The organism is Brenneria sp. L4-2C (genome assembly GCF_040240335.1).
Lineage (GTDB): Bacteria > Pseudomonadota > Gammaproteobacteria > Enterobacterales > Enterobacteriaceae > Brenneria.
Genome location: NZ_JBEIAC010000001.1, coordinates 461,374 through 575,567 on the forward strand (window position 1 = coordinate 461,374; position 114,194 = coordinate 575,567).

Annotated in this window: 118 protein-coding genes, 2 pseudogenes, 1 riboswitch and 1 other annotated feature (1 of these 122 running past the window's edge); of the genes and pseudogenes, 53 read left to right on the plus strand and 67 right to left on the minus strand. The window is 53.8% G+C overall.

Going from position 1 to position 114,194, the window contains the following annotated elements; genetic code table 11:
* From pheT to ABRZ26_RS02185, 8 genes are all read right to left on the minus strand, one after another.
* On the minus strand, positions 1-2,069 hold the 5' portion of the coding sequence (pheT, locus tag ABRZ26_RS02150; RefSeq protein ID WP_319602598.1) for a phenylalanine--tRNA ligase subunit beta. It extends 319 nt beyond the left edge of the window; only the first 2,069 of its 2,388 coding nucleotides appear in the window; the start codon lies at positions 2,067-2,069; its stop codon lies off the left edge, out of view.
* Between the two features lie 15 nt (positions 2,070-2,084).
* Complete coding sequence (pheS, locus tag ABRZ26_RS02155; protein WP_319602599.1) at positions 2,085-3,068, minus strand: phenylalanine--tRNA ligase subunit alpha; 984 nt, start codon at positions 3,066-3,068, stop codon at positions 2,085-2,087.
* Positions 3,069-3,169: 101 nt separating this feature from the next.
* Positions 3,170-3,295, minus strand: a sequence feature (Phe leader region).
* Entirely contained in the window at positions 3,245-3,289 is a 45-nt protein-coding gene (gene pheM / locus ABRZ26_RS02160) for a pheST operon leader peptide PheM (RefSeq protein WP_121514181.1), read from the minus strand. It overlaps the preceding feature by 45 nt.
* 147 nt (positions 3,296-3,442) lie before the next feature.
* The gene (gene rplT / locus ABRZ26_RS02165) at positions 3,443-3,799 is read right to left on the minus strand and encodes a 50S ribosomal protein L20 (protein WP_048639027.1); all 357 of its coding nucleotides are present in this window, start codon (positions 3,797-3,799) and stop codon (positions 3,443-3,445) included.
* 43 nt (positions 3,800-3,842) lie between these two features.
* A complete protein-coding gene (rpmI, locus tag ABRZ26_RS02170) occupies positions 3,843-4,040 on the minus strand; it encodes a 50S ribosomal protein L35 (RefSeq protein ID WP_048639028.1) in 198 nt (65 codons plus the stop codon).
* Between the two features lie 98 nt (positions 4,041-4,138).
* Entirely contained in the window at positions 4,139-4,681 is a 543-nt protein-coding gene (infC, locus tag ABRZ26_RS02175; RefSeq protein ID WP_072065893.1) for a translation initiation factor IF-3, read from the minus strand.
* A gap of 3 nt (positions 4,682-4,684) precedes the next feature.
* Positions 4,685-6,613, minus strand: coding sequence for a threonine--tRNA ligase (thrS, locus tag ABRZ26_RS02180; protein WP_319602600.1), 1,929 nt, complete (start codon positions 6,611-6,613; stop codon positions 4,685-4,687).
* A 420-nt stretch (positions 6,614-7,033) separates the two neighbouring features.
* The gene (locus ABRZ26_RS02185) at positions 7,034-7,456 is read right to left on the minus strand and encodes a hypothetical protein (RefSeq protein ID WP_319602601.1); all 423 of its coding nucleotides are present in this window, start codon (positions 7,454-7,456) and stop codon (positions 7,034-7,036) included.
* Between the two features lie 347 nt (positions 7,457-7,803).
* Here ABRZ26_RS02185 and ABRZ26_RS02190 point away from each other — a divergent pair, with 347 nt between their 5' ends.
* Positions 7,804-8,238 (plus strand): FMN-binding protein, encoded by a 435-nt coding sequence (locus ABRZ26_RS02190; protein WP_319602602.1) that lies wholly within the window; start codon positions 7,804-7,806, stop codon positions 8,236-8,238.
* Positions 8,239-8,430: 192 nt separating this feature from the next.
* On the opposite strand, the gene ABRZ26_RS02195 is transcribed toward ABRZ26_RS02190, so the two are convergent.
* From ABRZ26_RS02195 to ABRZ26_RS02230, 8 genes are all read right to left on the minus strand, one after another.
* On the minus strand, positions 8,431-8,700 hold the full coding sequence (locus tag ABRZ26_RS02195; RefSeq protein WP_319602603.1) for a YebO family protein: 270 nt from the start codon (positions 8,698-8,700) through the stop codon (positions 8,431-8,433).
* 239 nt (positions 8,701-8,939) lie between these two features.
* The gene (gene kdgR, locus ABRZ26_RS02200) at positions 8,940-9,731 is read right to left on the minus strand and encodes a DNA-binding transcriptional regulator KdgR (RefSeq protein WP_319602604.1); all 792 of its coding nucleotides are present in this window, start codon (positions 9,729-9,731) and stop codon (positions 8,940-8,942) included.
* Between the two features lie 239 nt (positions 9,732-9,970).
* Entirely contained in the window at positions 9,971-10,852 is an 882-nt protein-coding gene (htpX, locus tag ABRZ26_RS02205) for a protease HtpX (protein WP_319602605.1), read from the minus strand.
* Positions 10,853-11,138: 286 nt separating this feature from the next.
* The gene (locus ABRZ26_RS02210) at positions 11,139-12,362 is read right to left on the minus strand and encodes an L-lactate MFS transporter (protein WP_319602606.1); all 1,224 of its coding nucleotides are present in this window, start codon (positions 12,360-12,362) and stop codon (positions 11,139-11,141) included.
* 186 nt (positions 12,363-12,548) lie between these two features.
* Positions 12,549-13,298: a LytR/AlgR family response regulator transcription factor gene (locus tag ABRZ26_RS02215; RefSeq protein WP_319602607.1), complete on the minus strand. Its 750-nt coding sequence runs from the start codon at positions 13,296-13,298 to the stop codon at positions 12,549-12,551.
* Positions 13,295-15,037 carry a LytS/YhcK type 5TM receptor domain-containing protein gene (locus tag ABRZ26_RS02220; RefSeq protein ID WP_319602608.1) on the minus strand — a complete coding sequence of 581 codons (1,743 nt, stop codon included), beginning with the start codon at positions 15,035-15,037 and terminating at the stop codon, positions 13,295-13,297. Before ABRZ26_RS02220 ends, ABRZ26_RS02215 begins: the two co-directional genes overlap by 4 nt.
* A 124-nt stretch (positions 15,038-15,161) precedes the next feature.
* Positions 15,162-17,321, minus strand: a complete 2,160-nt coding sequence (locus ABRZ26_RS02225; RefSeq protein ID WP_319602609.1) for a putative bifunctional diguanylate cyclase/phosphodiesterase — start codon at positions 17,319-17,321, stop codon at positions 15,162-15,164.
* A gap of 282 nt (positions 17,322-17,603) precedes the next feature.
* Complete coding sequence (locus ABRZ26_RS02230; protein WP_319602610.1) at positions 17,604-18,350, minus strand: IclR family transcriptional regulator; 747 nt, start codon at positions 18,348-18,350, stop codon at positions 17,604-17,606.
* 271 nt (positions 18,351-18,621) lie between these two features.
* Between ABRZ26_RS02230 and ABRZ26_RS02235 the strand changes: the two genes are divergently transcribed.
* Together ABRZ26_RS02235 and ABRZ26_RS02240 are read left to right on the plus strand one after the other, a co-directional pair.
* Positions 18,622-20,013, plus strand: a complete 1,392-nt coding sequence (locus tag ABRZ26_RS02235; protein ID WP_319602611.1) for an NAD-dependent succinate-semialdehyde dehydrogenase — start codon at positions 18,622-18,624, stop codon at positions 20,011-20,013.
* Between the two features lie 106 nt (positions 20,014-20,119).
* Entirely contained in the window at positions 20,120-20,662 is a 543-nt protein-coding gene (locus ABRZ26_RS02240; RefSeq protein WP_319602612.1) for an NADPH-dependent FMN reductase, read from the plus strand.
* Positions 20,663-20,789: 127 nt separating this feature from the next.
* Here ABRZ26_RS02240 and ABRZ26_RS02245 read toward each other — a convergent pair whose 3' ends face one another.
* The 3 genes from ABRZ26_RS02245 to icd all read right to left on the minus strand — a co-directional run bounded on the left by ABRZ26_RS02245 (position 20,790) and on the right by icd (position 24,127).
* A complete protein-coding gene (locus ABRZ26_RS02245; RefSeq protein WP_319602613.1) occupies positions 20,790-21,047 on the minus strand; it encodes a hypothetical protein in 258 nt (85 codons plus the stop codon).
* Positions 21,048-21,481: 434 nt separating this feature from the next.
* On the minus strand, positions 21,482-22,645 hold the full coding sequence (locus ABRZ26_RS02250; protein ID WP_413556082.1) for an MFS transporter: 1,164 nt from the start codon (positions 22,643-22,645) through the stop codon (positions 21,482-21,484).
* A 228-nt stretch (positions 22,646-22,873) separates the two neighbouring features.
* Positions 22,874-24,127 carry an NADP-dependent isocitrate dehydrogenase gene (icd, locus tag ABRZ26_RS02255; RefSeq protein WP_319602615.1) on the minus strand — a complete coding sequence of 418 codons (1,254 nt, stop codon included), beginning with the start codon at positions 24,125-24,127 and terminating at the stop codon, positions 22,874-22,876.
* 101 nt (positions 24,128-24,228) lie between these two features.
* Between icd and rluE the strand changes: the two genes are divergently transcribed.
* From rluE to ABRZ26_RS02295, 8 genes are all read left to right on the plus strand, one after another.
* Positions 24,229-24,882 (plus strand): 23S rRNA pseudouridine(2457) synthase RluE, encoded by a 654-nt coding sequence (gene rluE / locus ABRZ26_RS02260; RefSeq protein ID WP_319602616.1) that lies wholly within the window; start codon positions 24,229-24,231, stop codon positions 24,880-24,882.
* Positions 24,875-25,321 carry an NUDIX domain-containing protein gene (locus tag ABRZ26_RS02265; RefSeq protein WP_319602617.1) on the plus strand — a complete coding sequence of 149 codons (447 nt, stop codon included), beginning with the start codon at positions 24,875-24,877 and terminating at the stop codon, positions 25,319-25,321. Before rluE ends, ABRZ26_RS02265 begins: the two co-directional genes overlap by 8 nt.
* 95 nt (positions 25,322-25,416) lie before the next feature.
* On the plus strand, positions 25,417-26,523 hold the full coding sequence (mnmA, locus tag ABRZ26_RS02270) for a tRNA 2-thiouridine(34) synthase MnmA (protein WP_319602618.1): 1,107 nt from the start codon (positions 25,417-25,419) through the stop codon (positions 26,521-26,523).
* A gap of 2 nt (positions 26,524-26,525) precedes the next feature.
* Positions 26,526-27,152 carry a high frequency lysogenization protein HflD gene (hflD, locus tag ABRZ26_RS02275; RefSeq protein WP_319602619.1) on the plus strand — a complete coding sequence of 209 codons (627 nt, stop codon included), beginning with the start codon at positions 26,526-26,528 and terminating at the stop codon, positions 27,150-27,152.
* Positions 27,153-27,320: 168 nt separating this feature from the next.
* Positions 27,321-28,691: an adenylosuccinate lyase gene (gene purB / locus ABRZ26_RS02280; protein WP_319602620.1), complete on the plus strand. Its 1,371-nt coding sequence runs from the start codon at positions 27,321-27,323 to the stop codon at positions 28,689-28,691.
* 206 nt (positions 28,692-28,897) lie between these two features.
* Complete coding sequence (gene phoP / locus ABRZ26_RS02285) at positions 28,898-29,590, plus strand: two-component system response regulator PhoP (protein ID WP_319602621.1); 693 nt, start codon at positions 28,898-28,900, stop codon at positions 29,588-29,590.
* Complete coding sequence (gene phoQ / locus ABRZ26_RS02290) at positions 29,583-31,064, plus strand: two-component system sensor histidine kinase PhoQ (RefSeq protein WP_319602622.1); 1,482 nt, start codon at positions 29,583-29,585, stop codon at positions 31,062-31,064. Before phoP ends, phoQ begins: the two co-directional genes overlap by 8 nt.
* Before the next feature lie 78 nt (positions 31,065-31,142).
* Positions 31,143-32,264, plus strand: coding sequence for a ribosomal protein uL16 3-hydroxylase (locus tag ABRZ26_RS02295; RefSeq protein WP_319602623.1), 1,122 nt, complete (start codon positions 31,143-31,145; stop codon positions 32,262-32,264).
* A 44-nt stretch (positions 32,265-32,308) separates the two neighbouring features.
* Here ABRZ26_RS02295 and pepT read toward each other — a convergent pair whose 3' ends face one another.
* A complete protein-coding gene (pepT, locus tag ABRZ26_RS02300) occupies positions 32,309-33,544 on the minus strand; it encodes a peptidase T (RefSeq protein ID WP_319602624.1) in 1,236 nt (411 codons plus the stop codon).
* Positions 33,545-33,972: 428 nt separating this feature from the next.
* On the opposite strand from pepT, the gene potA reads away from it, so the two are divergent.
* Genes potA through potD form a run of 4 tightly spaced genes read left to right on the plus strand, consistent with a single transcriptional unit; the run spans position 33,973 to position 37,780 of the window.
* The gene (gene potA / locus ABRZ26_RS02305; RefSeq protein ID WP_319602625.1) at positions 33,973-35,088 is read left to right on the plus strand and encodes a spermidine/putrescine ABC transporter ATP-binding protein PotA; all 1,116 of its coding nucleotides are present in this window, start codon (positions 33,973-33,975) and stop codon (positions 35,086-35,088) included.
* Positions 35,072-35,932, plus strand: coding sequence for a spermidine/putrescine ABC transporter permease PotB (potB, locus tag ABRZ26_RS02310; RefSeq protein ID WP_319602626.1), 861 nt, complete (start codon positions 35,072-35,074; stop codon positions 35,930-35,932). Before potA ends, potB begins: the two co-directional genes overlap by 17 nt.
* Positions 35,929-36,705, plus strand: a complete 777-nt coding sequence (gene potC, locus ABRZ26_RS02315; RefSeq protein WP_319602627.1) for a spermidine/putrescine ABC transporter permease PotC — start codon at positions 35,929-35,931, stop codon at positions 36,703-36,705. The genes potB and potC overlap by 4 nt, the downstream gene beginning before the upstream one ends.
* A gap of 31 nt (positions 36,706-36,736) precedes the next feature.
* Positions 36,737-37,780 carry a spermidine/putrescine ABC transporter substrate-binding protein PotD gene (potD, locus tag ABRZ26_RS02320; protein WP_319602628.1) on the plus strand — a complete coding sequence of 348 codons (1,044 nt, stop codon included), beginning with the start codon at positions 36,737-36,739 and terminating at the stop codon, positions 37,778-37,780.
* A 50-nt stretch (positions 37,781-37,830) separates the two neighbouring features.
* Here the strand turns inward: potD and ABRZ26_RS02325 are convergent, their stop codons facing one another.
* The 7 genes from ABRZ26_RS02325 to msrC all read right to left on the minus strand — a co-directional run bounded on the left by ABRZ26_RS02325 (position 37,831) and on the right by msrC (position 44,603).
* Positions 37,831-38,058, minus strand: coding sequence for a FeoC-like transcriptional regulator (locus ABRZ26_RS02325; protein ID WP_319602629.1), 228 nt, complete (start codon positions 38,056-38,058; stop codon positions 37,831-37,833).
* Between the two features lie 45 nt (positions 38,059-38,103).
* On the minus strand, positions 38,104-40,437 hold the full coding sequence (gene feoB / locus ABRZ26_RS02330) for a Fe(2+) transporter permease subunit FeoB (RefSeq protein WP_319602630.1): 2,334 nt from the start codon (positions 40,435-40,437) through the stop codon (positions 38,104-38,106).
* A 27-nt stretch (positions 40,438-40,464) separates the two neighbouring features.
* Complete coding sequence (locus tag ABRZ26_RS02335; RefSeq protein ID WP_319602631.1) at positions 40,465-40,692, minus strand: FeoA family protein; 228 nt, start codon at positions 40,690-40,692, stop codon at positions 40,465-40,467.
* Positions 40,693-40,728: 36 nt separating this feature from the next.
* Positions 40,729-40,974, minus strand: a complete 246-nt coding sequence (locus ABRZ26_RS02340; protein ID WP_319602632.1) for a FeoA family protein — start codon at positions 40,972-40,974, stop codon at positions 40,729-40,731.
* Positions 40,975-41,243: 269 nt separating this feature from the next.
* A complete protein-coding gene (prc, locus tag ABRZ26_RS02345; protein ID WP_319602633.1) occupies positions 41,244-43,259 on the minus strand; it encodes a carboxy terminal-processing peptidase in 2,016 nt (671 codons plus the stop codon).
* A 19-nt stretch (positions 43,260-43,278) separates the two neighbouring features.
* Complete coding sequence (gene proQ / locus ABRZ26_RS02350; protein WP_319602634.1) at positions 43,279-44,013, minus strand: RNA chaperone ProQ; 735 nt, start codon at positions 44,011-44,013, stop codon at positions 43,279-43,281.
* A gap of 95 nt (positions 44,014-44,108) precedes the next feature.
* A complete protein-coding gene (gene msrC / locus ABRZ26_RS02355) occupies positions 44,109-44,603 on the minus strand; it encodes a free L-methionine (R)-S-oxide reductase MsrC (protein ID WP_319602635.1) in 495 nt (164 codons plus the stop codon).
* Positions 44,604-45,042: 439 nt separating this feature from the next.
* On the opposite strand from msrC, the gene rsmF reads away from it, so the two are divergent.
* Entirely contained in the window at positions 45,043-46,494 is a 1,452-nt protein-coding gene (gene rsmF / locus ABRZ26_RS02360) for a 16S rRNA (cytosine(1407)-C(5))-methyltransferase RsmF (protein ID WP_319602636.1), read from the plus strand.
* A gap of 207 nt (positions 46,495-46,701) precedes the next feature.
* On the plus strand, positions 46,702-46,893 hold the full coding sequence (locus tag ABRZ26_RS02365; RefSeq protein ID WP_319602637.1) for a YdfD/YebW family protein: 192 nt from the start codon (positions 46,702-46,704) through the stop codon (positions 46,891-46,893).
* A gap of 10 nt (positions 46,894-46,903) precedes the next feature.
* Here ABRZ26_RS02365 and ABRZ26_RS02370 read toward each other — a convergent pair whose 3' ends face one another.
* Both ABRZ26_RS02370 and ABRZ26_RS02375 read right to left on the minus strand, forming a co-directional pair.
* A complete protein-coding gene (locus ABRZ26_RS02370; protein WP_319602638.1) occupies positions 46,904-47,599 on the minus strand; it encodes an extensin-like domain-containing protein in 696 nt (231 codons plus the stop codon).
* Positions 47,600-47,692: 93 nt separating this feature from the next.
* The gene (locus ABRZ26_RS02375; protein WP_319602639.1) at positions 47,693-48,754 is read right to left on the minus strand and encodes a malate/lactate/ureidoglycolate dehydrogenase; all 1,062 of its coding nucleotides are present in this window, start codon (positions 48,752-48,754) and stop codon (positions 47,693-47,695) included.
* Between the two features lie 200 nt (positions 48,755-48,954).
* On the opposite strand from ABRZ26_RS02375, the gene ABRZ26_RS02380 reads away from it, so the two are divergent.
* Complete coding sequence (locus tag ABRZ26_RS02380) at positions 48,955-50,325, plus strand: pectate lyase (RefSeq protein ID WP_319602640.1); 1,371 nt, start codon at positions 48,955-48,957, stop codon at positions 50,323-50,325.
* Position 50,326: 1 nt separating this feature from the next.
* Entirely contained in the window at positions 50,327-50,671 is a 345-nt protein-coding gene (locus tag ABRZ26_RS02385) for a DNA-binding protein (RefSeq protein WP_319602641.1), read from the plus strand.
* Between the two features lie 231 nt (positions 50,672-50,902).
* Here the strand turns inward: ABRZ26_RS02385 and ABRZ26_RS02390 are convergent, their stop codons facing one another.
* From ABRZ26_RS02390 to yczE, 7 genes are all read right to left on the minus strand, one after another.
* Positions 50,903-51,895 (minus strand): type III secretion protein HrpN, encoded by a 993-nt coding sequence (locus ABRZ26_RS02390; protein ID WP_319602642.1) that lies wholly within the window; start codon positions 51,893-51,895, stop codon positions 50,903-50,905.
* A 138-nt stretch (positions 51,896-52,033) separates the two neighbouring features.
* Positions 52,034-52,381, minus strand: a complete 348-nt coding sequence (locus ABRZ26_RS02395) for a type III secretion protein (RefSeq protein ID WP_319602643.1) — start codon at positions 52,379-52,381, stop codon at positions 52,034-52,036.
* Positions 52,374-52,565 (minus strand): HrpT family type III secretion system protein, encoded by a 192-nt coding sequence (gene hrpT, locus ABRZ26_RS02400; protein WP_413556081.1) that lies wholly within the window; start codon positions 52,563-52,565, stop codon positions 52,374-52,376. The genes ABRZ26_RS02395 and hrpT overlap by 8 nt, the downstream gene beginning before the upstream one ends.
* 15 nt (positions 52,566-52,580) lie before the next feature.
* Positions 52,581-54,617, minus strand: coding sequence for a type III secretion system outer membrane ring subunit SctC (sctC, locus tag ABRZ26_RS02405; RefSeq protein ID WP_319602645.1), 2,037 nt, complete (start codon positions 54,615-54,617; stop codon positions 52,581-52,583).
* Positions 54,610-55,044 carry a type III secretion system chaperone gene (locus ABRZ26_RS02410; RefSeq protein ID WP_319602646.1) on the minus strand — a complete coding sequence of 145 codons (435 nt, stop codon included), beginning with the start codon at positions 55,042-55,044 and terminating at the stop codon, positions 54,610-54,612. The genes sctC and ABRZ26_RS02410 overlap by 8 nt, the downstream gene beginning before the upstream one ends.
* Positions 55,031-55,255, minus strand: a complete 225-nt coding sequence (locus ABRZ26_RS02415) for a serine kinase (protein ID WP_319602647.1) — start codon at positions 55,253-55,255, stop codon at positions 55,031-55,033. Before ABRZ26_RS02415 ends, ABRZ26_RS02410 begins: the two co-directional genes overlap by 14 nt.
* Before the next feature lie 213 nt (positions 55,256-55,468).
* Positions 55,469-56,083, minus strand: coding sequence for a membrane protein YczE (yczE, locus tag ABRZ26_RS02420; protein ID WP_319602648.1), 615 nt, complete (start codon positions 56,081-56,083; stop codon positions 55,469-55,471).
* 93 nt (positions 56,084-56,176) lie between these two features.
* Between yczE and yczR the strand changes: the two genes are divergently transcribed.
* A complete protein-coding gene (yczR, locus tag ABRZ26_RS02425) occupies positions 56,177-57,604 on the plus strand; it encodes a MocR-like transcription factor YczR (RefSeq protein WP_319602649.1) in 1,428 nt (475 codons plus the stop codon).
* Between the two features lie 35 nt (positions 57,605-57,639).
* Here the strand turns inward: yczR and sctL are convergent, their stop codons facing one another.
* The 9 genes from sctL to ABRZ26_RS02470 all read right to left on the minus strand — a co-directional run bounded on the left by sctL (position 57,640) and on the right by ABRZ26_RS02470 (position 64,530).
* On the minus strand, positions 57,640-58,242 hold the full coding sequence (gene sctL, locus ABRZ26_RS02430) for a type III secretion system stator protein SctL (RefSeq protein ID WP_319602650.1): 603 nt from the start codon (positions 58,240-58,242) through the stop codon (positions 57,640-57,642).
* Between the two features lie 10 nt (positions 58,243-58,252).
* Complete coding sequence (locus tag ABRZ26_RS02435) at positions 58,253-58,834, minus strand: type III secretion protein (RefSeq protein WP_319602651.1); 582 nt, start codon at positions 58,832-58,834, stop codon at positions 58,253-58,255.
* Between the two features lie 9 nt (positions 58,835-58,843).
* Positions 58,844-59,620 (minus strand): type III secretion system inner membrane ring lipoprotein SctJ, encoded by a 777-nt coding sequence (gene sctJ / locus ABRZ26_RS02440; protein ID WP_319602652.1) that lies wholly within the window; start codon positions 59,618-59,620, stop codon positions 58,844-58,846.
* A 4-nt stretch (positions 59,621-59,624) separates the two neighbouring features.
* The gene (locus ABRZ26_RS02445) at positions 59,625-59,981 is read right to left on the minus strand and encodes an EscI/YscI/HrpB family type III secretion system inner rod protein (RefSeq protein WP_319602653.1); all 357 of its coding nucleotides are present in this window, start codon (positions 59,979-59,981) and stop codon (positions 59,625-59,627) included.
* A gap of 64 nt (positions 59,982-60,045) precedes the next feature.
* The gene (locus ABRZ26_RS02450) at positions 60,046-60,252 is read right to left on the minus strand and encodes a type III secretion system major pilin HrpA (protein ID WP_319602654.1); all 207 of its coding nucleotides are present in this window, start codon (positions 60,250-60,252) and stop codon (positions 60,046-60,048) included.
* A 200-nt stretch (positions 60,253-60,452) separates the two neighbouring features.
* On the minus strand, positions 60,453-61,406 hold the full coding sequence (locus ABRZ26_RS02455; RefSeq protein WP_319602655.1) for a sigma 54-interacting transcriptional regulator: 954 nt from the start codon (positions 61,404-61,406) through the stop codon (positions 60,453-60,455).
* Between the two features lie 300 nt (positions 61,407-61,706).
* Positions 61,707-62,348, minus strand: a complete 642-nt coding sequence (locus ABRZ26_RS02460; RefSeq protein ID WP_319602656.1) for a response regulator — start codon at positions 62,346-62,348, stop codon at positions 61,707-61,709.
* A gap of 20 nt (positions 62,349-62,368) precedes the next feature.
* Positions 62,369-63,838: a PAS domain-containing sensor histidine kinase gene (locus ABRZ26_RS02465; protein ID WP_319602657.1), complete on the minus strand. Its 1,470-nt coding sequence runs from the start codon at positions 63,836-63,838 to the stop codon at positions 62,369-62,371.
* A 146-nt stretch (positions 63,839-63,984) separates the two neighbouring features.
* Positions 63,985-64,530: an RNA polymerase sigma factor gene (locus ABRZ26_RS02470; RefSeq protein ID WP_319602658.1), complete on the minus strand. Its 546-nt coding sequence runs from the start codon at positions 64,528-64,530 to the stop codon at positions 63,985-63,987.
* A 362-nt stretch (positions 64,531-64,892) separates the two neighbouring features.
* On the opposite strand from ABRZ26_RS02470, the gene sctW reads away from it, so the two are divergent.
* From sctW to ABRZ26_RS02550, 16 genes are all read left to right on the plus strand, one after another.
* Positions 64,893-66,032 (plus strand): type III secretion system gatekeeper subunit SctW, encoded by a 1,140-nt coding sequence (gene sctW, locus ABRZ26_RS02475; RefSeq protein WP_319602929.1) that lies wholly within the window; start codon positions 64,893-64,895, stop codon positions 66,030-66,032.
* On the plus strand, positions 66,032-68,134 hold the full coding sequence (gene sctV, locus ABRZ26_RS02480; protein ID WP_319602659.1) for a type III secretion system export apparatus subunit SctV: 2,103 nt from the start codon (positions 66,032-66,034) through the stop codon (positions 68,132-68,134). Before sctW ends, sctV begins: the two co-directional genes overlap by 1 nt.
* 9 nt (positions 68,135-68,143) lie before the next feature.
* Entirely contained in the window at positions 68,144-69,079 is a 936-nt protein-coding gene (locus tag ABRZ26_RS02485) for an FHA domain-containing protein (RefSeq protein WP_319602660.1), read from the plus strand.
* Positions 69,080-70,447: a type III secretion system ATPase SctN gene (gene sctN, locus ABRZ26_RS02490; RefSeq protein WP_319602661.1), complete on the plus strand. Its 1,368-nt coding sequence runs from the start codon at positions 69,080-69,082 to the stop codon at positions 70,445-70,447.
* A complete protein-coding gene (locus ABRZ26_RS02495) occupies positions 70,437-70,874 on the plus strand; it encodes a type III secretion protein (protein ID WP_319602662.1) in 438 nt (145 codons plus the stop codon). The genes sctN and ABRZ26_RS02495 overlap by 11 nt, the downstream gene beginning before the upstream one ends.
* The gene (locus ABRZ26_RS02500) at positions 70,871-71,380 is read left to right on the plus strand and encodes a type III secretion system HrpP C-terminal domain-containing protein (RefSeq protein WP_319602663.1); all 510 of its coding nucleotides are present in this window, start codon (positions 70,871-70,873) and stop codon (positions 71,378-71,380) included. Before ABRZ26_RS02495 ends, ABRZ26_RS02500 begins: the two co-directional genes overlap by 4 nt.
* Positions 71,380-72,468 (plus strand): FliM/FliN family flagellar motor switch protein, encoded by a 1,089-nt coding sequence (locus ABRZ26_RS02505; protein WP_319602664.1) that lies wholly within the window; start codon positions 71,380-71,382, stop codon positions 72,466-72,468. Before ABRZ26_RS02500 ends, ABRZ26_RS02505 begins: the two co-directional genes overlap by 1 nt.
* Entirely contained in the window at positions 72,465-73,118 is a 654-nt protein-coding gene (gene sctR / locus ABRZ26_RS02510; RefSeq protein ID WP_319602665.1) for a type III secretion system export apparatus subunit SctR, read from the plus strand. The genes ABRZ26_RS02505 and sctR overlap by 4 nt, the downstream gene beginning before the upstream one ends.
* A gap of 7 nt (positions 73,119-73,125) precedes the next feature.
* Entirely contained in the window at positions 73,126-73,380 is a 255-nt protein-coding gene (gene sctS, locus ABRZ26_RS02515) for a type III secretion system export apparatus subunit SctS (RefSeq protein ID WP_319602666.1), read from the plus strand.
* A gap of 12 nt (positions 73,381-73,392) precedes the next feature.
* Positions 73,393-74,190, plus strand: coding sequence for a type III secretion system export apparatus subunit SctT (sctT, locus tag ABRZ26_RS02520; RefSeq protein WP_319602667.1), 798 nt, complete (start codon positions 73,393-73,395; stop codon positions 74,188-74,190).
* A 10-nt stretch (positions 74,191-74,200) separates the two neighbouring features.
* A complete protein-coding gene (gene sctU, locus ABRZ26_RS02525; RefSeq protein ID WP_319602668.1) occupies positions 74,201-75,280 on the plus strand; it encodes a type III secretion system export apparatus subunit SctU in 1,080 nt (359 codons plus the stop codon).
* A 530-nt stretch (positions 75,281-75,810) separates the two neighbouring features.
* Complete coding sequence (locus ABRZ26_RS02530; protein ID WP_319602669.1) at positions 75,811-76,266, plus strand: cupin domain-containing protein; 456 nt, start codon at positions 75,811-75,813, stop codon at positions 76,264-76,266.
* Positions 76,267-76,438: 172 nt separating this feature from the next.
* Positions 76,439-76,990, plus strand: coding sequence for a GNAT family N-acetyltransferase (locus ABRZ26_RS02535; RefSeq protein WP_319602670.1), 552 nt, complete (start codon positions 76,439-76,441; stop codon positions 76,988-76,990).
* 47 nt (positions 76,991-77,037) lie between these two features.
* Positions 77,038-77,691, plus strand: a complete 654-nt coding sequence (locus ABRZ26_RS02540; RefSeq protein ID WP_319602671.1) for a VOC family protein — start codon at positions 77,038-77,040, stop codon at positions 77,689-77,691.
* A gap of 207 nt (positions 77,692-77,898) precedes the next feature.
* The gene (locus tag ABRZ26_RS02545; protein WP_319602672.1) at positions 77,899-78,060 is read left to right on the plus strand and encodes a YnfU family zinc-binding protein; all 162 of its coding nucleotides are present in this window, start codon (positions 77,899-77,901) and stop codon (positions 78,058-78,060) included.
* Positions 78,061-78,532: 472 nt separating this feature from the next.
* Positions 78,533-78,745 carry a hypothetical protein gene (locus ABRZ26_RS02550; RefSeq protein ID WP_319602673.1) on the plus strand — a complete coding sequence of 71 codons (213 nt, stop codon included), beginning with the start codon at positions 78,533-78,535 and terminating at the stop codon, positions 78,743-78,745.
* 168 nt (positions 78,746-78,913) lie between these two features.
* On the opposite strand, the gene umuC is transcribed toward ABRZ26_RS02550, so the two are convergent.
* Together umuC and umuD are read right to left on the minus strand one after the other, a co-directional pair.
* Positions 78,914-80,179, minus strand: a complete 1,266-nt coding sequence (umuC, locus tag ABRZ26_RS02555) for a translesion error-prone DNA polymerase V subunit UmuC (protein WP_319602674.1) — start codon at positions 80,177-80,179, stop codon at positions 78,914-78,916.
* Positions 80,179-80,598, minus strand: coding sequence for a translesion error-prone DNA polymerase V autoproteolytic subunit (gene umuD, locus ABRZ26_RS02560; RefSeq protein WP_319602675.1), 420 nt, complete (start codon positions 80,596-80,598; stop codon positions 80,179-80,181). The genes umuC and umuD overlap by 1 nt, the downstream gene beginning before the upstream one ends.
* Before the next feature lie 124 nt (positions 80,599-80,722).
* A riboswitch (ZMP/ZTP riboswitch) is annotated at positions 80,723-80,802 on the plus strand.
* Between the two features lie 86 nt (positions 80,803-80,888).
* Here umuD and ABRZ26_RS02565 point away from each other — a divergent pair.
* Positions 80,889-81,521, plus strand: coding sequence for a LysE family translocator (locus ABRZ26_RS02565; protein WP_319602676.1), 633 nt, complete (start codon positions 80,889-80,891; stop codon positions 81,519-81,521).
* 14 nt (positions 81,522-81,535) lie between these two features.
* Here the strand turns inward: ABRZ26_RS02565 and ABRZ26_RS02570 are convergent, their stop codons facing one another.
* Positions 81,536-81,853, minus strand: coding sequence for a hypothetical protein (locus tag ABRZ26_RS02570; RefSeq protein ID WP_319602677.1), 318 nt, complete (start codon positions 81,851-81,853; stop codon positions 81,536-81,538).
* Between the two features lie 193 nt (positions 81,854-82,046).
* On the opposite strand from ABRZ26_RS02570, the gene ABRZ26_RS02575 reads away from it, so the two are divergent.
* The 4 genes and pseudogenes from ABRZ26_RS02575 to ABRZ26_RS02590 all read left to right on the plus strand — a co-directional run.
* Positions 82,047-82,289 carry a hypothetical protein gene (locus ABRZ26_RS02575; protein ID WP_319602678.1) on the plus strand — a complete coding sequence of 81 codons (243 nt, stop codon included), beginning with the start codon at positions 82,047-82,049 and terminating at the stop codon, positions 82,287-82,289.
* 32 nt (positions 82,290-82,321) lie between these two features.
* The gene (locus ABRZ26_RS02580) at positions 82,322-82,699 is read left to right on the plus strand and encodes a hypothetical protein (protein ID WP_319602679.1); all 378 of its coding nucleotides are present in this window, start codon (positions 82,322-82,324) and stop codon (positions 82,697-82,699) included.
* Between the two features lie 134 nt (positions 82,700-82,833).
* Positions 82,834-83,115 (plus strand): hypothetical protein, encoded by a 282-nt coding sequence (locus ABRZ26_RS02585; protein WP_319602680.1) that lies wholly within the window; start codon positions 82,834-82,836, stop codon positions 83,113-83,115.
* 157 nt (positions 83,116-83,272) lie between these two features.
* Positions 83,273-83,686, plus strand: a pseudogene (locus ABRZ26_RS02590) (transposase); the annotation flags it as partial.
* Between the two features lie 80 nt (positions 83,687-83,766).
* Here the strand turns inward: ABRZ26_RS02590 and ABRZ26_RS02595 are convergent.
* Positions 83,767-84,180, minus strand: coding sequence for a putative T6SS immunity periplasmic lipoprotein (locus tag ABRZ26_RS02595; protein WP_319602681.1), 414 nt, complete (start codon positions 84,178-84,180; stop codon positions 83,767-83,769).
* A 191-nt stretch (positions 84,181-84,371) separates the two neighbouring features.
* On the minus strand, positions 84,372-84,644 hold the full coding sequence (locus tag ABRZ26_RS02600; RefSeq protein WP_319602682.1) for a hypothetical protein: 273 nt from the start codon (positions 84,642-84,644) through the stop codon (positions 84,372-84,374).
* Between the two features lie 200 nt (positions 84,645-84,844).
* Here ABRZ26_RS02600 and ABRZ26_RS02605 point away from each other — a divergent pair.
* Positions 84,845-85,147 (plus strand): annotated as a pseudogene (locus ABRZ26_RS02605) (tyrosine-type recombinase/integrase); the annotation flags it as partial.
* Between the two features lie 317 nt (positions 85,148-85,464).
* Here the strand turns inward: ABRZ26_RS02605 and ABRZ26_RS02610 are convergent.
* A complete protein-coding gene (locus ABRZ26_RS02610) occupies positions 85,465-85,821 on the minus strand; it encodes a YebY family protein (RefSeq protein WP_319602683.1) in 357 nt (118 codons plus the stop codon).
* 292 nt (positions 85,822-86,113) lie between these two features.
* Complete coding sequence (ftnA, locus tag ABRZ26_RS02615) at positions 86,114-86,629, minus strand: non-heme ferritin (RefSeq protein WP_319602684.1); 516 nt, start codon at positions 86,627-86,629, stop codon at positions 86,114-86,116.
* 323 nt (positions 86,630-86,952) lie between these two features.
* Between ftnA and ABRZ26_RS02620 the strand changes: the two genes are divergently transcribed.
* The gene (locus ABRZ26_RS02620) at positions 86,953-87,183 is read left to right on the plus strand and encodes a DNA polymerase III subunit theta (RefSeq protein ID WP_319602685.1); all 231 of its coding nucleotides are present in this window, start codon (positions 86,953-86,955) and stop codon (positions 87,181-87,183) included.
* Positions 87,184-87,482: 299 nt separating this feature from the next.
* Here the strand turns inward: ABRZ26_RS02620 and ABRZ26_RS02625 are convergent, their stop codons facing one another.
* A complete protein-coding gene (locus ABRZ26_RS02625; protein WP_319602686.1) occupies positions 87,483-89,519 on the minus strand; it encodes a S9 family peptidase in 2,037 nt (678 codons plus the stop codon).
* Between the two features lie 214 nt (positions 89,520-89,733).
* On the opposite strand from ABRZ26_RS02625, the gene purT reads away from it, so the two are divergent.
* Positions 89,734-90,912: a formate-dependent phosphoribosylglycinamide formyltransferase gene (gene purT / locus ABRZ26_RS02630; protein WP_319602687.1), complete on the plus strand. Its 1,179-nt coding sequence runs from the start codon at positions 89,734-89,736 to the stop codon at positions 90,910-90,912.
* 69 nt (positions 90,913-90,981) lie between these two features.
* On the opposite strand, the gene ABRZ26_RS02635 is transcribed toward purT, so the two are convergent.
* Both ABRZ26_RS02635 and zwf read right to left on the minus strand, forming a co-directional pair.
* Positions 90,982-91,623 carry a bifunctional 4-hydroxy-2-oxoglutarate aldolase/2-dehydro-3-deoxy-phosphogluconate aldolase gene (locus tag ABRZ26_RS02635; protein WP_319602688.1) on the minus strand — a complete coding sequence of 214 codons (642 nt, stop codon included), beginning with the start codon at positions 91,621-91,623 and terminating at the stop codon, positions 90,982-90,984.
* A 160-nt stretch (positions 91,624-91,783) separates the two neighbouring features.
* Entirely contained in the window at positions 91,784-93,259 is a 1,476-nt protein-coding gene (gene zwf / locus ABRZ26_RS02640; protein ID WP_319602689.1) for a glucose-6-phosphate dehydrogenase, read from the minus strand.
* A gap of 367 nt (positions 93,260-93,626) precedes the next feature.
* On the opposite strand from zwf, the gene ABRZ26_RS02645 reads away from it, so the two are divergent.
* Both ABRZ26_RS02645 and pyk read left to right on the plus strand, forming a co-directional pair.
* Positions 93,627-94,496 carry a MurR/RpiR family transcriptional regulator gene (locus tag ABRZ26_RS02645; RefSeq protein WP_319602690.1) on the plus strand — a complete coding sequence of 290 codons (870 nt, stop codon included), beginning with the start codon at positions 93,627-93,629 and terminating at the stop codon, positions 94,494-94,496.
* Positions 94,497-94,679: 183 nt separating this feature from the next.
* Positions 94,680-96,122 (plus strand): pyruvate kinase, encoded by a 1,443-nt coding sequence (gene pyk, locus ABRZ26_RS02650; protein ID WP_319602691.1) that lies wholly within the window; start codon positions 94,680-94,682, stop codon positions 96,120-96,122.
* Between the two features lie 14 nt (positions 96,123-96,136).
* Here pyk and ABRZ26_RS02655 read toward each other — a convergent pair whose 3' ends face one another.
* The 4 genes from ABRZ26_RS02655 to znuA form a co-directional block, all read right to left on the minus strand.
* Entirely contained in the window at positions 96,137-96,805 is a 669-nt protein-coding gene (locus tag ABRZ26_RS02655; RefSeq protein WP_319602692.1) for a hypothetical protein, read from the minus strand.
* A gap of 195 nt (positions 96,806-97,000) precedes the next feature.
* Positions 97,001-97,972 carry a lauroyl-Kdo(2)-lipid IV(A) myristoyltransferase gene (gene lpxM / locus ABRZ26_RS02660; protein WP_319602931.1) on the minus strand — a complete coding sequence of 324 codons (972 nt, stop codon included), beginning with the start codon at positions 97,970-97,972 and terminating at the stop codon, positions 97,001-97,003.
* Between the two features lie 202 nt (positions 97,973-98,174).
* Complete coding sequence (gene mepM, locus ABRZ26_RS02665; RefSeq protein ID WP_319602693.1) at positions 98,175-99,497, minus strand: murein DD-endopeptidase MepM; 1,323 nt, start codon at positions 99,495-99,497, stop codon at positions 98,175-98,177.
* A 12-nt stretch (positions 99,498-99,509) separates the two neighbouring features.
* On the minus strand, positions 99,510-100,544 hold the full coding sequence (gene znuA / locus ABRZ26_RS02670; RefSeq protein ID WP_319602694.1) for a zinc ABC transporter substrate-binding protein ZnuA: 1,035 nt from the start codon (positions 100,542-100,544) through the stop codon (positions 99,510-99,512).
* A 75-nt stretch (positions 100,545-100,619) separates the two neighbouring features.
* Between znuA and znuC the strand changes: the two genes are divergently transcribed.
* On the plus strand, positions 100,620-101,378 hold the full coding sequence (gene znuC, locus ABRZ26_RS02675) for a zinc ABC transporter ATP-binding protein ZnuC (protein WP_319602695.1): 759 nt from the start codon (positions 100,620-100,622) through the stop codon (positions 101,376-101,378).
* On the plus strand, positions 101,375-102,160 hold the full coding sequence (gene znuB / locus ABRZ26_RS02680; RefSeq protein WP_319602696.1) for a zinc ABC transporter permease subunit ZnuB: 786 nt from the start codon (positions 101,375-101,377) through the stop codon (positions 102,158-102,160). Before znuC ends, znuB begins: the two co-directional genes overlap by 4 nt.
* A gap of 6 nt (positions 102,161-102,166) precedes the next feature.
* Here znuB and ruvB read toward each other — a convergent pair whose 3' ends face one another.
* From ruvB to aspS, 6 genes are all read right to left on the minus strand, one after another.
* Complete coding sequence (gene ruvB / locus ABRZ26_RS02685; protein ID WP_319602697.1) at positions 102,167-103,171, minus strand: Holliday junction branch migration DNA helicase RuvB; 1,005 nt, start codon at positions 103,169-103,171, stop codon at positions 102,167-102,169.
* 7 nt (positions 103,172-103,178) lie between these two features.
* On the minus strand, positions 103,179-103,796 hold the full coding sequence (gene ruvA, locus ABRZ26_RS02690; RefSeq protein ID WP_319602698.1) for a Holliday junction branch migration protein RuvA: 618 nt from the start codon (positions 103,794-103,796) through the stop codon (positions 103,179-103,181).
* Between the two features lie 84 nt (positions 103,797-103,880).
* Positions 103,881-104,402, minus strand: a complete 522-nt coding sequence (gene ruvC / locus ABRZ26_RS02695; RefSeq protein ID WP_319602699.1) for a crossover junction endodeoxyribonuclease RuvC — start codon at positions 104,400-104,402, stop codon at positions 103,881-103,883.
* Between the two features lie 63 nt (positions 104,403-104,465).
* Positions 104,466-105,209 carry a YebC/PmpR family DNA-binding transcriptional regulator gene (locus ABRZ26_RS02700; protein WP_319602700.1) on the minus strand — a complete coding sequence of 248 codons (744 nt, stop codon included), beginning with the start codon at positions 105,207-105,209 and terminating at the stop codon, positions 104,466-104,468.
* Positions 105,210-105,232: 23 nt separating this feature from the next.
* Entirely contained in the window at positions 105,233-105,685 is a 453-nt protein-coding gene (gene nudB / locus ABRZ26_RS02705) for a dihydroneopterin triphosphate diphosphatase (RefSeq protein ID WP_319602932.1), read from the minus strand.
* On the minus strand, positions 105,678-107,474 hold the full coding sequence (aspS, locus tag ABRZ26_RS02710; protein ID WP_319602701.1) for an aspartate--tRNA ligase: 1,797 nt from the start codon (positions 107,472-107,474) through the stop codon (positions 105,678-105,680). The genes nudB and aspS overlap by 8 nt, the downstream gene beginning before the upstream one ends.
* 4 nt (positions 107,475-107,478) lie before the next feature.
* On the opposite strand from aspS, the gene ABRZ26_RS02715 reads away from it, so the two are divergent.
* From ABRZ26_RS02715 to cmoB, 5 genes are all read left to right on the plus strand, one after another.
* On the plus strand, positions 107,479-107,631 hold the full coding sequence (locus tag ABRZ26_RS02715; RefSeq protein WP_319602702.1) for a hypothetical protein: 153 nt from the start codon (positions 107,479-107,481) through the stop codon (positions 107,629-107,631).
* 110 nt (positions 107,632-107,741) lie between these two features.
* Positions 107,742-108,554, plus strand: a complete 813-nt coding sequence (locus ABRZ26_RS02720; RefSeq protein ID WP_319602703.1) for a DUF72 domain-containing protein — start codon at positions 107,742-107,744, stop codon at positions 108,552-108,554.
* 177 nt (positions 108,555-108,731) lie between these two features.
* The gene (locus ABRZ26_RS02725; protein ID WP_319602704.1) at positions 108,732-109,127 is read left to right on the plus strand and encodes an MAPEG family protein; all 396 of its coding nucleotides are present in this window, start codon (positions 108,732-108,734) and stop codon (positions 109,125-109,127) included.
* A 191-nt stretch (positions 109,128-109,318) separates the two neighbouring features.
* Positions 109,319-110,062, plus strand: coding sequence for a carboxy-S-adenosyl-L-methionine synthase CmoA (gene cmoA, locus ABRZ26_RS02730; protein ID WP_319602705.1), 744 nt, complete (start codon positions 109,319-109,321; stop codon positions 110,060-110,062).
* Complete coding sequence (gene cmoB, locus ABRZ26_RS02735; RefSeq protein WP_319602706.1) at positions 110,059-111,030, plus strand: tRNA 5-methoxyuridine(34)/uridine 5-oxyacetic acid(34) synthase CmoB; 972 nt, start codon at positions 110,059-110,061, stop codon at positions 111,028-111,030. The genes cmoA and cmoB overlap by 4 nt, the downstream gene beginning before the upstream one ends.
* 867 nt (positions 111,031-111,897) lie before the next feature.
* Here the strand turns inward: cmoB and cutC are convergent.
* The gene (gene cutC / locus ABRZ26_RS02740) at positions 111,898-112,656 is read right to left on the minus strand and encodes a copper homeostasis protein CutC (RefSeq protein WP_319602707.1); all 759 of its coding nucleotides are present in this window, start codon (positions 112,654-112,656) and stop codon (positions 111,898-111,900) included.
* Between the two features lie 262 nt (positions 112,657-112,918).
* Positions 112,919-113,467: a VOC family protein gene (locus tag ABRZ26_RS02745; RefSeq protein WP_319602708.1), complete on the minus strand. Its 549-nt coding sequence runs from the start codon at positions 113,465-113,467 to the stop codon at positions 112,919-112,921.
* Positions 113,468-114,194: the final 727 nt, after the last annotated feature.

A 114,194-nucleotide genomic window follows, 5' to 3' on the forward strand; every position in this document is an offset into this window, starting at 1 on the left:
GCGACCTTGCTCCACAACAGTTCAAACACCACGGTACGTCCATTCAGATCCAGCTTACGTTCCAGTTCCGGATGGATAACCCCAATAAATCCAATGCGTTCCCCGCACAGATAAATAGCAGCACTTTGCCCCGGATGCAATGCCGGATTACTTTCCGCTTTGAATTCGATGTCGGATAATTTACCGGTCAGCGCCAGTACGGCTTCCAAATCGCCTTTTAAATCATAGAAGTCGACGGTCTGACGCGCCAGATCCCAGTGTTCTTCGTAGCGGCTGCCGGTGATCACGCCAGCCAGCATCAGTTCCTGACGAATGCCCAGATCGGCGCTGCTGTCCGGCACAAAACGCAGGCCGCTTTCAAACAGGCGCAGGCGGTTTTGCTGACGGTTCTGGTTGTACACCACCGCGCTCAGCAGGCCGCTCCACAGAGACAACCGCATGGCGGACATCTCGGCGGAGATCGGGCTGGGCAGAATTAACGCTTCTTCGCCGGGATGAATTAACGCCTGAATTTTAGGATCGACGAAACTGTAAGTAATTGCTTCCTGATAACCATGGTCGACCAATAAGGTCTTCACGCGTTTAAGCGAAAGATTCGCCTCACGGTGAGACGTCATCTTCAACGGCGCCTGTGTGGCGACATTCGGAATATTGTTGTAGCCATAAAGACGGGCGACTTCTTCCACCAGATCTTCTTCAATTTCCATATCAAAGCGCCAGCTTGGCGCAATCGCCTGCCATCCGGCGTCGATCTTCGTCACCTTGCAGCCCAGACGCTGCAAAATATCACTGACCTGCTCGTCGGCGATAGGATGGCCGATTAAACGATCCAGTTTCTCACGACGTAGCGTAATCGTCGCGCGGGCCGGTAAATCCGCCTCGCTGACCACCTCGACCACCGGGCCGGCCTGACCGCCGCAGATCTCAATCAACAAGCGCGTCGCACGCTCCATCGCTTTGACCTGCATCGCCGGATCGACGCCGCGCTCATAGCGGTGAGAGGCGTCGGTATGCAGGCCGTGTCGACGCGCACGTCCGGTAATCGCCAGCGGATTAAAGTAAGCGCACTCCAGCAGGACGTTGCGGGTATTCTCATTAACGCCCGAATGCTCGCCGCCGAAAATCCCCCCCAGCGCCAACGCTTTCTGCTTGTCGGCAATCACCAGCGTATCGGATTTCAGCTTCACTTCGTTGCCGTCCAGCAGCGTCAACGCTTCATTTTCCTGCGCCAAACGGACAACGATGCCGCCGTCGAGACGATCGAGATCAAAAGCGTGCATCGGCTGGCCTAGCTCCAGCAAAACGTAATTCGTGACGTCAACGACAGGATCGATGGCGCGAATGCCGCAACGACGCAGCTTTTCGCGCATCCACAGCGGCGTGGCGGCCTTAACGTTAATGTCTTTCACCACGCGGCCCAGATAACGCGGGCAGGCCTGCGGCGCTTCAACCTGAATGGGGAAGGTATCCGTAATCGTCGCCTCGACCGGGGTAATCGCCGGTTCCGTCAGCGGCTGCTGATTCAGCACCGCCACGTCGCGAGCAATCCCGATAATGCCCAGACAGTCGGCGCGGTTCGGCGTTACGCTGATATCGATGGCGTTATCGTCAAGCTTAAGATAATCACGAATATCGGTGCCGACAGGCGCATCCTGCGGCAATTCGATAATGCCGTCGTGATCGTCGGAAACGCCCAGTTCAGAGAAAGAACACAGCATCCCTTCAGACGGCTCGCCGCGCAGCTTGGCGGCCTTGATTTTAAAATCGCCCGGCAATACCGCGCCGATGGTGGCGACCGCCACCTTCAAGCCCTGACGGCAGTTCGGCGCGCCGCAAACGATATCCAGCAGGCGATCGCCGCCCACATTGACTTTCGTTACGCGCAGCTTGTCCGCATTGGGATGCTGAGCGCACTCCATCACCTCGCCCACAACCACGCCGTGAAAAGCGCCGGCAACCGGCTCAACGCCGTCGACTTCCAGACCGGCCATGGTGATTTGTTCCGATAGTGCTTCACTGTCAATCGCCGGGTTTACCCACTCGCGTAACCAGAGTTCACTGAATTTCATGATGATATTCCCGCCTTACTTAAACTGTTTGAGGAAACGCAAATCGTTTTCAAAGAACGCGCGCAGATCGGTCACGCCATAGCGCAACATGGTGAGTCGCTCCATGCCCATGCCGAAGGCAAAACCGGAATACACTTCCGGGTCGATGCCCACATTGCGCAGCACATTAGGATGCACCATGCCGCAGCCCAGCACTTCCAGCCATTTGCCGTTTTTGCCCATGACGTCAACTTCAGCCGAAGGCTCGGTAAACGGGAAATAGGACGGACGGAAACGAACCTGGAGATCTTCCTCAAAAAAGTTGCGCAGGAAATCATGCAAGGTTCCCTTCAGATTGGTGAAGCTGATGTTTTTATCCACGATCAGCCCTTCCATCTGATGGAACATCGGCGTATGCGTCTGGTCGTAATCATTACGATAAACCCGACCCGGCGCGATGATGCGAATCGGCGGCTGCTGTTTTTCCATGGTGCGGATTTGCACGCCGGAAGTTTGCGTCCGCAGCAGGCGGGAGGCGTCGAACCAGAAGGTATCGTGGTCGGCGCGCGCGGGGTGATGTCCGGGAATATTCAGCGCATCGAAGTTATGATAATCATCTTCAATTTCCGGTCCCGTCGCCACCGAAAAGCCCAACTCGCCGAAAAAGGTTTCGATGCGGTCGATGGTGCGGGTGACCGGATGCAGGCCGCCGTTTTCAATCGTACGGCCCGGCAGGGACACATCGATGGTTTCTTCGGCCAGGCGGGCGTTTAACTCTGCGGATTCCAGCGCCTGCTTGCGCGCATTCAGCGCCTCCTGAACTTCCTGTTTAGCCTGATTAATCACCGCGCCCGCGGCGGGGCGCTCTTCAGCAGGCAGCTCGCGCAGCGTGGTCATCTGAAGGGTTAAGTGACCTTTTTTGCCGAGATATTCGACGCGCACGGTATCCAGCGCGGCAACGTCTCCGGCCTCTTCTATGGCTGTTCTGGCTTTGGCTACCAGCTCTGCGAGATGTGGCATTGCATTCCTCTTCTTCTGCCTGTATGGCCAACTGTCATGATTGGAAAATATTTACCCAATAACGCGCGATGCTTTTCGCGTATTGAAAATTATGCTCATTAAACAAAAAAGCCTCCCTATAGGGAGGCTTAGGCGCTGCTTTTCGTTTCTTTTCTTACGCGCGAAGCCCCCTGAATTCAGGCGCTAAAGTAAAAAAAGAAACGGAAAATAGCAGTATGCATACTTGCGTTACCTTGTCGTCATCGTAAAACGGGAAAATAGAACTGCTTTATTGAAAGATGAGACGCTAAAAATGTCAACAGTAATACTTATTTATCTGAACCTTATCGCCGCTGAAACTAAAAGAGGGAGCAAAGCCCCCTCTTTTAACTGACTTATGCCAGAGCTGCTTTCGCTTTTTCGACCAGCGCGCTGAAGGCGACTTTATCGAATACGGCGATATCAGCCAGGATCTTACGGTCAATTTCAACAGAGGCTTTTTTCAGGCCGTTGATGAATTTGCTGTAAGACAAGCCATTTTGACGGGCTGCTGCATTGATACGTGCAATCCACAGCTGACGGAACTGACGTTTACGTTGACGACGGTCACGGTAAGCGTACTGACCAGCTTTGATTACTGCCTGGAAGGCAACACGATAAACGCGCGAACGGGCACCGTAGTAACCTTTCGCTTGTTTCAATACTTTCTTGTGACGTGCGCGAGCAACCACACCACGTTTTACGCGAGCCATATGCTCTCTCCTAAAGTCTTATTCTAAATTCAAAAAAGGTTACTTATGCGTACGGCAAGCATGCGATAACCAGGCCCAGATCCCCTTTGGAGACCATGTCCTTCGGACGCAGATGACGTTTACGTTTAGTCGCTTTTTTGGTCAGAATATGACGCAGGTTAGCATGCTTACGCTTGAAACCGCCGCTGGCGGTTTTTTTGAAGCGTTTAGCGGCGCCACGTACTGTTTTAATCTTTGGCATGTTAATTTCCACTTCGCATTGTTAATTACAATGAATCAGATAAGGCGAACAAAACCCGCACAGCGCAAGCACGGCGCGGGTTTGGCTACTTGAATGCCTTACTGTTTCTTCTTAGGTGCGAGCACCATGATCATCTGGCGGCCTTCAATCTTCGATGGGAAGGATTCAACCACCGCCAGTTCACTCAGATCGTCACGAACGCGGTTAAGCATTTCGATGCCAATCTGTTGGTGCGCCATTTCACGACCACGGAAACGCAGCGTGATTTTGGCTTTATCGCCATCTTCCAGAAAGCGAACCAGGTTGCGTAGTTTGACCTGATAGTCGCCATCATCGGTACCAGGCCGGAATTTGATTTCCTTGACCTGAATGACTTTTTGTTTCTTCTTTTGTTCCTTTGTAGCCTTACTCTTCTCATAGAGGAACTTGCCGTAATCCATGATTCGGCAAACCGGCGGCTCGGCGTTCGGACTGATTTCAACTAAATCAACACCTGCTTCCTCGGCTTTTTCTAATGCTTCATTCAGACTTACAATACCAAGCTGTTCGCCTTCGACGCCGGTCAGGCGTACCTCTTGTGCGCGAATTTCTCTGTTGATGCGATTAGGACGCGCCGGTTGAACTCGTTTTCCGCCTTTAATACCTTATTCCTCCAATTGATGAAGACTACGGCTGCGAATCTCTTGCTGCAGCTTACTGATTACTTCATTAACGTCGATGCTTCCCAAATCTTTTCCTCGGCGGGTACGGACAGCAACTTTTCCTGCCTCTACCTCTTTATCGCCGCAGACCAGCATGTAGGGAACACGCCGTAAAGTATGCTCGCGGATTTTAAAGCCTATCTTCTCATTTCTCAAGTCTGCTTTTACGCGAATGCCTGCTTCTTGCAATTTTTTGGTCAATTCGCCGACATAATCAGACTGGCTGTCAGTGATATTCATAATCACCGCTTGTACCGGAGCTAACCAGGTTGGGAAGAAACCGGCGAATTCCTCGGTAAGGATACCGATGAAACGCTCCATTGATCCCAAAATAGCCCGGTGAATCATTACCGGCACCTGACGTTCGTTGCTTTCGCCCACATAAGAGGCATTCAGACGACCCGGTAATGAAAAGTCGAGTTGCACCGTACCACACTGCCAGGCGCGATCCAAACAATCATGTAAAGTAAATTCAATCTTGGGACCGTAAAACGCGCCCTCGCCCGGCTGATATTCAAATTCGATACCGTTCTCCGTCAGCGCGGCGGCCAGATCGGCCTCGGCTCGGTCCCAGGTTTCATCGCTGCCGATGCGTTTTTCAGGACGCGTAGACAGTTTCACCGCGATTTTTTCAAAACCGAAGGTGCTGTACATGTCGTACACCATCTTGATACAGCTATTGACTTCACCGCGAACCTGCTCTTCGGTACAGAAAATATGGGCATCATCCTGCGTGAAGCCGCGCACGCGCATCAGTCCGTGCAGCGAACCGGACGGTTCGTTACGGTGACAACTGCCGAACTCCGCCATACGTAGCGGCAGATCGCGGTAGGATTTCAATCCCTGATTGAAAATCTGTACGTGGCCCGGACAGTTCATCGGCTTGATGCAATATTCACGGTTTTCCGACGAAGTGGTGAACATCGCGTCTTTGTAGTTATCCCAGTGCCCGGTTTTTTCCCACAGCACCCGGTCCATCATGAACGGCCCTTTCACTTCCTGATACTGGTACGCTTTCAGCTTCATGCGTACAAAGGCTTCCAGCTCGCGGAAGACGGTCCAGCCGTCATTGTGCCAGAACACCATGCCCGGCGCTTCTTCCTGCATATGGTAAAGATCGAGCTGTTTGCCGATCTTGCGATGATCGCGCTTGGCCGCTTCTTCAAGCCGTTGCAGATAGGCGTTAAGCTGCTTTTTATCGGCCCATGCGGTACCGTAAATACGCTGCAACATTTTATTTTTACTGTCGCCGCGCCAGTATGCGCCGGAGGTTTTCTGCAACTTGAAATGATGACAGAAACGCATATTCGGCACGTGCGGACCGCGGCACATGTCGATATATTCTTCATGATGATACAAGCCGGGGCGATCGTCATGACTGATATTTTCGTCAAGAATGGCTATTTTATAAGTCTCGCCGCGTGCGGCAAAAACGTCACGCGCTTCCTGCCAGCTGACTTTCTTCTTGATAACGTCATAATCTTTATTGGCAAGCTCATGCATACGCTTTTCAAGCAGATCGATATCTTCCTGGGTCAGGGTCCGATCGATGTCGACGTCATAATAAAAACCGTTGTCGATCACCGGGCCGATAGCCATTTTGGTATCAGGCCATAATTGCTTAATCGCATGCCCCAACAGGTGCGCGCAAGAGTGGCGGATAATCTCCAGGCCGGCGTCATCTTTCGCGGTGATGATGGCTAATTGCGCATCGTTTTCGATCTTGTCGCCGGCATCCACCAGTTCGCCATTCACACGTCCGGCGATACAGGCTTTCGCCAGTCCGGGGCCGATATCGAGGGCTACATCAAGGGGGGAAACGGCGTGGTCGTAATGACGCTGACTTCCATCAGGAAGCGTAATAACAGGCATTATAATTCCCTTATTTGCAGTGGTGACCCACACGAAAGATCACATACAAAATAATTTTCATTTAAATTCAATAAATTACCCATGCTATTCCTCTCTACTCTGCGGAATATGTACACATGGCGCTACATAAATCAAAAATGCAGCCTGCGTGACATGGATAACGTCCCGGCAATAATACACCGTATAATGCTGGTGTTAAAGCAAAGCAGGGACGCTAATCATCGGCATGGCGCGCGACAAACGCGCCCCGGCAAGCCCTGCCGCACAGGCTTTTGAGTGAAAGCGGGTCTGATGTTGGCTCGACGGCCAATCAGTCTTCGTCTCGTTGGCGGATTCAGCTAATACATAACGCCGTCCACCCGACGAATGGGTATATCGTGATGACGACGACACCGCAGGAATTAAATGATATAAGCGGCTTTATTTTTCCTGACCCGTTCTCATCGCTATCTGTGCGTATACCGACTCATATCCCATCAAATCCTGTCTGGCGGCTGAAAATGAAGGATTCTGCGCATTGCGGAAAATGGTGTAATCGCCCTGTGGATAGAAATCACTGACGACGGTATGTCTTATTCCGCCGCTGTCATAGGTATAAATGTAGCTATATCGGCCATTGGCTTTTTCCCAGCCTCGGCACCTCACGTTGGTATCGCCGTATTTTTCCAAATAATGAATGGACTCGATCACCTGCTTGACGGTAAATCCCCCCACGTCATCAGCATCGGATCTCAGGATGATTTTACTGTTCATCACGTTTTCAGGGGGCGTTTCCTCAAGACATCCCGTCAAAAAGAAGGGGATAAACAGCATGATGAATGCCGGAGCTATTTTTTTACGCATAATAAAGACCCAGGTTACTTGACCTTACCTGGTCTATCGGTCGTTTCTGGTAAATCTTTAAAAATAGCGCCCGACTGAGGCTCAACCCACACATTTTCCCTGCCGTCTTTTTTATCTGACGTTGACTTACGCAGAGGTGGGTTACCGGTTACCGACGGGATAAACCTGTGATTCAGCCCGCCTATTACCATGCAAATAAATGCGGCGATGACGTAAATCTGTTAAATAGCCCGCTTTATTTAACCAAACGCTACGCTAACCTACCAACCATTCCCTGCAAATAATAACGTTGCCCATACGACTTTTTTCCATCGCGGTCATTGCCCATCCTTATTAAGGAATAACGTATGAAAATTAATCTGTTATCTATCATGCTGACGGGATTTTTTGCTGTTTCCGCCTTTGCCGCGGACGGCGTCATTCAAGATGGCACCTATAGGGCCGAGACCGTCAACTTTGACGATCATGGCTGGAAACCCTTTCTGGAACTGACTTACCAGGATGGAAAGATTGCGGCGGTAAAATTTGACTATACCAACGAGAAAGATGGTCGTCTGAAAACATCGGATCAAGCGTATGGAAAAAACATGGCCGCCGCGACAGGCACATCGCCGGAAATTTATACGGTAAAACTGGCCCAGAGCCTGGTGGCGCAACAAGATATTGAGCGCGTCGACGGCGTAACCGGGGCCACGCACTCGACGGAAGACTTTAAGATACTGGCCGGCGCGGCAATAGAGAACGCCAAAGCAGGTAAGACAGAGACGGCAAAAGTGGAATGAATGTCATCGTGAAGCGTAAAGTGCGACTATCTCGTATCGCGTTAAAACACGAGATAGTTTGCACTTACGCTATTCCGGACGGGATCGATCTGATGCCGGCAAAACATGCTTAAAGCCGTTTTCCGATGGCTTACCGCAACCACGTGAATGAATTTATTACCCGGTTGTCAGCAAGGATGACGTTAGCAGAGATTATCGCTCGGGAATGATGTCTTTAAAATCGAGCGCGACATCGTCTTGCTCCGGCGATTTCTCAGCCGCTTCGCTGGTCTGCTGCTGCGGCGCCAATCGTTTCAACAGTTCCAACTGCTGTCGCTGTTGTTCGACTATCTCCCGTAACAGTCTGATTTGCTCATTGGCTCTGACGCTCGCCCGGTTGATAAAAAACCAAACCAGTAATACCAGCAGCGCGACCAATACGGCAAAAAGCATTTCTAATGTGTTCACACCTAATCCATTCATAACAGTCTGCCAAACGACAACTCACGAGGATCCATCTTAGCACCAAGCTCCGGGTAAGTTCGACATCCATGCCATATCCGATACGGGCGATAAACCTCGACGTTGACATGTAAACGTCGCCGGCGAGGCCACAAAGGTATGGCTCGGAAAATCGTTCGCGAAGACAAGCGCCATCCCAGTATGCGTAATGGGTAACTGAGGGGATAGGCTTAAGACCGGCTTGTCAGGCTATTCCCGGCTCAGAATGGGTAGTCATGATAACCCATTTGCTCAGAGATATTTCTGGCGGCGGTATGGAGTATATCGACGTATCCGATCTTGTTTTCTTCAGAGAAACGAATGGTTGGGAATGAAATACTCAGACCGGCGATAACGACCCCGAAGCGATCAAACACCGGCACGGCGATACAGCGCAGTCCTTCTTCCTGCTCTTCGTTATCTTCGCCGTAGCCCTGCTCGCGAACGACATCCAACTGCGCCAGCAGTTCCTCAAGCGAGCCGAGGGTATGGGGAGTGCTGCGGGTAAACTCGACGTTCGCCAGGATTTCATTAACCTCTTCCCTGTCGCGCCAGGCCAGCAGAACTTTACCAATGGCGGTGCTGTATAACGGGTTGCGGCGACCGATACGCGAATGCATGCGCAGGTTATACATTGAGTCGATCTTGTGGATATAGACAATGCTGTCTTCATCCAACGCGCCCAGATGAATGGTTTCCCGCGTCAGCGCGGAAAGCTCGCGCATCTGGATATCCGCGCTACGGATTAAATCAACGTTCTGCAACGCTTTGGCGCCGAGTTCAAACAGCTTTAACGTCAGTGAATATTTTTCCGATTCACCTTCCTGCGCCACATAACCCAAAGATTTCATCGTCTGCAAGAATCGATAAACGGTGCTTTTAGACATCATCACGCGCTGGGAAAGTTCGGTAATACCGATTTCGCGCTCTTCACCCAATGCCTGCAAAATACCAAAAACCTTTAGCACGGATGACACGGAATCGGGCTGTTTATCTAAATCTGCAATGGCCATTTTGTGGTTTCCCTACTTATTTTTCTTGTTTTAAAAAAATAGAACGCGGGTTTTAGTATAAGGGGAACACTTTGCTTAAGGCAATGGAACAGCGGCGATAATCAAGCCGCTGTAATGGATATCCGGCTATAAATAATATTGTTAGCCGCTTGCCGGCAATGCATTCAAGCGGGATAACCATGATCGGCGGGAAACAAAAAACAAAGGCCCGACAAGGGCCTTTGGAAAAACAAGTAAGCTTACTTCAGATAGGCGCCAGAGCGCAGCGCTTCAATGCGTTTATCCAGCGGGGGGTGCGACATAAACAATTCGCTGAACGACTTGGATTTACCATTGATACAGAAAGCCATAATGCTGCCTTCTTCCTGCGGTTCATAACTGGTCTTCAAACGCTGTAAGGCCGCAATCATTTTTTCACGCCCGACCAGCTTCGCCGAACCGGCATCCGCATGGAACTCACGATAGCGCGAGAACCACATGGTTATGATGCTGGCAAGAATGCCGAACACCAGTTCCAGCACCGTTGCAACGGCAAAATAGATCAGCGGATTACCGTTGCTGCTCTCTCCGTCGCTACGATTGCCGGACAGGAAACCGGAAGCGAGCTGAGCGATGATACGGGAAATAAAGATGACGAAGGTGTTCACGACGCCCTGAATCAGCGTCATGGTCACCATATCGCCATTAGCCACGTGGCTGATTTCATGCGCGATCACCGCTTCCGCTTCATCTCGGCTCATGTTTTGCAGTAGCCCGGTGCTGACCGCGACCAGCGACGCGTCTCGGCGGGCGCCGGTCGCAAACGCGTTAATATCCGGCGCATGATAAATCGCCACCTGCGGCATAACGATACCGACCTGCTGAGACTGCGAACGGACGGTTTCCAGCAACCAACGTTCCGTCTCATTCCGTGGTTGCTCAATCACTTCCCCACCGACAGATCGTAATGCCATCCATTTAGACATCAGCAGTGAGACAAAGGCACCGCCAAAGCCGAACAGCCCGGCCATGATCAATAAACCCTGGGCACTGCTGCCTTGGATTCCCGTCAGGCTAAGAATCAGCCCGAAAACCAACATCACCGCCAGGTTGGTGATCAGGAAAAGCGCAATACGCATCATAGAAGTCTGATTTCCTCTCGCAGAAAAATAAAAGTTTGTAACGCATACATCGTATGGGCTGTGCCGCCATTTTCAAGCATTCTTAACTTTTCAGTTACTAAATCAACATAACTTTACATTTTATAAGGAGAAATCCCCAATGCCGGGGCCAGTTGAATGCGCGTATTGATAACAAATCCATTACAGAAGCTGACCGCCATACAGAAAACGGGAGCAATCATGCTCCCGTCAGAATAACGATAATCCGGATTTACGCCGGCGGCGTTAAACAGCAACGCTGGCCTGGTTAACTTTGCGCATGCGCCACGGCGGTCTTCATTGAAGACGCCGGTTGGCGTTTCGGCGGTTTTATCCACAGCGCGATCAGCAACGATACTCCCGACATCACGATGATCGCCATAAAGGTCGCGTGGAAACCGCCCAACTGCGTGGCGATGAACGATCCGGACAGCGCGCCGATGCCGAATCCCTGATAAATCACGCCATAGTTCTTACTGTGATTTTCCAGTCCGAAAAAGTCGCCCACGATTGCCGGGAAGACGGTGATATTGCCGCCGAAGCAGAAAGCAATCGCACTGACGCAGGCAAAGAACAAGAGCGGATTAAGCGGCAGGAAGGTCATCACGGAAACCGCAATCATGGTAACCAGCAGGGTAAAGGCTATCACTCGCAGACGACCGACATTGTCTGAAATCGCGCCAAGCACGATGCGCCCTGCCGTGTTGAATACGGCAATCGCAGAAACCGCGTTAGCCGCCGTCGCCATGCTCATGCCGGCCATCTGCACGCCGATATCTTTTACTACGCCGATCAGATACAAACCACTCATGCAGGCGGTAAAAAAGATGATGAACAGCAGATAAGATTCTTTCCTCGCCAGCATCTCGCCCAATGAAAAATCAGGCGCGCGTCCTTGTTCCGACCGCCGATTTGCCGCCACGCTCAAATCCGGTTCTTTCAACAGCGCGCTGCCGGCAATAATCATTGCCATCACAATAACGCCCCAGTAAAAGAAAGTCGCTGAGACGCCGACTTCAGCAATCAGGAACTGATTGACATATTTGAACAACAAGCTGCCCGCGCCAAAGGCTCCGACAGAAATACCGGCGATTAAGCCTTTACGTTCGGGAAACCACTTAATCAGATTGGACAACGTCGTGATGTAGGCGGCGCCGTCGGCAAAACCGACCACCACGCCCATCAAAAGATAGACCAGCGCAATCGACGACGCGCCGGAGACGGCCATCAGACCTGATCCCAGAGCAATACCGGCTAACAAAGTCAAACGACGAATACCGACGCGTTCCTGAAATTTACCGGCAAACAATGTCGCCACGGCCAGACTGAAACTGGTAATGGAAAAGGTGGCGGCCACGGAGCTCAGCGACCAGCCGAACTTATCAACCATCGGTTGATTGAACAAGCTCCAGGTATAAATAGTACCCAGTCCCATTTGGGTAATGATGGTGCCTAAAACGATTAAACTGCGATTTGCCGGTTTCGCCTGCATGGGTTTTCCCCTACATCTGAAATATGGTCCGAATAGATCGGCACGCTAAAAAATATAAGCTGATGTGTGGAGAAACATATCGCCGAAAAACACTGTCAGCTTAGGTGCTGAAGCCAGTATACAAGCGGGCTGACAGGGGTTGTTCGAATAGGGAATGAAATGCCTGAAATGCGGAATGAAATGCATCTAAAGACGCATCAATGACCTGAATTCTTTTATCTTGCTGCGGCTCACCGGCACCTCGAACTCCTGATCGTTAAGACGCAGAATATAAGTGTTGTTGAACCAGGGAACGATTTCGCGGATTTTGGTCAGATTAACGCAGTAAGAGCGATGGCAACGAAAGAAATACGCCTCCGGCAAGCGGCTACAGAACTCGGTGATATTCATCGGCATGATGAACTCCTCTCGCCGGGTATAAACCAGCGTGACTTTCTCCTGCGCCGCCGCGTAATAGATATTGTTAATATCCGTCACGATAATACGCTCATCTTTCACCAGATTGATGGTTTTCTGCACGTTGCGCGCCGCGCCGATGCTGTTCCCCTGCTCGGTGATCGCCGGCGACAGTCTCTGTTGCCAGAGCGCCTCAAGTTTATTCAGCATGGTCACGATACGCGACTCGTGATACGGCTTGAGTATGTAGTCGAAAGCCTCTACTTCAAAAGCTTCAACGGCATGCTCCTTATAGGCGGTAATAAAAATAATATAAGGTTTATGTACGAATTTACTGATATTTTGCGCCAGACAAACCCCATCCAGAGAGGGGATATTGATATCCAGAAAAATGGCGTCGACTTCGTTATGTTGCAGATACTTTAATACATCCAGCCCGTCATCGAAGGCCGCCTCGATACTGATATTGCTGTGTGCTTTGATAAGGTAGCTCAGCTCTTGCTGAGCCAGAAATTCATCCTCGACAATAATCGCTTTCACTGGCCCTCTCCTGACTGCATAATGCCGGCGCTCAGTTTATCTGGCGAACCACCGGGCGGCGAAATAATCGGTTGTTCACTACGCCGCGGAATATAAAAATAAATTTCGGTACCGGGTTCCAACCGCCGGATGTGCAATCCTTCGCCGTACAATAAACGAACCCGATGATGAACATTCAACAGACCGATCTTATTGCCCGGCACTTCATTTCTTGCCACCCGGTCCATCGTTTCCTGGCTGATCCCATGCCCGGTATCTTTCACTGCGACCATGAGCCTATCGCCCAAATCTTTCACCGATACCACTACCGTACCTTTGCCGCGACAGGGTTGAATACCGTGGACGATGGCGTTTTCCACCAGCGGCTGAATCAGCAGACTGGGGATTTTATAGGACAGATCGTCATCAATGTCATAGATAACCGTTAATTTCGTGCCAAAACGCGCCTGTTCGATGGCGATATAGTCGCGGATTTGATAGAGCTCTTTCTTTACATCAATCAGCGAATCGTCATTCAATTCCAGGTTATAACGCAGGTAACGAGACAAATTGATCACTAACTGTCGGGCGGTATCCGGATTAATACGAATCGAGGAAGAGATCGCATTCAGCGCGTTAAACAGAAAATGAGGATTAATTTTACTCTGTAACGCCCGCAACTCCGCTTTGTTGGCCATATCGCGCAGTTGTTCCGTGCGCGAAACTTCAATCTGCGTCGACATGATCTGTGACAGACCCACAGCCATCACGCGTAGTGAATAGGTAATTTTATGCGCGTGGCAATAATAAATCTTGAGTGTCCCGGTCACCTGTCCGTGCTCCCATAAGGGGATCACGATCATTGAGTGAATTTGCGGCGTCAGGTGCTGCTCGTCATTATTTTTAATGATGATTTTGCCGTCATTAATCGCCCGCTGCGTCATCGGACTGATGATATCCTGTCCGATATTATATTTTTCTTCGCCGATGCCGACATAAGCCAGAATATGTCGGGTATTGGTAATCGCCACCGCATCCGCATTAATTTCAGTGCGGATGATATTACAAATGGTCGTCAGCGAATCACTATTGATATTCCGGAAATAAGGCAGCGTTTTATGGGCAATATCCAGCGCCAGTTTAGCCTGTCTGGCGGCAATCACTTCTTTTTCGTTCGCGACGCTTTGCACCAGTAAAACAATCAGCCCGATGCACACCGTACCCAGGATCATCGGCGTAGCGATTTGCGAAACGATATCAATCCCCAGCTCGATGGGCTTCGCCCAGACCACCACCAGCAGCATCGTCAGGGATTCACACAGCATGCCGCCCAGAATACCCACGCTCCACTGTTGCTCTTTTTTGACTTTCAGATTAATACAGCCCGCCATCGCGCCGGCAATAACGCTGGTAATCAGGCAGGGAACGGAGGTAATGCCGTCGATATCGATTAAATAACGGTGGATCCCGGCAATCAATCCGGTGGCGATGCCGACCCAAGGCCCAAACAAGATGCCGCCGGACATCACCGCAATGACGCGCACATTGACCAGAGAGCCTTCAACATTGATACCGGAGTAAGTGCCAAACAGCGCGAACAACGAAAAAATGGCCGTAGCCAGTATGCGCTCTCTTGGCGAATGCTGTTCCTTTTGCAGCAACTGGCGAAACTGCCGCGTCCGGGTAAGAAAAAACAAACAAATCAGCATCAACGCCGCACGGTCAAACACCGCCAATAGCATCTCGAATATTTCGTGCACAGAACATTCCGCAGGTCAGACGACAGGCTGGCCACTATAGAAAAAATGCGATCTATATTCCACTTTTAGCTGTTATCACGGATTGCGGCGAGATTAGGGTTAAAAACAACGTCTGTTACTTGACTCAAGAACGATTGAGCTTCAGCAATCTGGTGAACGCCTTCGCGGGCATCGGATGCCCGAAGAAATAACCCTGCGCCTCATCGCAACCGCGATTTTTCAGCAACTCACTGGCTTCCTGCGTTTCAACGCCTTCGGCAATCACGCCGAGTCCAAAGCTTTTGCCAAGGTAGAGTACGGCCCAAACAATGGCCGCATCCGTATCGGATTCACACAAGGTGCGCACAAAGGTTTGATCGATTTTAAGGCGCGTGACCGGATAGTTTTTCAACACGCTGAGCGAGGCGTAGCCGGTCCCGTAATCGTCAAACGCGATGCCGATCCCCGCCTCTCGCAGTTCATGCAGCGGTTGCAACATGTTTTCATCATGGCGCAGGATGATATTTTCCGTAATTTCCAATTCCAGCGAGCCGGGCCGTAAACCGGTTTCCTTCAGGATACGCATAATCTGTTGCGCTAAAGCGCCTGAGCGGAACTGCGCGCTGAACAGATTGATGCTGATGCGAAAATCTTTCGCACCCGCGCGACACCATGCGGCGGCCTGTTTACAAGCCGTCCTTAAGACCCAGTCGCCGATATATTCAGCCCAGGGGCCGCACTCCAGCGCGGTGAGAAACGCACTCGGGGCAAGCAGGCCTTTATCGGGATGACGCCAACGAAGCAGCGCCTCCGCCCCCACTATTTTGTTATTCGACAGGCAAACAAGCGGTTGATAAAACACTTCAAATTCGTGATTTTCATAAGCCCGGGCGAATTCTGACTGAAACGCCTGTCTGGCCTGAAAATTTTCCCGTAACGCATGCGTAAATAAACGATGGCAATTACCGCCCTCCGCCTTGGCCTGGTGCAGCGCCAAATCCGCGTTGGTCAGCAGCGCCTGCACGGTTACGCCGTTTTCGGGGTAGAGCGCCATGCCGATACTGGCGCTGATATTAATCAGGTGATCGCCCGTCACCATCTTCTGCGCTATGGCATGCGTAATCTGCCCGGCAATGTTGGCGGCCGCTTGCCGATTAGCCAATCCGGGCAATAACAGAGCGAACTCATCGCCTCCCATGCGCGCCGCCAGAACGTCGTTGCGCACATTCTCCCGTATTTTCCTGGCTACGTTGACCAGAATATCATCACCGCTGACATGTCCCAGACTGTCGTTGACATCCTTAAAACCATCCAGATCGATCAGCATGATGCAAACCGCCGTTTCGGTTTTCAGCGCCTGCGCCAGATTTGACGTCAATAAGGCCCGATTCGCCAGACCGGTTAACGGATCCAGATGCGCCAGCAAAAACAATCGTTCTTCATTACGGCGGCGCTCGTTTACATCGCGCAAGACAGCGCCGTAACTGACCCGATGCTTATCGCTCCAGATTGACGGAAACAGCTCGACGAGAAGTGAAGCGCCGCTTTTGGTGTGAACATTCAATTCCAGCGCGCCGCCTTTCGCCAACGATGCGCCATCCGCAGAGCACTGTTGCAAACGGGTGACAAAAGAATCGGGGAAGATGCTATCGATGCCGCGGCCGATAAGCTCATGATCGGCGTAGCCGAGCATCTTTTGCGCGGCGGCATTGCAAAAAGTGATGGCGCCCTTCTCATTAATGCAGATAACGGTGTTGGAGGAGGTTTGGGCAATATCTTCAAAACGCGCCTGCCCCATCTGACTCGCCAGATTAAGCCGCCGCATCTCCAGCCGCTCCATAACCAGTAAAGCCAGATCCTGCAAACTATGTTCGTCTCTGGCGCTGAAAACAGGCCGCGGCTTGATATCAATAATGCATAGCGCGCCGATAGCATAGCCGGATGGCGTTCGTAAAGGGATGCCCGCATAAAAGCGAATGTAAGGCTCGCCCGTAACCAGCGGGTTGTCGCTGAAAAGCGGATCTTCTCTCGCATCGGGAACAACCAGAATGCCCGTTCCCTGCGTCGCATGCGAACAAAAGGCGATTTCAATTGGCGTTTCCTTTACTGAAAGCCCCATTCCCGCGGCAAACAACTGCCGTTCCGACTCCAACAGGGAGAGCAAGACAATAGGCGCATCGAAAATTTTTGCCGCCAGATCGATCAGGTCATTAAGGCCGGAATCAAACAATACGCCTTTAATGCCATACTCACGAAGAGCAGCAAGGCGATTCACTTCATCTTTACCTATCGGAGCACGACGCATGAAGCCCCCCTCTGGTATTCCTCTTTTTAATGCACAGGTTAAAACATAAGCTTTCAAATTATAAATCGAACGAACTATTTAATGTCACAAAGCAATATCACCAACAGGTGGAATAGCGCAAACTCGTAAGACGCGCGGCCAAGCTATATAAAAATATTATAAAGTATAGATTATTGTGACAAAAATTCGCGACTACCACGCCCTGATAAAAAGAATAACAAGGACGCTAAATATTAAAATATATAATATATTTTGGCATAACAGCGCAGCAAAATCCTGGCGTCAGGCTTGATAGCTATTTAAGATCGAGACGCACGATGCTTTCACTTGAGTCAGAGCTTCTTTCATTATGGTCAGGCGTGACTCAAAACGAAAGGAAGGTACGACAATGGAAATCGCATGGGGAGAGCAGCAATGCACTTGCAGCGGGATGCCGATGGCGCAGACCCCCTCGGCATGTTCCTGGTAATCAAAAGCGAAGCCGGTGGCTCTCACCCGATGGATATCCGCCAGTAGCTTGTCGAGCGACGTAATCGTATTTTTGGTCAGCGCGGGCATTCCATGCTTAAACAGACCGGCGATAGCGTCATCATCCATACTGGATAAGATGGCCTTGCCATTCGCCATGGCATACAGCGGTTTCGGCCGATCGGCCGTCGGCACCACGCGAACGGTCTGGTCGGAGACGATACGATCGAGGCAATAAACCTCTGCGCCATAGAGTGTGGAAATATCCACCGTTTCGTGCGTCATCTCATATAACATCTCCATCGGGCGACGCAGTTGGGCCGCGACATCCGAATAGGACATTTTGGCCAGTTCACTGATTCCCCATCCCAATCTGACGCCGGATTCGCTGCCCTCAACCAAATTTTCTTCTTTCAGCGCATCGACGATACGCTGTACCGTCGAACGGGGCAAATTGGTGCGTGACGCTAATGCGCCCAGGCTAATGCCTTCACATCCCAGGGCTCGCAGAATGCTTGCAGCCCTTGATATCACCTGGATCTTTTGGTTTTTTTTATGCATTGCCGCTCCCGGAAATATCTCAAAACCGTACCACGATGTGGCTAATATTGTATTGATATGAAATAAGCGTATTATGATTTTATGTTGACGCAAAGTTAAATTAACGTCAGAAGTTTGATGTAGCTTTGCAAAAATGCATAACGAAAAATCGGCGTTCGCTGCGCATCAAGGTAGGCAGACGAGGTTTATCTTGATACAACGTCTTGCCTGACCCATTGAATGTATTACAGCGTTCATGCTGCACCCTATCCACAAAGAAAGGAGAAATAACATGGCATACGCCACAACGAACCCGTACACCGGGGAACTGATCAAAACCTTTCCTGATGCCACCGATGCAGAAGTTTCATCAGCGATTGAACATGCGCATGCTACTTTTCTGACATGGAAAAACACATCGTTCGCCGAACGACGCGCCGTCATACAACGCGCGGCCGATTTGCTGCGTAAAGACAGCGATGAACATGCGAAACTGCTGACGCTGGAAATGGGGAAACTGTTTACCGAAGCGAAGGCCGAAGTCGAACTGTCTGCCCAGATTTTTGAATATTACGCCAAAAACGCCGAATCCCTGCTGGCGCCGGAAAAACTTCCGGTGGCCGATCCTGCCGAAGGCGACGCGGTGGTATACCATGACCCGCTAGGGGTTCTACTGGCGATCGAACCCTGGAACTTCCCGTACTACCAGATTGCCCGCATCATTGCGCCGCAACTGTCCGCCGGCAACACTGTTCTGTTGAAACACGCCTCAAACGTTCCACAGAGCGCGGCGCGTTTCGAACGCCTGATGCTTGAGGCCGGCTTGCCCGCTGGCGGATTCAAAAATCTGTATGCCACGCGCAGCCAGATTGAATTAATCCTCAACGATCCGCGCGTTCAGGGCGTGGCGCTGACCGGTTCCGAAGATGCCGGCGCGCTTGTCGCGCAGCAGGCCGCTAAAGCCCTCAAGAAATCGACGCTCGAACTGGGCGGCGCGGATGCATTTGTCGTTCTGGCCGATGCCGAACTGCAAAAAACCGCAAAATGGGCGGTATTCGGGCGTCACTGGAATGGCGGACAAGTGTGCGTATCGTCCAAACGCATGATCATCGTCGATGAAGTCTATGATGACTTCCTTAAGCTGTATACCGACGGCGTAGCGGGATTACGCGCAGGCGATCCGCTGTCGCCGGAAACCACGCTTGCCCCGCTCTCTTCACAGAAAGCCGCCGATGAAGTCAAAGAAAAGATTCAGTTCGCCGTGGATCATGGCGCGACGGCAACCGAAGTCGGTCCTAAAGTGCCGGAAAGCGGCGCGTTCGTCCAACCCACGATTCTGACCGACATCACGCCGGATAATCCGGCTTATTACATGGAGTTTTTCGGGCCGGTATCCATGCTTTTCCGCGCCAAAGATGAAGACGACGCCATCCGTATCGCCAATGACTCTCCCTTTGGTTTAGGCGGTTCCGTCTTTACTCAGGATGAGCAGCATGGCGCAGAAGTGGCGAAAAAAATCTCCACCGGGATGATCTTCGTTAACCATCCGACCATGGTTAAGGCCGATCTGCCGTTCGGCGGTGTACGCCGCTCCGGATATGGACGTGAATTAATTGGGTTGGGCATCAAAGAATTCGTTAACCACAAACTAATCAACATTGTTGATATTGATGCTGAATTCTAATTTTTTCCGTTCCTGACGCAACGACCTGTATGCGATATTTTCTCTGCGAAAAGTCAAAATACAGGTCTTTGCTTTTAATCAGCGAACTTAAATATAAGAGAATATTATGGCAACTATACATCTCGTCGGTATTGCCGGCAGTTTACGTCAGAAATCAACGAATAAAGGATTACTGCGGGCCGCGCAGTCGGTATTACCTGACAATGTATCACTGGATATCGCCGATTTAAGCGACGTGCCGTTTTATAATGCGGACATTACCGAGCAACCGGAATCGGTGCAACGCATCATTCAGCAGGTCAAAAAAGCAGACGGCCTGGTTCTCGCCTGTACCGAATATAATTATTCCCTGGCGCCGGCGTTAAAGAATATTCTGGATTGGCTGTCGCGTGTTGAAGACAACACATTACTGGCAGGAAAACCGGTGGCAATAATGGGTTCCGGCGGCGGTATGGGAACGTCTCGCGCTCAGTACCATTTGCGTCAGGTTTGCGTGTTCCTTGATTTACATCCCTTGAATAAGCCGGAAGTGTTCTCAAATGCCTATAGCGGTAGTTTCGATGCAGACGGCAATCTTATTGACGAAAAAATCAAAGGACTGATATCACAACAGATATCGGCGTTAGCAGGCACCATTAGCAAGGCATAATGGCGAGATCGGTTTCGATAAAACAGGCCAGCATATACCGCTTAAAAGCACAATCGACACAGGTAATACAACACCAATGATGCTAACCGAATATGCTGACCACTATGGACGCTTAAATAAAATAAAATTAAGCCGGAAAATAACTTATTGAGTGTTCGGGAGTATCATTCTTTGCATGGATGATTAAATCCCAATCGCCAGTATAAGGAACGGTTAAATAAACTTCATCCTCAGCACTCACGCTAATAGCGTCTTGTAAAGCGGCTTTATTCTGAGTATCCGTTGTATGTGAACCATTAATCATTTCAAGATCAAAAGCGTTGGAACAACGAACAATTAGCGTATCACCACCAAAAAGACTCATACACGTGCGAATTACAGACATACATCCTCCGCGGCACACAGCCATTAGCATGCCTTTATGAAACATAATCTATGGAGCAATTTTCCCTCAACGGGATTTTCATAAGAGCAAAATACATACCGACGGATTATGATTTAGATCAATTTATTTCCACGTTTCTACAGCATCGACAATAAAATAAGATGAAGCCATAAACGGCTAAATTTCATTAGGCTTTGTGATAATCAGCATAAATATAATCATAAACGGCCCATGCCCGGCATTTCACAGAAGAAAGTATGGCGCACGTCACGGAATAGTATTTTTTACCAATGATAATCCCAATTTTGGCGTAAACCACCAGGTTGGTAAAATCTGATTCTCCCCTGCTTAACCCTATCGATATTTTATCGCGCCAGAGAAAATCGAACGCGACAACCTGACGGATGGAAAACAGCAACGCGTCTCGGTCATGGTCAGCCTGTTGTCTGCGCCTGATGTTGCTCGCTGACGGACAGAAATTGCGCCGCCAGAAAAATTACCCCTACGCCGACAAGGCAAAAAATCAGCCCGCCGTACCCCATAAGGGACACGACGCCGCCGGTCAGCGCCGGTCCCGTTACACTGCCGGCGCCCCAGACAACGCCGAAAACCGAATTGACGACAATGAGTTTCTGCCCGGCAAAACGTTTCCCAGCGCGCACAAGCGACAACGTATAGATAGCGCCGGCCGCCGCGCCCAGAATAAAGCAGTTAAGGAACATCATATGCAGGGAATTGAACGCCAGAGGCAACAGCGTCAGCAGGATACAGAATATGACGCCACAGCTGATATGAACGCGCCTGACGCCAAATTTATCCGCCATCCATCCCATAACGGGTTGCAGCAGCGCATCCCCCAGGAAAATAACGGTAACCAGAAGCGCCGCGGTTTGTTCCGTCAAGCCGTTTGCCATGCCATAAAGCGGAAATAGCGATAACACGCTGGCGTCAAAAAAGGAAAAACACAGTACGCCCACGGCAATGGCCGTCACGGTTTTCAATATGCGACGATAAACGATCGGCGTTTTCTCTTCCGAACGGACAAGGTCGCGACACGGAACAATCAGCAGTGCACACACGGCGGTCGTAATACCGATCGACCAGACCGCCATCCCCGCGTAGGCATCACCGGCCACAATCAGCAGCGGCCCAACCAGTTGAAATCCGGTAAATGCGGAGGTGTAAATACCGGTGAATGTCGCCTTGTAGCGATCCGATGCCGCCCCGGCGATCCAACTTTCGCCGATGACAATCACAATGCCGCTGGCAAGTCCCGTCACCAGACGAGGGAGAATCAATGTCAGGGGATCGCTCAACAGGCACGATGCCACCGTTGAGGCGGAGAGAAACATCAGACTCAACACCAGCAGTATTTTCACTTTCATCCGCCGGCTGAGCATCGGCGTAATAAACGATGAAATAAACATGCCCGCCGCCGGAAGCGCTGAAATCAGCCCCAGCAATGCCGCCCCATGCCCCAACGCAGCCAGGCGCAGGCTGATAAGCGGCAATGTGTAACCCGTGATCAATCCCACCAGCGATGCGGCGATAATCATCATCAAGGTGAAATAATGCTGCTGATGTTTGGAAGAAAAAATCATTGCGCGTTCAACTGCTGGCTGACCTGATGGATGAAGATAGCACGTCAGATTGCGCAAGGGATAGCCGGAAATGACCGGCCGCGCTTGAGAAAGAAAAGGCAAAAACAACGGGAGACAGGATTGGACAATGGTTAAATACAAAAACAGAACGATTTTTGCGCAAAAACGGTTTATCGGCAAACCAAAGGGGCCGCATGGCCCCTTTGGGGAGCAGCAAAAAAGTGATTACATATTATCGATGATGTCCTGCGCGAACTCGCTACATTTCCGCAGCTTAGCGCCTTCCATCAGACGTTCGAAATCGTAGGTCACGGTCTTGTTCTTGATCGCCCCTTCAACGCCTTTAACAATCAGATCGGCCGCTTCGAACCATTGCAGATGGCGCAGCATCATTTCCGCGGACAGAATAATGGAACCTGGGTTCACTTTATCCTGACCGGCATACTTCGGCGCGGTGCCGTGAGTGGCTTCAAACAGCGCGCATTCGTCGCCGATATTGGCGCCCGGCGCGATGCCGATACCGCCAACCTGCGCCGCCAACGCGTCGGAAATATAGTCGCCGTTCAGGTTCATACAGGCGATAACATCATACTCGGCGGGACGCAGCAGAATCTGTTGTAAAAACGCATCGGCAATCACGTCTTTAACGATAATGTCTTTACCGGTTTTCGGGTTCTTGATTTTAACCCAGGGTCCGCCGTCAATCAGTTCACCGCCGAACTCTTCGCGCGCCAGTTGGTAGCCCCAGTCTTTAAAGGCGCCCTCGGTGAATTTCATGATATTGCCTTTATGAACCAGCGTGAGCGAGTCGCGATCGTTGGTGATGGCATATTCAATCGCCGCGCGCACCAGGCGCTTCGTTCCTTCCTCGGAACAGGGTTTGATGCCGATGCCGCAATGTTGCGGGAAACGGATTTTATGCACGCCCATTTCATCGCGCAGGAACTTAATCACTTTATCCGCTTCCGCGGAATCCGCTTTCCATTCGATACCGGCATAAATATCTTCGGCGTTTTCACGGAAGATCACCATATCGGTCAGTTCCGGGTGTTTTACCGGGCTTGGCGTACCTTCGTAATAGCGCACCGGACGCAAGCAGATATACAGATCCAGTTGCTGGCGCAATGCGACGTTCAGAGAGCGAATGCCGCCGCCGACCGGCGTGGTTAACGGCCCTTTGATCGCCACCCGATATTCACGAATCAGATCCAGCGTTTCTTCCGGCAGCCACACGTCTTTGCCATAAACCTGCGTTGATTTTTCGCCGGTATAAATTTCCATCCAGGAAATTGCGCGTTTGCCTTGATAAGCTTTTTTGACTGCGGCATTAACCACGTCGATCATCGCCGGCGTAACGTCAACACCAATGCCGTCCCCTTCGATAAAGGGGATCACCGGATTATCGGGAACGTTCAATTTGCCCTGGCCATCAACCGTGATCTTTTGACCCGCTGTCGGTACCACTACTTTGCTTTCCATTAACCTCTCCTTCGAGCGCAATTTTGTTAATGACTTGTAAGATGTGAGTCGATACTACTTGAATATTTTGCCCGCGCCAATCGCAAACCTTTTCGAGTATAATGCTTTTGTTATCCGCGGCTATAAAGATGATGAATAAATTCCCTGTTAAAAATCACCGAGTTAAACGATTCAGCTCCCAACCTGCGAAAAAACGCGGGCATCAGGAGCCCCGGCGTATCGTCTTGTTCAATAAACCCTTTGATGTGCTGCCGCAATTCACCGATGAGGCCGGCCGATCCACGCTGAAAGACTATATCCCGATTCGCGGCGTTTACGCGGCCGGCCGTTTGGACCGCGACAGCGAAGGACTGATGATCCTCACTAATGATGGAAAACTTCAGTCTAAACTCACCGACCCCATCCATAAAACAGCAAAAACCTATTATGCTCAGGTTGAAGGGGTTCCGGATGAAAATGCGCTTGCCCAGTTCCGTAGCGGTCTTGAGCTTAAAGACGGTAAAACTTTACCCGCCAGCGCCGAAATCGTGCCGGAGCCTGACTGGCTGTGGGAGCGGGTCCCGCCTATTCGGCAGCGAAAAAGCATTCCCGTCTGCTGGCTAAAAATCACCCTGCATGAAGGTCGTAACCGTCAGGTGCGGCGCATGACGGCAAATATTGGCTACCCCACGCTGCGTCTGATCCGCTATGGCATGGCTAATCAGATTGTGGAAGGCCTGTTACCCGGAGAATGGAAGGAGATCGTCGATGTTTAAACCGCACGTTACCGTTGCCTGCGTGGTGCAGGCGGAAAACCATTTTCTGGTGGTCGAAGAGTTGATTAACGATAAACTGCTGTGGAATCAACCCGCCGGGCATCTGGAAGCCGACGAAACGCTCATTCAGGCCGCCGGCCGCGAGCTGTGGGAAGAAACGGGCATTCAGGCTGAACCACAGAGCTTCCTGCAATTGCACCAATGGATCGCGCCTGACCGCACGCCGTTCCTGCGGTTCTGCTTTGCCCTCGATCTGCCGTATAAAATGGCAACGCAGCCTCACGACAGCGATATAGAGTGCTGTCGCTGGTTGACGGCGGAGGAAATTATCCACTCCGGCCAATTGCGATCGCCGTTGGTCGCGGAGAGTATTCGTCGCTATCAGCAGCCTGAACGTTACCCGTTAACGCTGCTTGGCGCGTTTAACTGGCCGTTTTAGCGAATGATGCCGCAGGAATAGCGGTGCAGGCCCAGCCGCAACATGATAAAATGCGCGGCTTGTTTTTTGCTTCAAGTTCAGTTCGCGAGACGTCCATGTCAGATAACAGCCAGAAAAAAGTGATTGTCGGTATGTCCGGCGGTGTTGATTCATCCGTTTCCGCTTACCTGTTGCAGCAACAGGGCTACCAGGTTGAAGGCCTGTTCATGAAAAACTGGGAAGAGGACGACGACACGGAGTATTGTTCCGCGGCAGCCGACCTTGCCGACGCGCAGGCCGTCTGCGACAAGCTCGGTATGACGCTGCATACCGTCAATTTCGCGGCCGAATACTGGGATAACGTCTTTGAATTGTTCCTGGCGGAGTACAAGGCGGGCCGCACGCCCAACCCCGATATCCTGTGCAATAAAGAAATCAAATTCAAAGCCTTTCTTGAATTCGCCGCCGAAGATTTAGGCGCGGATTACATTGCTACCGGCCACTATGTCCGCCGTCAGGATGTCGAGGGGAAAAGCCGTTTACTGCGTGGCACGGACGGGAATAAAGACCAGAGTTACTTCCTCTACACCCTCAGCCACGAACAGATCGCGCAGAGTTTATTCCCGGTGGGCGAACTGGAGAAACCCCAGGTTCGCGATATTGCGCAACAACTGGCGTTGGCCACGGCCAAAAAGAAAGACTCCACTGGCATTTGCTTCATCGGCGAGCGTAAATTCACCGAGTTTCTCTCGCGCTATCTGCCGGCGCAGCCGGGCCCGATACTGTCCGTTGATGACAACAAACCCATGGGACAGCATCAGGGGCTGATGTATCACACCCTGGGTCAGCGCAAAGGATTAGGGATCGGCGGCGTCAAAGATGGCGGCGAAGATCCCTGGTATGTGGTGGATAAAGACGTAGAAAATAACATTTTGTACGTTGCTCAGGGACATGAACACCCTCGCCTGATGTCATACGGTTTAATCGCCCAGCAGTTGCATTGGGTCGATCGTCAGCCAGTCACCGCGGAATTCCGCTGCGTCGTCAAGACCCGTTATCGTCAGGCGGACATCCCGTGTACGGTTACCCCGCTGGGGGAAGATCGCATAACCGTTCGCTTCGATGAGCCGGTCGCGGCCGTGACGCCGGGACAGTCGGCCGTGTTCTATCTGGGCGACGTTTGTCTGGGCGGCGGCATTATTGAAGAACGTTTACAGGAGTAGTCGTGGCTAAGAATTATCATGATATTACGCTCGCGCTCGCGGGTATCTGCCAGTCCGCTCATCTGGTGCAGCAGTTGGCCCATACCGGCAACTGCGACCATGAGATTCTGCACACGTCGCTCAATAGTATTCTGATTGTAAACCCGGCCTCGACGCTGGCGGTTTATGGCGATGCGGAAAGCAATCTGAAAACCGGGCTGGAAACCCTGCTGGGCATATTGAACACCAACGGTAAAGGCCAGGGCGCCGAACTGTCGCGCTATGCTTTCAGCCTGATAACGCTGGAGCGGAAACTGCACGGCAAGAAAACGGCGCTCGACGAACTGGGCAAACGCATTGGCCAACTGGAGCGTCAGTTGGAGCATTTTGAACTGCTCTCTGATACGATCATCAGCGCGCTGGCCGGCATTTATGTGGATGTCATCAGTACGTTGGGGCCGCGTATCCAGGTTACCGGTTCGCCGGAGGTGCTGAAAAACAGCCAGATTCAGGCCAAAGTGCGCGCCGCGCTGCTGGCCGGCATCCGTTCCGCGGTGCTATGGCAGCAGATTGGCGGCGGACGCCTGCAACTGATGTTCTCCCGCAGCCATCTGGTGAAAGAAGCGAAACTTATATTGGCGCGTTGCTGATCAACGATGAATCTGCGGGCTTGCTATCCTCGTTAATCGCCGTATCCGCCGACGCAACACCATCGCTCAACAGCCGTTCCCCGCCGCGCGGGGATTGCGAAATGCGGGATGTTTGCCGTCGGCATGAACTATTATTTTTATTGAAACCAATCCCAGGAGTTGCTTGCGATGGAATTATCCTCACTGACCGCCGTTTCCCCGATAGATGGCCGCTACGGCGATAAAGTCAGCTCGCTGCGCGCTATTTTCAGCGAATTCGGTTTGCTGAAATTCCGCGTACAGGTTGAAGTACGTTGGCTGCAAAAGTTGGCGGCCTGTGCAGAAATCCAGGAAGTTCCTGCATTTGATGCCGACGCAAACGCTTTCCTCGACCGAATCGTCGCTGAATTCAACGAACAGGATGCGGCGCGCATTAAAACCATCGAGCGCACCACCAACCATGACGTGAAGGCCGTCGAATATTTTCTGAAGGAAAAAGTCGCCGCCGTTCCGTCGCTGCACGCCGTCAGCGAATTCATTCACTTCGCCTGTACCTCGGAAGATATCAACAACCTGTCTCATGCGCTGATGCTGGATACCGCCCGCCGTGAGGTGATTCTTCCCCAGTGGCGCAAAATCATTGACGCCCTGGCCGACTTGTCCCTGCAATATCGTGATATTCCCCTGCTGTCGCGCACCCACGGGCAACCCGCCACGCCGTCCACCATCGGTAAAGAGTTCGCCAACGTGACCTACCGGATGGAGCGCCAATATCGTCAGCTTCAGCAGATTGAAATTCTGGGTAAAATCAACGGCGCCGTCGGCAACTACAACGCGCATCTCGCCGCCTACCCGGAAATCGACTGGCATCGGTTCAGCGAAAGTTTCGTCACGTCGCTGGGCATCGCCTGGAACCCGTACACCACGCAGATCGAACCGCATGATTACATTGCGGAATTGTTTGACTGCATCGCTCGCTTCAACACCATTCTGATCGACTTCGACCGCGATATCTGGGGTTACATCGCCCTGAACCACTTCAAGCAGAAAACCATCGCCGGTGAGATCGGTTCGTCCACCATGCCGCATAAAGTTAACCCGATTGATTTCGAAAACTCGGAAGGCAACCTGGGATTAGCCAATGCCGTGTTGGGCCATTTGGCCGGGAAATTGCCGGTCTCCCGCTGGCAGCGCGACCTGACCGACTCCACGGTGCTGCGTAACCTGGGCGTGGGCGTGGGCTATGCGCTGATCGCTTATCAATCAACGTTAAAAGGCATCAGCAAGCTGGAGGTCAACCGCGACCACCTGCGCGAAGAGCTGGATCACAACTGGGAAGTGCTGGCTGAACCTATTCAAACCGTAATGCGTCGGTACGGCATTGAAAAGCCTTACGAAAAACTGAAAGAGCTGACGCGCGGCAAACGCGTGGATGCGGCCGGCATTCAGGCGTTTATCGACGGTCTGGACCTGCCCGAAACGGAAAAGGCGCGGCTGAAAACGCTGACGCCGGCAAATTATATCGGCCGCGCCATTCAAATGGTCGACGATTTGCAATAAGGCTCATGCGACAGGCGGACCGCTCGTCCGCCTGTTACCCGGTTCCTTCGTTCTCCTGTTTATCCGTCGTTTATTATCCCTGTGGATAATTTGCCAGATAAAAATCAAATCATATAATTAATTCCGATTGCGTATGACTATGATACGTAAGCGGTGTTTACTTATAACCGTCTTACCCGTTTGACAGAGAAGCTGAGGAAATAGCGATGCGCATTCTGGTCGTCGAAGATAACGTTTTATTACGTCATCACCTTACCGTGCAAATGAATGAAATGGGACATCAGGTCGACGCCGCCGCGGGCGCCAAAGAGGCCGATTTTTTCCTGCACGAACACTCGCCGGATATTGCGATTATCGACCTCGGCCTGCCGGATGAAGATGGCATGAGTATGATTCGCCGCTGGCGCTCACAGCAGATCAAGCTGCCCATTCTGGTGCTGACCGCCCGGGAAGGCTGGCAGGACAAAGTGGCCGTGTTGGAAGCCGGCGCGGATGACTACGTGACCAAGCCGTTTCATATGGAAGAGGTGGTCGCCCGTTTACAGGCATTGATGCGCCGCAATAGCGGGCTAGCGTCGCAGATTATCAGTCTATCGCCGTTTGAAATCGATCTGTCGCGACGAGAAGTGATGATCAACGGCGCGCCGGTCAAGCTGACCGCCTTTGAATACACCATCATCGAGACGCTGATCCGCAACAACGGAAAAGTGGTCAGCAAGGAATCATTGATGTTGCAGCTCTACCCCGATGCCGAGCTGCGCGAGAGCCATACCATTGATGTATTAATGGGACGCCTGCGCAAAAAAATACAGAACGCCGGCTCTGCGGATGTCATTACCACGGTGCGCGGCCAGGGTTATCGTTTCGATCTGAACGCCGGTCAGGCCAAAAATGAGTGATCGAAAATCGCCGCAAGCCGTTTCCAACGACGCCCGCCATAACAAATTCCCCTTTTCGCTGCGCGTGCGTTTTTTACTCGCGACCGTCGCTATCGTTCTGGCGTTATCGCTGTCTTACGGCGTCGTCGCCATCATCGGTTACAGCATCAATTTCGATAAAACGTCATTCCGTCTGCTGCGCGGGGAAAGTAATCTGTTTTACCGACTGTCTCAGTGGCGAGACGGCCAATTAACCATCGCGACGCCGCCGGATATCGATAACAACTTCCCTACGCTGGTTTTGATTTACGACCAGCAGGGCAACATACTCTGGCGTGAACGAGAAGTCCCGCAGTTGGAAGCGATGATCAAACCCGAATGGCTGGAAAAAACGGCTTATCATGAGTTGGATATCGATACCAAGACCAGCAGCGTCGTGCTGAAAGAAAATACGTTGCTGTTGAATAGCCTGCGGGCGCTCAACGGCGTCTACTCGCATACGCTGACCCACTCCGTCGCCGTCAATGTCTATCCGCGCACCGAACATCTTCCGCCTCTGACCATCGTGGTTGTCGACCGGATCCCGCAGGAATTGCAACAGGAGGATATCGTCTGGGAATGGTTCGGTTACGTTATTATCGCCAACCTGATTCTGGTCTTCCCGTTGCTGTGGCTGGGCGCGCACTGGAGTCTGCGGCCTATCAAACACCTGGTCAGGCAAATTGCCGAGCTGGAAAACGGCACGCGTGAACAATTGGATGAAAATCCGCCGCGGGAGTTATACAGCCTGGTGAAAAACCTGAATATCCTGTTGAATAACGAGCGCCGGCGTTATCACAAATACCGCACCACCCTGACCGACCTCACCCATAGTCTGAAAACGCCGCTGGCCGTGCTGCAAACCACGCTGCGGGCGTTACGCACCGGCAAGGAAATCAATATCGATCAGGCCGAGCCGCTGATGCTGGCGCAGATCAGCCGAATATCGCAACAGATTGGCTACTATCTGCACCGCGCCAGCGTACGTTCCGAACACCATATGCTGATGCGTGAGGTGCATTCCGTACCCGCCATGCTGGACGGCCTCTGCTCCGCGCTGAATAAAGTTTATCAACGTAAAGGCGTGGTGCTGACGCTGGACATCTCTCCCGAACTGACCTTTGTCGGTGAAAAAAACGACTTTATGGAGATACTGGGCAACGTGTTGGATAACGCCTGCAAATACTGCCTGGAATTTGTGGAGATCAGCGCCCAGTATTCCGACCACAAACTGCACCTGATCATTGATGATGACGGCCCCGGCATACCGGAAAGCAAGCGCGAACTTATTTTTCAGCGCGGGCAGCGCGCCGACCGGCTGCGCCCCGGTCAGGGCATCGGTCTGTCGGTCGCCGCCGAAATTATTGAGCAATATCAGGGTGAAATCATTATCAGCGACAGCGCGTTAGGGGGCGCTCGCGTCGAGGCGATCTTCTCCCGTCAGAATCTTGCTTAGAATGAGCGATGAAAGTCAGTACAGCTCACCGGGCTTCCGCTATAATTGCCGCCCGTCTCGTTTTCTGGAAGATATGGCATGGACTATCAACTCAATCTCGATTGGCCGGAATTTTTAGCGCACTACTGGCAAAAAAAACCGGTGATTATCAAACACGGTTTTAATCATTTTATCGACCCTATCTCACCAGATGAACTTGCCGGTCTGGCATTGGAAAATGAAGTCGACAGCCGACTGATTAGCCATCAGGACGGGCGCTGGCAGGTCAGCCACGGTCCGTTTGAAAGCTTCGATCATTTAGGCGAAAACAACTGGTCGCTGCTGGTTCAGGCCGTCGATCACTGGCACGAGCCGTCTACCGCACTGATGCGCCCTTTCCGACGGTTGCCTGACTGGCGTCTTGACGATTTGATGATCTCATTTTCGGTGCCTGGCGGCGGCGTTGGCCCGCATCTGGACCAGTACGACGTTTTCATCATTCAGGGAACCGGACGTCGCCGCTGGCGCGTCGGCGCCAAAGTGCCGATGAAACAGCATTGCCCCCACCCTGACCTGCTCCAGGTCGATCCCTTCGAGGCCATCATCGATGAAGAGATGGAGCCGGGCGACATTCTCTATATTCCGCCGGGTTTCCCGCATGACGGCTACTCGCTGGAAGAGTCGCTCAATTATTCGGTGGGTTTTCGCGCCCCGAACGGCCGCGAACTGGTGAGCGGTTTCGCCGATTATGTGCTGTCCCGCGAACTCGGCAGCCGGCGTTACAGCGATCCGGAGATTCCCGCCCGCGCGCACCCCGCCACGGTGCTGCCGCAGGAATTGGAGCGCTTGCAGAAAATGATGCTGGAACTGGTGCAACAGCCCGAGCATTTCCAGAACTGGTTCGGTGAGTTTATTTCGCAATCCCGCCATGAACTCGATGTCGCGCCGCCGGAACCGCCTTATCAGGCGGAAGAAGTCCGTGACTTCCTGCAACAGGGCGAACTGCTGCGGCGTTTGGGCGGATTACGCGTACTGTGCGTCGGCGACGGCTGTTTCGTCAATGGCGAAAAGATCGACAGCCCGCACAAACAGGCGCTTATGGCGTTGGCCGAGCATCACGAAATCAGCGCGGCCCTCCTGGCGGAGGCGCTGGACGATGCGGCGTTTCTCGCTAAATTGACCGCCTTGGTAAACAACGGCTATTGGTATTTTGCCGACTAAGGCGTTTATCGAATAAGGCGGGATAGCCCGCCTTAATTATTCGCTCACTGCGATTTTGCGCGTAACGCCGTAAGTTCGGCGATGCGCATAATCACCGACACAGCTTGCTCCATTCCTTCCAGCGTCACGAACTCATGCTTACCGTGATAGTTGTAGCCGCCGGTAAACAAATTAGGACAAGGCAGCCCCTGGAACGACAGATGAGCGCCGTCGGTACCGCCGCGAATCGGCTTTAATACCGGTTCGATATGGCAATCGCGCATGGCCTGCTGCGCCAGCGCAATAATATGCGGGTGTTGCTCTATCTGCTCGCGCATATTGTAGTAGCTGTCGGTTATCGTCACCTCGATATAACAATCAGGGTGCAGCCCCTTGCCGACTTTCTCGGCGATATCCAACATCTTCCGCTTACGTTTTTCAAACCCGTCGCGATCGAAATCCCGCACGATATAATGCAATTCCGCCCGCTCAACCACGCCTTTCATACTGTGCAGATGATAAAACCCCTGATAGCCGTCGGTATTTTCCGGCGTCTCATCAGCAGGGACTTCATAATGATATCGCGACGCCAGCGTCAGGGCGTTGACCATCACGCCTTTGGCGCTGCCGGGGTGGACATTATTGCCGACGATTTTCACCGTCACGGAGGCGGCGTTAAAGTTTTCATACTCAAGCTCGCCGAGGCCGCCGCCATCAACGGTATAAGCCCATTGCGCATCGAACGCGTCGACATCAAAAAAGTGGGCGCCCTTGCCGATCTCTTCATCCGGCGTAAAGGCAATCCGGATATCCCCGTGCGGAACCTGCCGTTTTTTCAGGCGCATCATCGCGGTAATAATTTCAGCGATGCCGGCCTTGTCATCCGCGCCCAGCAGCGTTTTGCCGTCGGTGGTAATCAGCGTATGGCCCAGTAGCTGGTGCAAGACGGGAAACATCACCGGCGAGAGCACTTCATCGCCGATGCCCAGCGCGATATCGCCGCCGCGATAATTTTCCAGAATCTGGGGGTTAACGTTCTTCCCGCTGTAGTCGGGAGAGGTATCCATATGAGAAATAAAACCAATAGCGGGTACCGACCAGGCGACATTGGAGGATAGCGTCGCCATGACGCAGCCATGTTTGCTTAACGTCACCTGCTCAAATCCCAGCTCAAGCAGTTCCTGTTGCAGCGCCCGGGCAAGTTTCAACTGTCCATCGGTACTCGGCACCTGCCGGACACCGGCTTTTGATTGAGTATCAAAAGAAACGTAATTTAAAAATCGATCGAGTAATTTATCCATCACTATGTGCCTCTTGAGCCCTGAATTTCATTATGGGGATGGCATCCATGGCAAATATTGCGTCAGGTCAGTTTTTACTGTGTTAACCCGCAGATGCGAAATGCCTGACCTCGCCCCATGCTCCGGTCAATTGCCGGATTAACGTCATAGTAAGGCACTTAATTGCCGTTTCTTCCAGTCGCGAGTTACAAAACCATCTCAATAAAATAACAATCACACAGCATAATGACCCGGCGTATTGTCCCGCCGATAAACTATTTACGCCTGTTCTCGATAAGTGTGGCGTCACAAGTTGGCGTTCAGTATGGTTTACCGTAGAATGCCGACCCTCAACTAAGCTCGTAGGCTGAAAGGTGATAACCCTTGGCATAGACCACGACGTTTCTCACGTGGATGCGCCATACTTGGAAACAGAGCAATAACCCTAAATGAAAGATAATCGTCCTGCTACTCCGGTCGTTGAACTGCTCGACGTCCATAAAAGTTTTGATGGCAAAGACATCATTTCTCACTTTAATCTCGCCATTAACAACGGTGAGTTTCTGACTATTCTCGGCCCTTCCGGCTGTGGAAAAACCACGGTGCTGCGCCTGATTGCCGGTCTGGAAAGCGTTGACGACGGCAATGTCATCCTGGAAAGCCAGGATATAACCCACCAGCCGGCCGAGCAGCGGCATGTTAATACCGTCTTCCAAAGCTATGCGTTATTTCCCCATCTGAGCGTTTTCGACAACGTCGCGTTCGGATTGCGGATGCAAAAAACGCCGGAAGCGGAAGTGCGGCCTCGCGTGCTGGAAGCGCTGAAAATGGTGCAGTTGGACGCATTGGCCCCGCGCCGCCCGCATCAGCTATCGGGCGGACAGCAACAGCGCGTAGCCATTGCCAGAGCGGTGGTGAATGAACCCAAGGTGCTGCTGTTGGACGAGCCGCTATCGGCGCTGGACTACAAGCTGCGCAAACAGATGCAAAACGAGCTGAAAGCGTTGCAGCGCACGCTGGGCATCACCTTCATCTTCGTGACCCACGATCAGGAAGAAGCGCTCACCATGTCCGATCGTATCGTGGTAATGCGCGAAGGCCGTATCGAGCAGGACGGCACGCCCCGCGAAATCTATGAAGAACCGCGAAACCTGTTTGTGGCCAGCTTTATCGGCGAAATCAATATCTTCGATGCGACCGTTATCGCCCCGTTGGATGCGCAACGCGTACGCGCGCACATTGAAGGCCGGGAATGCGTTATCACAGTCGGGTTTCCGGTCACTATCGGGCAACGCCTCAAGGTGTTGTTACGACCGGAAGATCTGCGCGTAGAAGAGATCCACGACAGCGCGCAGACCTCAGAGATCGTCGGCTATGTGCGCGAGCGCAATTATAAAGGGATGACGCTGGAGTCGAGCATTGAGTTGGAAAGCGGCAAACTGGTCATGGTCAGCGAGTTCTTTAACGAGGACGATCCCGATGTAGACCACTCGCTGAACCAAAAAGTGGCGGTGACCTGGGTTGAAAGCTGGGAGGTCGTTCTAAACGATGAAGACGTCGCGTAAACGCTTTCAAAATACCATTATCACCATCATTGTGGCCTGGCTGGTCTTGTTCGTATTCATGCCCAATCTGATGATTATCGGCACCAGCTTTTTAACCCGTGACGATGCAAACTTTATCAGTCTGGTGTTTACGCTGGATAACTATACCCGGCTGGCCGATCCGATGTACGCCTCGGTGCTGCTGCATTCGCTGAATATGGCGGTGATTGCCACCTTGTGCTGCCTGATCCTCGGCTATCCTTTCGCGTTTATTCTGGCGCGCCTGCCGCAAAGGATCAGGCCGCTGCTGATGTTCCTGCTGATTGTGCCGTTCTGGACGAACTCGTTAATCCGCATTTACGGTCTGAAAGTGTTCCTGAGCACCCGCGGCTACCTGAACGAATTCCTGCTGTGGAGCGGTATCATTGAAACGCCGCTGCGCATCATGTATACGTCGGGCGCGGTGATCCTCGGGCTTATCTATATTCTGCTGCCGTTTATGGTGCTGCCGCTCTATTCCAGCATTGAAAAACTGGATAAGTCCTACCTTGAGGCGGCCCGTGATTTGGGCGCGAGTAAATGGCAGGCGTTTGTCAAAATCGTAATTCCACTGACCATGCCCGGCATTATCGCCGGCTGTTTGCTGGTTCTGCTGCCGGCGATGGGACTGTTTTTCGTCGCCGACTTGATGGGCGGCGCCAAAAACCTGCTCATCGGCAACGTGATTAAAAGTCAGTTCCTGAATATCCGCGACTGGCCGTTCGGCGCCGCCACCAGTATTTGTCTGACCTTGATCATGGGGCTGCTGCTATTTGTTTACTATCGCACCGCCCGGATGCTGAACAAACAAGGGGAACTGGAATGATAGGACGTCTGCTGCGCGGTGGATTTATGTCCATCATTTACGCCTATTTGTATATTCCCATCATCATTTTGATCGTGAATTCGTTCAATCAGGCGCGTTTCGGCATCAACTGGCAAGGTTTTACCCTAAGCTGGTATCAACTATTGCTGAATAACGACAGTCTGATCCAGGCCGCCCAGCACTCGCTCACCATGGCGGTCTTTTCGGCTACCTTCGCCACGCTGATCGGTTCGCTGACCGCGGTCGCGCTTTACCGCTACCGTTTTCGCGGCAAACCCTTTGTCAGCGGCATGCTGTTCGTGGTGATGATGTCGCCGGATATCGTGATGGCCATCTCCCTGCTGGTGCTGTTCATGCTGCTGGGCATATCGCTGGGATTCTGGTCGTTGCTTTTCTCCCACATCACCTTCTGCCTGCCCTTCGTGGTGGTCACCGTTTATTCACGGTTAAAAGGTTTCGATGTGCGTATGCTGGAAGCCGCGCGCGATCTGGGCGCCAGCGAGGCGATTATTCTGCGCAAAATCATTCTGCCGCTGGCGATGCCGGCGGTGGCGGCCGGCTGGCTGCTGAGTTTTACCCTGTCGATGGATGATGTGGTGGTGTCGTCATTCGTTACCGGGCCGTCATATGAAATTTTGCCGTTGAAAATTTATTCAATGGTGAAGGTGGGCGTCTCGCCCGAAGTGAATGCGCTGGCAACCATTCTGTTGATTCTTTCGCTGGTTCTGGTGCTCAGTAGTCAACTGATCCTGCGCGATCGCACCCAAAAATAATATTTGCCCTTTGGGAAAGGAGATACACAACATGAAAAAATGGTCACATCTGCTGGCGGCCTGCGCCCTGGTTTTCAGCATCAATGCCGCCCATGCCGATGATGGAAAAACGCTCTATTTCTATAACTGGACTGAGTATGTTCCTCCCGGTTTGCTGGAACAGTTCACTAAAGAAACCGGGATCAAGGTCATTTATTCGACCTATGAATCCAACGAAAGTATGTACGCCAAACTGAAAACCTATCAGGGCAGCGCCTATGATTTGGTTGTGCCTTCAACCTACTTCATTGCCAAAATGAGCAAAGAAGGTATGCTGCAAAAGATCGATACCAGTAAACTCAGTAACTTTCATAATCTCGATTCGAACTTGCTGCATAAGTCGTTCGACCCCAATAACGATTATTCCATCCCTTACATCTGGGGCGCGACGGCCATCGGCGTTAACCGCGATGTCATTGATCCGGCGAGCGTCACAGCCTGGGCCGATTTATGGGACAAGAAATATAAAGGCAGCCTGCTGCTGACGGACGACGCGCGCGAGGTGTTCCAAATCGCCCTGCGCAAGCTCGGCTACTCCGCCAATACCACCGACCCGCAGCAGATCGAGGCGGCCTACAAAGAACTACAGCAGTTAATGCCTAACGTGCTGGCGTTCAACTCGGACAATCCGGGTAACCCGTTTATGGAAGGCGAAGTCAATCTGGGTATGGTCTGGAATGGTTCGGCCTATGTGGCTCGTCAGGCCGGTACGCCGCTGGATATTGTCTGGCCGAAAGAAGGCGGGATCTTCTGGATGGATAGTCTGGCGATCCCGGCCAACGCCAAAAACGTTGACGGCGCCCTCAAAATGATCAACTTCTTGTTGCGCCCGGAAATTGCGGCGCAGGTTGCGGAAACGATCGGTTACCCGACGCCAAACCTGGCGGCGAAAAAACTGCTGCCGCCAGAAGTTTCAGGCGACAAAACCTTGTATCCGGATGACGACGTGATTAACAAAGGTGAATGGCAGAATGACGTTGGCGGCGCCAGCACGCTGTATGAAACTTATTTCCAACAGCTGAAAGCCGGACGCTGATATTGCTCAACCGACCGGCAGAGCTGCGCCTGCCGGTCATGTTTCACAGGCTAGCGATCGGCCCATTCATAATACTGACTCAGGCTTTTATCACACGAGCAGCAACTACCGCATTTGCCGTCTGATTCGGCCTGATGAAAGCGTATCTTTCCTTTCTGCACCCAGATATCCAGCATACCTTCGATAACGCCGGGATCGGCGTGAAATGCGCTGCTGACATCCTGTAAGGACACTTTCTTTTTCTGCCGCACATAATCGCGCAATTCAATTAAGGTCATATTTCCTCCAAACAGGCGGGTTTCCCCGCCTGCGGACTGAATAACTTAAAGACTCTCGTTGAGATTACTCACCGTAACGCGCGGTTTGGCGTCGCCGCTACGGCGCAGGAACAACAGGGTTATCAGCAACGCCGCCGCCACGCCGGCAATCGCCAGCGTTGAATAGAGCGGATGCTGGGCGAAACGACCGATCTGATAAACCACCACGGCCGAGCCGTAACCTAATTCGATGGTCCAAACCACGCAGAACAATGTCCACGCCGTCCCCACCTCGCGCCAGATGGCGGAGACCGCCGCCACGCAAGGGACATAGAGCAAGACCATCAGCAAATAGGCAAACGCGCCCAGTCGTCCGTCAAACATCTGGCTTATTACGGTCAACGACGAAACGGAAAACTCGTTCTCCTCCGCCACGGTTTCCGCATTGCTCAAATCGCCGACGTCAATGCCCAGCGGATCCAGGAACGCGCTACCCAACTTGCTGAAGTTTTCCGGAATGGTCGCCAACGCCTCGACGATCCCGGCTTGCAGACTGAAAGGTTCGTCCGGCTCCTCCGCCGCGTCATTTTGGGCATCCGCTATCGCGCCGTAGAGAGAGTCCAATGTCCCGACTACCGCCTCTTTGGCGAAAATACCGGTAAATACGCCCACGGCTGCCGGCCAGTTCTCCTGTTTTATCCCCATCGGCGCAAAGACCGGCACAATTTCCTGCCCGATAGCCGACAGGACCGATTTATCGCTGTCCTGATTGTCGAACGTGCCATCGGTCCCCATCGAGTTCAGGAAACCCAATACCGTGACGACGATGACGATCAGCTTGCCGGCTCTGAAAATAAAGTTTTTCAGTCGATCCCAGGTGCGGATCAACACGCTGCGCAAGCCGGGCAAATGGTAAGGCGGAATTTCCATCACGAATGTGGAAGCCTCGCCCTGCAACGCGGTTTTTTTCAGCATAAAACCGGTCGCGACGGCAGCGACGATGCCGATCAGATAGAGGCCGAACACCAGATTCTGACCGCCGCTGGTGAACAGCGCCGTGGCAAACAGCACATATACCGGCAGACGCGCGCCGCAAGACATGAAGGGCGCCATCATCACGGTAACGATGCGGTCGCTGTGCCTCTCCATAGTCCGGGTCGCCATCACCGCCGGTACGTTGCAGCCGAAGCCCACGATCAGCGGGACGAATGCCTTACCGGGCAGACCGATACTGCGCATAAAGCGGTCCATGACAAACGCCGCCCGCGCCATGTAACCCGAGTCTTCCAGATAAGACAGGAACAGATAGAGACAGCCGATCACCGGGATAAACGTCGATACCGTCTGGATACCGCCGCCAATCCCGTCGGCCAGCAGCGTTTTCAGCCATACCGGCGTGTTGATCGCCAGCAGCAGTTCACCCAGACCGTCAACAAAAATCGTGCCGAAGAATTTATCGAAGAAATCGATAAAGGCGCTGCCGATGTTGATAGTGAAAATAAACATCAGGTACATCACCGCCAGGAAGATCGGTATCCCGAGAAAGCGGTGTAATACGATGCGATCGATTTTATCCGTCAGCGTCGCCGACATCTCGCCGCGGCGGGTAATCACCGATGTCGCAATCGCCGACACAAACTGATAGCGAGCGTCCGCCAGGAAAATATCCAGCTCATCTTCATAGTGTTCAATCAGTTCGGCGACTTTGGCGTCGGATTTCGCCAACAGTGGCGCAGGTATGGCCGCCCGCACCGTGCTGTCGCCCTCCAGCAATTGCAGCGCCAGCCAGTAAGGATTATTGATGCCGCCATGTTCGGAAAACTGCCGGGCAAGCGCTTTTGCCGCATTGCGCAGCGGCTCATCATAAGGGATCGCGATATTGGGGGCGACGGGATGAGAGACCGCCTGCGAACACGTCTGACGTAAACGGTCGATGCCTTTTTTCTGACTGGCGGTAATCGCGATGACCGGGCATCCTAATTTTTGTTGTAATGCCGCGATATCAATATCCAGCTTACGTGATGCGGCGATATCCATCATATTGACGGCCACCACCATCGGCACATTCATATCCAGCAGTTGCGCGGTCAAATAGAGATTTCGTTCCAGATTGGACGCATCGACGATATTCAAAACCAGATCCGCCGCGCCGGATAAAATATAATCTCTGGCGACGCGTTCATCTTCCGAGCTTTCCGATGAAGGGTTGAGTGAATAAACACCGGGAAGATCGACCAGCGTAGTCTGCTGATTTTGATAACGGTAATAGCCAACCTTTTTCTCTACCGTCACCCCCGGCCAGTTGCCTACGGTTTGCTTACCGCCGGTAAGCACGTTGAAGAGTGTCGTCTTACCGCAATTAGGGTTGCCGACAACACAAATGACGGGTTGTGCATCCATAAAATTTTCCTACCTGACTTGGTTGATTCAGCATTTTTCGAGAATAAGAATTTGCGCTTCGCCCTTGCGAACGCTGATGGCGGCGCCGCGTAAACGTAATTCGATCGGGTCGCCCAGGGGCGCAATACGCGCGACGGAGAATTCCACTCCCGGCGTAACGCCTAACGCCAATAATCGCTTGCGGTAGTCCGCCGAACCTTTTTGAAAGCCAATGACACGCCACCTGGTCTCAACCGTTAACTCTTCCAAAGACATCGTCAGTCACCTTTTATTGTTAGTGTGCATATTTTGTTAGTGTGAGCGCTGTGGGGATACCCACACTTGTTTTCCCAAATCCCAGTTGATGGCGATGCGGCCATCGCCCGCGGCAAGCATTAGCGGCTGATTTTCTTCCCGTTGAATCACTCGGACATTACCGCCCACACGAATGCCTAACTCGGTTAAGCGCTGCTGGCTCTCTGCGTTCAGACGAATACGGGCGACGACCGCATTCATATTGAGTGGAATATCCAGTAACGTTTGAAGAAGTAACGCCATGTATCATTTCCTTTACTTTTACAATCTAATCAATGAGCTATAACAAAATCGCATCATAAGAAATGATGATTTTATAATGAACATAAGTAATAACTATTATCAATCATATTCCTACCTCCCTCTGTCCCATTGACTCACATCAAGCAAAGTGAAAATAACGGGCAGCCGGTCATCGCGCTGACGCCTGGCTGCATCGTCAGCGGATTAACAGGTATAAAAAAACCCCGGACGGCGCCGGGGTTTTGTTCAATATTGATACAGTTGCTGAATTATTCTTTTTCCTGCTGCGCCAAATCTTGCGCGATCTTCACCGTTTCATCCAGATAAGGATCGGGAGCCTGATAATCCTTCGGCAAATTCTCCAGCGACTTCAGCGGCTTTTTCCCTTCTCTGCTCAGACGATCGTTAATACGGTTCAGACGCATCGCTTCATCGTCATTATTCTCTTTCTCACGCTGAGCGAGATTGAGCGACACCGTATTACGCTTATCTTTCGTTGCGTTATAACGGGCGATATCCTCGGCGATATATTGGAACTCAGGATCCTTGGCAATACGCTCCTGATGCGTTTCGTTCAGCGCAGCGATAAGCGGTTTCAGACTGCCGCTCTTGGCGTAGTCCGCGGCTTTGATGCTATCCCACGGCAGCGCGTTGTCCTCGAATTTTTCTCCGGTGTCAACGGTTTCGGTGCCGGTAGGCATCATGATGTCCGGCGTCACGCCTTTCATCTGCGTGCTGCCGCCATCAATGCGATAAAACTTCTGAATGGTGTACTGAACCGAGCCCAGCGCCGGCCAGTCGGGACGCAACATCTGATCGTAAATACGGTTCAGGGAACGGTACTGCTGTACGGTGCCTTTGCCGAAGGTCGGCTCGCCGACGATCAAGGCCCGGCCGTAATCCTGCATCGCGGCGGCAAAGATTTCCGACGCCGAGGCGCTAAAACGGTCCACCAGCACCACCAACGGGCCTTTGTAGTACACAACGCCGTCGTTATCGCTGTCTTCGCGCACCTTGCCGTTGTTATCGCGGATTTGCACCACCGGCCCGCCGGGAATAAACAGCCCGGACAGACCGACCGCTTCGGTCAGCGCCCCGCCGCCGTTACTGCGCAGGTCGATCACGATGCTGCCGACATGCTGTTTTTCCAGTTTCTGGAGCTGAACTTTGACGTCATCCGTCAGCCCCACATAGAATCCCGGAATATCCAGCACGCCCACTTTTTCTTTGCCGACGTTTTTGACCGACATTTTGACCGCGCGATCTTCAAGGCGAATGCGCTCGCGAGTCAGCGTCACGATACGGGTTTTAGTGCCTTTGCCGGCGGGCAAAATTTCCAATCGCACCTTGCTGCCTTTGGGGCCTTTAATCAGCGCGACCACGTCGTCAAGACGCCAGCCGATGACATCAACTATCGGTTTGTCGCCCTGACCGACGCCGACCACGCGATCGCCCACGGCAATGTTTTTGCTTTTCCCCGCCGGGCCGCCGGGCACCATGGAATTGATCACGGTGTAATCGTCATCCATCTGCAATACCGCGCCGATCCCTTCAAGCGACAGGCTCATTTCGGTGTTGAACTGCTCGGTATTTCTCGGCGACAAATAGCTGGTGTGGGGATCGATTTCCCGCGCAAAGGCGTTCATGATCAGTTGGAAGACATCCTCGCTGTTGCTTTGCGCCAGTCGGCGAATCGCAAACTGATACCGCTTGGTCAGCGTTTCTTTGATGTCTTTATCTTCTTTACCGGTCAGTTTCAGGCTCAGCCAGTCGTATTTGACCTTCGCGTCCCATAACCGGTTCAGTTCGCCGGCATTTTGCGGCCAGGGCGCCTTGCTGCGATCAAGATCAATGGTATCGTCGCCGGTAAGAACCACCGGCTTGTCCAATAACGACAACGCATACTGAAAACGCTCAAAACGCCGTTTCTGCGCCAGATTATACAACGCATAGACGGCATCCAGTTTTCCGGATTTCAGTTCGTCATCCAACTGCGTTTTCTTATCAGAGAACTGGGCGATATCGGAGGCCAACAGCACATTATGGCTGTAGTCCAACATATTGAGATAGCGAGCGAAAATCTTCGCGGAGAATTCGTCGTCCAGCGTAAACTGGCGATAGTGGGAGCGCAGAAAGCGCGAAGTGACCCTGTCACTAACGGTGGCATGCTGAGACTCCTGGCGCAACTGCGGAATTTGCTCAACACGCGTGATGTTCTCATTGGCAAAACTTGTACCCGCCAGCAGTAAACCTGCAATGGCGGTCATTTTAACTAAATTGTTCATGCCCAGGTTGGCCTCCGTATCAGAACTGCAAATGTTCTGCGCGTACAATCATAGCCAACCCAGAAGCCAACCGGACCCTGACCTCGCCTTTGGCAATTTCAAGCACGGTGGCATCCATCGCGTCTTTGCCGGCTCTGACTTTGATTTCCTGACCGATTTGCAGCTTGGAAACATCCGTAACCGCGACACGCTGCTGAGACTCTCGACTGGCAGGCTTTGCCTGACGGGACTGAGCTTTGGCGGGTTGCTGAGAAGAGGACGGCGACTGACGGAAAGAAGACGGGCGTGGTCGGCGCGGCGCGGCGTTAGCGCTATCGCGCTCGCGACGCGGCGCGCTTTTACCATTGGCCGGGCGGGTGCGCGCAGGTTCGGCGGTTTCTCCGGATTCGCGTTTTTTTGCTTGTTGCTCCGCGCGCTGAGCCTGAACTCGCGCTTTCGCTTCTTCCAGTTGCTTACGTGCATGATCAACATGCTGCTGTTCCAGCTCGCCACAGGGATTTCCATCCAAATCCACACGCTGAGCGCCCAGTTTTACACCGTACAGATAACGCCAGCTTGAGGTATAAAGCCTCAATGCGGAACGCAATTGCGTTTTACTGATGTTATCCAGTTCGGATACGCGCTCAACAAGATCTTGAAAAATACCGATCTTTAACGGGCGTGTTTCACCTTCAGTGGTGAAACAAAGCGGGAAATGCTTTGCCAAAAGGGCAATAACTTCTTTACTGCTGTTCAACTTAGGTTGATTTTCCATGAAATTTCCTGATTACAACGGGTTTGCCAACCGGCGCAGGCATGAACAGGCGTCATTATAATGACGCCATCGGCAATTGCTACGTTATCCTTATCTCAACGTGAGAAATTGATAAAAGTCAGCACATCGCTCGCTTCAAGTTGTGCGCAAAGTGCCTTCACCACCGCCTTGAGCCCTTCTTCATCATCTGCGTCAAACCGTTGATAAACAGTGCTATCAATATCTAAAACGCCGATTAAGCGACCGCTGACCACCAGCGGCAGTACGATTTCGGCGTTACTCGCGGCATCGCAGGCAATATGGCCGGGAAACGCATGCACATCGCCTATGCGCTGTATCTGATTTTCAGCCGCCGCCCGGCCACATACCCCTTTGCCCACCGGAATACGCACACAAGCGACTTTCCCCTGAAACGGCCCCAGAAATAGCGAGTCATTTTCCAGCAGATAAAAACCAGCCCAGTTAACCCCATCCAAACGTTCAAACAGCAATGCGCTGCTGTTTGATAAGATCGTAATGAAACGATTTTCTCCCGCAATCAGCGAGGATAAATCGCGGACCAGGTCCTGATAAAACTCTTGTTTGCTCATATAACACTAATTGTCTTGTCGGATCGAATTAACCACACATACCCAATAGATTTCAAGACACATTCAAGCCGCATCGCACAAACCTTGATGTCCTTACTCAAATTCGTTGCTTTGAGTAAGGGACAAACTCCGCCCGCAGCGAATTTGAACACTGTCCAACCTGAAAATGAAGGGTATGACGTGAAATTGTAATACAAAATCGCCGCAAGCGATGTTAAACCTCGCTGACCACGGCTCAGGGATAACGGGCGGCAAGCCCGGCATAAAAATGCCCGCTACAGCATGCCACAAGATGAATGCACGCGCGCCGCTTTCACTCGCCGGCGATGTACATATCGTGCTCTCGGCGGGCGTCGCGCGGCGAGCCGCCGCGTTTTCCGCTAAACCGGCATTATGTTACACTCGGCGTTTAATATTTTAGCTGTAACGGAACCCCGCCGTGGCCAAACAGACACCAGCCCATTTACCCCCAGCGTTTCTCTCCGCCATTCAGTCCATTATGCCCGCGCGCCTGTCGATGGATGACTTTATCGCCGCCTGTCAGCGGCCGTTGCGGCGCAGTATTCGCGTCAATACGTTAAAAATCAGCACCGAGGCGTTTCTACAGCTGGCGGCGCCTTATCAATGGCGCCTGGAGCCGATTCCCTGGTGCCGCGACGGCTTCTGGCTATTAAACGCGGATGACGAAATCGGCCGGTTGGGGAATACCCTGGAACACCTGAGCGGACTATTTTACATTCAGGAAGCCAGCTCCATGCTTCCGGTCAGCGCCCTTTTTCAGCATGATGCTTGCCCGCAACGGGTGTTGGACATGGCGGCGGCGCCCGGTTCCAAAACCACGCAAATCGCCGCCAACCTGGATAACCGCGGCGGCGTTATCGCCAATGAATACTCCGCCAGCCGGGTGAAAGTGCTGCATGCCAACATCAGCCGCTGCGGCGTCAGCAATACCGCGTTGACCCACTTCGACGGCCGGGTATTCGGCGCGGCGCTGCCCGAGTATTTCGACGCTATCTTGCTTGACGCGCCCTGCTCCGGCGAAGGCGTGGTGCGCAAAGATCCCGGCGCGATGAACCATTGGTCGCAGGAAAGCATCGCCGGCATTGCCGCCACCCAGCGCGAACTGATCCTGAGCGCTTTTCACGCCCTGAAGCCCGGCGGCGTGATGATTTACTCCACCTGTACGCTGAACGAGCAGGAAAATCAGCAGGTGTGCCACTGGTTGCGGCAAACCTTCCCCGACGCCTGCGAGTTCGAACCCTTAACCGATCTGTTCCCCGGCGCCGACCAGTCCGCGACGGAAGAGGGTTTTTTACACGTCTTCCCGCAAATTTACGACAGCGAAGGTTTTTTCGTGGCGCGCTTGCGCAAAACGGCCAGCGTGCCGCCGCTGCCTGCGCCGGGCTATAAAGTCGGCAAATTCCCGTTCTCCCCGCTGAGCGCCCGCGATCGCGAGCTGGTGACGCAGGCGGCCAATCGACGGGGATTGACGTGGGACGACGACCAGTTACAACTATGGCAACGCGATAACGAAATCTGGCTTTTCCCTGCCGAACTGACGTCCGCATTCGGCAAAATCCGCTTCTCGCGTATCGGCCTCAAGCTGGCGGAACGTTTTGCCAAAGGTTACCGCTGGCAGCATGAAGCCATCATTGCGCTGGCGAATGTGAATGCCGGCCACGCCTATGCGCTGAGCGACCAGCTGGCCTGCGAGTGGTTTCAGGGGAAAGACTGCTATCCGCAGCCGGTTCCCGCTGACGACGAACTGTTGCTGACCTATCGCCACTCTCCGCTGGGACTGGCTAAGCGCATCGGCAGCCGCATAAAAAACAATCTGCCGCGCGATCTGGTGCGCGATGGCGCATGCAGCGCCGCACAGGATAACGGCTAATTCCCACGCCGTTGTTTATCAGGCGGTTCGGCGCCGCCTGTAAACACGCATCGCCTCATCTCTTCGCCATTTTCATCTACAATTGTCCCTATACCCAATGGCTTTTGCGTTGCAGGAAGGCGGCCGACGCACTGGCGACGTGAAAATAACGGGTATAGAAGCATGGAAAGAGAGCCGCACGAATGATTGGTGATAAGTGAGGGCATCATGTTCGCACTGGTAATATTTGTTTGTTATCTCGGCAATGGCTGCGATGAACTGGTGATCGGCGCGTACAATACGGAGAACCAGTGTCTCAAAGCGATGTCCGAACAGCGATTACGCCGCGCCGGGTGTTACCCTATCGACGAGTTTATCGACAGTTTCTGGTTGCCCGCGCAGGAATACGCCGATTTTTAATGCGACGCCGCTACCGACACACGCCAAAGCCGCGCATCCCCAAATGAAAATGATTGGCATGGGCCGCGTTATATTCCGGCCCCAACGCATTGCCGAAAAAATCACAGCTTTGTTCAAACGTCGCCCGCAGATAATCCTGGGTTTCATCCGCCGCATTCCACTGATTCAATATGCTGATACGCCGCCCGTCCGCTAACCGGAAAGCGGATATATCCCAGGCATCAGCCGTCGCATGTTCGCTCAACCGGCCTTCCGGCCGGTGATACACATTGCGGCAGGCGTAGCTGCCGAGGTGATCGATACGCGTCAACGGCGCGCCCAGCCGCCGCGCCTGCGGGATCAAGGATTGCGTAACGAACATAGCGCTGCTTAACGCCAGCGGACAACTGGCCAGAAAACTCGAACTGAGCGTGACGGCGCCGAACTGCCGTATGCGCACCGGCGAAGGTAACGGACACTGCCCGTCAACGGGGCCGAGCAACGAGAAGGTGATGCGCCCTTGCGCCTGCGCCTGCTGCAAGATGGCCAGGCAGGCGGCGGGGTCGTTCGCCAATTGTCTGAGTTTGAAGCGCGTCACCAGCGTCGGAGGATCGTCAACCGACAGCGGCGTAAACGGATCGTAGCCGGGCGGAAGATGGCGTTGAATCCATGGCGCTAACGCAACCACTCCGCCCGCTATCAGCAATACGACCAGCCATCTCCACATTTATTCCGCCACCCGATGATTACCATCCCTATGCAAGCGTAGGCGATATCAACCAGATGTCACTCCCGCCGCATTTTCGCCGCGGAAAATCGCTTACACGGCGAAATCCGCGGATGTCATGCCCAGCGATATCCCCGCCTCGACAATTTTTTGCCACTCCTGATCGGAAATCACGATGCCATCGGCCTGACGCCGCGCCCGGGTGTGAATTTCCGGCTCGCCGGCAATCAGGATCGGCTGTTGGGGATCCGGCGCGCGTGAAGAGCGCACATAGTCCAGCATCGCATCGTACTCTTTCTGCAACCACGTCAGCGACACCATATTGGCGGGATCGATCACAATGGTGGTCATGTTATTCACTATCGCCCCATGCCGCGGATTTTCCGGTTGGATGGTGCCGCCGCCGGACAGCAGCCCGGCCAGCATTTCCGCCGCCAGCACTAAACCGCCGCCTTTATGCCGGGCAATCGGCTTCAGGGCGCCGTGCTTTTCCCCTTCCCACATCACGCGCGGATCGTTGGTTGAATTGCCGTCGCTGTCGAGCATTACCTCCTCGTCAAATTTTTTGCCCGCCAGGTAAGCGACCCGGGTTTTGCCCAGCGCCACGATGCTTGTCGCGAAATCGAGCACAAAGGCGGCGTTATTGTCGCTCTGCGGAAAAGCGATACAGATGGGATTGGTGCCGAAACGCGCTTCGCTGCCGCACCACGGCGCCACAATGGGATCGAGGTCGTTGACGTTAACGAAATGAATCGATATCAGGCCCGCGGCGGCGGCCATTTCGCCGTAGGTGCCGATACGCCCCAAATGGCAGGTCGATGAGAGGGTCATCAGACAAACCCCGGTCGTTTTAACCCGCTCGATCGCCGCCTGCATGGCTTCTTTGCCGGTACGCTGACCAAAGCCCCGATCGCCGGAGAACTGCAACACCGCGCCGCCGTCGCGGATCATCCTGGCCGGGGTGTTCGGCTGCATGATGCCGTTGCTAATAAAACTCACGTAGTGCGGCAACATCCCCACGCCATGACTATCGTGTCCTTTCAGGTTGGCGCCGACCAAATGTTCCGCCACACAGGCGGCTTCCGACGCTTCGCTGCCCGCTTTCTGCAACAGCGCCCGGGCAATGGCAATTAAACGACTTTCTGAAATCTGCATGAGTCTTCCCTTCACCTATACGAATAAATACGTTATCTGTCTGCCTTTATCCTACTGCCGAACCCGGCGGCATTAAAACCTTTTCCCTTGCGGGAACCCCGCCGAACCTTTCCTCACTCATTTCATAGCGAACAGACGTTTCTGTTTCGCGTCGTTGATACGAGATCGACTGACACTCACTTTAACTTACGAGGTTAATCATGACAGATATTAGCATTACCCTGACCACGCCCTCGTCAGGCGCGGCAGCGTCGGATTTTAATCAGCAAGGCACCTCATCGCAGCGCACTTCTCAGCAGGATTCGCAACTGCTGGAAGCGCTGGGCGTGCTGCTGAACGCGCTGATGCCGAATAATGCCGGCGGCAGTAACGCGTCACAACAGGGCGCCAATCCGCTGGGTCGCTCTGCCGATGCGCTTGGCGGCGGTTCAGACCAACAGGCGTTGGGCGAGGTATTGATAAAACTGCTTGAGCAATTGATGACATCCAACGGCGCGCAGAATGGACAAGCCGCGCAAAATCCGTTGTCATCGTCCGGCAATGCGGGTAATGCGGCATCCGGCGCCTCCCCGTCATCCGGCTTATCCCCTAGCGGTAGCGCGCAAAACCCGGAAAATCTTTCTCGTTCGCTGTTACAGGACACCGCTGGCGGCGCGTTGAATAACGCCATTACGCCAACCGCGGACGGCGGCGGGCAGATCGGTGAAAATAAACTGCAAACATTGCTGCTGGAGCTGATCGCCAATCTGCTGGATGCGCAAAATGGCGGAAATGGCGCATCCGGGCAGCCGCAAAGCGCAGGGTCAACCTCGCCGTCCGCTGCCGCCAATCCGTTCTCCGCCGGCAATTCGACCTCATCCCCCGCCTCTTCCGCATCGCCCTCAGGCGCCACTGACGGCGGCAAAGGCGTAACGCCCGCCGGAACCGGCGCTGCCGGCAACACCGGCCAGACCGGACAGGTGGCTTTCCCCACCGCCGGCAAGGATGTCACCACCGTGAATGACACGATAAAGGTCGGTCCGGGCGAAGTGTTTGACGGCGGCGGGAAAACCTTCGTCGCCGGCAACAAATTAGGCGACGGCAGTCAGAAAGAGGGTCAGAAGCCGATTTTTGAACTGGCTGAAGGCGCCACGCTGAAAAACGTGGTGTTCGGCGACAACGCCGCTGACGGCGTACATGTCCGCGGCGACGCCAAACTGGATAACGTCCACTGGACCAACGTCGGCGAAGACGCGCTGACCGTGAAATCCAACAATGGCAAACCCGCCAATGTGGAAATCACCAACAGCAGCGCTCAGGGCGCAAGCGACAAGATTTTCCAGCTTAACGCCGATGCCAATCTGACCGTGGATAACTTCAAAGCCAAAGATTTCGGCACCTTTGTCCGCACCAACGGCGGTCAACAGGGAAACTGGAACCTTAACCTGAATAATATCGATGCCGAAAACGGCAAATTCTCGTTTGTGAAAAGCGACAGCGAGAAACTGAACGTGACCGGCAATAACGTTAACCTGACGAACGTCAACAACCCCTATAAGACGCCGTCATCCGCTAACATTCAGGTGAACTGACATGCCGATATCCGTAACCGACGCGCATAACGCGCCCCAGCGCTGGGCCGATCTGGTCAAACAAGGCGGCTATCTGACGCCGGCGCAGCGTGAAGCCTTTGAAGGGGCGATACGACAGGTGACGAAAAATCTGCATCAGGTGTTGTCGCAGCAAGGGCCGCAACGCAGCGGCCGCTTCGATTTCGACGCCTTCGTCGACTCTCTGGAACAGGATTTTCTGCGCCACGACGCGCACCAGGCATCAATCGGCCGGCACAGCGACGTGGCGCAAACCGCGTTCTGGGTGGTACGTCTGATGGCCGATCATCTGATTGCGCTACGTCCGTCTCAGAAACCCGTCTTATAAAGCAATCAAGCCGGCTACGGCCGGCTGATCCCGCCTGACCTTCGCCGCGAACCGACAATAACGACCGGGACAAGCGGCTTTCCCGCCGGCGCAAAACGTCTTCAGGATGCGCCGTCCTTAAAAATCTCTCACCAGGCGACGGCGTTAAACCGAATGCGCCCATAACAATAACCGGCGGCGGGACGCGCGCCCCGCCGCCGGTTTTATCCGAACATGATGCGTATCTATTTCTCAGCTCGCCAGCTTTTCCAGCCCGATGTTGATAATCCGGTCGCCGATGGTCGCCGCATCGATCCCCAGGGATGAGCCGCCGTTGCCGCGCTGATGCAGATTGGCGTTGCCGCTATCCCCCGCCACGGCGCTTTTGATGATCCCCGTCGCCTGAAGGAATTTATCCATGCTGGCTTTCGTCATGCCATCGTCGTCCGGATTGCTCAGCGCCTCGGCCCAGGACTTGGTATCCGTCTTGGCTGACGGCCAACCATCCTTCTGGTACTCCGGCTTGCCAAATTTCTCGGGATATTGATCCATAAACTGACCGATTTCCTTGGCAAGCTCGCGATCCTCGGTATCGACGAAGTAACGATTGGGGCTGTCGTTATGGGTGCTGATATCGTTCAACGCCTGTAAACCGGCTTGCTGTCCCACGTTCAACCCCAGCGCGCCGCCCAGTTGATTGAAGGACGACTCGCCGTTCAGGCCGCTCAGTCCGTTGCCCTGCGTCAGCGGCGACGAATTACCGGCGCTCTGGCTGTAACCGTCGCCCAGAATGGCCGACAGCGCATCCTTAACGCCTTGCGTATAGGCCGATTTTTCCGTGTCCGTCGGTTGTTTCTGACCAAACAGGCCGTTCTGCCCATTTTGCTGCGTGTCGTCGTCCAGGATATCGGACAGCGCCTTGAGCAGCAGATTGCCCAACTGAGCGTTAGGGTTCGCGGCATTCAGCCCGGCGCCCAGCAGGCCGGCGGAGTCGGACAGCAGACCCGAACCGTTTTGATCGAACAGACCGCCGCCCCGCGTCCCGCCCTGGCCCTGCGTCCCGAACAACAGCGCCGTCAGCACGTTGGCCAACTGTTCGGCGATCCCCGCCTGCTGACCGCCATAAGCGGAGGATGAAGACGACAAGCCATTACCGGAGGGCTGAAGCGGATTACCCGCTCCCGTTGATTTGATGGTGATCTGTAATGAAGAACTGTTATCCAGAGAGCTAACCGTACTAAGCATAATCTTTCCTCGTAATTGAATGAGTGGATCCCAAACACCACTATCCTTCGCGGCCGGTAAATTCCTGCCGGCTAGGGGGCGCATTTGTTGAGTAATCATCCGCGTCGTTCAGTTCCCGCCCGGCGGCGGTGAAAACGCTCACAACGGCGCTAACCCCGCCAGCCGCCACAGTTTGCTTATCGCCAGACGCCGTTCCGCATCCGCCGCGGGCAACGGGCAGCACAGCATCACCTCGCGCCGTTCATTGATGCTCAGGTAGCAGTCCGCCAGCGTTTCCGCTTCAAGAAAACGCCGTTGCAACAGTTGCTGCAACATGCCCGGATAGCGGCGCTCGGGCGCCAGCAACAGTTGCAGATGCGTTTCGCGCGCCGACCGGCGAAAACGCAGGCTAACGCCCGCCGTCGGCCGCCAGTCGCCGGCCGGCGTCATCGTCATCGCGGCAAGGAAATCATTTTGCGTCTGGAAAATAGCCGCTTCTTCAGTCATCGACGCTCACCCTGCTGAAATCCGCCGGGCCGGTGCGCAATGCCGGTTGCCACCAGATAACAAGCTGCCGGTCGTCGGACTGCGGACGACAGGCGACCGACGTGCAATTCGCCGTCTGTCGCGATGAGGAACAGGCGCACAGAAACAGCACGGCCAGAGTGAGCAAACCACGTTTATGCCACATCATCTTTCTCCCGCATCAATTAGCCGCCAGCAGCGAACGCCGGCCCGGCGACGTCGATAGCGCCGGTCGCAGCGCCAGAAAAATTTCGGCCGACTCGCCGGGCGCCAGCGTCGCTTTCGGCCAGGCGGCCACCGCCAGCGTGCGACTGCCGCCGCAAACCGCTTCATCAAACCGCTGTATTCGCGTCCCGTGGTTACGCACCACGCCGACGGTTAACCTGACGCTCTCATTGCCGTACCACTGGTAGCGGGCGCTGTCATACACCAGACCGGGCTGCGAACGACAGACTTCGCTCAGGCGCGCGCCGCGCGATTCGGGTTGAAAACCGGCCGGCAGTTGTTTGCCGGCCAGATCGCGCAGGGCATTTTCCACCAGACTGTAGAGATCGGTCGTGCCGTTACGCTGCGCAACGCGATTCATGGCATCGTTCAACTGATGGCGATTGTCCGCGGAGACATAGCGGGTCGGGTCGGTTTGATCGCCAATCAGATGCGGGGTCAGAATAAACAAGCGCTCGCGGCGCGACACCTCATGTCGTGTAGACGTAAAGGCCTTGCCCAGCCAGGGGATATCGCCCAGCAGCGGGATGCGATGATCGCGATCGCCGCTCTCTTCAACGTGGAAACCGCCCAGCACCAGCGCGCGATTTTCGCCAATCAGCGCCTGCGTGCTGACGTTGCCGCGCTTCACGCCGGTGGCTTCGCCGTCACGTCCGGTTTCGACCTGACCGTCTTCAATATCAATCACCAGTTGGATACTGCGCTCGCCGTCCTGTCCGATAACGCGCGGCGTTACCTGCAAACTGGTGCCGGCGGTGACCGGCTGAATCTCCGCGACCCGCTCGCCGGAGACGGTGATGAAGGCGGTGCGGCTGAAATCCACGATGGCCGGCTGATTCTCCAGCGTCAGTACCGACGGGTTGGCGACAATCGACGCGGTGCCTTCCCCTTCCAGCGCCTGAATATCGGCAAAGAAGCGTTTAAAATCGCTGACGAACAGCGTGCTGCGCCCCATCATCATGGTGCTGCCGGCGGTGACGTTGCCTAATGCGCCCTGCCAGTTGGCTTCCAGACGCGACAGCGCCGAACGATCCACATCCAGAATGATGGCGTCGATATTCACCAGGTTTTGCGGGATGTCGATCTGCTCGATCAGGCTCTGATACTCCTCGCGCCGCTTGTCATCATCCCGGATCAGCAGCGCGTTATTACGCACATCGGCGGAAACCTTGCCATTCAGGGACAGCCTGCCGCGCTCATCGCCGTTGCGCGCCGGGTTGTTGCGCATGGCCATGCGAACCATCATCGCCCGCGTATTTTCCCGCATGGCTTCCATCCCGCTATCCGCCACGGCGGGCGTAGAACCGGCCGCGCCGGCCGGGGCGGCGCGCTGACCATCCATCAGTTCGTTGAGGATCGTCGCCACGCCAGGAATAACGATGCGCTGATCGCGATATTGCAGCGTCCGGTCCGACACCGAGGCATAGCGCAACGGAAAGATCATCACCTTGCGGCGTTCATCCTGTTTTTCCCGCTGCTGACTGAACTCCCGGATCAAATCGATATAAGCCTGCGGCCCCGTCACCAGCACCACCCCCTCCTCCGGCAGTTCGCCCCAGCCAAAGCGCGGATCGAGCAATCCGATGCCGCTCAGCGCCTGTTTCAGGTCGGGGGCGGCATCCTGGGAAATTTCCAGACGCAGCGACGCCTGCTCATCCTGAGAACTGATATAGAGGGTATGGTTGTACACAAACCATTGGAAACGGTGCTCCAGCGCCAGACGATCGAGAAAGGCGGCGGGCGTTTCGGCCCTGATGCGGGCCTCGACCAGCGCGTCATTCAGCTTGCCCATGGACAATTCCACGCCATGGCTGTTGGCAAAATCGGTCAATATCGTCGACAGCGGCGTCTGCTCCGCCGCATAGGCATACGCCCCTTTATTCCACGCCGCCGGTATGCTGGCGTGCGCCGCAGGGATCATCCCCAGCAGCACCAGCGACCAGCAAAACCAGCGATATAACGTTAAAAAAAATACATACAGCGCGTTACGCATGCCGATCTCCTTGCAAAAAAGCCAGCGTATTCAAATTCAACGGGCCGGGGGCCGCCGCTGCGCGCGTCGACGCCAGCAGGCTTTGCCAGACATCCCGCTGATTAAGCAGCATCTCCAGACAGCGGCACAGTTGCAGGACATCATCCGGCTCTGGTTTCATCCACAGCCACAGTTGTTCATCCTGTGCCGACAGCGACAGGGCCGCGGCGTCTTCGCCATACTGCCGTCTGGCGACCGTCGCCAGTTGCAGCGCGCGTTCGAGCACGGCTTCGCCCGCGTCCCCCGGCAATGGGATAGCCGCGCAACAGGCAATTCCCTGAACATGTCGGTGGAGCGACACCGGTTCGTTGTCTATCTCAAGCCGGAGCGTGGCGGACATGCCGTTTAGCCAACCGTCCAGCAGTGCGGTCAGATCAGTTGAAGTCATTGATAATCGACTTCGCCAGACCGTGTTTTACGCTCAGCAATTGCCCCACCGCCCAATTGGCGTTGGAATAGTCCAGAGAGGCTTCAAAAAAGGCATAGCTGTCGGCCGGACCGGCGCCGCCGCCGGCGACATCCAGCGCCATGTTATCCAGATCCCGTTGGGCGTTGACGAAATGCGCATCGAGACGACGTTGTATGGCGTTGTAGGACATGGTGAATTCTCCTTCTGCACGGTTACTAAGATTGGCAGCCATTGAGTGGCCGACGCGCGGCGGGAGTTCCACGAATAGTGCCGATCGCCGCGCCGCCGCTCAGCGGCACGACATCAGTAAGAGGGATGAATTCAACGCAGACCGCCGACAACCCTCTCGATGAAGGCAGAACGGCGAGAATGGGACAGCGGAGTAAAACGGGACGACGCGGCGTTAAGGCGCCGTGGTCGGCCGCGGCAGCGGCTTGTCAGGACGTTTTTTGACCAGAAACCACGGCAGGCAAAACTGGATCAGCGGTCCGATCGACAAGGCGTACAAGACCGTCCCCACGCCTAATGCGCCGCCCATCAGCCAGCCCGACAGCAACACGCCGACCTCAATCGCCGTGCGTACGCTGCGCACCGACCAGCCGGTACGGGCGTTAATGCCGGTCATCAGTCCGTCTCGCGGGCCGGCGCCGAACCCCGCGCCGATGTACATCCCGGTCGCCAGCGCATTGACGGCTATCGCCGCGGCCAACAGCGCGCTGCGTGCCAGGAGCGAAGCCGGCGGCGACATCAGCATCAGCGCCGCGTCCGCCGCCAGTCCCACCACAATAACGTTGCTGACGGTTCCCAGTCCGGGCCGTTGACGCAGCGGGATCCACAACAACAGCACCAGCGCGCCGACAATAATCATCACCATGCCGACATTGAGCGAAAAGATGCGCGCCGCCCCCAGATGAAACACGTTCCACGGATCCGCGCCCAGATTGGCGCGCACGAACATCGCCGTAGAAACGCCGTATAACGTCAGGCCGATATAAAGTTGAATCAAACGACGGACCATTCTTTTTTTCCTCGTACATCCTCTCAGGCATCGCTATACATTCACGCAAACCGGCCCTAATATTAAGGTCCAGTTTTCATAAAGTGGACTGCTATGACACCGCGAAGAATAGGTACGCCCTCGGTCGTTCGGCTACTGGGCCGCTGGCGCCAGGATTTGCCGCGGACGCCGGTTTATCGCCAACTGGCGGATGCCTTGCGGCTATTAATGCTTGACGGCCGCCTGCCGCAGGATAGCCGACTCCCCGGCGAACGGGCGTTGTCGGCGGCGCTCGGCCTCAGCCGCACAACGGTCGCGACGGCGCTGGCGCAACTGCGTGAAGAAGGTTATCTGGTCAGCCGTCATGGCTCCGGCACGGTCACCATTCTGCCGGAAAGCGCGCCCGCCGCCGCCGGTTCGCCGGGCATGACGCCGACGTTGGATCTCTCCACCGCCGCATTGCCCGCCGGCCCGGAGATCCATCAGGCCTACGCCAGCGCGCTGACCGCCCTGCCGGCGCACCTGAGTTCCACGGGATACGATCAGCAAGGCCTGCCGGAGCTCCGTCACGCGATCGCACAGCGTTACGCGGCGCGCGGGCTGCCCACCACGGCGGAGCAAATTATGGTGGTGAACGGCGCGGTCAGTGGTTTTAGCCTGATCCTGCGTTTGCTGACCGGCCCCGGCGACCGCGTCGTGATCGATCATCCCACCTATCCGGTTGCGCTCGCCGCGATTAAAGGCGCTTCCTGTCGGCCGGTGCCGGTCAGCCTGCCCGATCGCGGCTGGGACACCGACGGACTGGCGGCGACCATCGCCCAGACATCCCCTCGTCTGGCTTACCTGCTGCCCGACTTCCATAACCCGACCGGACGCTGTATGGACGCCCCGACCCGCCGGATAGTGGCGCAGATCGCCGCCCGAACCCACACCACTATCGTGGCGGATGAAACCATGGTCGATTTATGGTTTGACGCGCCGCCGCCGCCGCCGCTGGCGGCATTCGACGAGGCCGATCAGGTGATCACCCTGGGTTCGGCCGGGAAAAGTTTCTGGGGCGGTTTACGGCTGGGCTGGATCCGCGCGCCAGTGCGGACTATCGCCTCGCTGGCTCAGGTACGCGACACGCTGGATTTGGGATCGCCGCTACTGGAGCAGTTGGCCGTCATCGCGCTGCTTGGCGAGGCGGATAACATACTGGCGCCGCGACGCGAGCGACTGCGCCAACGACGCGACGCCAGCGGCGCGGCAATACGCGAGCGGTTTCCCGACTGGCGCATGACCGTCCCCCAGGGAGGGCTGTCCTGGTGGATAGCGCTGCCGCAACCGTTAGCGACCATCTTTGCCGCCAGCGCCGAAACGATCGGCATCCGCATCGGCGCGGGGCCGCGCTTCGGCGCCGAGGGCGCTTTTGAGCGTTTTCTGCGTCTGCCGTTTGCGCTGGAAACGTCACAGATGAACGCGGCGCTGGATCGCTTACAGCCGCTGTGGACGCATCTGGCGCAGACCAGGCGCGATGGCGGACGCGGAATGGTGGTGTAAAACGCCGCCGCGACATTGCGGAGCGCCGCCTCGCGTTATGCCGGAGAAATCGCCTCCGCCTCCGGCATCAGCCGTTCGGCGGCGAGCCGCCAACTGAGCGACATCACGCCGCAGGGGGTAATCAGTTTTAGCTCGTCGCTCGCCAGCGACTCATCGCCGGCAAGTCGCCAGTCCAAATGCGCATGGGCTTGCAGCCAGCTTTCCACTTCATCCTTTTGCGCAGGATGACAATAGAGCGTGCCGCGCGCGTCATCCTGCCGCTGTCTGAGCAATTGTTTCAACAGCGCCGCCCGCCGACGATCGTCCGGGATCTCATCCAACAGCCGGCTTAACGCTTCGCGCAATAGCTGCCCGGATTGCATGAGCCAAATCTGCTCCAGCTTCTCCCGATCCTGTTGAAATCCCTGTAGCAGCGCATCCGCCTGCCGCCAGAAATCGGCTTGCGCCTGCTCGGTGGCCTGGCGGATTTGCTGCCGTACCTGACGTTCCGCCTGCGCCAGCAATTCCGCAGCTTGCGCCTGCGCATGTTCCATCAGCGAGCGGCTGTCGGCATGTTCCGCGACCCGCGCGGCGGGGATCACCACGCCTTCCCGCCGGGTTGCGCCGTTCAGGGTGGAAAACGTTTTTTTGGTCAGCATTTCCCGTTCCTTATGAGTGTGTGGCGATCCGTTCCGGCGCGGCGACTTTCCAGATCAAGGCATCGCACAGCGCGTTGAGCCGACCGGCCGGCAAGGGATGTTTAAAATCCGCAACGCGTTCGACCAGGCCGCGCGGATACAGCAGCCGCAGACGCGGCCAGCACGCTTCGCCATAACGGGCGCGCAGCAGCATAAGCGCGTCCGTTTCGTGCGCAAAGGTACAGCAATCAGGCAACCACAGGCCGGGACGCAGCGCTTTGGCCAGACGCCGGCACCAGATTTGCCGCTCGGCGCTGATTTCCCGCCGATGGCGCGACGGCAGACAGACCGCCGCCATCAGATGCAGTATCTGCGTCCGCTGCCCGACGTTAAGTTCGCCAATCCGCATCAGCGAAGGCTGCGGCTCGGGAGGGATCTGCATCGGCAGATCAAAACAACGGCAGACCGCCGCCGGGTTCGCATGGATAAACAGCTCGAGCCGGCGCGTCGCGGGCGTGAAGCCATGTTTATCATCCCAGCCGGGAGCGGCCTGCAACACACAGCCGCCCGCCCACCACGTTACCCAGTCGATGCGAGCGCGATCCGTCATCATTCCCCCTCGTCAATGCGGTTGCGAAGTCCCGGCCCGTTTTTGCCGCCACTGCCGTACGTAAGGCCCGCCGAGACGCCATGACAACAGGCTGGTCACCAGCAGCCCCAGCAGGGCGGCGCTCCACTGCCAACGCGCCGCCTCTTGCGGCGTCAGGGTAAACGGCCCGATGGTCACGACGGGGATGACGTCCCGGTATGGCTCGGCAGGCACAAAAACAATCGACAGGTCTTTATCGCTTTTGCCGGACAGCCCGGGAATACTGCTGGCGACCATACGCCGGATGCGCGGCTCGATGCCGTCCGGATCCAGCTCAGGCCGGTATTTGATAAAAACCGCCGCCGAGGCGGGCTGCACCGGTTCGCCGGGCGCGATCCGTTCGGGCAGCACGACATGCACGCGCGCCACCAGCACGCCGTCGATTTGCGTCAGGGTGGCTTCCACCTCCTGCGAAAGCGCATAAATGTATCGCGCCCGCTCTTCCAGCGGCGTGGAAATCACGCCGCTTTTCTGGAAGACCTGGCCCAGATTGGTGCGGGACTGTCGGGGCAATCCGGCGGCATTGAGAATATTGACCGCCCTTTCCATGTTTTGCGCATCGATAATCAGGGTGACCCCGGTCTTATCCACCCGTTTCTCCGCCGTAATCCGATGGCGGCCCAGCTCGGCGATCACCTCATTGGCGTCGTTTTCCGACAGACCCCGATTCAGCTCTATCGGATCGCCGCAGCCGCTCAGCGCCAGCAGAAGTACCAGCAGCCAGAGTGCTCGTAAGTCAGTTTTCATCATGCCGCTACTGTAAATTGGTCAGTTTTTCCACGCTCTGAACGCTTTTAGCCACCAGCTTGGCGCTAAACAGACTTTCCAGATAAAAAGAAGAGAGCGTCCGGGTTGAATCCAGCACGTCTTTAGGGTTACTTAAGCGTACCGCGCGGGTCACCTCGCGCTCGGCGTTTTTGAATTCGGCATTGAGTCCCTGAGATTTCTCGGCCAGCGCGCTTAGCCAGGCGCTATTGCCGCCGGCCGGCGGCGCGGAAGGCGGCTGCGTCAATGACGCGCTGAACCAGGCGATATCCTGTTGACTGAACGCCGAACCGGCTTCCGCCTCGATACTGATCGGGGTTGACGCATTCATTTGATTGATCTTCATGGGAATGTCCATTGCAACGTAATGATGACCTGCCAGCGCACGTTACCGGCAGGCCATTTCAGGATCAGTACTGGATGGTTTTCGACGCTTTGATCCCGGCATTCAACGACTTGGATGCGGAGTCCACCTGACTGTCCAGAATGGCGTTATCCGTATCCAGCGCGATTTTTTGCGCCTGAAAGGCCGCGGATTTAGTCAGTGAAGCCGACATAGCCCCATCCAGCGTTTGCGCGGCGGTCTGTGAAGCGATTTGTGAAAGTCCTAATGACATAATGTATCTCCAACGTGATTAACATTAATAAGAGAGGAACCGTGCTGCTGTTGCCACAGCTATCCAGTTCATTGGTTAAGTGGAGAAGCGACGGCGGCGGTTCCACGCCTGCCGAACTTTTTGTCTATCGCCGCGGGATAATTTGCCGAGCTTCCCTGCGGCGACGGCGCGGACACGCCGCCGTCTCCCTCCGTCGCGCGTCAACGCGCGCTCACATTCAGCACCTTTAACCGGTGATAGAGCGTGCGTTTGGGGATGCCCAGCTCCGTGACGACCCGGTCAATACAGTGACCATGGCGCCGCATCGCGTCCTGAATCAAAAATTTCTCAATGCGCCTCATGCGGTCTTTCAACTGCAACGGTTGATGAGCCGGTTCAGCGACCGACGCCAACGGCGATAACCCCAGAACCCAGCGCTCCGCGGCGGCCTTTAACTCGCGGATATTCCCCGGCCAGGCGTGAGCCAGCAGACGTTCATACAAATGCGTGGTGACCGCCGGGGGGGACACCTTCAGGCGCTGCGCCGCCTCGTTACAGAAGCGTTGGAACATGGGAACGATGAGATCGGTGCGGGAACGCAATGTGGGAAGCTGTATTTTGACCGTATCCAGGCGAAAATAGAGATCGCGCCGGAACAAGCCTTTATCCACCAGTTGATTGAGCGGGGTTTGCGTCGCCACAATCACCCGCATATCCAACGGTTTGAACAGCGTACTGCCCAGCCTCTCTACCCCCCTGTTTTCCAATACTCGCAGCATTTTCGCTTGCAGCATCAATGGCATACTGTCGATCTCATCCAGAAAGAGAATGCCCTTGTCCGCGGATTCCACATACCCCGCCCGTGAACGGCTGGCGCCCGTATAAGCGCCGGAAACCACGCCAAAGAGTTCACTTTCCGCCAGACTTTCGGGAATGGCGGCGCAGTTGACCGCCACCAACGGTCCGCTGCATCCCGATAACTGATGAATACGACGGGCCAGTCGATCTTTACCGGTTCCCGTCTCTCCCTCCAGAACGATATCAACGCTGAGAGGGGCGATAACATCGACAAGTGGAGATAATGTCGCGTGAATGTCTTCTGATATATAAGCCGCTGACGCGAACTCCGGGCATGAACCTGCCCAGTGGTAGGCGTCACTGTTTTTCCTAAACATTTGCCTGCTCCTGAGCCCCTTCGGGCTGACTTATCCCTTAAACGTTCAAACTGCCGCCGGCAGTCTGAAATCCTTTGGGTAATCCATCTTCCGAACGTTCTTACGGTAATTCCTCATCCCTGCGCGGCCAACGCGGCGTTAAACGTTCCGGTTAGCCAGGGACGGAGTGGGGCTAAGCATTGCCATCAATGAAAAGCGAAACCATCAGTTATGGCTGAACCTGAGGTAGGAATTATGGAGAAACCGGTCAGAAAATCCCTACCTCCGCCAGCGCGAACGCAAAGGGGCCTGAGTGAACGGTTATAAAATAAGGCGCTTATTCAGCACATACTTGACGATGTCGGCATTGGTGTTGAACTGCATTTTCTCCATCAGCCGCGACTTATGGGTGCTCACCGTCTTATTACTGATGGCCAGCGTTTTGGCGATGGCATTGATGCCCATGCCCTGGGCAAACATCACCATCACCTGATGCTCGCGCTGCGTCAGCACCTCATGCTGCGCTCTTCCCCTCTCCTCACAGTCGAAAAAGACCAGCTGCTCGGCGATGGTGTGGTCGATATAACGCCCTCCCTGCGCGACCCGCCGGATCGCCGAAAGCAGGGTTTCCGGGTCCTTATCTTTGGTGATATAGCCTCTGGCTCCGCTTTTCAGCGCGCGCTGCGCGATTTGCGCTTCGCTGTACATACTCAGCACCAGAATCGGCAATAGAGGATATTGCGCCACAATCCGTAAAATCAGGTCTTCGCCGCAGATGCCCGGCATCGACATATCCAGCAGCAACAGATCGAGACTGCTGCTGCGCAGCTTCGTCAGCACCTGGGCGCCATTTCCCGCTTCCGCGACCACATTCAGCGTGTCGTCCAGAGCAAAAATCTGCTTAAGGCCTTCACGCATAATGACGTGATCGTCCGCAATCATTAAGCGGATCTGCTTATCCATCACGTACTCCTTTTCCCTGTTTAACGCCTATCCGTATCGTTCGGAAACGTAAGCTGCACCAGAGTGCCGCGACCCGGCGCGCTATCGATGACCACTTCGCCGCCCAGCATGCTGCCGCGTTCTTTCATGCTGATCAGGCCGAAGGTATCCGCTTTGTCGATCCCGGTGTTAAACCCTTTACCGTTATCCCTGATCCGCAACACCACATTGCCTGACTGGCTTTCAAGCGTGATGACCACCCTGGTGGCCTGCGCGTGCCGCGCGACGTTGGTCAGCGACTCCTGGGCGACGCGAAATGCCGCCGTGGCGCTTTCATCCTTCAGCGTCAGCTCCGGCTGCGCCGTTTTTAATACGCAGCCGCCGCTGTAGTTACGGTTGAATTCGTCGCACAGCCATTCCAGCGCGGGCGTCAGCCCCATATTGAGCACGTTGGGCCGCAGGCTGGTGGACACATTGCGCACCACCTGGATTGTCTGATCCGACAATTGCATCAGTTTTTTCAATTGCGCCTGCAAATCCGGATTATCCCGGGCATGGCACATGCGCATCAGCGACAGGCTCATACGGATGGTAGTAAGGTGTTGCCCCAGCTCATCATGAATCTCTCTGGCGATATGCTTGCGCTCCGCTTCACGCGAGATCTCGCGCTGACGCGCCAGCAGGCGCAGCTGCATATGCGAATCCGCCAGCTTTTTTTCCGCATAACGGATCGCGGTAATATCGCGCCCGACGGCAAGAATCGACACCAGCGCCCCATGCCGATCGAACTCGGGAACACAGCGAATATGGTGGATGGACAGGTGGCGCTGATCGCCCTTGCCGTTTTCTTCCGCCAGTTCCCCTTCGGCGCTGCTGCGGGTATCGACCACCTGTTGCAGCAGTTGCTGAATATGCATCGCGCAGCGGGCGCCGGGCATTGACTCCGTGAATTGACGACCCAATAGCTGTTCAAGGGCTAGCCCCAGGTGAACCAACGTTGCCGAATTGGCGTAAAGACACTTCAACTGCGGATCAAAGCGGGTTATCAGATCCGGCGTATTTTCAACCAGCGCGCGAAACTCTTGTTCCCGCGCATAGGCCAACTGCTCAATATGCTTCCGTTCCCTGATATCTCTTACTACACACATACAGTAACTACGTCCTTTATGCTTGAAGCGTGTCAAATTGACTTCGACAGGGACGATCATGCCGAAACGGGTGACGTGCCGCGTTTCAAACGTGACGCCGCTGTCCGATTTGTACGCTTTCCACCAGCTGTCCGATTGGGTTCTGCCGGTCCAGTCGGGGTCGATATCCGTGACGCGCAGTTGCAAAAGCGCCCGACTGCCGTAGTGCAGCATCTGGCATGCCGATGCATTGACATAACAGAAGCGTTCTTCTCCATTCACGATATAAATCGCATCTTTTATCCGACTTAGCGCAAAATCCACCAATTCCAACTGCGGCATATTGGTGTCTGACACGGACTGAAAAGGTTGCGTGAACATCATAGCCATCTCCTTGTTTAGTGAATAACGCCGCATGGCATGGCCGCGCGGCGTTTCGATACATCACAGGATCAGAGCGCAGAACCCAACGGCTACCGTACGGTCACGCGTGCTGACAGAAGGCGTTAACCTCTGGTTAATTGGCAGGATCAGGTCTCCACAGCCTGGCGGATAACCCCGCGCGCGCGGGATAGCCGTGAACGAACGGTTCCGATAGGAATATCCAACCGGAGCGCGATGTCCTGATAGCTGACGTCCGAATCGAGCAACATCAACAGCATATTGCGCGTTTCGTCCGGCAGGCGGGACATAGCCTCAGATGCCTTGGTCAACGTTTTCCGACTCTCTGTGATTATTAGCGGATCCGCATCACCCGTTACGTATTCCAGCGCCTCATCGCCGATTTCATACGATCGCTGACGCATCTGTTTGAAATGATTGCGCACCAGATTGAGGGCGATGCCGAATACCCAGGTTTCCGGGCGCGACGCGCCGAGAAATTTATCCTGATGCTTCAACACCTCCAGGTACGTCATTTGCTGTAAATCCTCCACATCGTCATGGTTACCGACACGTTTACGGATAAAGTTATGCAACTTGCTGCCATGTTGCCGAAACACTTGCTCCCAATCGACGGACGGTGCGCGAGGCAAGGTGTCTTTCTGGTCGGCATATGTCAGGGTAAAGGTTTCCATTTTTACTCACTCTCCGTTATTCGCCGTTATTGGCGCCAACGGTAGAGCAAGCTCTGTGCCACTCGTCCAAACGAATTATTTCATTGATTTATATAAATTTATTTCCTTTGCATTGGTTTTTTGCGCAAGATATTGCCGCGACATGCAAAAATCGACTGCAAGTTTTTGCAATACCACAAAAGTATAGGATTCCTTCCGCGATGAAATACCTATTACTCTGATTTATCACCGCAATCGAAATACCGATTTCAAACCGCCATCGCCAGTTGCCGCCGCGCCCGATCAGCGTCGTGAAAATTCAGGAACCACTGCGCCTCCCAAGCCACACAACAACACCTTGTTGACTTACGCCGGACCGGATGATGATTAAAATTCAAAGTGTTACGCCCGCGCCAACACCGATAACCCGACCGATAGAGACCGATAACGATCCGGCCGCCCAGACGGCGGCGATCAAGGCGCCCGCACACCATGAAGCGCTGCGCCCGCCGCTGGCCACGTCGATGGAAGAAGTCGCCATGGCGTTCGGCGAGCAGGCGGAGCGGAGAAGCAAATCCCTTAATCGTCGTCATATCGCGCAAACCGGCGTGCGGACGCTGGCCAACGTCGAGCGGATCGAAAAACTCACCGAGCTGTTCAAACTGCTGGAAAACCCGGCCGAGGGTACCTACGCGCAGCAGATGGACCGCCTGTGCGACCTGCTGGGCCGGGAGAAAGCGCCGACCGTCGCGGCGATACTTCAGGCCGTGGGGAACGATGCGGCGCGCGGCGATGTGCTGCTCAGGCAGGTGCGGGCGAAACACCCGGCGCTGACCGCCGCCGCGCAGCAGGCGCTGCAACGGCTGCATCAGGAAAAAGAGCCGGAGATTCGGGCGGGCTTAAACACCGCCAGCGCCATCTCGCTGTTCAGCACCCTGCCGGAACACCGGCAAACCATGCGCGATCTCTACTATCAGAAAGTCGTACATCAACAGTCGGTCGGCGCGCTGCTGGACGCCCTGCTGGAACGCGTCGACCCGCAGCACTTCCAGGACGGGCTGCGCACCATGCAGCGGGCGCTGGCGGCGGATATCGTCAGTCAGTGCTCGTCCATTCCCAAAACGGCGCTGCGAAAAATGCTCGGCAGCCTTAACGACTCGCTCCACCTGAGTCATACCCTGGCGACCAGCCGGGAAATGCTTGACCGGCTGTCGGCGAAATTGCCCGCGTTTACCCTCGGCGCCGTCGAACTGACCCGCCGCCTGATCGGCCTGAGCGCCAATGGCGCCTACGCGCGCGACCTGCATAATCTGGGGCGCGAGGTGGCGGGAACGGAACCGCCGCACCAGGCGCTGTTTTTCAGCGCGCTGCTGCCGCTGGTCAGCGGACTGCCGCAGCCGCTGTGGCGCGATCTGAAAAACCGGCAAACCGCCCTGCACCTCATCCGCGGGCTGATCGGCGACGCGACCCGCCATGAAAACAACAAAGTGACATTGTCACCAAAACCGGACGGGCTGGCGTGATGAATCTGCTGATTATCTGGCTCAATCGCATCGCGCTCAGCGCCATGCAGCGCTCGGAAGTGGTCGGCGCGGCGATCGTCATGTCGATCGTATTCATGATGATCATTCCGCTGCCGACCAGCCTGATTGACGTGCTGATCGCATTCAATATCTGTGTGTCGTCGCTGCTGATCGTGCTGGCGATGTATCTGCCCAAACCGCTGGCGTTCTCGACGTTCCCGGCGGTGCTGCTGCTGACCACCATGTTCCGGCTGGCGCTATCCATCTCCACCACCCGCCAGATCCTGCTGCAACAGGACGGCGGCCATATCGTCGAAGCGTTCGGCAACTATGTGGTGGGCGGCAATCTGGCGGTGGGACTGGTGATCTTTCTGATCCTGACCGTGGTGAATTTTCTGGTTATCACCAAAGGCTCCGAACGCGTGGCCGAGGTCGCCGCCCGCTTTACGCTGGATGCCATGCCCGGTAAACAGATGTCTATCGACAGCGATCTGCGCGCCGGGCTGATTGAAGCCCATCAGGCCCGCCAGCGGCGCGATAATCTGGCGAAAGAAAGCCAGCTGTTCGGGGCGATGGACGGCGCGATGAAATTCGTCAAGGGCGACGCGATCGCCGGTTTGGTGATCGTGTTTATCAACATGCTAGGCGGATTCGCCATCGGCGTGTTGCAGCATGATATGGCCGCCGCCGACGCCATGCACGTCTATTCCGTGCTCACCATCGGCGACGGCCTGATCGCCCAGATCCCCGCCTTGCTGATTTCGCTGACGGCCGGGATGATCATCACGCGCGTCTCCGCCGAAGGCCAGCCGATAGACGCCAACATCGGCCGCGAAATCGCCGAACAGCTCACCAGTCAGCCCAAGGCGTGGATCATCTCGGCCATCGGCATGTTTGGCTTCGCCCTGTTGCCGGGCATGCCCTCGCTGGTCTTTATGGCGATTAGCCTCGCCTCGCTCGGCAGCGGGGTGTTTCAGCTATGGCGCATCAAACAGCAAGGGATCCTGAGCCATTCACAGGCGGAGGCCGACAACCTGCCGGCCGAACAAAACGGCTACCAGGATTTGCGGCGCTTCAATCCTACCCGCGCCTATCTGCTGCTGTTCCATTCGTCCATGCAGGGAACCCCCGCCACGCTCTCGCTGGTGCAGCATATCCGTCGTTTACGCAACCGGCTGGTTTATCAGTTCGGCATGACGCTGCCGTCGTTTGATATTGAATTCAGCGAGCATCTGGATGAGGACGAATTCCAGTTCTGCGTATACGAAATTCCCCATGTTAAAGCCACATTGAACACCGAACGGCTGGCGGTACCCTGCTCTGCGATCGATCCGGACCAACAGGGAGACGCCATCGTCGGCTCCGCGCTGCGCGATGAGTCCGCCTGGTGCTGGGTTTCGCCTTCTCACCCGGCGCTTGAGCAGGAAGACTGCCCGCGCTGGTCGGCGCAAGCGTTAATCCTGCTGCGCATGGAAAACGCCATTCACCGTTCCGGTGCGCAGTTTATCGGCCTACAGGAAAGCAAAGCGATTTTGACCTGGCTGGAGAGCGAGCAACCGGAGCTGGCGCAGGAGCTGCAACGCATCATGCCGCTGTCGCGCTTTGCCGCCGTATTGCAGCGGCTGGCGTCGGAGCGGGTGCCGCTGCGCGCGGTGCGGCCGATTGCCGAGGCGCTGATCGAAATCGGTCAGCACGAGCGAGACGTTCATGCGCTGACCGACTACGTCCGGCTGGCGCTGAAATCGCAAATCTGCCACCAGTACAGCCGGCAAAACTGCCTGCATGTCTGGCTGTTGACGCCGGAAACGGAAGAACTGCTGCGCGACTCGCTGCGTCAGACCCAGAATGAAACCTTCTTCGCCTTAACGCAGGACTATGCCGCCACCTTTCTCGAGCAGTTACGGCGCGCCTTTCCACTTTCCGCGCCCGCCGCCGGCCAGATATTGGTCGCGCAGGATCTGCGCAGCCCTTTGCGCGCCCTGCTACAGGAGGAATTCCATCATGTTCCGGTGCTCTCTTTCACCGAACTGGGATCTCATCTATCGATCAACGTCCTGGGGCGTTTTGATCTGTATGCCGACAACGCCGCTTTTAATGCATAGGAAGGAAATATGTTTGAGTTACGCGTACTGACGGGCTTGCATCGGGGGGCGGCATTACCGCTGAGCGGCAGCGCCTGGCGGATCGGCGCCGATGACGATGCCGATCTGACTCTCTATGATCCGGGTATCAGCGCGCGCCACGCGCTGCTGGAAAAACAGGAGAACGGCTGGCTGCTCAGCGCGCTGGACGGCGATCTCTGCGATACGGAAGGTCATAGCGTGACGCAAATCCCCGATCTGACGCCCGGCACGCCCTTTGCCCTTCATCACATCTGGCTGTGCGTGGTCGCCGCCGATACGCCCTGGGATAGCGAAGAGACGGAGCGACCCGACGCCGGTTCGCCTGCCGGGCAAGACGATATCCCGCCCCCGACGCAGGAACAACAGCCCGTCGCGGCGGCGGCCGCGACCGTTGCGCCCGCGCGGCTGCCGCTGTGGGCCAAGAGCTGCTATCTGCTGCTGAGCCTGTTGCTGGCGACGATGGTGGGCGGTTGGCTGTTGCAGGAAAGCGTCGCCATGCCGCCCGCGCCGCCGCCGCAGGACACGCGCCGCCAGCTCAATACCATGACGCAACTGGAGCACACGCTGAGAACCCTGTTGCGGGAGCGGGAGCTTACCGACGCGGTAAAACTGGCTTCCACCCATACGCTGGTCACGCTAACCGGCCAGTTAACGCCGCAAGAGCAAAAAAAGTTGGAACGGATGCTCATCCAATTCCACCAACGATATAACACCGCGCTCACGGTCGATAACCGCACGCAGATAAAGAGCGCTCAACTGCCGTTTCAGATTGTGCAGGTCACCAGCGGGCCGAGGGCCAATGTGGTGACCGCCGATGGCCGGCGACTGTTCGTCGGCGATGAAGTGGAACAGCTCAGATTGGTCAGCATCGACGATCACCAGATCGTGTTTGGCGGTCAACAGCAAATTAAGGTGAACTGGTAAATGAGGCAAACCGCAACGGACTTTCCACAGATGAAGCGCTGGTTTCAGCAACAGCGCCAGCGGTTGTCCGCTTACGCGCCGGTCGATATCAAAGGCCGGGTTATCGGCATCAGCGGGATTTTGCTGGAGTGCGGCCTGCCGCAGGCGCGCATCGGCGATCTCTGTCTGGTCGGGCGGAAAGACGGCGGCCAGGTAATGGCCGAAGTGGTGGGCTTCAGTCCGCAGAACACGTTTCTGTCGGCGCTGGGCGCGCTCGACGGCATCGCCCAGGGCGCCGTCGTCACCCCGCTTTATCAGCCGCACTGCATTCAGGTTTCGGACGCGCTGTTTGGCAGCGTACTGGACGGTTTCGGCCGCGCATTGCAGGACGGCGCCGCAAGCGCCTTTGTGCAGCCGGGCAGCCGTCATCATCAGGCGCGACCGGTGCTGGGCGATGCGCCGCCGCCGACCGAGCGCCCGCGCATCGCCGCGCCGCTGCCGACCGGTCTGCGGGCGATAGACGGACTGCTGACGCTGGGCCAGGGGCAGCGCGTCGGTATCTTTGCCGGCGCCGGCTGCGGTAAAACCACTCTGCTGGCGGAGCTGGCGCGCAACACGCCGTGCGACGCCATCGTCTTCGGTCTGATCGGCGAACGCGGGCGCGAGCTGCGCGAGTTTCTCGATCATGAACTGGATGACGATCTGCGCCGCCGCACCGTTCTGGTCTGCTCCACGTCCGATCGCAGCAGCATGGAGCGCGCGCGCGCGGCCTTCACCGCGACGGCGATTGCCGAAGCGTACCGCGCCGACGGCAAACAGGTGTTGCTGATTATCGACTCCCTGACCCGTTTCGCCCGCGCCCAGCGTGAAATCGGCCTGGCGCTCGGCGAACCGCAGGGGCGCGGCGGGCTGCCGCCGTCGGTCTATACCCTGTTGCCGCGGCTGGTGGAGCGCGCCGGACAGACGCAGGAAGGCGCCATCACCGCCCTCTATTCGGTGCTGATTGAGCAGGACTCGATGAACGATCCGGTGGCGGACGAAGTGCGATCGCTGATTGACGGCCATATCGTGCTGACCCGTCGGCTGGCGGAACAGGGCCATTACCCGGCCATTGATGTGCTGGCCAGCCTGAGCCGAACCATGAGCAACGTGGTCGACCGGGAACATAACCATCACGCCGGCGCGGTGCGTCGCCTGATGGCCGCGTATAAACAGGTGGAAATGTTGATCCGGCTGGGAGAATACCAGCCGGGCCACGATCCGCTGACCGACTCGGCCGTCAATGCCCAGGGAGAAATCAACCGGTTTCTGCGTCAGGCCATGCGCGACCCGATGGCCTACGACGCGATTCAACAGCAATTAGCCGAGGTCAGCGCCTATGCCGCATAACGATAGCGACGCCCAGACATTGCAGGCCGCCCTGAATGTACTGATGCCCATCCGCCGCCAGCGCCTGATACGCAGCGAACGCCAGTTGCGACAGGCGGAGAATACGCTGAAGAGCATTAACGCGCGGCTGCAACAACATCAAACGCAGTTGCAAACCTTGCGCCGCGCCGGCCGGCAGCAGCGCGATGCGTTGAACGAAAAGCTAAAAGGCCGCGATCAGGGACTGGACGATCTGAAATCGCAACTGGACGCCGAGCGCCGGGCGCTCCACCAAATCGAGCTTGAAAGTCAGCGGGGCCATGAGCAGCGGCAACAACAGCGTCAGCAGCAACAGCAGGTCGGGCAAGCCCGCCAATTGGTGAATCAAAACCAGAAAGCCGTCGAAAAACTGGCGTGCCTGTTAACGCTACATCGGGAGAGCCTATGAATAACGCCGCCATACCCCAGCACAAACCGTCCAACGCTCCGGCCTCAGCCGCGGGCCTGCCGGCGAAATCGCCGCGGCGCGGCGAGGAAGCGCCGCAATATGGCTGGGAAGCGTTCAGCGTCGACCACGGTTTTGAGTGGGCGCTGCATCAGCCGGAAAACGTCTCGCCGCTCCCGAGCGCTTTTACGCCGCCGCAGCCGGCGCCGGCGGATGACTTACCCGCTAGCGTGACACCGTCACAATGGCCGCCGCTACAGTGCGAATTGCTCGAATCAATGGAGAATATCGGTCATCCGCCGTTTTCATTCAGTCTGCAACTGCCGCAACTGGGCGATATCGACGTCATGCTGGCGTCGCTGTCGCCGCAGGGCTGGGATATCGCGCTCCGTTTCAGCCGCGAAGCCTATCAGTTATTAAAACATCGCCGGGAGGCCTGCCGCCGCTCGCTCTGCGATGCGCTGGGCTGCCCGGTGCGGCTCAGTTTCGACGACCGGGAGGAACGATAATGGTCGCTCAGCCCCTGACGCTGCCGCGCCTGGCCGGCGATCGAGCCGATCTGCACAGCCGGTTGGCCGCCGGACTGACGCTGCCTTTCGAGCGCGACGGCCACGTCGGCGAGATCCGTCTGAGCCTGGCGGAACAGCCGCCGGCGGACGAACCGATCAGCTACTGGCGCTGCGATAGCGGCATCCTTGCGCTCTCCTCGCCGTCGCCGGTGCTGGGTCTGTTATCCGACTGTCCGCTATTGCCGGTCGGCGCGACGCAGGCGGAACAGGCATGGTACTGGACGCTGTATAACCAGTCGCTGGCCGCGTCGGTCAGCGATCTGGTGGGACAGATTTATCCGCATCCCGCTCCCGACTCCGCGGAAATGCCGCTAGCGGCCTGGCTCACGGTCAGTTGGAACGGTATTCGCGCGCGCAGCCGGCTACAGGCCACCGCGTCCTGCTGGCGGGCGTTGCTTGAACGCCCCGGCTGGCGGCCGGTTTATCGCTCTTTATTGCACAGTCTGTCATTTGCCGTCCCTCTGATTCTGGCCGATACCGTTCTGACGCCGGCGATGCTGCATCAGCTTCGCCCCGGCGATGTCATTGTACCGACGGCGCCCTATTTTTCCCCTGACGGTCAGGGTTCCATCCTACTGGCGTCGTGGCGTTTGCAAGGCGCGATGCAGTTGACGGGACCGGCCCCTTACCATTTCGTCATCGCCGATATGGAGACATGTTCGATGAATGCCCCTTTTAACGAGATGCCGGCACGGCAGACTGACGCCGAGGATATTAGTGACGGCGTCACCAATGAAAACGCATCAATGCCAACTGATTCGTCAACCGCGAACCGGTTGCCGCCGCTGCCGGTGACGTTCAACATCCGCTGCGGACAGATCGCCATCACCCTGCCGGCGCTTCAGCGGCTGACCCGCGGCGCGATCCTGACGCTGCGCGACGTAACGCCGGGCGAAGCCTGGCTGTGTCACGGCGATATGCCGTTGGCGAAAGGCGATCTGATCGATATCGAAGGCAAGCTGGGGCTACAGATTACGCAGATGCTGTCCACGCCGGACGCGGCGCACGACCAGGAGTCCGACGTATGACGTCCGGCGCCTTCGATCCCCTGATGTTCGCGCTCATGCTGGGCGCGCTATCGCTGATCCCTTTGCTGATGATCGTCTGTACCTGCTTTTTAAAAATCGCCATCGTGCTGCTGATCACCCGCAACGCCATCGGCGTACAGCAGGTTCCGCCCAATATGGCGCTGTACGGCATCGCCCTTGCCGCCACCCTGTTCGTCATGGCGCCGGTGTTTCAGGATATCTCCGCGCGCTTTAAGGAAAATCCGCCGGACACCAGCGACATTACCGCATTGCATGAGAGCGTGATGCCCGGACTGGCGCCGTTGCAGACATTTATGTCGCGCAATACCGATCCGGATATCCTCACCCATTTACATGAGAACAGCCTGCGCATGTGGCCGCCATCGCTGGCGGAAAAGGCGGATACCCAGAATCTGCTGCTGGTGATCCCGGCTTTCGTGCTGTCCGAGCTGACCGCCGGCTTCAAAATCGGCTTTCTTATCTATGTCCCGTTTATCGTTATCGATCTGATCGTCTCCAACGTCCTGCTGGCGCTGGGGATGCAGATGGTGGCGCCCATGACGCTGTCGCTGCCGCTCAAGCTGTTGCTGTTCGTGCTGGTCAATGGCTGGACCCGGCTGCTGGACGGCCTTTTTTACAGTTACCTGTGAGACGCGAATGGAAATTATCACGCTCTTCCGGCAGGCCATGGTGATGGTGGTGCTGCTTTCCGCTCCGCCGCTGCTGGTGGCGGTTATCGTCGGCGTTTTGATCTCGTTATTGCAGGCGGTGATGCAGCTACAGGACCAGACGCTGCCGTTTGCCGTCAAACTGATTTCAGTCGGCGTGGCGTTGGCCCTGACCGGGCGATGGATTGGCGTGGAGCTGATCCAGCTCGCCATCTCGGCATTTAACATGATCGAGCATACCTGACGGGGCGCGGCGATGATTTCCACCATCCAGCATGTTTATGACTTTATTATCGCCGTCACGCTGGGTATCGCGCGCATCTATCCCTGCTTTATTCTGGTGCCGGCATTTTCGCTCAACGTATTGAAAGGCATGCTGCGCAATGGGGTGGTGATCTCGCTGACGCTCTTGCCCGCGCCGATTATCCAACAGCAATTGCTGTTGTCGCCGCTCTCCTGGCCGATGTTGCCGGGGCTGCTGCTCAAAGAGCTGATCGTCGGCTTACTGATCGCGCTCGTCCTGGCGATGCCATTCTGGCTGTTTGAGTCGGTTGGCGCGTTATTCGATAACCAGCGCGGGGCGCTGATGGGCGGACAGCTTAATCCGGCGCTGGGGGTCGACAGCACGCCGATCGGCCATCTGCTCAAACAAACGATTATTTTGCTGCTGGTGATTGGCATCGGGATTAATGGGCTGACCCAATTGCTGTGGGACAGCTATCGTCTGTGGCCGGCCCTGGCCTGGCTGCCGCCCCTTACCGAACAAGGTTTTGAGGCTTATCTGACGCTGCTCGCCGAAACCTTTGCCCATCTGGCGATCTATGCCGGCCCGCTGGTGGCGCTGCTGCTGCTGCTGGAATTCAGCATTTCGCTGCTCAGCCTCTACAGCCCGCAGTTGCAGGTATTTGTGCTGTCCATTCCCGCGAAGTGCCTGGTGGGTCTGTCCTTTTTCATCATTTATCTGCCGGTGCTGCACTATCTGGCGGACGGCAAGCTTCAGGCTTTACCCGATTTAAAACACCTGTTTCCACTGTTTTTCCCCGCCTCGTCTTAATGGTCCGCACATGAGCGAAAAAACCGAAAAGCCCACCGATAAAAAACTTAAGGACGCCCGTAAGAAAGGGGAAGTGGGACAAAGCCAGGATGTCCCCAAGCTGCTGATTTGCGTCGGACTGCTGGAATGTATTCTGGCGCTGGCGGAACAGAGCATGGGCAAATTGCAAAAGCTGGTGCAGTTACCCCTCATGCGGCTGAATCAGCCGTTTGCTCAGGCCGCCAGAGAAGTCTTTCATGACGCCGTGACGCTGGCGCTGACCTTTTGTCTGCTGGCCGCAGGCATCGCGGTGTTGCTGCGCGTGATCGGCGGTTGGATCCAGTACGGTCCGCTTTTTGCGCCCGAAGCGTTAAAGATCGACTTCAACCGGTTGAACCCGGTTAATCAATTAAAACAGATGTTTTCCATGCGCAAGCTGACGGAAATGCTGACCAACGTACTCAAGGCCGTGGTCATCGGCGCGGTTTTTTATAAAGTGATCATTCCGGAACTGGAATCGCTGGTGGAGCTGGCTTCCGGTGATTTAAACGGTTTCTGGCATGGGGTAAAAGCATTACTGGCGCACATCGCCCGTACCACCCTCGCCGCGCTGCTGGTTCTTTCGGTGCTCGATTTTGGTTTGCAAAAATACTTTTTTCTTAAGCAGCAACGCATGAGCCATCAGGATTTACGCAACGAACATAAAGACGCCGAAGGGGATCCGCACATGAAAGGACAGCGTAAATCCCTGGCAAATGAGCTCATTAACCAACCCGCCTCCGCGCCGCCGCGGCAAAAACCGGTTGAAGACGCCGATCTGCTGCTGGTCAACCCAACCCACTATGCGGTGGCGCTCTACTATCGTCCCGGCATCACCCCGCTGCCGCAAATTATCTGTAAAGGCGAGGATCGGCAGGCGCAGAAACTGATCGAACAGGCTCAGCAAGCCGAGATCCCGGTGATCCGTTTTATCTGGCTGGCGCGAACGCTCTATCGCACGCCCGTCGGTGATTATATTCCGCGTGAAACCCTACAGGCCGTGGCGCAGGTTTATCGCATTTTGCGTCAGTTGGCGGAGGAATCGAAAGAGGAAATCATCGAGATGGAGTAGCGCGACGCCGCTTGGCGCAAACAACGCGGATAGCGGCCTTATCGCGGCTTCAATCTCATTTTACACCCAATAAGGTAACCTTACTCGCGCCATACAGTTCTATACACTTAGGGTGCTATCTTTTTATCAACCCTTTGATGTTGTGTGTGTCTTTTAATATTGCGTTATCCATCCCTGCCAAAATAGTTTTCCCGCCCTTGAGGCGGGATTTTTTTTGCCTGCGCCCGGCCGGCGCCGCCTTCGGCGAAAACCTAGCACAGCAAATGCTTTCCCAGGCGCCGAAAACAGCGCGCCGACCAATAACAAAACCCCTTATATTTAGTAACAAAAAAGACCTGTCACATTAAAAGGTTTATTGGTTTTTATTTTTACTTTTCAAGAAATTAAATACGATTACGCCAATTATTCCGCGCTGGTTATTGAGAGAATGGTTGAGGTAAAATGTTACGCAAGGTGAAGCAGGCTACGCATGTTTCACCGCGCACAGCATTTACATCATCAATAACAATATTTTTATAGGTTCTGAGTTAATGAAAAAATCTAAACTGCTTCTTTTGGCGCTCGCCAGTTTGTCCCTTCCCATCGCTGGGTATAGTGAATCCGGCAAAGCCGAAAACCACAGTGACGCGCGGATATCGGCAATCAAGCTGATTAACACCGCCGACAACCATTCCGCCTTTTTAACCGGCAGCATCCCGGCGCTGGAAAAAATTCCGGCCAAACAATTTTGGATCAGCAACTCCACTGAAGATTGGGAGAAAAATACCCATCCGGCGCCAAGAAAACAGTATGTCGTCACGCTAAAAGGCAAGCTGAAATTTAAAGTCAGCGATGGCTCCACATTCATTATTGCCCCCGGTACCGTCCTTCTTGCTGAAGACATTAAGGGCGAAGGGCATAGTTGGGAAATGATCGAAGGAAACGAATGGGTAAGAGCCTATATCCCGATCGTCGACAGCAACGATTACTTTACCTCCGACAAATAATCCTTAATTTTCTCAAAGCCCTGACCATAGGGCTTTATCGCCGCGATTGCTCAAGCCCGTTTTGGCGCGCCTACAAAGCCCCTTTTAATCTATCGTCATCGTTCCATTGAAACCCGCCATCGATTACTGCACACTAAAAAATCATTAAATTGATACCCGCAGAGGTTATAAAATGGAATTAGCTGTTGCGAATATCACTGATATTGACGCGATTATGACGTTGCATAAAAAATACCATGTTCATTCGATAAAAGAAGATGATAAAACGGACGGTTTTGTAACAACCCTGTTAACCAAAGAACAGATAATCTCTCTGATTGAGGATGAACAAGGCGCATTTGTCGCCAAAGAAGATGGCAAGGTTGTGGCATTTGTTTTCGCTGCCTCATGGGCATATTGGTCAGCATGGCCATTCTTCCAATATATGATTGGGCGATTAGGCGAAGTGACTTATAACGACGAAATCTTAAGCACGGAAAACTCATATCAGTATGGCCCGATATGTATCGACAAAGCGTATCGCGGCAGTGGGTTATTAAATATAATTTTTGATTTCGCCTTAAAAGAAATGTCAAAAAAATTTCCGTATCTGGTCACCTTCGTCAACCAGACGAACGGAAGGTCGTACACCGCACACGCGCAAAAACTCGCGCTTGATGTATTGCTCGAATTTGAATTTAACCAAAACCAATATTATTTTATGGTCTGTAAGACCAACAAATAAAATTTAATAATAAGACATTCATTATTTAATCAATAAAGCGGAAATTCATGGAAATCGATCATATCCTTATTTGTAGTAAAAACAGAGCGGTCGTTGCGGATACGCTGATAAATGCGGGTTTTACCGAAGGCGCGGGAAATACGCATCCGGGACAGGGAACGTCCAATCGGCGTTTTTTCTTCCATAATGCCTATATTGAATTCCTTTATCAGCAAGAGAACCCGCAATTAATCGATAATCAGGATAAGCTGGACATCTTAAAAAGGTTGAACTGCCCTGACGGCAGTTGTTCTCCGTTCGGGGTAGGCTTCCGTCCTTCCGAATTGAACGAGAAAGCCTGCTTTCCCACCTGGCGTTATAAACCGCCCTATTTACCGGATAATTATGAAATTAACGTGGGCGAAGCCCCGGTTAATGAACCCTTATGGTTCTTTCTGAATTTTTCTTGTCGGCCGGATCGCTTGCCATCGGCAAAACAACCGCCGCTGCGACACCAGTGCGGCGTCTCAGAACTGACGTCCGTTACATTGACGGTAAAAGAGGACGCGCCGCTTTCGCCGACAACACAAAATATTATCGCGTCGGGCATCGTTTCGCTCGAATTTGGATCGAATCCTTTCCTGACGCTTGTTTTCGATCATAATCAGCAAAATAAACGCATCAGCCTGTTACCTGAGTTGCCGCTAACCATTCACTATTAGCGACGTCCGGCCCGTCGTGGAACGGCATTATTTTCAAACGACCATCGTCGTCTTAAGTCGCCGCACGGGTTGAACGCGTCAAATAATTTTTCGCATTACAGAACGCTGCGCAGTCATGAGGAATGATATTGCAAAAATGCAACAATGATAAGCTATCGTGTTCATATAGGCGTACACTAAACAACCATCCCCTCTCAGGTGAAAAAGATGTCTATCTTCGATGCTCTTCGGTTGTTTAGCGATGCATCCGTCAAGGTGACTTGTCCCCACTGTCTTTTCGTCACAAAACAAAGTAGCCGCAAACTGCGTAAAAATGTCACGCTGATATGCCCTAAATGCGGCCATTTTTTCCTGCCGGATGGCGATTGACGCCACTTTTTATCCGCTAAACCTGCTCACCGCCATTCCCCGTTGGGAATTCGACTCCGCCGTTAACTCACGCCTGACACCATCTCCAGACGAGAATCTTAAACATGGAGATAAAAACCGCCTGGCGGCAAGCTATTGGAAAACTTATACCTTGTTTACTTATCGACGGTTACAGGCAAAAAAAATGCCCGCAATCGACACAGGCCGCAGGCAAATAACGTTCAATTAGCAAAGGATAATCCTATATCAATTACACGCTTAACCTACTCCGTTTAATAGAATTAGCTATCGTTATAATCCTATAAGTTGTGGTTATTTTTTAACCCACTAATAATGTAAGAGATTTATTTAAAATAAGTTTTCATACCGAAGAATTTCACTGTCGCCCCCACGCCAAAGGGCGAAAATAAAAATCCCACTAGCGCAATCCTGTGCTATACCTTGATTAATTTTCACACAAAAAGAGTACACAATGAAAAACCGACACGAGATAATCGGCGCTGCCGTTGAGCAACTTATTAATGAACGCTACGGCATCGTTGACCGGGAATTATTGGCGCATCGATTAATGGAAGAATTTATCCGCGTTTCATTTTCAGATGCCTCAATCGAAGAAAAGCAGCTTTACGAAAGCGTGATGAAATTTGTCACCATGGATGATATGTCACAACAATTGGCTGATTAATCATTAACTAACTCATTATAATCCCCAAAAAACCGCCTCATTGTAATGTGTCGCGTTTTATTATCCTTTACAACATCTAAAATAGCCGCGATGCAACGCCCCCGCCAGATCCTACTTTTCATTCCAAACGGGCTCTGCCGGCACACCGTTGCGGCATGATAAAAATTGTCAGAAACGAACGTTAGGGATATCCGAGAGCTTTGTCGTGTATGCCGGAGAAAGCATCTCCCTTTTCATTGCCCATGCCCGACGCACGCCTTGTCCCGCAAACCACACTTTCCCGTTGCCGCTATGATTAATCTGATCAATCGCCGACATCAATGCTTCGCTATGCGGTCGCGGCTGATAGCGATCAAACAAATTGAGTTGTGCAATACCCTGGCTATAGAAATCGGTTAACATCACCCCTGCTTTCATATATCGGCAATTCGGTTGCCAAATCCGGTGTAAGGACTCCGCGGCAAGATGCACAATATCGCGCGTATCGTTTGTAGGGATGGACAACTGCCCCATGGCCTGATTGCTATAAAACGCTTCGTTCCCGGCATGAGGACTGGTTCTAATAAAAACGGAAACCTGCTTGCAATACTGCTCTTCCTGTCGCAATTTTTCCGCGGCCCGTTCAGCATACAGGCAAATCGCCTGCCGCATATCCTCGTATTGAGTAATCCGGGTGCTGAATGACCGGGAACTGATAATCTGTTGTTTCTTTGGGGCAAGCGCCTCAATGTCCAGGCAGGGAATGCCGCACAGTTCACGAACGGTGCGTTCCAGTACCACATTGAATGCTTTACGGATATATAACGGACTGCATTGAGAAAGCTTCAGCGCGGTATCGATGCCCGCGCTTCTTAGTCTGCGCGACAACCGCCGACCGACGCCCCAGACTTCCTCTACCGGCGCCAGGCTTAGCAGTCTCCGCTGGCGATCGAGATTGGAAAGATCAACAACGCCGCCGGTCTTCGGCCAATGCTTCGCGGCAAAATTCGCCAGCTTCGCCAGGGTCTTGGTTTGGGCGATACCGACGCCGACGGCCAGATGCGCTTCCCGAAAAACCCGCTGACGGATATCATGGCCGAATTGCGCCAAACCGACACCGTTGCCGAGTCCGGTTAAATCTAAAAAGGCCTCGTCGATGCTATACATTTCAACCGCCGGCGCCATCTCCTCCAGAATACTCATCACCCGGGACGACATATCGGCATACAAAGCATAATTCGAAGAAAACACGGCGACGTTATCGCGCCTGACGATGTCGCGGATCTGAAAAAACGGCATCGCCATTTTGATGCCGAGCCTTTTGGCCTCGACGGATCTGGCGATCACGCATCCATCGTTGTTGCTGAGCACGACGACCGGCCGCCTACGCAAATCGGGACGAAACACCGTCTCGCAACTGGCGTAGAATGAATTAACGTCGACTAAGGCGTACATCAGCGAACGGCGTGTATAACGAAGGTAACGACGCCAAAGATATCCAAAGTATCTCCCGGGTTAATATAAAGGGGTTTATAGACCGGGTTCATCGGCATCAATGCCAGATTGGGCGAGCGTTGCAAGCGCTTCACCGTAAATTCGCCGTCGACAGCCGCAATAACGATATCGCCATGCTTCGCCTCAAGAGAGCTATCGACCACTAGCAAATCGCCATCACTGATATGCCCGTCGATCATTGACTCGCCGCTGACGCGCAGAAAATACGTTGCGCTGGGATGCCGCACGCATACCTTATTTAAATCAATACGCTGTTCAACATAGTCCTGGGCCGGACTTGGAAAGCCGGCAGGAATCAGATCGCCAAACAATGGCAGAGACAGCGCTTCAGGGTTTTCAACCGGGCTCACAAATGACATAACTCACCAATACTGTTTTTTTATACAGTATAAATCAGCGTATCGGTAATGCAATTGGAATGATGAGGTGAGAGGAAGAAACTGGGGAGGCAATTGCCATCCGATACCTCATACTGTAACGTTGTGAAATCCGTGCGACTGACGCTAAAGATGGAAAACCATCGGGAAACACGGACCATAGCGCCGCGCGTCTGGGCAAGATAAGAGCGTATCTGCGATGAGGCATGAGCCTCGCTGTTAATCGCAGACGCCGTTCTGGACTCTATCCACGAATACTCTTGAGGTGCCCGATGCCTGATGTCGCTAATCTTGCCGCTTTTGCTCTTATCGCTCTCGGTCTGGTGCTTACGCCGGGACCGAACATGATCTACCTGATCTCCCGTTCTATCTGCCAGGGCCGGATCGCAGGGCTGATTTCCCTGGCGGGCGTCGCGCTGGGTTTTATCTTTTATATGCTTTGCGCGGCATTGGGCATCACCGCTCTGGTGATGGCCGTACCCTATGCTTACGATACCATTCGCATCGCCGGCGCGATTTACCTGTTGTGGCTGGCCTGGCAGGCTATTCGTCCCGGCGGTCGGGAGGTATTTCAAGTACGGGATTTACCTAAAGACAGCCCGCGCAAGCTGTTTCTCATGGGGTTATTCACCAACCTGCTGAACCCGAAGGCTGCGGTGCTCTATCTCTCGCTGTTGCCGCAGTTTATTGACCCGGCCAAAGGCAGCGTGCTGGCGCAATCCGTCATGCTGGGTTTTACTCAGATAACCATCAGCATAGTCGTTAATGCCTTGATTGCGATTTCCGCAGGCTCTATCGCGTACGCCCTGAAACGCCATGCCAAATGGGCTACGTTTCAACGCTGGCTGATGGGGATGGTGCTGGCATCGCTGGCAATAAAAATGGCAACCGAAGCCCGGCGCTAAGTTGAAAGAACGTGCTAATCGATAATAGGGTATTTCCCTTTATCGGGTTCCCAACTTCCACCGCTACCATGATAAGTTTCAGCCCCAAGCGAAAATCGTCGTCCACAGCGGTTACAGACGAACTGGTAGGCGACGATATCGCCCCAGCTCATCGTTTTCGCACATTCTTCAAAACTGAATTGATTCCAATCTGGATCAGCTTTTATTTCCGTAATAGTGCCATCTTGCACATTTTGAGCCGCTATGCGGATGGCTTTGCGCAAGTCGTTAGGGGTGCGGATCACATATTTAACGCAGAGGTCGGCGCAGGATTCACAACTCATCGCTTCCATATCTCCATCAGGCAGAACATCAATGTCGGAACATGATACCGATTATTAGGTAAATTTAGGGATTTTTAACCTAAGGCAGAGCGACGAATAGCCGTCCCTTACCTCCCGACCGCCCGGCGCTGTATGATTCACGGAAAAGAAAAAACCTGTTGCGCCACGCATCGGTGCGCGACGATGCTATTCAGCAAATATAATGCTGTCGGTTTACCAACTCCACCGCCGCGGCATCAACGAAAACGAGATCGCCAAAGATACCAGTATTCCTATCGGCGATTTCCGCAAACTGCTGGCGCATAAAACGCAGGCTCAGCGCAAACAGTGGCAACTGGCGCAGCAATTACCGCTGCCGTCAAAGGCGGTGATTCTGGGGGCATCTAGCAAAAGAACAGTGAAAACTTGCTGTAGGATAGATATCCTGACAGTCCAACTATTATGATGATTATTTATCCTTCCTCTTTGGACAAGCGCATGAAAATATTATCTACCATAGTGATTTCATTAATTTCATTTTCCTCAATTAGTCATGCTGCGGTTAATGGGTTAGCTATGACCACAAAAAATGACAAAATTATTTTATCTTTAGACTGTATAAACGCAGTAAATAAAATAGAACCTGAGCCTGGTGTATTGGATAGCGTTCATTTTATGCTGGATAAACCATGCTCAGAACAGCTTTCAGCATTCACAGTAAAAAACGTTGGCAGCACAATGACGATTGAATACAAGGAAGCTCGAGTTTGGTCAGGGTTGATCGTTAGCAAATTGTCTTCAAATTTTTCTATCTCATCTTCCAGTGCAAATCAGATGATCCTGCGACAACTACTTACCGATGCGGAGAAAAAATAGGGGGTAATTGCCGATTATAAAGCTCCCCCCCAATGCTAATCATCCCTAGAGACCAGCAAGAAATTACTCACATCACTCTCTTTAAAGCCGCCTAACAAGCGGCTTTTTCATTACCCAAAATTAAGGAAATAACCATGCAGAACAAAACCGAAAAAATCATTCTGCGCGACTCAGAAGAAGCCGCCAGCATTAAAACAGTGACTGGATGGGTATCAGCCAAAGGTCGCGTCTATGGTGACAACGAAGACTTGGCGCGTTATGACGGTGCCACGCATCAGCGTTGCCCAATAATCCCGAACATCCTATTTCCCGAATTAACGGCTACTGTGATATTTGCCATAAAGAAAGCCGCCGTAAAAATTTGCCGAAATGCCGCGGCAAACATCAGATCGAGAAACGCCATTGATGATATTTGAGACCGATATCTATTTTTTCGAAGAAGGCCAGATTGCAGATTATTGCAGTGAGTTCATCATCAGTCCCGATACGTTGCCGTTGATGATCTGTGAACCTATTATGCCCACTCGCTAGATCCTTACGATGTTTATTGCGATCTCACGCCAGATGATGGAGAAGTACCACAAAGCCTTCATGACCGACCTGAAGCCGGTTTACCGCGCGGTATCGAAAGCGGCGGCGGAAGCCGCGCTGGATGAGCTTGAAGCCCGATGGGGTCAGCAGTATCCGGTGGTTATCCAGGCATTGCGTCGGAAATGGAACAATTTGTCGGCGTACTTCCGCTATCCATCGGATATCCGCAAGGTCATTTATACCACTAATGCCATTGAGTCGGTGCATTGGCAGTTCAGGAAGTTGACGAAAACAAAAGGGCCATTCCCTAACGAAAACAGCCTGTTAAAGCGACTTTATCTGGGGCTGATGAATGCGCAGGCAAAATGGACAATGCCACTCCGGAACTGGAATTTGACATTGTCGCAGTTAGCCATTTATTTTGACAGACGGCTGAATAACGTGATTAAGCTGTAAGGTTTTTACCGTGACACAGAATTCCGAACGCTCTCAATAATACACATTGCCCCTCAATGCGGGGCAACTCATAACATCAGTTACTTATCTTCCTGCGATTTCAATTCTTCCAGTGTAAAATTTCTTACCCATATACGCTTTGTATCAACATCACGAGAAGAATAGGCAGTAACTAAACTAACGCTGTACTCTTTATTCGCTTCAAAGTGATAGGGTACAGGAACACATTGCAGTGGTAATACCGTGTAAGTTGGATTTTCCATGTCATCCCTTTCCCATACAGAATGCATTTTCCCATCAGATAGACGTTCTGAAATGCCAATTTGGAGTAGTTTAGAATGACCACTGTTCGTAACAGATTCATCCTCAGCGGCAATGCACGGCTGGCTATTTTTTAATGTAACCAATGCAAGACGAAAAGAGTTGTGATGACCGTATCCGCATCCAGATAACATGATGATAATCAGACCTAAAGAAAATATTTTTAGTTCCATAAACACTTCCTGTCGCGTGGTGATATAAGAAAATATTTAAACGTGTTTTGGTATTTTTATATTAAGTTAGGGCCAACAATCCCTCTGAAATCAGTAACAGCAGACCATTCATTAACACCAAAAATCACCAACGGAAAATAACCAGCAATAATACAGGCTTGTTGTTCCATATTAAAATTTGCCAATAATTTTTAGTCTGGTAATGAATAATTGTAATTGGTCGCCCAACTCATTACGCCGCGTGCTCTCACATTTAAACCCATCTGATATTGCCAGACATGGCCCCTTTCATGAATGAACCAATTATGTATATCAGGCCTTTCTTGGGAGAACATTCCAAAAGGAAAATACTCGCCGTTATAAACCTTAATCATCCCGTAATTAATAGCATCCTTGAAAACTGTGCGAGCTATCCTGAGTTCACCCGCCGTAAAACTGCGGAAACCCTCTTCTTTTGTCGCCATTATTGCTCCCCATTATCATTCCTTAACAATATGCGGCCACGGTGTGTTCTACCGCTTGTTGTTTTAGGTGTCAACAAACACACTTCAATTGCCGCAAAATTTCCCCGGCGGCATCCTTTCCCGCATGAACACACATGCATCCTCTCCGAAATTATGCGCCTATTGCGCAATCTGATCCGAGTCGGCGTCGTTACCCACGGATAGAACAGTGCCGGATAGCCAGCAAGGGTGATTACTTGATTAGCACCGGCGTCAGAAAAAATAGCCCTGACGGCATCATGAATCCGGACAGTCTGACCAAGGAATTTGTCAAAGCAAGAACGGCCACAGGGATCATGTTTGATGATAATCCCCCAACTTTTCATGAGATAAGAAGCCTTGCTGGCCGGCTCTACGAAAAGGAACGAGGAAAAGAGTTTGCTCAGAAGTTACTCGGTCACAAATCAGCCAAAATGACAGAAAAATACCTGGATACAAGAGGGAAAGAATACACTTATCTGTAAAAGACCGAATATCGATTTTCGGGGGAATTTCGGGATTTTTCGAGATCTTAAAAATAAAACAATTAAATATCAATAACTTAAAAAAAGACCGAATACGATTCCTGTATCCGGTCTAGGGAAACGGCTCTTGGGAGAGAGCCTTGCGCTAAAAGTTGGCATTTTTACAAGCTGAACTAGCCTTGTCACCTAAGCGTAGCCAACTCCCTCGCATTTTCCAGTTTTCCATCTGTGGTAATGATTACATTTGGAACAAGTATCACACTAACAATTAACCTTAAACAACCGAACCATTAACATTGAAATAAAAATCAATGACTTTAAGGCTGGCTGCCGGGATCACAAAGTTGCTCGGCGCGTTCAACAAAAGGTTGCAAACTTTTCTTATGTCCCGGGTTAGCAGGGTCATCCAACCAGATGGCGTCTATCGGCTGGGCGTTTACCAGCCCGGCTTTCATCTGTGCGGTTGCGACGTCGTTGAGCGGATATTGCATCAGCGTACCGGTATGCAAGGCATACAACGCTTTTCCCGGCCGACAAATCAGCTGCACCTCTTCCCGCGTGAAGGCCCATTTATCGCCATACTGTAACCGGCTGATATTCGCCAGTTTTGCTACAGCAAACGCATTCACCGATACGAAAACGAGAATAAGAGACAGCATTAGTTTCTTCATCATGATGTTCCTGAGCATGATTATTTAGACGCCTGCGCCTGTTGTTGCTGAACTTCAAAAGGCAGGCCTGATACCATATAAAACAGAAGGTTACTAAATATGTACTGTCAGCGATCATAACGATAGTGATCGTTGAAGTCGAGCGGCAAAACTCTCGGCAAGGCGGATTATTTAAGGCTATGCGAATAAAGCGGTGGTAATAGAGGAATTCGTTCAAACCGCGGCAAATCTGCTCCAGACTTGCCGCGGTTTGACAGTTATCGGGGTGATATCGTTAGCCTGACGACGGAAAAACTCAGGCTGATTCGCTACCAGCAACGTTGGTCGACATCTTTTTCAGATCTTGATCGATAAAGAACAGGCCGCCTTCGCTGGTATTAACCAGAGCCAGCTTATCCAGGATAGATCTGAACAATTTTTCTTCTTCATGCTGTTCCGATACATACCATTGCAGGAAATTGAAGGTTGAATAGTCCTGTAACGTTATTGCCGCATGAGCCAGTTCATTAATTTTCGCCGTGATCAGCTGCTCATGCTCATACGTCAGTTTGAATACGTCAGCCAGCGATGCGAAATCCACCGGCGGCGCAGGAATAGCGCCCAAAATTGGCAGGCTTCCGGTATCGTCCAGATAGTTGAACAGGCGTTGCATATGCTCCATTTCTTCCTGAGAGTGTACTTTCAGAAAGGCGGATGCGCCTTCATAACCTTTATCGCCGCACCAGGCGCTCATCTGTAGGTATAAATTGGCGGAATAAAACTCCAGATTAAGCTGTTCGTTTAGTTTTTGAATCATTTCTTTTTTTAACATAGCTATTCCTTATTTTATTGGCAGGTAAATATGTTGCGGCTCATTATGCCTGAATATGAAAAATAAAAACATCTGATTAACTAAATTAACAATAAATATTTTTATATTTAAAATCATACAGTTAATATTTAGTTATTGATATTGATTTTTATTTCCAATAAATATTTCGCTATTATTATTGATAATCATTTTTATTATCAATCATGCATATTAAATATCTATTTATCTTATTTTTTATTATTCGGTGACATTACAGAGACTTGCCATTTTTCAGACTCTGCTTTACCTTGACGCACAAAGCATCTTGGCAGGAGAACTTTCCCATGGGATATAATTTGGCCGATCTTTCCAAAGAAGAGATGGACAAAGTCAATGTGGACCTGGCGGCGTCAGGCGTCGCCTTCAAAGAACGGTATAACATGCCCGTGATCCCGGAGATGGTGGAGAAGGAACAACCGGATCAGCTGCGTGGTTATTTCCGTGAACGCGTGGCATTTTACCGCCAGCTCTCTTTGCAATTTTCGCGCCTGCCCTACGAGCCGAAACCTAAATGACATCAGTTGGTTACCCGGCTGGCGACACATTTTGATATTAATAAAAAAGACGTTTCCCCTTGCATATCGGACAAAACAGGCGGTTAATGTATTGGCAAACCAACCTTTTACCAAGCGAGGTCAGAAATGAGTAAAGGAATGGACAGCAAAAAGAACAGCAAAAAGAAACCCCTGAAAACCGCAGCGGAAAAACGCGCGGAAAAAAAGGCTAAGAAAGCACAGCCACAGGCGGATGCCATTCATTAAAGTCAACAATGCTGATCGGTAAACCCGCAATCAGCGGGTTTACTCTCAAGAACTTAATCTTTTTCAAGCACCATCAGCAAGAATGCATATTCCAGCGCAATATCCTCGTAATGTTTAAAGCGTCCTGATTTCCCGCCGTGTCCGGCATCCATATCGGTATAGAGCAATAACAGGCGATCGTCGGTCTTCATTTCACGCAGTTTGGCCACCCACTTCGCCGGCTCCCAATACTGAACCTGCGAGTCATGTAATCCGGTGGTAACCAGCATGTGCGGATAATCCTGCGCCTTTACCCCATCGTACGGGCTGTATTGCTTGATATAGTCATAGTACGCGCGGTCGTTAGGATTGCCCCACTCGTCATATTCTCCGGTGGTTAAGGGAATGGACTCATCCAGCATCGTGGTCAGAACATCCACAAACGGCACCTGGGCGACCACGCCTTTGAATAAATCCGGCGCAAAATTGACGACCGCGCCCATCAGCAACCCGCCGGCGCTGCCGCCCATGGCAAACATTTGCCGCCGCTCTCCGTAGCCTTTTTCAACCAGCGCTTCCGAAACATCAATGAAGTCGGTGAACGAATGCATTTTATTCAGCAATCGTCCGTCGTCGTACCACTGCTGTCCCAGCTCGCCGCCGCCGCGAATATGCGTCAGCGCAAAGACAAAGCCTCTATCCAGCAGACTTAAGCGACTCACGCTAAAATCCGGATCCATGCTGCTGCCGTAGGCGCCATAGCCGTATATCAGGATAGGATTCCGACCCGGCTTGAAATGTTCGCGGTGATACACCAGGGAAACCGGAACCTCAACGCCATCCCGGGCGGTAATCCACAACCGTTCGCTGCAATAATTATCCGCGCTGAAATTCTTCACCTCAGCCTGCTTGAGTAGCTGTTGCCGGCCGGTGTCCATATTCAGTTCGTAAAGCGAACTTGGCGTGGTCATCGAAGCATAGCCATAACGCAACAGGGCGGTTTCCGGCGTCGGGTTATAGGATAACCAGGTGACATAGCTGGCATCATTGAAGGAAATCTTTTTTTCTTCCTGCGTCTGCCAGTGGATTTGCCTCAGGCTGGTTAACCCGCGCTCCCGCTCTTCCACCACCAGCCAGTCACGAAACAGCTCAAAACTTTCCAGCACGCGATGTGCCTGCGGCGCAATCAGCGTTTCAAGGCTGCCTTCGCCCACGTCTTGCGTGCGGTACAGGCCAAAGTTTTTCCCTTCCCGGTTGGAGCGCAGATAAAACGCGTCCCGATAGTGGTCTACGCCATACTCATGATCTTTACGCCGGTCGATGAATACCTGCGGCGCCGCATCGCACTGCGCCGCATCAATCAGCAGCACTTCCGTACTGGTGGTGCTGCTGAGATAAATCGTGATATAGCGTTCCGAAGTCGTCTTGCCCAGGCCGACATAGTAGGTATCATCCTTTTCTTCATAAACCAGCTCATCGCCTGCCGGATCGCTGCCCAGCCGATGGCGATAAACCTGGTAGGGCAGCAATGTTTGCGGGTGTTTGCGCACGTAGTAGAGAACGCGGGAATCGGCCGACCATTCCGCCCCGGAAGAGACTTTCTCAATAACGTCGGGCAACCATTCGCCGCTTTTCAGATCGCGAAAGCGAATGTCATACTGCCGACGAGAGAGAAAATCTTCCGATAACGCTAAAATCTGATTGTCAGGGCTGACTTCCAATAGCCCCAGGCTATAGAACTCATGATTTTCCGCCCGCTGATTTGCATCCAGCAGCGTTTCCCATTCATCCGTCGCCTGCTCGGGCTGACGCCGGTAAATAGGGTATTCCTTCCCCGGTTCATAGCGACTCTGATAGCGGTAGCCATTTCTGACATAGGGAACCGACATATCCTCCGACGGTATTCGGGCGACCATTTCCTGATAGAGTGATTGTTTCAGTTCTTCCTGCGGCGCCATCACCGCACCGCTATAGTCATTCTCCTGCTGAAGATAGGCCAATATATCGGGATCGGTCCTTTCGTCGTCGCGCAGCCAGTAGTAGTTATCAATGCGTGTGTCGTTATGGATAGTCAACGGATGCGGTCTTTTTGCTGCTTGCGGTGCGATCATAGTGGTCCTTCTGCTGTTAAGTAACGCCGGTGGTTCAGGGATAAAACCTTCTGAAATCAAGAGTGGCACGATTACCCGGCGATGCCAAGCCGAGAGGAATGATTGCCGTTGCGTATCTGCGACGGCGTGATGCGTCGCCGTCGCCTCGGATGCGTACGCAAACGTTTTCGTTTATACTGCGCCCATTTTTCACAATCAGATCAGGTATAGCACTATGTTAACGATTGGAACCGCCCTGCGTACTGATGCCACGCGCGTGATGCTGCTGGGCTCCGGCGAGTTAGGCAAAGAAGTGGCGATCGAGTGCCAGCGGTTAGGTCTGGAGGTTATCGCGGTCGATCGCTATGCCGATGCGCCGGCCATGCAGGTCGCGCATCGAAGCCATGTCATTAACATGCTGGACGGTGAAGCGCTGAAGGCATTGGTTGAAGCTGAACGCCCTGACTATATCGTGCCTGAAATTGAGGCGCTGGCCACCGATATGTTGGTAAAGCTTGAACAGCAAGGACACCGCGTCGTACCCTGCGCGCAGGCGACCCTGCTGACAATGAATCGCGAAGGTATTCGCCGCCTGGCCGCCGAAACTCTGGGCGTTCCCACCTCCCGCTACCGCTTTGCCGATAGCGAAGCGAACTTTCGCCAGGCCGTGGCGGAAATCGGTTATCCCTGCATCGTGAAACCGGTGATGAGTTCATCCGGCAAAGGGCAAAGTCTGATCCGGGAAGCCCGGCAGTTGGATAAAGCCTGGCAATATGCTCAGCAAGGCGGGCGTGCCGGCGGTGGACGGGTTATCGTTGAAGGTCTGGTTAATTTCGATTTTGAAATCACCCTGCTGACCATCCAGGCGGTGGATGGCATCCACTTCTGCGCCCCGATCGGCCACCGCCAGGAAGATGGCGATTACCGCGAGTCATGGCAACCGCAGCAAATGAGCGAATTGGCGCAGACGCGGGCGCGGAAAATAGCGGGCGACGTGGTTAAGGCGCTCGGCGGCTACGGGTTATTCGGCGTTGAATTGTTCGTCTGCGGCGACGAAGTGATTTTCAGCGAAGTTTCCCCGCGCCCGCATGATACCGGCATGGTGACGATGATCTCTCAGGATCTGTCAGAATTCGCGCTGCATGTGCGCGCATTCCTCGGGCTGCCGATCGGCGCCATTCGTCAGTACGGCGCCGCCGCCTCTGCGGTGATCCTGCCCGAACTGGAAAGCCGGAATGTTCGCTATCAGGGGTTAGAGAACGCGCTGCATCCCTATACGCAGATCCGTCTGTTCGGCAAGCCCGAAATCAGCGGTAAACGCCGTATGGGCGTTGCGCTGGCCAGCGCGCCGACCGCAGACGAAGCCGTGGCGTTAGCGAAAAAAGCCGCGTCCGCCGTGAAGGTCAGTGGTTAAGTTTTACTGAGAGGGTCAAAAGCCCCCCATAGGACATGGGTGGCTTGCATCAAACGAGGAAGGACTGCCTTATGCTTGCGCGCCGGCTACCGCTTCACGCGCCAGCTCAGTAATGCGCGCATAATCGCCGCTTTCCAGCGCATCGTTCGGCACCAGCCAGGAACCCCCGACGCACAGAACGCTTTTCAGCGCCAGGTAATCACGGTAATTTTTCGGTGAAATGCCGCCAGTCGGGCAGAAACGAATCTGTGCGAACGGACCGGCAATCGCCTGCAATGCTTTCACGCCACCGTTGGCTTCCGCCGGGAAGAACTTAAACTCGCGCAAACCATAATCCATACCCAGCATCAGCTCGGATACGGTGCTGATCCCCGGAATTAACGGGATGCTGCCGGCCGTCGCCGCTTTCAGCAAAGGCTCGGTCAATCCCGGACTGATAGCGAACTGCGCGCCCGCTTCGGTCACCTCGGCCAGTTGCTGAGGATTGGTTACCGTACCCGCGCCGACAATCGCTTCCGGCACTTCCTTGGCGATGGCGCGAATAGCCTCTACCGCGCAATCGGTGCGCAGCGTCAGCTCCAGAACGCGAACGCCGCCTGCGACCAGGGCTTTTGCCATCGGCACCGCATGTTCCAGTTTGTTGACCACAATAACAGGAACGACGGGGCCCGCCGTCAGAATTTGTTCCGCGCTCGTTTGCCAGTTTTTCATCAAAAATTATCTCCAGTCATGCCATTCGGCGATCATTAATCATATAGCGCGCCCCTGCCACAGGGATCTGCATCAGTTGCAGACGTCCGACCGCACCGTTAGCCATACATTTAACTGCAATTACTGAAATGAGCGATCGCTTGCGTCAATCACTCAAAGACTACTCAAATTCGTTCCAGGAACGGCCGTCGCGGGTAATCATCGCAACCGAGGCCACCGGCCCCCAGGTACCAGCCTGATAAGGTTTCGGCGCATCGTTGTCCATGGACCAGGCATCCATAATCGAATCCACCCACTTCCAGGCTTCCTCGACCTCATCGCGACGAACAAACAGAGCCTGAATTCCGCGCATGGTTTCCAGCAACAGACGTTCATAGGCATCTGCCAAGTGTTGTTGGTTGAATGTCTCCGAGAAGCTCAAATCCAGCTTCACCGTTTGCAGACGGTGTTTATGCTCCAGCCCGGGGATTTTATTCAGGATCTGGATTTCGATCCCTTCATCCGGCTGTAAACGAATAATCAGCTTATTCTGCGGTAGTTGCTGATAGGAATCGCTGAATAGATTCAAGGCAGGATTTTTAAAATAGACCACGACTTCCGAGCATTTCGTCGGCAGGCGCTTGCCGGTACGCAGATAAAAAGGTACGCCCGACCAGCGCCAGTCGTCGATATCAACCCGAATGGCGACGAACGTCTCGGTATCGCTGGTCTTATTGGCGCCCTCTTCTTCCAGGTAGCCGGGAACTTTGTGTCCCTGAACAAAGCCGGACGTATACTGACCCCGAACCGTTGTTTCATGCACGTTGCTGCGATCGATGCGGCGTAATGAACGCAACACTTTCACTTTTTCATCACGAATACGGTCGGTGGTCAGATCGGAAGGCGGCGACATGGCAATCATGGTCAGAATCTGCAACAGGTGATTCTGGATCATATCGCGCATCTGGCCCGCTTTATCAAAATAGCCCCAGCGGCCTTCAATCCCGACTTCTTCCGCAACCGTGATTTGCACGTGATCTATCGTGCGGTTATCCCAGTTGGCGGAAAACAATGAGTTGGCGAAACGCAGCGCCAGCAGGTTCAGCACCGTCTCTTTACCCAGATAGTGGTCGATACGGTAAACCTGACTCTCATCGAAAAATTCGGCGACCTGATCGTTAATGACGCGAGAAGAAGCCAGATCCGTTCCCAGCGGTTTTTCCATCACCACGCGAGACGGCGCTTTGTTTAGCCCAGCGGTACCCAGCCCACGGCAAATCGCGCCAAAGGTGCTGGGCGGCATGGCGAAATAGTTGATCGTGGTACGACGTTCCTGGTCGAGCAAGTTGCCCAACTTGCCAAAACTTTGCGTATCGTCGACATCAAGCTTGCAGAATTCCAACCGGTTGCTTAACGTGTCCCACAACGTTTCATCAATCGGCTCTTTCATAAAAGTATCCAGCGCCTCACGGATTACACGGGTATATTCCGCTTTATCCCAATCAGCTCGTCCTACGCCGATGATCCGCGTGTCCGGATGAATATGACCTGCTTTTTCCAACTGATACAGTGAAGGCAGCAATTTACGGCGCGCCAAATCGCCCTTCGCACCGAAAATAACCAGGTCGCATGCCTGGGCTGTTGAAGTTACCGCCATGTTTATCTCCTCGTTGCGGGATTCTGTAATTTTATTACAGACGTAATGTACTCTTTTTGACGCCAGCCAGTAAACCCATAGGAAAACGTAAAATTCTCTTGATCTCATACGGAAATAAACGAAAAAGCTGGCTTGTTACAAGCACTAAGGCGCATGATGCATGGACCTGAAAGCGAAAATCCTCATCGTTTCTGACAGCGGATTACTTTTCTGAAAGTTAGACACATGTCATGTTCTGGCAAAAAAAGCGCGCAACATCACATTTTTCCCGCTGCCAACCGCCACCAGGTCGTAGTATATTTTCACGAAATCCATATCGGGTGCGCCTTTGGTTGTAATCGGGAAAAACTTACATGGCCCTTTTCATATGAATATGCTGGACAAAATTCAAAGTCACCTGGAACTGCTGAGCAAGTCGGAAAGAAAAGTTGCCGAAGTTATTCTGAGCGCGCCGCAAACGGCAATTCATTCAAGTATAGCGACCCTGGCTAAAATGGCCGCGGTCAGCGAACCCACCGTAAACCGCTTCTGTCGACGTCTGGAAACCAAAGGTTTCCCAGATTTTAAACTGCATCTGGCGCAAAGCCTGGCGAACGGCACGCCTTATGTGAATCGTAACGTAGAAGAAGATGATAGCGTCGACGCTTATACCAGCAAAATCTTTGAATCCACGATGGCGGGGCTGGAGCATGTGAAATCCCGCCTCGATATTGCCGCCGTTAACCGGGCTGTGGATTTGCTGACGCAAGCGAAAAAAATTTCGTTCTTCGGCTTTGGCGCATCAGCGGCCGTAGCCCATGATGCCATGAACAAGTTTTTTCGCTTCAATATCCCCGTGGTTTATTTCGACGACATCGTCATGCAACGCATGAGTTGCATGAATTCCGCCGAAGGGGACGTCGTCGTGCTTATCTCTCACACCGGCAGAACGAAAAGCCTGGTTGAAATGGCTCGTCTGGCGCGTGAGAATGATGCGACAGTGATCGCGATCACATCCGAAGGTACGCCCCTCGCTCGCGAGTCCTCGTTGGTACTGCGCGTCGACGTGCCGGAAGATACGGATGTTTATATGCCGATGGTATCCCGTATAGCCCAACTCACGCTGATTGACGTACTGGCTACCGGTTTCACATTGCGTCGCGGCGCAAAATTCAGAGATAACTTGAAGCGAGTCAAGGAAGCATTGCGAGAATCGCGTTTTGATAAAGAAGAACCCTTTATTAACACCTTCAATTAGTTTGTTAATCGTGGTTCATGTTTAAACGGTCACGACTATTTGCCATAGCAACATAACAAGACACCAGGTTCAATACGGAATTCGGGTAACTCAGATGAAATAGTTTTGTTGTAAAGTTACATTTCGCACCGTTACCTGACATTAATCGAAACACTACTGCTTCACAAGTCAACGGAGTTATACATGTCCAGACGGCTCAGAAGAACCAAAATCGTCACTACCCTGGGACCAGCTACCGATCGCGATAATAATCTGGAAAAGATTATTGCCGCCGGCGCGAACGTAGTACGCCTGAATTTTTCTCATGGCACAGCAGAAGATCATCAACTACGCGCCAATAAAGTTCGTGAAATTGCCGCCAAATTAGGCCGCCATGTTGCTATTCTTGGGGATTTACAGGGTCCAAAAATTCGAGTTTCTACCTTCAAGGAAGGTAAAATTTTTCTGAATATCGGCGATAAGTTTCTGCTGGATGCGAATCTGCCCAAGGGCGAAGGCGATAAAGAAAAAGTCGGCATTGATTACAAAGGCCTCCCTGCCGACGTTGTCGCCGGCGATATTCTGTTGCTGGATGACGGCCGCGTACAGTTAAAAGTCCTGCAAGTTGAAGGCATGAAGGTTTACACCGAAGTCACGGTTGGCGGCCCGTTGTCCAACAACAAAGGGATCAACAAACTCGGCGGTGGTCTTTCTGCGCAAGCGCTGACGGAAAAAGATAAAGCAGACATTATTACCGCCGCAAAAATCGGCGTGGATTATCTGGCGGTATCCTTCCCTCGCACCGGCGAAGATCTGAATTACGCCCGCCGTCTGGCGCGCGATGCGGGCTGTCACGCAAAAATCGTATCCAAAGTGGAACGCGCCGAAGCGGTCGCTTCCGATGAAGCCATGGACGACATCATTCTCGCGTCCGACGTCGTCATGGTTGCCCGCGGTGATTTGGGCGTTGAAATTGGCGATCCCGAGCTGGTTGGGATCCAGAAAAAACTGATCCGGCGCGCCCGTAAGCTCAACCGGGCGGTGATCACGGCAACGCAGATGATGGAATCCATGATCACGAATCCGATGCCGACGCGCGCAGAGGTGATGGACGTGGCCAACGCCGTACTGGACGGCACCGATGCCGTGATGCTGTCCGCAGAAACCGCCGCCGGGCAGTATCCGGCCGAAACAGTGGCGGCGATGGCGAAAGTGTGTCTTGGCGCGGAGAAAATTCCAAGCATCAACGTGTCCAAACACCGTCTTGACGTGCAGTTCGATAACATTGAAGAATCAATTGCGATGTCGTCGATGTATGCCGCCAACCACCTGAAAGGGGTAACGGCGCTGATCGCCATGACGGAATCAGGACGCACCGCGCTGATGATGTCCCGCATCAGTTCCGGCTTGCCTATTTTCGCCATGTCGCGTCATGAGCACACGCTGAATCTGACGGCGCTTTATCGTGGCGTCACGCCGGTACATTTTGACAGCTATACCGATGGCGTCGCCGCCGCTAATGACGCGGTCATCCGGCTGCGTGATAAAGGATTTCTGATGTCGGGCGATCTGGTTATCGTGACTCAGGGCGATGTGATGGGAACCGTGGGAACCACCAACACCACGCGTATCCTGCGGGTGGAATAACCGGCGGTCCGTACTTACTGCCGCGGTTTGCTGCGACATGGAAAAAGCCGGACGATAAGCAACGCGTCCGGCTTGAGGTTGATGACAAATCTTTCCAAACCCGTCATTCCCGCGACGGCGGGAATCAGCCAATGGCGATTTACGGTTTCAGCAGGCGATTCCCGCCTACTAACGCGGGAATGACTGGGCGTAGCGGAGGATGACAATGCCGTATTATAGGCTTTATCAACAGTCTGAGGCCGGACGATAAACAACGCGTCCGGCTTGAGGTTGATGACAAACCTTTCCAAACTCGTCATTCCCGCGCCGGCGGGAATCAGCCAATGGCGATTTACGGTTTCAGCAGGCGATTCCCGCCTACTAACGCGGGAATGACTGGCCGTAGCGGAGGATGACAATGCCGTATTATAGGCTTTATCAACAGTCTGAGGCCGGACGATAAGCAACGCGTCCGGCTTGGGGTTGATGACAAACCTTTCCAAACCCGTCATTCCCGCGCCGGCGGGAATCAGCCAATGGCGATTTACGGTTTCAGCAGGAGATTCCCGCCTACTAACGCGGGAATGACTGGGCGTAGCGGAGGATGACAATGTCGTATTATAGGCTTTATCAACAGTCTGAGGCCGGACGATAAACAACGCGTCCGGCTTGGGGTTGATGACAAACCTTTCCAAACCCGTCATTCCCGCACCGGCGGGAATCAGCCAATGGCGATTTACGGTTTCAGCAGGCGATTCCCGCCTACTAACGCGGGAATGACTGGGCGTAGCGGAGGATGACAATGTCGTATTATAGGCTTTATCAACAGTCTGAGGCCGGACGATAAGCAACGCGTCCGGCTTTTTTATGGCGGGCCGCCGCAAGCGGCGTTAACAAAGTCAGTTGCGGTAAAGATCGTCCCGGCAATAGGGCTCAATTTCGCCTGGCTTACGGGTTTTCAATAGCTTCAGGATCCAGGTGTATTGCTCCGGATTCGGTCTGACCAGGACTTCAACTTCCTCATTCATACGGCGCGCGATGTATTTGTCGTCAGCATCGGTCAAATCATCCATCGGCGGGCGGATGAACACGTCAAGACAGCAGTCCTTCGCGTTATACACCGGAAACAGCGGAACAATATCGGCGCGACAGACCTTCATCAGGCGGCCGATGGCCGGCAACGTCGCTTTATAGGTGGCGAAAAAATCGACGAATTCGCTATGCTCCGCCCCATGGTCCTGATCGGGAAGATAATATCCCCAGCACCCCTGGCGTACCGAGCTGATAAAGGGTTTAATGCCGTCATTGCGCGCGTGTATACGCCCGCCGAAACGGCGGCGTAGCGTATTCCACCAGAAATCCACCAGTTCATTTTTCTGGTTGTGGAACATCGCAGCCATGCGCTGCCCGCGCGAGGTCATCAGCATAGCGGGAATATCGACGGCCCAGCCATGCGGCACCAGAAAGATCACATTCCGATCCCGCTCTTTTAATTTATTCAGGATCGCTTCGCCATGCCAGCGGACGTGCTTCTCAACCTTTTTCGGGTCTCGGATGCCCACATCCACCATCATCACCATCGCCTGCGGCGCCGTGGCGAACATGTTATCGATAATGGCTTCACGCTGCGTCTCGGTTAACTCCGGCATGCAATACAGCAGGTTAATCCGCGCGCGCCGACGGGCGCCCTTGGCAAACCGGCCGACCAGACGCCCTAATCCGCCCAGAACCGGGTTTCTCAAACGAGCGGGGATATACGCGGCAACGGCTATCGCCCCGATGCCCAGCCAGGTTCCCCAATATCGCGGGTAATAAAAGGCTCGCTGGAACTGAGGAATAAACTCAGCGCTCGTTTTTTTCTCTTTTTCCATCATCAACTCTTCAAATAAACCGACAACAAAAACATCAAGAACCGATACCAATAAATTTATAGCGGGCTGGCTTGCCCGCCTGCGAGCAAGGCCCGAAAAAAAACCGCTATTGAGATTAACACACCCGCAACGTGAAAAAATGAAAGGGATATAAATGAAAACGCCGGCAGCAAGCTGCCGGCTGAAAATGCGCCATCAGACACTAATCAAACTGAAGCTGCGGCACAACTTCTTTCACCTGCGCCAGGTAATCACGACGTTCCTTGCCGCTCAGACCTTCGGAACGCGGCAACTGCGCCGTCAATGGATTAACCGCCTGCTGGTTTATCCAAAACTCATAGTGCAGGTGCGGGCCGGTGGAGCGCCCGGTATTGCCGGACAACCCAATGCGATCGCCGCGTTTAACTTTTTGCCCCGGCTTCACCAGTATGCGATTCAAGTGCATATAACGCGTGGTGTACTGTCTACCATGTCGTATCGCGACATAGTTGCCCGCCGCGCCGCTGCGCTTGGCGATAAGCACTTCCCCATCGCCGACGGCCAGCACAGGCGAACCGACCGGCATGGCGAAATCGACGCCTTTATGCGGCGCCACGCGGCCGGTGACGGGGTTAATACGCCGTGGATTAAAATTCGAAGAAATGCGGAACTGCTTGATGGTGGGGAAGCGCATAAACCCGCGTGTTAAACCAGAACCTTCCCGATCGTAGAATTTGCCGTCTTCAGCCCGGATAGCAAAGTAATCCTTTCCGCCGGTATTCAGGCGCACACCCAGCAATTCACTCTGCTCGCTGCGGCCATCCAGTATCTCGCGCGACATCAATACCGCGAAGGTGTCGTCTTTACGCAGCTTGCGAAAATCCAGTTGCCATTGCAGCGCCTTGATCACCGCGCTGATTTCACTGTGCGTCAAACCGGCGTTTTTGGCGCTGTTGACGAAACTGCCGTTTAATCGTCCGGTAAGTACGCTGTTGCGCCATTCCCCTTTCAGGGTTTCGATCCGCTCTTTGAAATCCGCCCCGATACGTTCATAAACCCGGGTTTCACGGCGGGACATTTGCCAGGTCAGACTCTGTAAATCGCCGTTATCGCCGAGCACCCAGGATATCTGCTGACCGATTTTAAGATTACGCAGCGCCGGATTTCCCTCGGCGAGCCGGGTAACGTCCGCAATATCGATGCCGTACTGGGTTAGAATGCTGCTTAGCGTATCGCCGGTTGAAACCACATACTCATGCACCGCGCCTTCTTCGTCGGTCTTGTCATCCAGTTCATCCTGGGGAATATCGTCGTCAGGCGTAGGTTGGTCGATGGGTTCGCTGGCTTCCGGCGTCAGCGTGCGCAATTGGTTGGCTTCCAGCGCGACATCTTTCACAATCACCGGGGCATCGTTAACGGGGGGATAAACAAAAGGCCGCCAAACAGCAACGGCCAATGTAATAACGGTAAGCGACCCCAGCATTACGCGGTGGGGTCTTGGTAGGCTGTTATACGCCAGAGCGATAGTTCGGACTATCTGCTGCACTTATTCGTATCCTCATGATTTTTCCTCCAGGCAGCTCAGATACTGGCGCGACAGATGCGACAAGAAGTTCACATAACTGTCTTTACCCAGTGCGATATCGCTTCCCAATGGATCCAGCACGCCCGAGCGCACGTCAGTTCCTTTGGCGACAGCATGAATAACGGCTGGCCTGAATTGTGGCTCAGCAAAAACACATACGGCTTTATGCTCAACCAACTGTGTTCGAATTTGATGTAAGCGCTGTGCTCCAGGTTGGATGGCCGGGTTAATCGTAAAGTAGCCTAGTGGACTTAAACCATAGCGATGCTCAAAGTAGCCATAGGCATCATGAAACACGAAATAACCCTTACCCCGCACAGGCGCTAGCATGTTAGCAATTTTTTTGTCTGTCTGCGCGATTTTATCTGTAAAATAAAGCAGATTCGCGTCTAGTTTGTCCTTATTTTGAGGCATAAGTTCCAATAATTTTGCATGAATCGCAATCGCAGCCTGTTTTGCCATCTCGGGAGACAGCCAAATGTGCATATTGTATTCACCGTGATGATGCCCATCGCCCTCCTCTTCAGGCGCTGTATGGTCATGATCATCCGCATGCTGCTCATGATGATGTTCGTCATGATGCGCATCATCCTCCTGCTCGCCATGATCGTTATCGTCATGATCGTGATGATGTTTAGCTTCTTTTACCAACGCCGCTTTAATTGCCGGTAATTCCGCTAACGTGATTTGTTTTGCCGGCGCAATCTGCGACAATGGCTTGCCTAAAAAGGCTTCCATTTCCGGCCCCACCCAGACGACCAGCTCGGCGGACTGTAAACGCTGGACATCCGACGGACGCAAGGCATAATCGTGGGGCGAAGCCCCGTTGGGCAACAGAACCTCTGTCGGCGTAATCCCCGCCGTTATCGCTGAAGCGATAAAACCCAACGGACGAATAGACGTGACTACGTCAGCGGAAGCGGTGTTAATCGACGCACCGGAAGCCATCAGTGCGCTGGCAACAAACACACTTTTTAACCATTTTTTTTGTTGAATATGCTTTTGCATCGCATGTTGTCTCATCGCTTTTAATGTGTAGTTTGTTATATTATAACATTACAGAAGCTCTGCAAATCGAATTCTATGTCCACATTGGTGTCACTCGATAATATTTCAGCGTCATTCGGTAGCCGAAAAGTGCTGTCGGATATCTCGCTGTCTCTACAGGCAGGACGTATTCTTACGCTGCTTGGGCCGAATGGCGCGGGCAAATCAACGCTGGTGCGCATCGTACTTGGCCTGTTGCCCCCCACTTCCGGCACATTGCAAAAAACGCCCGGATTACGGATTGGTTACGTCCCGCAAAAGCTGCATCTGGATGCGACCCTGCCTTTAACCGTCAGCCGTTTTATGCGTTTGCGCCCCGGCGTTAAGCAACAGGATATTCTGCCGGCGCTGAAACGCGTTCAGGCTGCGCACCTGCTGGAGCAGCCGATGCAGAAGCTGTCCGGCGGCGAGAATCAGCGCGTTCTTCTGGCGCGGGCGTTATTGAATCAGCCGCAGTTGCTGGTATTGGATGAACCGACGCAAGGCGTGGACGTCAACGGTCAGCTCGCGCTGTATGACCTCATCAACCAGCTTCGTCAGGAGTTTAACTGCGGCGTCCTGATGGTTTCCCACGATCTTCATCTGGTGATGGCGAAAACGGATGAGGTGCTGTGTCTCAACCAGCATGTCTGCTGTTCAGGCACCCCTGAAGTCGTCTCGCTGCATCCCGAATTTTTAGCGATGTTCGGCCATCGCGGCGCCGAACAGTTAGCGGTCTACCGGCATCATCATAATCATCGTCACGATTTAAACGGCCGTGTCATTCTGAAAAGACAGGGTGGAAACGACGCATGATTGAGCTTTTGTTTCCCGGTTGGCTGGCGGGGATCTTTTTAGCCATTGTGGCGGGTCCGCTGGGTTCGTTTGTCGTCTGGCGACGTATGTCCTACTTCGGCGATACGCTGGCTCACGCCTCGCTACTGGGTGTGGCCTTTGGTTTACTGCTGGATATTAATCTGTTTTATGCCGTCATCGTCGTTACGTTAGCGCTTGCGCTCGGACTGGTATGGCTGGAACGGCGGCCCTATCTGGCGATAGATACCCTGCTGGGGATTATGGCGCACAGCGCGCTGTCGCTCGGGTTAGTCGTCGTGAGCTTGATGAATAACGTCCGGGTGGATCTGATGGCATATCTGTTCGGGGATTTACTCTCCGTCACCGCCGACGATCTGTGGATCATCGGCGGCGGCGTCGCCGTGGTGATTGCGGTGCTGAGCTGGCAATGGCGGGCGCTGTTATCCATGACCATCAGCCCTGAGCTGGCGCATGTCGACGGCGTCAACCTGCCGCGCGCCAAGCTTATCCTGATGCTGGTGACCGCCTTGACCATTGGCATCGCCATGAAGTTCGTCGGTGCGCTAATCATCACTTCGCTGCTGATCATTCCCGCCGCCAGCGCCCGCCGTTTTGCCCGCACGCCGGAGCAGATGGCCGGCTTCGCGATAGGGATTGGCATGGTTGCCATTACCGGCGGTCTGGCGTTTTCCGCCGGTTACAACACGCCGGCCGGCCCGTCCGTCGTGCTGTGCGCTTCTCTGCTGTTTATCATCAGTCTCATCAAGAAACAGCCTGCGTAATGCAGGCTACTCCTCCCGCGTCAGGCCGAAATGGCGATAGGCATGCTGCGTCGCCATTCTCCCGCGCGGGGTGCGTTGAATAAACCCCTGCTGAATCAGAAACGGTTCAATCACATCTTCAATGGTTTCCCGCTCTTCGCCGATGGCCGCCGCCAGGTTGTCCAGCCCCACCGGGCCGCCCGTGAACTTATCAATAATCGCCAGCAACAGTTTCCTGTCCATGTAATCAAAACCTTCGGTGTCTACGGCCAGCATATCCAACGCCAACATAGCCACCTCGGCGGTGATTGCCCCTTCGGACTTCACCTCGGAGAAATCGCGCACACGTCGCAGCAGTCGGTTGGCGATACGCGGCGTACCGCGCGAACGCCGAGCGACTTCCAGCGCGCCGTCGTGAGTGAGATCCAGCCCCAGACACTGCGCGCTGCGGCTGACGATATGTTGCAGATCCTCGACGCGATAAAATTCAAGCCGCTGAACGATGCCGAAACGATCGCGCAGCGGCGACGTCAGCGAGCCGGCGCGGGTGGTGGCGCCAATCAGCGTGAACGGCGGCAAATCCAGTTTAATCGAACGGGCGGCCGGCCCTTCGCCAATCATGATATCCAGTTGATAATCTTCCATCGCCGGATACAGCACCTCTTCCACGACGGGCGATAAACGGTGGATCTCATCGATGAACAGGACATCGTGAGGTTCCAGGTTGGTCAGCAGCGCCGCCAAATCGCCGGCTTTTTCCAGTATAGGCCCGGAAGTGGTGCGTAAATTCACGCCCATTTCATTGGCGACAATATTCGCCAGCGTGGTTTTCCCTAATCCCGGCGGACCAAAAATCAACAGATGATCCAGCGCATCGCCGCGTTTACGCGCGGCCTGAATGAAGATCTCCATCTGCTCGCGCACCTGGGGTTGACCGACATACTCCGCCAGCAGTTTCGGGCGAATGGCGCGGTCGATAAATTCCTCTTCGGGGATGGCCTCTGCGGAAATCAGGCGATCTGCTTCAATCATGAATACCTCACAGCGCAGCGCGCAGCGCGTCCCTGATCAGGGTTTCGCAGTCTGAATCTGAACGAGCGACCTTGGCGATAAGCCGACTGGCCTCCTGCGGCTTATAGCCCAGAGCAATCAGCGCCGACGCGGCCTCGGCCTCTGGATCGCCGACATCGCTATCGACGGACGACGACGGCGTTAGCGGAACGTCGCTTGCCGAATTAAACAGATCGCCGCTCAAGCCTTTAAAGCGATCTTTCATTTCCACCACCAGCCGTTCGGCCGTTTTCTTACCCACGCCGGGCAGCTTGATCAACGCGCCGATCTCTTCCCGCTCCACCGCACTGACGAACTGCGCGGCGGACATGCCGGAAAGGATCGCCAGCGCCAGTTTGGGTCCGACGCCATTGACTTTAATCAGTTCTCGGAATAGCGCCCTTTCCTGCTTATCATTAAAGCCGAACAGCAGTTGGGCGTCTTCCCGCACCACAAAATGGGTGAAGATAACGGCTTCCTGAGCAAGATCGGGGAGTTCGTAAAAGCAAGTCATCGGCATGTGGACTTCATAGCCAACGCCGTTAGCTTCTATCAGCACCTGCGGCGGTTGTTTTTCCAGGATAATGCCTCTGAGACGACCTATCACGTTCTCTTCCTTTTACGTTTATCAACTTAGAATAATGTATAGCTTATAACATAAAAAAGGCTGGATGAATATCCAGCCTGAGCTTCAGCGCAACCGTCCTTGCGCCGGATGCCGTTTCTCAACGCCCAGCCGGATAAGGCTCTGGCTGGAATGGCAATGGGTAATGGCGATCGCCAGCGCATCCGCCGCATCCGCCTGCGGACTGGCGGATAATTTAAGCAGAGACCGCACCATATGCTGCACCTGCTTTTTATCCGCCGCCCCGGTGCCGACCACCGTCTGTTTTACCAGACGCGCCGCATATTCGAACACCGGCAGATCCTGATTCACCGCCGCGACAATCGCCGCGCCGCGCGCCTGCCCCAGCTTAAGCGCCGAGTCAGGGTTCTTGGCCATAAAGACCTGCTCAATGGCGAAACAATCCGGATGAAACTGGGTGATGATCTCGCTCACGCCCGCATAAATCAGCTTGAGACGCGTAGGCAAATCGTCGACCACCGTGCGAATACAGCCGCTGCCGAGGTAGGCGATATGACGTCCCTGCTGGCGGACGATGCCGTAACCCGTCACGCGCGAACCGGGGTCGATGCCGAGAATGATTGTCATCGCCACGCTCCGCCGGTTCGCCAGACGGAAAGGCGCAACCTTTCCATCACCGTGCCGCCCTGATTACAGTAATGCGGCCACCTCATCGGAGATCTCACCGTTGTGGTAAACCTCCTGAACATCATCACAATCTTCCAGCATATCGATCAGGCGCATCAGTTTCGGCGCGGTTTCCGCATCCATATCCGCCTTGGTTGAAGGCACCATGGACACTTCCGCCGCTTCCGCCACCAGACCCGCCGCATCCAGCGCATCCTTGACTTCGCCGAAGGTTTCCCACGGCGTGAAGACATCGATAGCGCCGTCGTCATAGGTTACGACGTCGTCCGCGCCGGCTTCCAGCGCGGCATCCATCACCGTATCCTCATCCAGACCCGGCGCGTAAGAGATCACGCCCTTCTTGCTGAACAGGTAGGCGACGGAACCATCGGTACCCAGGTTGCCGCCGCTTTTGGTGAACGCGTGACGCACCTCGGAAACGGTGCGGTTGCGGTTGTCGCTCAGACATTCAACCATCACTGCCGTGCCGCCGGGACCGTACCCTTCATAGATGATGGTTTCCATGTTGGCGTCGTCGTCACCGCCCACGCCGCGGGCGATGGCGCGGTTCAGGGTATCGCGCGTCATATTGTTGGACAGTGCTTTATCGATGGCGGCACGCAGGCGCGGGTTTGCCCCCGGATCGCCGCCGCCCAGTCTGGCGGCGGTAACCAATTCGCGGATAATTTTAGTGAAAATTTTACCGCGCTTCGCGTCCTGCGCTGCTTTACGATGCTTTGTGTTGGCCCACTTACTATGACCTGCCATAAAAATCTCCGAAAAAAGCCTGTTCAGGCCGGATAAATAACAAATTCCTCAATCGCCTGCCGGTTACTCCACGACTTGGTAAGCTGCGCCGCGCTCGGCGCATCCAGCCACTGGTAAGCGAGGTGTTCGCTAATCTCCACCTCGCGTTCCCTAGGTAACGCCAGACAGAACCAATGTTCCGTATTGCGCGTTATCCCCGGCGCATAGCGACGTCTTAAATGAGCAAAAAGCTCAAACTCAATACAGCGCTGACAGTCAAAGAGCGATAATGCCTCGGCGCATATATCAATATTAACCTCTTCTTTAACTTCACGCTGTGCGGCGCATGTCGTACTTTCCCCCTCCTCCAGACTACCGGTAACGGATTGCCAGAAGTCGGGGTCGTCACGCCGTTGCAGCATCAGCACCCGTCCGGTATCGCGGGCATAAATCACCACCAGAACCGAGACGGGTCGCTTGTATGTCATATCATTGATTCTCGAATTTACTGTCCTGTGCGGCCTTGCCTTTTCCCACCACGGCGATGGAAAGTTCATCCAGCGCGCTCGGATTGGCGAAACTTGGCGCTTCCGTCATCAGACAGGCGGCGGCCGTGGTTTTCGGGAACGCAATCACATCACGAATATTATCGGTGCCGGTCAGCAGCATCACCAGACGATCCAGCCCGAAAGCCAGTCCGGCGTGCGGCGGCGTGCCGAATTTCAGCGCGTCCAGCAGGAAGCCGAATTTCTCGCGCTGTTCATGTTCATTGATGCCCAGGATACCGAATACCGTTTGCTGCATATCGCCGTTATGAATACGGACCGAACCGCCGCCCACTTCATAACCGTTCAATACCATGTCGTAGGCGTTGGCGATCGCCGATACCGGGTTCGCCGCCAGCTCGCCGGGCGTCATATCGCGCGGCGCGGTAAACGGATGGTGCATGGCGGCCAGACCACCCTCGCCATCGTCTTCAAACATCGGGAAGTCGATAACCCACAGCGGCCGCCAGCTATCTTCTTCGTTCAGGTTCAAGTCGCGTCCCAGTTTCAAACGCAGCGCGCCCAGCGCATCCGTGACCACTTTGGCATTGTCCGCGCCGAAGAACAGGATATCGCCATCGGCGGCGCCGGTGCGTTCCAACAGCGCGGACAATATCGCTTCATCGAGGAATTTCGCGACCGGACTTTGCACGCCGGCAAGGCCGTTGGCGCGCTCATTGACTTTGATATACGCCAACCCTTTCGCGCCGTAAATTTCGATAAATTTGCCGTATTCATCAATCTGCTTACGGCTCAGCTGCGCGCCGCCCGGCACGCGGATCGCCGCGACACGGCCTTTGGCGTCATTTGCCGGACCGGCGAACACCTTGAATTCAATGTCTTTAACCAGATCGTCCACATCTACCAGTTCCAGCGGGTTACGCAAATCCGGTTTATCTGAACCAAAACGGCGCATGGCTTCGGCGAAGGTCATAATCGGGAAGTCGCCCAGATCCACGCCTTTGATTTCCAGCCACAGCTCGCGCACCAGTTTTTCCATCACTTCACGCACCTGCGGCGCGGTCATGAACGAGGTTTCCACATCGATCTGGGTAAATTCCGGTTGACGATCGGCGCGCAAATCTTCATCGCGGAAACATTTGACGATTTGATAGTAACGGTCGAAGCCGGACATCATCAGCAGCTGTTTGAACAGTTGCGGCGACTGCGGCAACGCGTAAAATTTACCTTTATGCACCCGGCTAGGCACCAGATAGTCACGCGCCCCTTCCGGCGTCGCTTTGGTCAGCATCGGCGTTTCAATATCCAGGAAGCCGTGCTCGTCCATAAACCGCCGGACAAAGCTGGTAATACGCGCACGGCTTTTCAGACGCTGCGCCATCTCCGGGCGACGCAGGTCCAGATAACGGTACTTAAGACGCGCTTCTTCCGTGTTGGTCTGGTTCGAATCCAACGGCAGCGGCTCGGCGCGATTGATGATGGTCAGCGCGGTGGCGAGGATTTCGACTTCACCGGTCGCCATATCCTTATTGACTTGATTATCCGGACGGGCGCGTACTACGCCTTTAAGCTGGATGCAGAATTCGTTGCGCAGTTCGGCAGCCTGTTTCAGCACATCCTGCCGATCCGGATCAAAAAACACCTGGACCAGACCTTCACGGTCACGCATGTCGATAAAAATCAAACCACCCAGATCGCGGCGGCGGTTAACCCAACCGCACAATGTCACTTCCTGGCCCACATGGGACAAATTCAACTGTCCGCAATATTCAGTACGCATCACTATGTCCTTTTACTCAGCCGCGCAACTCACCCTTTTGCATCTGCCTCTGGCCGTGGAAAAAGCCGTGGTCTGTTTGCTGGGCGGCATGGTTTTTCTGGATTACTGTCCGGTGAAAAAAGGCGGCCATTATAAAGGAAATTCACCCGGACGATAAGTATGTAGGTAACGCTCTGCGGATTGTCCGCGCACTCTTTTTGATAATTACCATTATCGGTTAATGAAATGATCGCTAATATAGGGGTAATTTGTTACCGGAACCCAATAATGTATATCGGATTACCTCAGTGGCAACATCCTGCCTGGAGTCGTTTAGGATTGCACGATCTGGCTGACTATTCCCGCTACTTTAACTGCGTGGAAGGGAATACCACATTTTACGCCTTGCCCAATCGCGAGCTGGTGACGCGCTGGCGAGACATGACCAGCGATGACTTTCGCTTCTGTTTCAAATTTCCGTCCGCCATCAGTCATCAGGCGGCCTTACGCCATTGCGAGCAGGATATCATCAGCTTTTTCCAGTGTCTGGAACCGCTGGCGACGCGGATTGGGCAACTTTGGCTGCAACTGCCGGCGGCCTTCGGTCCGGCTCAGCTTTCGACGCTATGGCGATTCCTTGATGCATTGCCGCGCGGATTTAGTTACGGCGTGGAAGTTCGCCATCCGCAGTTTTTTGCTAAAGGCGACAGTGAACGCGCCTTGAATCAGGGCTTGCAGCAGCGCGGGATTAACCGCGTTATCATGGACAGTCGGCCCGTCCATCATGCCGCGCCGGACAGCCCGGCAATGCGTGAGGCGCAGCGCAAAAAACCGCGCGTGCCGGTTCATGCCGTATTAACCGCGACTCAGCCCATCATTCGCTTTATCGGCAGTGAAAACCTTCAGGAAAATCTGCATTGGTTTCAACCGTGGTTAAGCAAGCTGTCGCAGTGGACGAATGCTCAGCCTTTTCTGTTTATTCATACGCCGGATATCGGCGATGCGCCGGCGCTGGCGCAACAACTGTGGCCGTTGCTGGCCGGTATCATTCCCGCGTTGCCGTCGCAGCCGGACTGGCCTCAGCAGGCGTCGCTGTTTTAACCGCCGGCGATGAAGCGTTTCATGATCCGTTAGTCTGTTTATTTATAAAAAAAACCGTAATCGCATTTCTTTTTAATAAAAAAACGCCAATAAAAAAAGTTGGCTTTACAGGCGACAGTTTTGCTGCGGAAAGCTATTATTCTGCAAGCCGTTTTCGGTTAGATCATGGAGTTAAAAATGGTAAGCGCACTCTACGTAGTGCTTGGCGCATTGTTGCTGATTAAGTTATCTATCGACGTTGTTAAGCTTAGAATGCAGTACCGCGTGGCCTATGGGGATGGCGGATTTTATGAGCTGCAAACGGCCATTCGGGTACATGGCAATGCGGTGGAATATATTCCCATCGGCGCAATTTTGTTGATCCTGATGGAAATGAACGGCGCGATTGTGGCAATGATCCACCTATGCGGCATTTTGCTGATTGTCGGACGCCTATTTCATTACTACGGTTTGCGTCAACGTGAATTCCGCTGGAGACGTTCAGGTATGGCGGCAACCTACGTTTCTCTACTGCTGATGTCGCTGATTAATCTTTATTACCTGCCATGGGAAATGGTATTTACGTTGTATTAATCATTTTATTTCCCCCGACTCAAGCGGTCGTCCGGCAAACGGCGCGGCCAAACAATAAACCGGCTCCGCGCTGCTCCGCCTGCCAGCGAATCTCCGCCTGCAACCTGAAAGATGACGGGTATACATGCTTTCTTACGCTATTCTGCTAGAATGCTTCCCCTCATTTATTTATCTCAACCATTATTTTTGCCATGCCAAACCGCGACATGCTCTTTTCCGCTCCCATCGCCAATCTAGGTGATTGGACATTCGACGAACGCGTCGCTGAAGTCTTTCCCGATATGATTCAGCGATCGGTTCCCGGCTATTCCAACATCATTTCGATGATCGGCATGCTGGCGGAACGTTTTGTGCAGCCTGATAGCCGGATCTACGATCTGGGTTGCTCGTTAGGGGCGGCCACGCTGTCGATGCGTCGCAATATTCATGTGCCGGGCTGCAAAATTATCGCGGTGGATAACTCCCCGGCGATGGTCAAACGCTGCCGCAGTCATATTGACGCTTTCCGCTCCGATACGCCGGTCGAGATTCTGGAGGCCGATATTCTCAATGTCGAAATCGAGAACGCCTCCATGGTGGTGCTGAACTTCACGCTCCAGTTTCTACAGCCGGACAACCGCCAGCTCTTGATCGACCGGATTTATCAGGGGTTAAAACCGGGCGGCGCGCTGGTGCTGTCGGAAAAATTCAGTTTTGCCGATGCCGAGGTGGGCGAGCTGTTATTCAATATGCACCACGACTTCAAGCGCGCGAACGGCTACAGCGAATTGGAAATAAGCCAGAAACGCAGCATGTTGGAAAACGTGATGCTGACGGATTCCGTCGATACGCATAAAAACCGCTTGAAACAGGCGGGCTTCGAGCATGGCGAACTCTGGTTTCAGTGCTTTAATTTTGGTTCATTATTAGCGATCAAAACAGGGGAACAGCGGTGATCGATTTCGGCAACTTTTATCAGCAAATCGCCAAAGGTCCGCTTAGCCACTGGCTTAATACGCTGCCTTCACAGTTGAGTCGCTGGCAGCAGGAATCTCTGCACGGTAAATTCAAGCTGTGGTTCAACACGCTGGAGCACCTTCCCTCCCTGACGCCCACCCATCTGGATCTCGTTGACGGCGTAACCGCCGGCATGACGCCCGCTATTTCCGCCGGCCAGCGGGAAGGCATAGAAATGCTGCTGCGCAACCTGATGCCGTGGCGAAAAGGCCCGTTTTCGCTGTATGGGGTCAACATTAATACCGAATGGCGATCCGACTGGAAATGGCAGCGCGTGCTGCCTCACATTAGCCCGTTGCAGGATCGGCTGATTCTCGATGTCGGTTGCGGCAGCGGCTATCATCTGTGGCGCATGGTCGGCGAAGGGGCGCGACTGGCCGTCGGGATTGATCCCATGCAGCTGTTCTTATGCCAGTTCGAAGCCGTACGTAAACTGTTAGGCGACGATCAGCGCGCCCACGTGTTGCCTCTCGGGATAGAGCAGTTGCCGGAACTGGCGGCATTCGACACCATATTTTCCATGGGCGTGCTGTATCATCGCCGCTCGCCGCTCGACCATCTGTGGCAATTGAAAAATCAGTTGGCGTCCGGCGGCGAACTGGTGTTGGAAACGCTGGTCATCGAAGGGGATGAAAATCAGGTGCTGGTGCCGGGCGAACGCTATGCGCAAATGCGCAACGTCTACTTTATTCCCTCGCCTGCCGCGCTGACGCAGTGGCTGATAAAATGCGGGTTTACAGACGTCGAAGTCGTGGATATTTGTACCACCACGCCAGAGGAACAGCGCAGAACCGATTGGATGCTCAGCGAATCGCTGGCTGATTTTCTCGATCCGCACGACCAGAGTAAAACCATTGAAGGATACCCCGCGCCGGTACGCGCCGTATTGGTCGCCCGTAAACCCTGAATGTGGAAAACGCCCGGACGGCAACGCGCCGGGATTTTTACAATCCGTCAGGAGGTTTCGCGCGCAGCATCTCTTTTCTGTCAGTCCGTCGCCATCGTCGATAAAGCCGACGGCGGCATTCTCTTCTCGACGCGCGTAACGTCGAAGTACGCGCAATGGCGTAAGCCAGCACGAATGAAACTTGTCGCTATCTTGCCCTGAACCGCACTCAATATCGCCGACCGTATCGTTCACAAGCATATTTCAGATTTTTACTTGATAATGGTTATCATTATCGTTAAAATTCTAATGTTGGTTATTGGTAGTGGCCAACAAGCATCTCCTAAGTGTTGAAACCACCTGAGTCGCCTTCGGGCGACTCTTTTGGAGTAACCATGGTAGCCCATAGCAAAAAACATCAACGGCGGATAATGTGCTCACTTAGCACATCACATGTTAGCGCGTTTTTTGAGGCATTATCGGCGAGGAAACAGAAGCCTGAGTTCGTCTCGCTGACCACCGAGACAACGCAGTTTCTGGTTCATGTGATAGATCCGCCGCCAGACAAGAGATAGCAGATGTATGACTTATCCGCCTTTCGTTGCCCTGTTCGTCTTTTTGTTCATCCTGATAATGATCCCTGCGCTATCGCTTATCGAGAGAATCCTGACATCAAGCCGAATCGGGGCTATGCCGCTGCTGCGTAAAACCCTAATGATGTTTATCATCGTCGCATCCACATTGCTATTTTTTGCCGCCATGTCTCAATTCAGGTAAATAAAAAAAGCCCCGGCAACACGCCGGGGCTTGGTACTCGCAAGCAAACCTGATGGAATGCTGCGCGGCAAGGTGCTCTGGCAGGTTGACGCACGCTCAACCTGAAAATAGTTATGAAACCGACGATATCCTATGGTCTGAACTCAACGCCCGCTTCATCGCGGCGACCACATCGCCATCAACGCAATAGTGGCTGAACTCATCAATATCGCTGTCAAAACACATGGAAACGCCTATTTTGCAATAGCGCATCACTGACGGCGACCACTGTCCGGCGGAGCTTTGCAGTTCCTGAATGCCGCTTTGCTGAAATTTATGCAGGTTGGTTAACCGCACGCCGGAACCGGCCATAATGATTGGACCACGACTGGCGCGGGTTAGTTCACGTAATAATGCCAATCCGCTTTCTGCCGTCTGTTGTTGACCGGAAGTCAGGATACGGGAAACGCCCAGGTCGGTCAGTTGTTGCAGCGCGACATGCGGGTTCAGGCACATATCGAATGCGCGATGAAAGGTGACCTCCAGCCCCTGAGACAGCGCCATAATCTCTCTCATCCGCGGTAAATCAATATGTCCTTCGGCATCGAGCATACCCAATACCACGCCCGGAAAGCCCATCGCCCTTATTTGTTCAATATCGTATTTCATCGCGGCGAACTCCGTTTCGCTATAGCAGAAGTCACCGCCGCGCGGACGCACCATGGGATGCACGGGAATGTCTATTTTTTCGCGTGCGCTTCGCAATATTCCATAGGCCGGCGTGACCCCGCCATCCCGCAGGCCGGAACAGAGTTCAACCCGGTCCGCCCCTGCCTGCTCTGCGGTTAGCGCGCATTCAATGCTATAGCAACTCACCTCCAGTTTCGCCATCTCCACCTCCATTAAAACAACTGAATACCACTGAATTTCATTTCCCTTAATTAGACAAAGAATGTGAGAGCATCCTTAATTACGAGAATAACTAACTATGGCATTCAAGCGTGCGGCGGAAGGAGATGATGGTCACAATGGACACGATAAGGAGTTGAAATAAATATGACATAAACCACAATTTCATTAATACGCGCCGCGTGATGAAGAGACTTCTGATGGATTAATGTTCATTATCTAAATTTGTCAATTACAACCGATTTTATTTGCTATCGCTTTCACTTATGACAATATCGCGAATATCGCATGAATGAAATTTTATCGTTACCCTACCATTAGAGACGGCCAGGGTAGGATTAGGCAGCCGCTCGTTTTCACCCTGCGGTGAACTGAAGTTGAATTTTACGCCAGGCGAACGCAGCGCGTCATCAGATAAACAGGCCAGCGCCCGTTGATGCAGCGTTTCCGGATCGCCCGGCAAGACTAACTCCACATGTTCCCAGCCTTCGTGGGGATAATGCTTCTTTCCTGGCCAGGGCAGCTCAATACAGTCAATTCGCCAGGGGCCGACATTGATTTTCGCATCTAATATAAACAAGCAGATAATCCGGCCATTGATCATTTTTTCGGAAAACAGCGTCCCTCGTCTCAGCATTTGCGCTTTCCAGCGTTCAGCCGTCGCAAATTGATGACAGCGCAACGAAATATGGTCGGCGCTGAACTGCGACAAATCCAACCGAAGCAGCGCGGCGAACCTATTTAACTCCTGCTCAAAACGCAGCAAATCGAGTGCCAAATCTTCAGATAACATACCGGATATAAACTCCTTACTAGTTATTTAAACTGTTAATGAATAATTTACATGGTCATAATATCTACGGCCATAATTTTTTGTTAATAACCCTATATTTTCCTCATTTTTGATTTTTCGTGCCTTTAGCACAAAAGCAGACATAAGATTATTATGGAAAATGCACGAAGAAAAGATTGATTAATAAACAAATAGCCAAAGTGATTGCATGCCGGGCAGCAAAAAGTCTCCATCAAAATAAGCTTACTCAACCAAGTGATTTGATTAAGTAAAAACGCTGACAATGCTACTATGATGACTAAAAATGGTATAAATAACTTTATCATTACCTTATGGATATAGCGAGGCGGCGAACGAGCCTTGTCTCATTTTCATTGAGAGTTATCTTAAATAAAAATTCCCCCATTGAATGATGAAAAAAAACAGGATAATTTGAACCATCAAATAATAATCTTGAGTCATAACCATGATGCTATTAATCATTTCAGTTCTGCTGATTGTCATTGCGGCCTATGCTATTTTTCGCCACTTTAGAATCAGGAATGAACAAAAAATCGGTGCCCATCCCCGAACAAAGAAACGTTAAAAACAAGTTATCTATTGTTCTCGGGGTTTTACACAAGAATTATAAGTATTGTTAATAGCCAATTGTCCCATTTCCCCCACCCGCATTTAACTGTGAACCTGTCATATTCTACCGCAACAACCTCCCCCATCTGCTGACTCA

Coding starts and splice junctions, on each gene's coding strand:
- pheS (WP_319602599.1), bottom strand. CDS start 3,068: ATGCCACATCTCGCAGAGCTGGTAGCCAAAGCCAGAACAGCCATAGAA.
- rplT (WP_048639027.1), bottom strand. CDS start 3,799: ATGGCTCGCGTAAAACGTGGTGTGGTTGCTCGCGCACGTCACAAGAAA.
- rpmI (WP_048639028.1), bottom strand. CDS start 4,040: ATGCCAAAGATTAAAACAGTACGTGGCGCCGCTAAACGCTTCAAAAAA.
- thrS (WP_319602600.1), bottom strand. CDS start 6,613: ATGCCTGTTATTACGCTTCCTGATGGAAGTCAGCGTCATTACGACCAC.
- ABRZ26_RS02185 (WP_319602601.1), bottom strand. CDS start 7,456: ATGCGTAAAAAAATAGCTCCGGCATTCATCATGCTGTTTATCCCCTTC.
- ABRZ26_RS02190 (WP_319602602.1), top strand. CDS start 7,804: ATGAAAATTAATCTGTTATCTATCATGCTGACGGGATTTTTTGCTGTT.
- ABRZ26_RS02195 (WP_319602603.1), bottom strand. CDS start 8,700: ATGAATGGATTAGGTGTGAACACATTAGAAATGCTTTTTGCCGTATTG.
- kdgR (WP_319602604.1), bottom strand. CDS start 9,731: ATGGCCATTGCAGATTTAGATAAACAGCCCGATTCCGTGTCATCCGTG.
- htpX (WP_319602605.1), bottom strand. CDS start 10,852: ATGATGCGTATTGCGCTTTTCCTGATCACCAACCTGGCGGTGATGTTG.
- ABRZ26_RS02210 (WP_319602606.1), bottom strand. CDS start 12,362: ATGCAGGCGAAACCGGCAAATCGCAGTTTAATCGTTTTAGGCACCATC.
- ABRZ26_RS02225 (WP_319602609.1), bottom strand. CDS start 17,321: ATGCGTCGTGCTCCGATAGGTAAAGATGAAGTGAATCGCCTTGCTGCT.
- ABRZ26_RS02230 (WP_319602610.1), bottom strand. CDS start 18,350: ATGCATAAAAAAAACCAAAAGATCCAGGTGATATCAAGGGCTGCAAGC.
- ABRZ26_RS02235 (WP_319602611.1), top strand. CDS start 18,622: ATGGCATACGCCACAACGAACCCGTACACCGGGGAACTGATCAAAACC.
- ABRZ26_RS02240 (WP_319602612.1), top strand. CDS start 20,120: ATGGCAACTATACATCTCGTCGGTATTGCCGGCAGTTTACGTCAGAAA.
- ABRZ26_RS02245 (WP_319602613.1), bottom strand. CDS start 21,047: ATGTCTGTAATTCGCACGTGTATGAGTCTTTTTGGTGGTGATACGCTA.
- icd (WP_319602615.1), bottom strand. CDS start 24,127: ATGGAAAGCAAAGTAGTGGTACCGACAGCGGGTCAAAAGATCACGGTT.
- rluE (WP_319602616.1), top strand. CDS start 24,229: ATGCTTTTGTTATCCGCGGCTATAAAGATGATGAATAAATTCCCTGTT.
- ABRZ26_RS02265 (WP_319602617.1), top strand. CDS start 24,875: ATGTTTAAACCGCACGTTACCGTTGCCTGCGTGGTGCAGGCGGAAAAC.
- mnmA (WP_319602618.1), top strand. CDS start 25,417: ATGTCAGATAACAGCCAGAAAAAAGTGATTGTCGGTATGTCCGGCGGT.
- purB (WP_319602620.1), top strand. CDS start 27,321: ATGGAATTATCCTCACTGACCGCCGTTTCCCCGATAGATGGCCGCTAC.
- phoP (WP_319602621.1), top strand. CDS start 28,898: ATGCGCATTCTGGTCGTCGAAGATAACGTTTTATTACGTCATCACCTT.
- phoQ (WP_319602622.1), top strand. CDS start 29,583: ATGAGTGATCGAAAATCGCCGCAAGCCGTTTCCAACGACGCCCGCCAT.
- ABRZ26_RS02295 (WP_319602623.1), top strand. CDS start 31,143: ATGGACTATCAACTCAATCTCGATTGGCCGGAATTTTTAGCGCACTAC.
- pepT (WP_319602624.1), bottom strand. CDS start 33,544: ATGGATAAATTACTCGATCGATTTTTAAATTACGTTTCTTTTGATACT.
- potA (WP_319602625.1), top strand. CDS start 33,973: ATGAAAGATAATCGTCCTGCTACTCCGGTCGTTGAACTGCTCGACGTC.
- potB (WP_319602626.1), top strand. CDS start 35,072: ATGAAGACGTCGCGTAAACGCTTTCAAAATACCATTATCACCATCATT.
- potC (WP_319602627.1), top strand. CDS start 35,929: ATGATAGGACGTCTGCTGCGCGGTGGATTTATGTCCATCATTTACGCC.
- potD (WP_319602628.1), top strand. CDS start 36,737: ATGAAAAAATGGTCACATCTGCTGGCGGCCTGCGCCCTGGTTTTCAGC.
- ABRZ26_RS02325 (WP_319602629.1), bottom strand. CDS start 38,058: ATGACCTTAATTGAATTGCGCGATTATGTGCGGCAGAAAAAGAAAGTG.
- feoB (WP_319602630.1), bottom strand. CDS start 40,437: ATGGATGCACAACCCGTCATTTGTGTTGTCGGCAACCCTAATTGCGGT.
- ABRZ26_RS02335 (WP_319602631.1), bottom strand. CDS start 40,692: ATGTCTTTGGAAGAGTTAACGGTTGAGACCAGGTGGCGTGTCATTGGC.
- ABRZ26_RS02340 (WP_319602632.1), bottom strand. CDS start 40,974: ATGGCGTTACTTCTTCAAACGTTACTGGATATTCCACTCAATATGAAT.
- prc (WP_319602633.1), bottom strand. CDS start 43,259: ATGAACAATTTAGTTAAAATGACCGCCATTGCAGGTTTACTGCTGGCG.
- proQ (WP_319602634.1), bottom strand. CDS start 44,013: ATGGAAAATCAACCTAAGTTGAACAGCAGTAAAGAAGTTATTGCCCTT.
- msrC (WP_319602635.1), bottom strand. CDS start 44,603: ATGAGCAAACAAGAGTTTTATCAGGACCTGGTCCGCGATTTATCCTCG.
- ABRZ26_RS02365 (WP_319602637.1), top strand. CDS start 46,702: ATGTTCGCACTGGTAATATTTGTTTGTTATCTCGGCAATGGCTGCGAT.
- ABRZ26_RS02370 (WP_319602638.1), bottom strand. CDS start 47,599: ATGTGGAGATGGCTGGTCGTATTGCTGATAGCGGGCGGAGTGGTTGCG.
- ABRZ26_RS02375 (WP_319602639.1), bottom strand. CDS start 48,754: ATGCAGATTTCAGAAAGTCGTTTAATTGCCATTGCCCGGGCGCTGTTG.
- ABRZ26_RS02380 (WP_319602640.1), top strand. CDS start 48,955: ATGACAGATATTAGCATTACCCTGACCACGCCCTCGTCAGGCGCGGCA.
- ABRZ26_RS02385 (WP_319602641.1), top strand. CDS start 50,327: ATGCCGATATCCGTAACCGACGCGCATAACGCGCCCCAGCGCTGGGCC.
- ABRZ26_RS02390 (WP_319602642.1), bottom strand. CDS start 51,895: ATGCTTAGTACGGTTAGCTCTCTGGATAACAGTTCTTCATTACAGATC.
- ABRZ26_RS02395 (WP_319602643.1), bottom strand. CDS start 52,381: ATGACTGAAGAAGCGGCTATTTTCCAGACGCAAAATGATTTCCTTGCC.
- hrpT (WP_413556081.1), bottom strand. CDS start 52,565: ATGTGGCATAAACGTGGTTTGCTCACTCTGGCCGTGCTGTTTCTGTGC.
- sctC (WP_319602645.1), bottom strand. CDS start 54,617: ATGCGTAACGCGCTGTATGTATTTTTTTTAACGTTATATCGCTGGTTT.
- ABRZ26_RS02410 (WP_319602646.1), bottom strand. CDS start 55,044: ATGACTTCAACTGATCTGACCGCACTGCTGGACGGTTGGCTAAACGGC.
- ABRZ26_RS02415 (WP_319602647.1), bottom strand. CDS start 55,255: ATGTCCTACAACGCCATACAACGTCGTCTCGATGCGCATTTCGTCAAC.
- yczE (WP_319602648.1), bottom strand. CDS start 56,083: ATGGTCCGTCGTTTGATTCAACTTTATATCGGCCTGACGTTATACGGC.
- yczR (WP_319602649.1), top strand. CDS start 56,177: ATGACACCGCGAAGAATAGGTACGCCCTCGGTCGTTCGGCTACTGGGC.
- sctL (WP_319602650.1), bottom strand. CDS start 58,242: ATGCTGACCAAAAAAACGTTTTCCACCCTGAACGGCGCAACCCGGCGG.
- ABRZ26_RS02435 (WP_319602651.1), bottom strand. CDS start 58,834: ATGATGACGGATCGCGCTCGCATCGACTGGGTAACGTGGTGGGCGGGC.
- sctJ (WP_319602652.1), bottom strand. CDS start 59,620: ATGATGAAAACTGACTTACGAGCACTCTGGCTGCTGGTACTTCTGCTG.
- ABRZ26_RS02445 (WP_319602653.1), bottom strand. CDS start 59,981: ATGAAGATCAATCAAATGAATGCGTCAACCCCGATCAGTATCGAGGCG.
- ABRZ26_RS02450 (WP_319602654.1), bottom strand. CDS start 60,252: ATGTCATTAGGACTTTCACAAATCGCTTCACAGACCGCCGCGCAAACG.
- ABRZ26_RS02455 (WP_319602655.1), bottom strand. CDS start 61,406: ATGTTTAGGAAAAACAGTGACGCCTACCACTGGGCAGGTTCATGCCCG.
- ABRZ26_RS02460 (WP_319602656.1), bottom strand. CDS start 62,348: ATGGATAAGCAGATCCGCTTAATGATTGCGGACGATCACGTCATTATG.
- ABRZ26_RS02465 (WP_319602657.1), bottom strand. CDS start 63,838: ATGATGTTCACGCAACCTTTTCAGTCCGTGTCAGACACCAATATGCCG.
- ABRZ26_RS02470 (WP_319602658.1), bottom strand. CDS start 64,530: ATGGAAACCTTTACCCTGACATATGCCGACCAGAAAGACACCTTGCCT.
- sctW (WP_319602929.1), top strand. CDS start 64,893: ATGATTAAAATTCAAAGTGTTACGCCCGCGCCAACACCGATAACCCGA.
- sctV (WP_319602659.1), top strand. CDS start 66,032: ATGAATCTGCTGATTATCTGGCTCAATCGCATCGCGCTCAGCGCCATG.
- ABRZ26_RS02485 (WP_319602660.1), top strand. CDS start 68,144: ATGTTTGAGTTACGCGTACTGACGGGCTTGCATCGGGGGGCGGCATTA.
- sctN (WP_319602661.1), top strand. CDS start 69,080: ATGAGGCAAACCGCAACGGACTTTCCACAGATGAAGCGCTGGTTTCAG.
- ABRZ26_RS02495 (WP_319602662.1), top strand. CDS start 70,437: ATGCCGCATAACGATAGCGACGCCCAGACATTGCAGGCCGCCCTGAAT.
- ABRZ26_RS02500 (WP_319602663.1), top strand. CDS start 70,871: ATGAATAACGCCGCCATACCCCAGCACAAACCGTCCAACGCTCCGGCC.
- ABRZ26_RS02505 (WP_319602664.1), top strand. CDS start 71,380: ATGGTCGCTCAGCCCCTGACGCTGCCGCGCCTGGCCGGCGATCGAGCC.
- sctR (WP_319602665.1), top strand. CDS start 72,465: ATGACGTCCGGCGCCTTCGATCCCCTGATGTTCGCGCTCATGCTGGGC.
- sctS (WP_319602666.1), top strand. CDS start 73,126: ATGGAAATTATCACGCTCTTCCGGCAGGCCATGGTGATGGTGGTGCTG.
- sctT (WP_319602667.1), top strand. CDS start 73,393: ATGATTTCCACCATCCAGCATGTTTATGACTTTATTATCGCCGTCACG.
- sctU (WP_319602668.1), top strand. CDS start 74,201: ATGAGCGAAAAAACCGAAAAGCCCACCGATAAAAAACTTAAGGACGCC.
- ABRZ26_RS02530 (WP_319602669.1), top strand. CDS start 75,811: ATGAAAAAATCTAAACTGCTTCTTTTGGCGCTCGCCAGTTTGTCCCTT.
- ABRZ26_RS02535 (WP_319602670.1), top strand. CDS start 76,439: ATGGAATTAGCTGTTGCGAATATCACTGATATTGACGCGATTATGACG.
- ABRZ26_RS02540 (WP_319602671.1), top strand. CDS start 77,038: ATGGAAATCGATCATATCCTTATTTGTAGTAAAAACAGAGCGGTCGTT.
- ABRZ26_RS02545 (WP_319602672.1), top strand. CDS start 77,899: ATGTCTATCTTCGATGCTCTTCGGTTGTTTAGCGATGCATCCGTCAAG.
- ABRZ26_RS02550 (WP_319602673.1), top strand. CDS start 78,533: ATGAAAAACCGACACGAGATAATCGGCGCTGCCGTTGAGCAACTTATT.
- umuC (WP_319602674.1), bottom strand. CDS start 80,179: ATGTACGCCTTAGTCGACGTTAATTCATTCTACGCCAGTTGCGAGACG.
- umuD (WP_319602675.1), bottom strand. CDS start 80,598: ATGTCATTTGTGAGCCCGGTTGAAAACCCTGAAGCGCTGTCTCTGCCA.
- ABRZ26_RS02565 (WP_319602676.1), top strand. CDS start 80,889: ATGCCTGATGTCGCTAATCTTGCCGCTTTTGCTCTTATCGCTCTCGGT.
- ABRZ26_RS02570 (WP_319602677.1), bottom strand. CDS start 81,853: ATGGAAGCGATGAGTTGTGAATCCTGCGCCGACCTCTGCGTTAAATAT.
- ABRZ26_RS02575 (WP_319602678.1), top strand. CDS start 82,047: ATGCTGTCGGTTTACCAACTCCACCGCCGCGGCATCAACGAAAACGAG.
- ABRZ26_RS02580 (WP_319602679.1), top strand. CDS start 82,322: ATGAAAATATTATCTACCATAGTGATTTCATTAATTTCATTTTCCTCA.
- ABRZ26_RS02585 (WP_319602680.1), top strand. CDS start 82,834: ATGCAGAACAAAACCGAAAAAATCATTCTGCGCGACTCAGAAGAAGCC.
- ABRZ26_RS02595 (WP_319602681.1), bottom strand. CDS start 84,180: ATGGAACTAAAAATATTTTCTTTAGGTCTGATTATCATCATGTTATCT.
- ABRZ26_RS02600 (WP_319602682.1), bottom strand. CDS start 84,644: ATGGCGACAAAAGAAGAGGGTTTCCGCAGTTTTACGGCGGGTGAACTC.
- ABRZ26_RS02610 (WP_319602683.1), bottom strand. CDS start 85,821: ATGATGAAGAAACTAATGCTGTCTCTTATTCTCGTTTTCGTATCGGTG.
- ftnA (WP_319602684.1), bottom strand. CDS start 86,629: ATGTTAAAAAAAGAAATGATTCAAAAACTAAACGAACAGCTTAATCTG.
- ABRZ26_RS02620 (WP_319602685.1), top strand. CDS start 86,953: ATGGGATATAATTTGGCCGATCTTTCCAAAGAAGAGATGGACAAAGTC.
- ABRZ26_RS02625 (WP_319602686.1), bottom strand. CDS start 89,519: ATGATCGCACCGCAAGCAGCAAAAAGACCGCATCCGTTGACTATCCAT.
- purT (WP_319602687.1), top strand. CDS start 89,734: ATGTTAACGATTGGAACCGCCCTGCGTACTGATGCCACGCGCGTGATG.
- ABRZ26_RS02635 (WP_319602688.1), bottom strand. CDS start 91,623: ATGAAAAACTGGCAAACGAGCGCGGAACAAATTCTGACGGCGGGCCCC.
- zwf (WP_319602689.1), bottom strand. CDS start 93,259: ATGGCGGTAACTTCAACAGCCCAGGCATGCGACCTGGTTATTTTCGGT.
- ABRZ26_RS02645 (WP_319602690.1), top strand. CDS start 93,627: ATGAATATGCTGGACAAAATTCAAAGTCACCTGGAACTGCTGAGCAAG.
- pyk (WP_319602691.1), top strand. CDS start 94,680: ATGTCCAGACGGCTCAGAAGAACCAAAATCGTCACTACCCTGGGACCA.
- ABRZ26_RS02655 (WP_319602692.1), bottom strand. CDS start 96,805: ATGACGGGTTTGGAAAGGTTTGTCATCAACCCCAAGCCGGACGCGTTG.
- lpxM (WP_319602931.1), bottom strand. CDS start 97,972: ATGGAAAAAGAGAAAAAAACGAGCGCTGAGTTTATTCCTCAGTTCCAG.
- znuA (WP_319602694.1), bottom strand. CDS start 100,544: ATGCAAAAGCATATTCAACAAAAAAAATGGTTAAAAAGTGTGTTTGTT.
- znuC (WP_319602695.1), top strand. CDS start 100,620: ATGTCCACATTGGTGTCACTCGATAATATTTCAGCGTCATTCGGTAGC.
- znuB (WP_319602696.1), top strand. CDS start 101,375: ATGATTGAGCTTTTGTTTCCCGGTTGGCTGGCGGGGATCTTTTTAGCC.
- ruvB (WP_319602697.1), bottom strand. CDS start 103,171: ATGATTGAAGCAGATCGCCTGATTTCCGCAGAGGCCATCCCCGAAGAG.
- ruvC (WP_319602699.1), bottom strand. CDS start 104,402: ATGACAATCATTCTCGGCATCGACCCCGGTTCGCGCGTGACGGGTTAC.
- ABRZ26_RS02700 (WP_319602700.1), bottom strand. CDS start 105,209: ATGGCAGGTCATAGTAAGTGGGCCAACACAAAGCATCGTAAAGCAGCG.
- aspS (WP_319602701.1), bottom strand. CDS start 107,474: ATGCGTACTGAATATTGCGGACAGTTGAATTTGTCCCATGTGGGCCAG.
- ABRZ26_RS02715 (WP_319602702.1), top strand. CDS start 107,479: ATGTCCTTTTACTCAGCCGCGCAACTCACCCTTTTGCATCTGCCTCTG.
- ABRZ26_RS02720 (WP_319602703.1), top strand. CDS start 107,742: ATGTATATCGGATTACCTCAGTGGCAACATCCTGCCTGGAGTCGTTTA.
- ABRZ26_RS02725 (WP_319602704.1), top strand. CDS start 108,732: ATGGTAAGCGCACTCTACGTAGTGCTTGGCGCATTGTTGCTGATTAAG.
- cmoA (WP_319602705.1), top strand. CDS start 109,319: ATGCCAAACCGCGACATGCTCTTTTCCGCTCCCATCGCCAATCTAGGT.
- cutC (WP_319602707.1), bottom strand. CDS start 112,656: ATGGCGAAACTGGAGGTGAGTTGCTATAGCATTGAATGCGCGCTAACC.
- ABRZ26_RS02745 (WP_319602708.1), bottom strand. CDS start 113,467: ATGTTATCTGAAGATTTGGCACTCGATTTGCTGCGTTTTGAGCAGGAG.